Source organism: Deltaproteobacteria bacterium, from assembly GCA_016874755.1.
Lineage (GTDB): Bacteria > Desulfobacterota > Binatia > UBA9968 > UBA9968 > DP-20.
Genome location: VGTH01000002.1, coordinates 120172 through 235514 on the forward strand (window position 1 = coordinate 120172; position 115343 = coordinate 235514).

Sequence of the window (115343 nt, forward strand, 5' to 3'; positions counted from 1 at the left end):
GACGCTCGCGACCTCAAGCGTCGCTGACATCACGACGATGACAAGATCGGGCCGCGTCGCTGCCTGAATCTGCAGCGCCCGCGCCAGGGTGATGTCGCCATAAAGATGACGCTCATGAAATTCGTCGAACAGAATTGCGCTGATCCCTTTCAACGTCGGATCGGCGAGCATGCGCCGCAACAGCACCCCTTCTGTGACATAGCAGATGCGCGTCGCCGCCGATGCGACGTTGTCCAAGCGCATCTGATAACCCACTTCGCCGCCCAGCTTGACGTTGCGCGTTTGCGCCACCCAAGTGGCCAGCAGTCGCGTCGGCAAACGGCGCGGTTGCAGGATAGCGACTTGACCGTCGCCCAACAAACCGCCGTCGAGGAGCATCTGCGGCACTTGCGTCGACTTGCCCGACCCGGTGGGCGCGGTAAGCACCAAGCGCTTTTGCGCTTTGACAACTTCGAGCAAGCGCTGCTCGATTTCGTAGATGGTAAAATCCGGCTTTGACATTGACTGGGCTAGAACAGGCGGAGCTGCTTGGGTTTATCGTCAAACACGGTGCGGCCACCGAGAGCCGGCGAGATGGCTTTTTCGTGAGCCACGACGGCGGCGAAGTCCGCTCGCGGCTGTAGATCGGTTTCAATCGTCTGAACGAAACGATCTAATCTTTGAAAGCCGCCAAGCTTATCACGATCGCCGAGCTTGGCTTTGTCGAGCGCGCTGCGCAGATATTGCAGCGAACGATCGTAGGTCTTTAGCGGCACCGGAAACGGATGGCCGTCCTTGCCGCCATGGGCAAACGAGAAGCGCGCCGGATCGCTGAATCGGCTCGGCGCGCCGTGCACGACTTCGGCGATCAGTGCCAACGACTGCAGGGTGCGCGGGCCAAGCTTTTCCACGAGCAACAGCTCGGCGAAATCGTGCAGGTCGCGCTCGTAGGCGACGGCCAGCACAGCGCCCAGGCGCTTGAGATCGACGTTCGCGGCGCGGACATCGTGATGCGCCGGCATAGTTAAATGACGCGCTTCGTTGAGAATCTTAGCCGGCTTTTCCTGGGCGATTTCCAATAATGCGTGCTGCGCCGGTTTGGCGTGGGTGTCGACGAGATTCATGATCACGCCCTGGTTCTCACCGACGATGGCGCTGTGCGGTTCCGCGACGAAATCACGCACCGTAGCCGAGTGCCAATGATAGCGCCGCGCCATGCCGCTATGATCGTTCAAACCTTGCTGCACCACCGCCCATTCGCCGCTCGCCGTTACCACGAAACTGTGCAGATAAATCTGGAACCCATCGGCAATCGCATTGTTGTCGACCCGCGCGGTCAATCGGCTAGTGCGCACCAGCGTATTGCCGTCAAGCCCGTGCCGCTCGGCAACCGTCAGCAACTCCTGCGGTGTGTTGCGTGAGAACCTGCCACGCCCGCCGCAGATGAAAAGACCAAGCTCCTGCGCACGCGGCGCCAGGCCGCGCTTGAGCGCGCCCATGACCGAAGTGGTGATACCGGACGAATGCCAATCCATCCCCATGACGGCACCGAAGGCTTGAAACCAAAAGGGATCGCTAAGGCGTGAGAGAAACGCTGAAGTGCCGTAATCCGCGACGATCGCCTCGGTGATTGCCGTGCCGAGCTTGGTCATGCGCTCCGCGAGCCACGGCGGCACGCGGCCGCCATGCAGCGGCAGATCGGCGGTCCCGGAGCGATTCATGCCGTGATTGTATAGATAAATCGTGGGTTGCGACAGCCGGCCGGCAGATTCGGAACACCTTGCGCAAAGACGCAAAGGGCGCAAAGTTCGGAGAAAACTATTTGTGTCTTTTACTCTGCGGCCTCTGCGCCTCTGCGCGAGACAAATCTTATTCCCGCCGGCTGGTTTCCGTCGAATGTGGCGCATCCACTGGATTCGTAGTTGGAAACGAGTCGAGCGGGTCGGCCAAGCTATCGGCGAGCTGATTGGCAGCGGCGGCGCGGCGGTTGTAGCGAATCGAATCCCAAAACGCAGTGACGATAAACGCGGCGCCGATCAAACCGGTGACCGCTTCCGGAATATGGTGCACCGTGCCCAAAAACATCATGACCGCCAACGCGATGATCGCGTAAAAGGCGCCATGTTCGAGATAGCGATAGGAAGCCAAGGTTTCTTTCTCAACCAGCATGATCGTCAGGCTGCGGACAAACATGGCGCCAATGGCCAGGCCGATGGCGATGATGAAAAGATTGTTCGACAACGCAAAGGCACCGATGACACCGTCAAAACTGAAACTGGCGTCGAGAACTTCCAAATAGAGAAACGAGGCGGCGCCCGACTGGGCCACCTTGCCGGTGACCGCGGACTCGACGTTCAGCAGGGCGGAAACGCCATCGACGGCGATATACGTTATCAAACCGAAGATGCCGGCGATCATGAATTCCATGCTCTCGGCGCCGGCCAATTTGGTGGAAATATAGTAGAGCAAGAGCAACACCAGCCCCAATTCTACCGCCTCGATCCGCCCAAGCTTGGTGAGCGGGCGCTCAATGATGCCAATCCAATGCACATCTTTTTCTCGGTTGAAGAAGTGTTTGAGCCCAACCATTGCGAGAAACGCGCCGCCGAATGCGGATACCGAAACATGGGCGCTGGTCAAAATCTTAGAGTATCGGTCGGGATCCGTGGCGGCGAGCACCAACGCAGAGACCGGATCGCTGTGGATGATGATGGCGACAATGAGCAGCGGAAAAACAATGCGCATGCCGAACACGGCGATGGCGATGCCCCACGTGATAAAGCGCCGCCGCCACACCGGCGTCATTTTTTTAGAACCACCGCGTTGACGACGGCGTTGTCGAACGACAGCGAGACTTCAAGGATCGCGAGCACGGCGACGATGAAGACCACCGACAGAGCGTGGGTCCAACTATGGCTTGTACTCCAACCAATGAACCCGCCAGCCACCAAACCGGCAAACGTAACGACAAACGAATGACGAAAGTAACCCATATGTAAAGCTCAGCACACTCTTGCATAACGTGATCGGGCTTTGCAAGTCCGAGGCGCGCTAGCGTCGCAGCAACCAACGGGTCCCGGGGATGTGTATATTGCTGCTGTCCTGTTGACTCCTCCAATGCCTATGTTGTACGCAGTCACATAGGCATAGGAGTTGTACCGTGGTCCTAGTCCTCAAGAATGATCAGATGGAAAACCTCGTGCCCATGAACGAGGAGATCGCCGCCATCGAGCAGGCATTTGTAGAATTGGGTGCCGGCAAGGCGATGATCGCGCCGCGCGCGCGGCTGCGCACGCCCTGGAAAGAAGAAGGCGGCCAATACTATTTCAACAATATAATGGGCTTAGTGCCGGGCATGAAGTCGATGGCGCTGCGCATCGACTCGAGCTTTTCCAAAGAGATTCAGGTCGAAGGCAGCAAACGGCGCGTTTACCCGGGCGACTTCATCGGACTGGTGATGCTCTTCGACATGGATACCTGCAATATTTTGGCGATCATGGACGATCATTTCATCTCGACGCTGCGCGTCGGCGCCACCAGCGCGGTGGCGAGCAAGTATCTCGCCCGCAAAGACGCAAAAGTCATGGCGCTGCTCGGCTCCGGTGAGCAAGCGAAAACTCAAGTCACCGCCCACGCCTGCGTCAGGAATCTAACTAAAGTCAAAGTCTTCAGCCCGACGAAAGCCAATCGGGAAAAGTTCGCCAAAGAGCTGAGCGCTGAAACCGGCATCGAAGTGGTCGCGGTGAATTCCGCCGAAGACGCGATCCGCGGCAGCGACATCGTCACGGCGGCGACCAACACCGTCGATCCGGTCATCCAGGGCAAATGGGTTGAGCCGGGCATGCACTTAAACAGCATCGTCGGCGGCGACGGCTTTTTGCCGCGCAAAGAGCTCGACGACGAAGCGGTAATGAAATCGAACTTGATCGTCGTTGGTTACAAACCGCAAATCTTTCTCGACAAACAGGCCGAGTTTCACGACCGGCTGGAACGTGGCTTGGTCAAAGCCGAAGACCTACACGAGTTAGGAGAATTGTTGAACGGCAAATGCCGCGGCCGCGAAAGCGAAAAAGAGATCACCTTTTTTAAGAACAACACCGGCATGGGCATCCAGTTCGCAGCGACGGCGCGCTTGATGTATGAAAAAGCCAAGGCAAAAGGCATCGGCGCCGAGCTGCCGCTGGAATTGTTTATGACCCAGCGCGGCGATAAGTTGTTCTCACCGTAAAAGGAAATCATGAAAGCGGAAAACGGAAAACGGAAAATTCGGATCACTGCTCATTGAGCGAAGCGACTAGAGTTAAGAAGGAGCAAGGTTATGCGCGATTGGGAAGTTTTCATACCTGAAGAAGAACGACGCGTTTACGACAAGGCCGGCTACAAGGGCAAAGAAAAGTTCGGCATCAACCCGGCGCTGATCATCATCGACGTCATCACCGGTTTCACTGGCACCAAACCGATGCCGGTGATGGAAGCCATCGATGAATTCCCGACGAGCTGCGGTCAAGTCGCCTGGGACGCGCTGCCGAAGATCAAAGAATTGCTGCATGCCTGCCGCGACGCGCAGATTCCGGTGGTCTATTCGACCAGCGATCCGGAATTCAAAGCGGCCTTCGGCAACGCGACGAAGCGCGGCACGGACAAGACCGATTTTGAAAAGCTCGCTGTCGAATTTCCCGAGATGATCAAGCCGCGCGACGATGAATTCATCGTGCGCAAAGCCAGAGCCAGCGCGTTCTTTGGCACGCACTTGATCACCTATCTCGTGCGCAAAAACATCGACACATTACTAATTGCCGGCACCAGCACCTGCGGCTGCGTGCGCGGCACGGTGCTCGATGGATATTCGTATGGCTATCCGGTATTTCCGGTTGAAGAATGCATCTTCGATCGCTCGCGCACATCGCACTTGGTCAACCTCTTCGAGATGAACGCCAAATACGCTTCGGTCATCCAGCTCTCCGAAGCGCTCGACTACGTCGGCAAGATCAAACGGATGGAAGGCCGAAAGACACTGGCGAGCTAACCGAATAATCACTCACCACGAAGGACTCGAAGTGCACGAAGGTTTCAGACGAGCAATTTTCCGAACTTCGTGTTCTTCGTGGTGTAATCAGTTCTTCGACTCGGCTACGACCGCCGAGTTGTAAGGAGAAGACCCTCATGGCAACCGAATCCCCTTTCGTCGATCAAGAATATTCAGACCGCTACGCCCGCGCCCAAGCGCTGATGCAGCGCGACGGCCTCGACGCGCTGGTGGTCTCCGAGAAAAACAACTACTGGTACTTCAGCGGCCTGATCAGCTACCAGCTCGATCACATCCAACGCCCGCAGATTTGCATCCTGCCGAAAACCGGCAAGCCGCTCCTGATCGTCTACGGCAACGATAAAGCCAAGGCCAAGGCTCTGCCCTGGGTCGGCGAAGTGCGCTCCTACACCGACGTGCCGTTCCCGCAGGAAATGATTGCGGCGTCGATCAAAGAAATGGGCTTAGGTGAGTCCAAGCTCGGCTTCGAGTTGGGCGACGATCAACGGCTGGGCATTCCCGTTAACTATCTTTCCGGCCTCACCGAAGCTCTCCCCAAAGCGCAGATCAAAGATGGCAGCGCCGCGTTGAACGAATTGCGCACCATTAAAAGCGCTCGTGAAATTGAGTTCATGCGCAAGGCCTGTGAGATTTCCGTCAAAGCCTACGACCGCTGTTTGCCGAAACTCAAACCGGGCATGACGCGCCGCGAAGTCGCCGACAACTTGTACATCTCGATGATCGAAGAAGGCGCCCATCCGCGCCATCCGGGATTTCTAATGTTGAACTCGTCGACCCGCTACGACGACCGCGTCTACAAAAAGGGCGACCGCATGATCGCCGACTTCGGCGCCTGCTACGAAGGCTACTACGGCGACATTACGAGAATGGCGATCTTCGGCGCACCGACCGAAGAGCACAAAAAAGACCACGAAACCGCCTGCGACGTTATTGATCTCTGCTTTGAGTCGATGAAGCTCGGCACCCCGCTCGCCGAAGTCTCGCGCGTGGCGAATCGTGAACTAGTTAAGCGTGGCTATGAAGCCGTCGACAGCCCAAAGCGCATCGGCCACGGATTAGGCATGTCGCGCGCCGAGCCGCCGTCGCTAAACGAAGTCGAAACCGAAGTTTACCGGCCAGGAATGGTGCTCGCGTTGGAGCCCAAAGTGCGCTCGAAAACCAGCGCCGTGCATTTGGAAGAAGACGTATTGATAACGGAAAAGGGGCAGGAATTCCTAACCACGGGTTGCCGCCGCCTAGACGTGATCAAATAATTGCTCAACAACGGCTGTTGTGGGGGCGACCGGCTGGCGCGCCCGCGCCCCGAACTCTGCGCCCTCCGCGCCTCAGCGCGAGAAAAATCCGAGGAACTAACATGAACCAAAAAGGCATCCTCTACCTCTCCAACGACGACGTAAAAAAAGTCCTCGACTTGGGCCGTGCCATCGAGATCACCGAGCAAGCGCTGCGCGATCACAGCGAAGGCCGGGTCATCTGGTCGACGCCGGAAGACTTCGCCATCAAACCCGACGAAGGCTGGCAGTCCTGGGTCACCGGTTGCGCGCTCAAAACTTCCCCCGTGGCCGGCTTTCGCATCCGGTCGATCAAAGCCGCCGGCGGCAGCCGCGACGTGTCGCGCCCACCGCGCGGGCCGCGCCGCGTGTTGATTCTCAGCGACCTCGAAGGCGGCGAGATCGTCGCCTTCATGGACGAAGACTGGTGCCACGCCGTGCGCACCGCCGCCGCAGCCACGGTAGCTATGCGCGTGCTGGCGCGCAAAGGCGCCAGCACCATGGCCATGCTCGGCGCCGGCGACACGGCCCGCGCCGCCGTGCCGGTGATGGCCAAGGCATTCAACCTAAAAGAAATACGCGTCACCTCGCGCACGCCCGAGTCGCGGCAGAACTATGCGAAAGAAGTCGGCAAAGAGTACGGCTTGAACATTAAGCCGGTGGAGTCGACGGAGGAAGCGTTAAAAGACGCTGATGTCGTAATCTCCGCGACAACAACTTCGACGCCATTCGTCAAAGAGTCCTGGCTCGGCGAAGGCATCACCGTCTACTCCATCGGCAAGCACCAGGAAATGGAAAGCTCGATCTACAAAAACGCCGACAAGTTCGTCGTCGACAGCTGGCTCCATTGCAAAAACAAATCCGACATGCAGCGCATGCTCAAAGAAAATTATCTGAGCGAAAAAGACCTCTACGCCGAGCTGCCCGAGCTACTTTCAGGAAAGAAAGCCAGCCGCCAGTCAGACAAAGAACGGGTCTTCATCCGCGCCATTGGTCTCGTCAATCAAGACATCGCCATGGCGAACACGATCTATCAGAGCGCATTGGAGAAGGGTATCGGGACGAGATTGCCTTACTGACTTTGATTCCCTGATTCGATTCTCAGACGAGAAAACAATCCACAACTCGTGCAAGGGCGACCAATTCCGACTGCCTCTCCCTCTGGGAGAGGATAGAGGTGAGGGCGCGTTGTGGCACGATCCTGCCGCGCTTCGATCTACCCCCCCGCGCGTAACCCATTCCCGTGCTTGGCGATCATCGCCTCGAAATCATCCACTGCCGTATTCACGTCCATGGCCCGCACGCCATAGATGTCCCCGTGCGACGCGGGAAAAGGCTCGATGCCTTGCTGGAGCTCGCGCGCCAGATTCATCAGCCGGCGCCGCGCCGTGATGATCGCGAGGTCACTGGTGCCGAGGTGCTCTTTCCGGCGGTCGTAGACCGGACCCATGCTTTCCTGTATCGCGCGATCCTGATCGTTGACGCCCCAGATTCCTGTGTAGCTCGTCGCGCGTTGGATTTTACGATCGAGCAGATAGTCGTTCTCCATGTTGCGCTTCGGAATGAACGTGCCAGGGATCAGCTCAGGCGGAAACGAGCGGCCCGTGCGGCGCGGCTCGATGTCCTTTTCGGTCAACGGCCGCTCGGGGTGGTAGGAAATGTAAAACGTCATCGTGCGATGGTCGTCCACCGGAATCCAGGCCCGTCCGCCGGCTGGAAACCGTATGAACGGGATCAGGCTATAGGTCGGCAGCAAAGCCTGGGTGACGCGCCAATTGTAGGTGCCCTCGCCCACGGTGCGACGGGCGCCGTAGCGAAAGCCGTAGTCGGTGTCGTTCACGATGATCTTGGGCGACCTGTCCAGCGCCTTCTGCCGCGGATCGATGGCGCTGCCGTCGCCATTGGGCGAAGCCGCCGGGTCGAGATACGTGTGCAGGAACGATGCGTGGGAGCTGTCGATGTCGCCTTCGTACCCCTGTAGGAAGTTGGTCTCCTGATACCACTTCGACACCGAGCGGTGACTATCGGGGACTTGAGTCCACTCCAACTTGGGTAGCTCGGCGTGGAGATGTTGGGGACCCATGTAAACCCAGATCAGGCCGCCGTGCAGCGCCGTCGGGTAAGATGTAATGTGGATTTTGTCTTTGAAGTTGCTCTCGGCCGGTTCCGAAGGCATGTCGACGCAGTTGCCGGCGACGTCAAACTTCCAGCCATGATAGACACAGCGAATGCCGCACTCCTCGTTGCGCCCAAAATAGAGCGACGCGCCCCGGTGCGGGCAGTGCGCCTCGACGACGCCGATTTCGCCGTTTGAGTCGCGAAACGCGACGAGGTCCTCACCCAACAGCCGCAAGCGCACAGGCGGGCAATCCGCCTCGGGCAACTCCTCAGGCAGCATCGCTGGCAGCCAGAAGCGCCGAAACAGCTCGCCCATGGGCGTCCCTGGCCCGACCCGACACGCAAATTCGTTGTCTTCTCTGGTTAACACCGCACCTCCCGTGCGAGGAACTTTCTGACCGGGGATTTATCGCCGAACCGGCGAGGCTGTCAAACGTCGGAGGTTTGGCTGAATTGCGTTGGCGTACTCATGGCAAATCGTAGCCGCGCTGCCTGCACACTATATGATTAGCTGTCGGCGCCTATCTGATCTGAAAGATCTCGCGCCAGAGTTTCTGATACTTCGGATAATCCTTGCCGTCCTCGACGCCTAGGAAATAAACCTTCGTCGGTCGGCTTTTTTCCACCGGCTCAACCTTCGGATGAGCCGGCGTCTCGCCGGCCTGGGCGTAAACCTTCTGACCTTCTTCGCTAATCAGCCAGCGTGCCCAGAGTAGCGCGGCGTTGGGATGCCGCGAATCTCTTAGCACCGTTACGGTGCCGCCAACGTGGCCGACCCCTTCGGAGAACATCATTTGCAGCGGGCTGCCTTGCTTGACGCGCGGTGGAAAATGATGGCCGTAGCAAGTGACACAGACATCGGCCTGGCCGGCGGCGAGCAGTTCAATCAACTGTGAGTGGCCGCGGTGGAATTCGGGATTGTTCGCGGCGATCTTCTTGAAAAGTTCGACGGCTTTTTCGTCGCTGTTGTATTTGTACTTGGCGAGGCCCATGAGCAACTGAAAGTCACGCGGTTCCGCTGCCAAGCGTTTATTCCAGCGAGGGTCCGCGAAATCTTCGAACTGCTTGGGCTCTTCGCCTTTCTTCACCCGAGCAGTATTCCAGCCAGCGACGAAATATTCCGTATCCGTCGCCACCCAATAACTGCCCTTCATGCCGGCCGGATACGCCGCTGCTTCGGGCAGGTTGATGTCGTTCAACAGGTTCTGTTCCTTTAATTGCTGCAAATAAACCTGCGTACCGCCAAAGACGTCGCCAAGCACCTTGCCGCCGCGCGCCTCGGTAATCGCGCGCGCGACCAGTTTGTCGGAGGTCGCATCGACATGCTCGATGGTGATACCTGGAAAACGTTTGCGAAACGCCGGAAACACAACCTCCTCGGTCTTTGCCGACAGCGGAGCGTAAATCGAAACTTTCCCCTCTTTCCGCGCCCGCTGGTACAACTCGTCCAGCGATTGGGCTCCGCCAAAAGAAGGAAACAACAAGGCAAGAACTAGCAAACTCACAAACAGGCGACCAAGGGTCATGACCACCCCCCCGAAATCCGATTCCGACATTATCAATTTTCCATTATCCATTTTCCATTATCCATTGTTCGTGCGCGCTCACATGTCGACTTTCACCCCATTTTTCGCGCACTCATCAGCAAACATCTTTTTCATCCACTCATCGCTTTCTTCAAATTCGAGCTGCTCGACGCCCTGCTCTTCGCCTTGCACCGCGGTGTTGGCGTGCAGCGCAACAAACTTACAGGGCTGGTTGCCGGTATTGTAATGTTGATGCCACGAGCCGGCCGGTGGTGAAATCACCGTGCCCTCGTGCCAGTCGTAGCGCTGCGGTTTTTCGCCCTCGTGCCACATCAGCGTGTAGCCGGTGGAGTCGAGCAAAAAGACATGGGCGCCGGGGCCGTGGCGGTGGGCTTTTTTGTAGCGGCCGACGGGGAACTCAGACACATGGGCGAGCATCGAGCCGCCGGACATGTGGATGTACATGTTCTTGGTGCCCTTGCCGCGTTTTTCGCGGGCGACGAGATTGATCTTGCGGATATCGGGAATGAAGTTTGAGTGCAGTATGCCACCGTAGTATTCGGTGAAATATTTTCCTTCGCGAGAAAAGAACTCGCTGTCGCCGGGATCGAAGCGGTCTTTGAATTGGTAATTTGTATTGTAGATAAACTCCGGGTCGCGGTAGAGCTCAAAGGCAATCGGCTGGCTGGTGAGCGCAAAGTAGCGGCAAACCTCGGTGCCGCTGGCGTTGAAGTGCTGATGCCAAGCATTCAGAGGAATCGCGAAGGTGCTGCCGCGCTCCCATTCAAATGTCCGCTTGGCGGTGCCGTCGTACCAAACCGTTGTGGCTCCACGGCCTGAAGCCACGGTGATGATCTCCTCATAGAGTTGGCGCTGGGGTTTGGTGCTCTTGCCCGGATCGATCTCGCAAATATAGCCGTCGGCTACCATCTGATCGGAGAATGTGCAGATGGCGCCCTTGCAATCTTTGCGTTTCCAGTAGCCCAGCTCGTGCGTGCGCACGTCTTGGACAAACTCACCGCCAACGATCGGCACGCCCTCGGACTGGATCCAGCTCTTGTAAGGGCTGTACTTGTCCCTCATGAACTGCACGTAGGGATGGACTTCGAATTCTTTTTGCGGCCCGGCCATGAACAATTACCTCCTTGACTTCAGGCTGAGGTTACTGCGATGTAATTGATTGTGTCAACATAGAAAGGAAGCAGATGAAACGAAAACTTTTGCTGGTCGTTGTCTCTATGTTTGTGGGCGTCATGGTCGATGCCGCCTCGGCTCAGCTTAGGCCGCTCAAAGTGACCTATTCGGCGATGAGTGCCGCTAGCTTGGTGACCTGGGTTGCCAAAGATGCAGGGATTTTTCAGAAACACGGGCTTGACGTCGGCTTGGTTTACATCGCCGGCGGCAGCATGGCGATGGCAACGACCATCGCTGGCGACACGCAAATTACGCAGGGCATCGGCTCGGGCGCCATTCTTGCCAAGCTCAGTGGTGCGGATACCGTCATGCTGGCGTCGATTCTCGACACGACCAATCAAAGCTTGATGGTCGTGCCGGACGTGCGCACTGCCCAAGATTTGCGCGGCAAGCGCCTGGGCGTGACGCGCTACGGCTCGCTCAGCGACTTCGGCATCCGGCGCTATCTTCAGACCGTCAACCTCGATCCGGAAAAAGACGTGCGCATCATGCAGATCGGCGGTCTGCCGGAAATACTGGCGGCCATGCAAGGCGGCTCGATCCAAGGCGGCGCGATTTCATCGCCGACTCTCACGCGAGCCAAGATGCTCGGCTACCGCGAGCTGATCGACCTTGGCACCCTTGGCATCAAGTATCCGGCCACCAGTTATATGACCACGGAAGCGTACATTAAGAGCAACCGGCCCAACGTGACCAACTTTCTCAAGGCGATCGTAGAATCCGCCCATTTCGTCAAAGCTAACAAAGAAGTATCGATCAACGTCCTGCGCAAATATACTAAAACCAACGAAATGCCGATCCTCGAAGACACCTACAATATTTACGTGCAGCGCTATATCCGTTTGAACCCGGTTTCGTCGCCCGAAGAAGTGAAAACAATTCTCGATCAGGTCAAAGACAAAGACCCGCGCGCGCGCACGACGGACTACGACAGCTTTATTCGCGGCGATTTGCTGCGCGAGATTGAGCAGAGCGGGTTTATCAAGGCGCTGAGCAAGAGCTAGGCGAAGACTCACCACGAAGGAGACACGAAGTTAAGCAACGATTTCGTAGGGTGCGCCGTGCGCACCATGCGAATTGTGGTACGCTTCGACAAGCAGGCTGGTGGTACGTTCAATACGTCGTGCCTTGGGAGTTGGGCTACCACACCGGCCAGGTCGGCCGCTGTCTTCTCGTCTTGACATCATTTTTTCACTACGATAATTGAAACAAAAGTTTCATGGCGTCCCTCAAACAGCTTCTCACCAAAGTCGAATCCCTCAACGGCGCCCAGCGCCGCCTGGGGCGTTATTTGAAGAACGACAGCTCGGCGCTGCTGGTTTACAACGTCAACGATCTGGCTCAGGCGGTGGGCGTGAGCAAGGCCACCGTGGTGCGCTTTGCCAAGACCATGGGCTACGCGGGGTTCCCCGAGTTCAAACGCGACATTCAGAAGGAAATGCGCCGCAAGTTGCGTGCAGCGGACCGGATGAAGGAAACCTTTGCCGAGCTGGGCGATGATGAAAATATTTTCGGCAAGTTGATCAAACGCGACATTCAATTATTACAAGAACTACAGTCAGCCTCCTTCAGCGATTTCCAAGCAGCCGTGGAATTGATCCTCAACGCGCGCAAGGTTTATTTAATCGGCTTGAATGCTTCGACGGCGCTGGCCTACATTCTTTACTTCCGGCTCATGCGTGTTAAGAAAGAAGCGCACTGGATCGTCATGACCGGCGGGGCCTCGCTGGTCGAGCAGCTCGCATTCATGAAACCGGAAGACGCGCTGGTCGCCATTGATTTTGTCGAGGTGCCACGCGAAGTGCAGACCGCTTTGCAGCATGCGCAGAAGATCGGCACGCCAATTTTGGGCATCACTGATTTTCCCAGCTCGCCGATCGCCAAGGCTGCTAAAGTTTGCCTTTACGCCAAGCGTGGTTTGCACTCGTCGGTGAATTCGCTGACACCGGCGTTTTCGCTGGTCAACGCGCTGGCCATTGCCGTCGGTTGGGCGAAACGGTCAGATTCGATCAAAGCGCTCACCGATCTCGATATTTTATTGGAAGAATCGGGTATATAAGTTAATTTCGAACAAAAAATAAGGAGAGAGAATCATGGCAACGAAACTAAAATTTGGCCTTCTGTTACCGCACTTCTGCGAGTATGGCTCGGCAGACAGCTGCATCGAAGGATCGAAAAAAGCGGAACAGTATGGCTTCGACTCAGTCTGGGTGCGTGACCATTTGGTTTTCGAACCGCACGGCATGGAAGGCGAAGACAACACTCACATCGAAGGCTTGTTGATCCTCGCTGCCATCGCGGCGGAATGCAAGAAGCTCACCCTCGGCACTGGCACGGTAATCTCGCACCGCCATCCGATTCACCTCGCCCAATCGATGGCCGGTCTCAGCAACATAGCCAAAGGCGATCTCATCATGGGCTTGGGCCTCGGCACTTTTCCGCACGAATTCGAAGCCGCCGGCTATAAGAAAGTGACGCTGCAAGATCGCGCCAATATGGCGAAGATCAACGCGCAACTTTGTCGCCGTTTCTGGTCCGGTGAAAAGATCAGCTATCAAGACGATTACTACGATTTCAAAGACGTCGAGTTGAAACCGTTGCCGCGCGGTAAGATTCCCATCTGGTACGGCGGCGGCACGCCGGCTTCGGCGCGCCGCGCCGCGGATTATTGCGACGGCTGGATGCCGGGCCGGATCCCGACAGCGACGTTCAACAAAATGGTCAAGTACCTCGAAGAACAGTGCAAAGGCAACGGCCGGCCGATGGTTACCACCGGCGCGATCCCGATTACCAGCATCGACAAGAACCGCGACGTGGCGCTCAGCAAGGTCAACACCAAGGGTTTGATCAACGAAGGCAATGCGCCGAGCAAAAAGACCTGGGTCAAACCGAAATCGGGAACTTTTTCGACTGTCGAAGACATCGAAGGCTTGCTGATGGCTGGCACGCCGGCGGACATCGCGCGTGACACCAAGCGCTACGAGGAAGCGGGCTTGAACCATATCGTCTATGATTTGCGTTTCCGCTACGCCGACTGGATGCAACAGATCGATTTTTTGGGCCAGGAAGTACTGCCAGCGGTGCGCGCGTAGCGCGCTGCACATGTTTCGGGTTCCGAGTTTCGCGTTTCGGGTTAAGATCCGAAGACTCGAAACCCGGAACTCGCAACTCGAAACATCAAGGAGTTTCTATGCGTACGGAAAAAGTTAACTTCTACAGCGAAGGCAATAAACTTGCCGGCGTGCTCTATTTGCCCGACGGCGAGCAAGGCAAACCATTTCCCGGCATCGTCCAGGGCCCCGGGTTCCTCGGTCTCAAAGACGCCAAGCATTACATCATGATGTTCGAAAAACTTTGTGCCGCCGGCTATGCCTGCCTGTGCTTCGACTACCGCGGCTGGGGCGACAGTGAAGGCAACGATCGTGGTTGGGTCATGCCAGCGTGGCAAGCCGCGGACATCCGCGCCGCGCTCTCCTACATGGAGGCTCGTCCCGACATCGACTCCGATCGCCTAGCGACCTACGGTTCCGGCGGCACCGGCGGCGGTAACGCCGTCTACGTTGCAGCAAACGACGCGCGCGTCAAATGCTGTGTTAGCTACCTGGGCGTCAGCAGCGGCCGCGACTGGCTGCACTCCATGCGCCGCGAATACGAATGGGTTGATTATTTGAAAGAAATCGACGAGGACCGCAAACAGCGCGCGCTCACCGGCAAGAGCAAAATCGTTAGTGCCCGCGAAGGCGGCATCATGGTGCAGACCCCGGAGCGGGTCACGACCAACATCAAGAAAGACGTCGCCGACAAGATCCCAGACGGCATGCCGCTGGCTTGCGCCGAGGCGATTTTGGAATACAGCCCCATCGACGTCGTGCACAAGATTTCGCCCCGCGGCGTGCTATTCATCGCCGTCGAAGGCGACGCCGTGACGCCGGAGCAGCAGTCTTTCGATTTATACGAAGCCGCCGGCGAGCCGAAGAAGTTAGTGCTGTACAAGAAGACCACCCACTACGGCATCTACAATGATTACTTCGACGATGTCGCCGCCAACGTGGTCGACTGGTACAACCGGTATTTGAAATATCATAAGGTAGAGATCACCGAATCAAAGTAACCGGAAAATATCGCGCGCGGAGGCGCAGAGAACGCAGAGAAAAGAGTTTTTATTTTTCCGAACTCTGCGCCCTCAGCGTCTCCGCGCGAAACAATTCTTAATTTAGGAGCATTCAATGAAAAACATATCCTTCGGCGTGCGCGTGCCGAATTCTGGGCCGCTGTCGAGCATTGAAAACATCGTCAAGGCCAGCAAAGCCGCCGAAGACATGGGCTTCGACGCAATCTGGGTGCACGACCATGTGGTTTGGTCGTCGGAGATGCACAAACATCACATCTCTTCCGGCGCCTTCGAAGCGCTCGCCGACACGCAGGACGCAAACTTCTTCGAGGCGACAACGATTCTTTCTTACCTCGCCGCCGAGACGAAAAAGATCGTGTTAGGCGTCGCTTGCTTGGTCATGCCGTGCCGCAATCCGGTGTATGCCGCCAAGCAATATGGCACGCTCGATCATCTCGCCAACGGCCGCCTGCTCGTCGGCGTCGGCTTGGGCTCGAAAGCGACGCGCGAATCGGACGAATTCGGCGTCTTCGGCGTGTCCTACGACCGGCGCGGCGACCGCACCGACGAATACATTGAAGCAATGAAAGCGATCTGGACCCAGCCGCTGGCTTCCTACAAAGGTGACTTTCTCGAATTCAAAAACGCCGAAGTTTATCCCAAGCCCATTCAAAAGCCCCATCCACCGGTGTGGGTCGGCGGCTGGATGAAGCTCGCAGCCAAACGCGCTGGCAAATACGGCGAAGGCTGGATTCCGGGCTGGCTGTCACCGAAAGAAATGAAAGTCGGCTGCGATATATTGGCACAGACCGCGAAAGACAACGGCCGCGATCCGAAAAAGATCACCATCGCGGTGGAAAAGCTCGCGACCATCGCCAAGACCCGCGAAGAAGGCTTGAACCTGGCGCTGCCGACACTGAAAACCAGCAGCGAAAGCTACGAACGCGACATCGACAGCATGCAATTCGCGTTGGACCGTCACATCTTCGGTTCCATCGATGACGTGCGCCGGCGCTGCGATGAGTTCGTCGAAAACGGCGTGCAGCACTTCGAGCTGAAGATCATCTATCCGACGATCGACAGCTTGCTGCGCCAGATGGATCTTTGGGCGGAGAATATTATTCCGAAGTACAACTAGCGCAAAGCGTCTAGCGTCTGGGTTCTAGAGTTCGGCGTTTTCGGATTCCGAAGCGCTAGACCCTAGACGCTAAACGCCAGACGTTTTCCGGAGAAAACCTTGAATCTGCAATTCACTCTCAACGGCAAGCCGTGGAAGGTTGACTGCGAGCCGGCCGATACGTTGGCCGAAGTGCTGCGCAATCAGTTGAATCTCAACGGCACGAAGGTTTCCTGCGAAGTGCAGGTGTGCGGCGCCTGCACGGTTTTGGTCGACAACTTGCCCGTCAGCGCTTGTACTTATTTAGCCTACGAAGCTCGCGGCAAAAGCGTCGTCACCGTCGAAGGCTTGGAAAAACCGGACGGCACGCTGCACCCAATTCAGCAGGCGTTTATCGATGAGTTCGCTTTTCAATGCGGCTTTTGCACGCCGGGCATGATCCTGGCGACCAAAGCGCTGTTGGATGAAAATCCCAAGCCGACCCGCGACGAGATCGTCCATCACATGGACGGCAACATCTGCCGCTGCACCGGCTACGTGCCGATCGTCAACGCGATCAACCGCGCCGCCGACATGCTGGCCAAGGAGAAGGGAAAGTGAGCGCGCAAGAAAAAACCGATTTTTCTATCGTCAATCATTCGATCCCGCGGCGCGACGGGCGCGTCAAAGTCACCGGCCGGGCGCAGTACGTCGCCGACTTAAAACTAATCGGTATGGCCTACGCGAAAGTGCTGCGCAGCCCCTACGCCCACGCGAAAATTATCTCTATCGACAAGACCAAAGCGGAGAATCATCCCGGCGTTTACTGTGTCGTCACCGGCTTCGATCTCAAAGGATTGAATCCCTATTTCGGCCACGCGGTCAAAGACCATCCGCTCTTAGCCATCGACAAAGTCCGCTACGCCGGCGAGCCCGTGGCGGCCGTCGTCGCAGTCGACGAACGCACCGCGTTCGAGGCGCTGGAATTCATCGATGTCAAATACGAAGAGCTGAAAGGCATCTTCACGCCGCAGGAAGCGCTCGCCAAAGACGCCCCGTTGTTGCACGACCGAAAATTCGAAGCCGGCGCGCTGCGCGGTTTCGAAGGCGAAGTGAGCGCTGGCAAGGGCAGCAACATCTGCCAGACCCATAAAATTCAGTGGGGCGACATCGACAAAGCTTTCAAAGAAGCGGCCGCTGTGATCGAGGGCGACTACTATTTTCCGATGACCTACGCCTACGCGATGGAGCCCTATGTCGCCATCGCCGATGTCACCGATCAGGGCGTTAACATTTACTCTTCGGCGCAGCACCCCTTCATGGTGCGCCACGATTTGAAAACCGTTTTCAATTTGCCGGTCAGCAAAGTGCGCCTGATGGTGCCGTTTGTCGGCGGCGGTTACGGCAGTAAGTCGTATACGAAAGTCGAGCCGCTGGCTGCGGCCTGCTCATGGAAAGCCAAGCGGCCGGTGAAGCTCCAGCTCACCGTCGAAGAAGCCATGCTCACCACGCGCAGCGATGACGCTTACACCTGGATGCGCACGGCGGTCGACAAAAACGGAAAAATAATTGCGCGCCAGGCTAAAATAATGATGAACACCGGCGCATACGCCGAGAATAGTCCGCTGGTGGTCGAGAAGTCGACCAATCGCTGCGTCGGACCGTATGCGATTCCTAATGTGTTGATCGAAAACATGTCGCTCTACACGAACACCGTTCCGGCGAGCTCCTATCGCGGCTTCGGCTGCGCCCAAGTCACTTTGCCGGGCGAGTCGCAGATCGACGAGCTGGCGGCGAAGATCGGCATGGACCCCTACGAGTTTCGCCAGTTGAATGCCGCGCAGCCAAAGCAAGAATTTTTCCCCGGCATGCGCCCCTTCGACGGCACGTTGAAGCAGGATCTGGAAACCGCCGCGAAGTCGATCGGCTGGGGCACACCCGTGCCGAAGGGCCACGGCCGCACGGTCGCTTGCTCAGGCAGCGACGCCGGCGCCTATCCTTTAACGTCGACAGCCGTGCGGGTTCACGCAGATGGCTCGGTCACGATCATGACTGGCAGCACGGAACTAGGCCAAGGCAGCCACACGATTTTGCCGCAGATCGCAGCCGAAGAGTTAGGCATCGAATATAGCGAAGTGAACGTGGTCTCGTCCGACACCGCGATCACGCCCTACGACCGTTCCACCGGCGCCAGCCGCACGACGACATTGATGGGCAGCGCGGTCTTGGAAGCCTGCCAAGAAGCGATCCAACAAATGGTCGTGATGGCCGCCGACGTCCTTAAAGTGAAGAAGGAAGATATTCAAGTGATCAAAGGCGGCGTGCGCTGCGGCGAAGCCCAGCTCAACTGGTCGCAGGTGATCAGCAAATTCTACGCGCTGCCCGACGGCGAAGTGATCGGCCGTTCGTACATCAGAAAATCCGGACGGTTTGCAGCCCTGCCGGTCTTCTGGGAGACCGCGGCCACCGCCTGCGAGCTTTCCGTCGACGAAGATACCGGCAAGATCACCGTCGAAAAACTCGCGACCGTCGGCGACGTCGGCTTAGCGATCAACCCCGCGTTGGCCGAAGGCCAAGACATCGGCGCCGCGACCATGGGGTTGGGCATCGGCCTGTTCGAGGAGCTGGTCTACGAAGGCTCGCAGTTGATGAACGGCTCGATCCTCGACTACCGCGTGCCGCGCTTCTCCGACTTGCCGAAAGAAGTCGAATTGCACTTGGTACAAAACCGCGACGGCGTCGGCCCCTACGGCGCCAAAGGCGGTGGCGAAGCATCGTTAAATTCCATGGCCGCCAACATCGCCAACGGCGTCGATAAAGCCGTCGGCGTGCGCATCCGCCAAGCGCCGCTGACACCCGAGCGGGTGTGGCGAGCGATGAGAGAGAAGAAAGGATGAATTATGAATTATGAAGGATGAATTAGAGGAGAATTACTTCCGCTTTCCGCCTTCATACTTCCGACTTTTTTATGATGCCCCTAAGAAAATTCACGATCCATCAACCGAAAACCGTCGCTGAAGCCGCGCAGATGCTCACCCAGTTCGGCGAGAAGGGCCGCCTCTACGCTGGTGGCACCGAGCTGCTGCTCGCGATGAAACACGACTTGCTGCGCTATGAAAATCTTGTCGACGTCAAAACCATTCCCGGACTCGACAAGATCGAAGCGAGCGGTGCGAGCGTCGTCATCGGCGGCGGCGTCACGCACCGGACACTAGAACGCAACAACGTTATCAAAGAAAAACTTCCGGTCGTCGCCGAAATGGAATCCAAAGTCGCCAACATTCGCGTCCGCGCTTCGGGCACGCTGGGCGGCAACCTCTGTTTTGCCGAGCCCCACTCCGATCCCGCAACCCTGCTGACTGCTCTCGAAGCCAAAGCGCGCATTCAAGGCAAAGCCGGCGAGAAAACCATCGCGGTAGAAAAACTCATCACCGGCGCCTACGAAACTTCATTGGGCGCAGACGAACTGCTCACCGCCGTGGAAGTTCCAGCCCTGGCAAAGAATCAGCGCGCCGCCTATCTGAAATTCCAAACCCACGAACGCCCCACTCTGGGCATGGCGCTCGTCCTCGAAGTCGACGGCGACACCATCAAAAAAGCCCGCGCCGTCGTTGGCAGCGTCAGCGCCACACCGACGCGCTCCGACAAGACCGACGCCGCCTTGGTGGGCAAGCGCAGCGACGTGGAAAAGCAACTGGGCGATGCCGCACAAGCACTAGCCGATGCAGCGGATCCGGTGGATGATCTTCAAGGAAGCGGCGAATACAAGCGGCACTTGATCGGGGTTTTCTTAAAGCGGGCGTTCGTCAAAGCGTTGGTTTAAGGCCCTGTCAGCCTTAGTAGCGAGCGTGGATTCTCCCTCGCCCGCCCGTTCTACTACTTTCCCCAATCGCGCGAATAGCGGAAATCGCGGTCGATGGTGCGCTGCGAGACTTTTGCGATCACTGGCAGACGGCGCTTAAACTGCGAGTTCATGATGCGCTTCGAAACATCGTCGACAAAGCGCTCGGGAAAACCAGCGGCAATCAGTTCGCTTCGGGTGTAGCGCTGATCGACCATCAGGTACAACAGCTTGTCGACTTCCCGGTAAGTAAATCCCAACTCTCCCTCGTCGGTTTGGCCGGTCCAGAGATCGGCTGAGGGTTCCTTTTCGACAATCTCCGACGGCACTCCGATCGCCGCAGCCAATGCCCAGACTTGCGTCTTATAGAGATCGCCCAGCGGGTTGATCGCTGACGCCATGTCGCCGTGCAGCGTGCCATAACCCAACAACAGTTCGGTCTTGTTGCTGGTGCCCAGCACCAAGGCGTCCCACCGCATCGAATGGTCGTAGAGAATGGTCATGCGCTCGCGCGCCATCTTGTTGCCGCGCCGGCGCGCGTCGGCATCGGGAAATTTTTCGAAATAAGCGTCGATCTGCGGCGTGATCTCGACCAGCATCGATTCGATACCGCTCTTGCGCGCCACCATTTCGGCGTGCCTTTGACTATCGGGATTGGAGCTTTTGTAGGGCATCAAGACGGCCAAAACATCTTGCGGCCCAAGCGCCTCAGCGGCGAGCATCGCGCTCAACGCCGAATCGACGCCGCCGGAAAGGCCGACCACCACGCGCTTCAAGCCGGTTTTCTCGACCTCGTTGCGAATGAACGCGGCGAGAATTTCCCGGAGCAAAGTAGTATTGGTCGGAATTTGAATCATGGCGAGGGATCGCGGCAAGGGAAGTGCTTGGGCGCAAACAAAAACTAGCCACGCCCGCGCTTGGCAACGCGGGACTTTGGCACCTTCGCGTCCTTCACCTCTTGGAGACTGCTCTGTGGCGCGGGCCGCTCGCGAATGCGCAGCAATTCATTAATCGTCAAGTCGATATCCTCGTCGCGCAAGAGCGGCGACATGGTGCGTTTGCGCCGCACCGTTTCGAAGCCCACCTCGGCGATAACGAAATCCTGGTCGTAATATTTTGCTTTGGCGAGCCGTTGGCCAAAAGGATCGACGATTTCCGAGCCGCCCCAGAAGCCAACACCGTCTTCGAAACCGCAGCGATTGCCATAGACCATAAACAAACTAAAAGTCTCGGCGTAAGCTTGATTGATCATCTCCCAATAGCGCGCGTTGTCGTCCTGCGCCTGGTTGTCGATCACACCGCGCAGCGGACTCGCCGAAGGACAGAGCACCGCCAGCGCGCCATCCAACGCTGCCAAATAAATTGTCGAGGGGTGCCAGAGGTCCTCGCAAATCAGCAGCGCAAGCCGGCCGAATTTAGAGTCGAAGGCGCGCAGCCGATCGCCGCGCGCGAAATAGCGCTGCTCGTCGAACATACCGTAGGTCGGCAGATAAACCTTGCGATGCACGTGACGCACGTCGCCATCTTCGAAATAGACGGCGGCATTGAAAAACCGGTGATCGGCGCTCTCTTCGACCAGCCCCGCGACAAAAGGGAGTTCTCGGCTCAGTCGCTTGAGTTTTTCGATTTCCGGAGAGTTTAACCGAAGCGCCGCCGTGGGCACGATGTCGCGCAGCAGATAACCGGTCAGGCTCAGTTCCGGAAACAGCAGAAGCTCGGCTTTTTGCTCGACCCCTTGGCGGATTTTCTCCTCGTAAATCGCCATGTTGGCCGGCAGATCGCCAAGTTTGGGACTTATCTGTGCGATGGCAAAACGAATGGACACCGGGTTGACTCCGTAAGCGAATCGGCCGCAAGAAATTCCCACGAAACTAACATAGAGAATGACACACTTGCAATTTCATCGGCGCGTTATCAAGATGACGTTTATAGAGTAGCGAGGACATGGACATGACCACCGACAAAGTGCTGATTTTTGGGCAAGACCTTTGACCCTACACCTCGGGAGCCCGTGAGGCTTTCACCCGCCGCAAGATCCCGTTCGAGTATGTCAATGTCCTGGAGGACGACACCGGCTTGGAACGTATGCTCAAGATTTCCCACGGCCGGCGCAAGATTCCCGTCATCGTTGAAGGCGACAGCGTCACCATCGGCTTCGATGGCAGTTGAGAGGTCTAGACCGACCGGCGGCGCCGGTCTCCGCACATGGTTTCGGGTTTCGGGTCAGAGTTCCGGGTTTCGACTTTCGGCGTGACATCTGCGCGTCACACCTGAATAAGCACCAGTTCGGCAATCTGCGGCGGGCAATTCACCCGGATCGGTAAACCGCTGGTACCGATGCCGCGGCCGACGAAGAGATGGGTGGAACGTTTGGCGCTGGTTGGCTGCAGCCGATAGAGCCCTTCGGCATAGGGCGTCAGCAAACGCGCCACCGATGGGCTCTCGCAGCCCATGTATGGCTTGACTTGCCCGCCGTGATAGTGCCCCGACACAACGAGATCGATGCCAGCCTGCGCAGCCAGCGGAAATATTTCCGGCCGGTGCGAAAGCAAAATTTTGAGCTCACCCGGATCATCGTCCACTGCGCGCTGGGCGCCAGCAAGGTCGGGCTTTCCCAACTTGAGATCGTCGATGCCGAGGATAGAAATTCTCCCTGCGGCGGTGGCCAGCGTAACACCATCGTTCCTTAGAGTGTGGATGCCGTGCTTGGCAAACAGCTCGGTCAGCCGATCGTCGGCGCCAGCGTGAATATCGTGATTTCCCATGCACGCAAAGACGCCGTAGCGAGCCTTTAGCCCTGCCAAACCGTCGGCGCAAATGTTCGCCTCATCGAACTCCCCCGTGACAAAATCGCCGGTCAGCACGATCAAATCGGGTTGGAGCTCGTTGACGGCATCGGCGTATTGCTTGAGGTCTTCGCTGCTCATGAAAGGGCCGGCATGTACGTCGGTCAGCTGCACGATACGCAGCTGCGAGAGACTCTCCGGTAGCTCGCTGATGGCGATTTCGAATCGCTCGATCGAGAACCGGCGCCGTTCCAGCAAAACGCCGTAGCCCGATACCGCAAACGGCGCGGCGGCGGCAAAATTGACGCTGCGTCTAAGAAACTCACGGCGGCTTACGTCCGGTGTGCTCGCCGGCGCGCTTGGATTCACGCGGCGAAACCAGTTATAACCTAGCAATACCAACGCGCATCCAATGGCTCCCACGCCCCAGATAGACGTAGCATAGAACAAGCTGCGAAATTCCCTGGACTCGAGCGCGTCGTAGCTGGCACCAGCAAAGACACGGCAAGCCAAAGGAACCAGCAGCACGAGAAACCAAAAGGCGTTGAGCGCGATGAGAGAGTCGTGGCCCTTTTTCCCGGCGAATCTCTCGCGCACAAAGCGGCGTGCGCGCAGGAAGAGGTAGAACTGCAACGGCAACGAAATGAGCAGATAGTACGAAAACATGGTCGTGTCTCATTAGCTGAGAACAAAGCATGAACCCGCCCATGCAAGATTGGCTGTCTGCCGAACTGCGCCAGCGCTTCAGCGCCGGCTGCGAGTTGTTGTCTCTGACGCCGCTTGCCGGCGATGCTTCGAGCCGGCGTTACTATCGCGCCCGCCTAAGCGGCACCGAAACCGTACCGTCACTGATCGTTATGCAACTGCCCGAGGGAAGTTCGCTGCCGCTCTCGTCTGAGGAACTGGCAGTGTTCAAGGAAGCTCCAAAGGAACTGCCTTTCATCAATGTTCACCGCTTCTTGGAAAAGATCGGCGTGTGCGTGCCAAAACTTTACGGTTATTGGGAGAATGAAGGCATTTTAGTGCTCGAAGATTTGGGCGATCAGCCGCTGTGGGAGCGGGTGCAGAACATTCCTCCTCAGGAAGTCCTGGTTTGGTACAAAAAAGCCCTTGATGAATTATTGACACTACAACGGCGCGGCACGGCGCAGCGTGACGGGGACTGCATCGCGTTCCAACAACGTTTCGACTATGCGCTGTACATGTGGGAGTTCGATCATTTCCTACAGTACGGTTTATCTAAGCGGCCCGGCCTAGTCGTCAGCGACGCTTTGCAAAAGGACTTACGCAGTTGCTTCACAACGATCGCCCGCGATCTCGATCATGAGCCGCCGTGCTTGAACCACCGCGACTACCATAGTTGGAACTTGATGATTCACGACGAAAAAGTCGCGGTCATCGATTTTCAAGACGCGCTGTTGGCACCGCCGCAATACGACCTCGCCTCGTTGTTGAACGATCGCATCACCGACAGCGTCGTGACCACCGAGCTGGAAAAGGAGCTGCTCGATTATTTTCTCGCCGGACGCAAAGACTTCGCCGCACCGCCTGTGACGAAAGATCATTTCGTGGAAATCTACCTGCTCTCGGCGATTCAGCGCGACCTCAAGGTCGTCGGCCGCTTTTACTACCTCGACGTCGTGAAAGGCAAACCCGGCTACATGAAATTCGTCCCGCCGACGCTGCGCCGGTTAAAACGCAACCTAGCGCGGCTACCACGCACCGAACATCTGCTGCCGTTACTGGCCGAGCATTTCGCAGAGCTGCGCTGAACGGCTTTGCCCTTTTTTAGTTTTGAATTGTTAATTTTTAATTCGCAATGAAAGCCATGATCTTTGCCGCCGGTCTCGGCGAGCGCTTGCGACCGATCACCAGTCGCTTGCCCAAGGCGCTGGTACCCGTTGCCGGTCGGCCGATGATCGACTACCCGCTGGCATTGCTGCGCCATTACGGCATTCGCGACATCGTGATCAACCTGCATCACCTGGGCGAACAGATCGAGGCTTATTTGGGAAACGGCGCAGCGCAGGGGCTTAGCATCGTCTACTCCAGAGAGGACGAGCTGCTCGATACCGGCGGCGGGCTGCTCAAGGCAAAACCTTACCTGCAAGACGACCGCTTCGTGGTTATCAACACCGATGTGTTGATCGACCTGCCGCTCGCTGCATTGGTCGACTTTCACCAGCGAAATCGGGCCGCGGCGACGCTCGCGGTGCGCCCAGATCCGTTTGCCGACCAATTCGGTTCGATGGAGGTAGACGAGTCAGGACGGATCGAACGCTTCCTTCAAGTGCACCGACCGAACGCGATCCCTGCGGCGAGAGAAAAGCTAATGTTCACCGGCGTGCAGATACTTGAACCACGCATCTTCGACTACATGCCGCCGCCAGACCGGCAGAAAAAATTTGGCACGACCAAAGACACCTACCCGCGCATGCTCACCAGCGGCGAGCCGCTCTACGGCTTTCGCTTTGACGGCTACTGGCAGGATCTCGGCACGGAGCAAAGAGTCGCCGCAGCCGAGCAAAGTTTGGCTCAAGCAACGACGAGGCTTCACTACCTGAGTTGAAGCGCGCTCAGCGCGATGCTGCAATCACGCCGCAAACGATGCGGTTGCCGGCATTGCCGGCAGGATCGGACAGATTGAAATGTCCGGCCGCGCTGGTGAACCCTGGGCCTTCGCACTTGCCGACCGCGTGGATATGGACCGCGTGCAGCCCGGGATTTTCATGCTGTCTCCACAAAGGTGTGATCACGATTTTACTCCCTATCACTGGGATGTTGGGGCACGCAATGGCAGACTCCAAATGAGCCAGAATAAGACAAAACAAGACAATACCGATATTTTAACAACTACTATTGTAAAGCCCAAACCAGAGGGCAAGCCTCACTCTTAAGGTGTCGCGCAACACCGAAAGATAATGAAACCAACGCACATGACTGCGCTCGTCATTACACCAACGGGCCGGAATGATACCAATCTTGAGCTGCATCGCGTTTGCCAACGCGAGGATTTCAATATCAAACGCCCAGCCGTCTAACTTGGCGTGGGAGAAGATCTGGTCGGCGATCTCACCGCGAAACGCCTTGAAGCCGCATTGGGTATCCCAGATTCCTGGCACGGCAAAGAACTGCACCCAGAGATTGCCAAAGTGGCCGACTAGCCGCTTGTACCAGACCTGCGATACCACCTGTTCAGCCCCGGCGACATCGCGCCAGCTGCGCGAAGCGATGACGACATCCCAGCCCAATTCAAACAGCGGCTTCATCTTGTCGAAGTGCGCGATATCGGTGGAGTTGTCCGCATCAGTAAAGAGTCGCAGCTTGCCGCGAGCCGCCAGCATTCCCTGTCGCACCGTATAGCCCTTACCGCGATTGTCGGCGCGGTCGATAATCCGCAAGTTGGCCACCTGCGGCAACAGGTCGCGAGCAACGACCGCAGTCATGTCGCTCGAACCGTCGACGATGACAATAATCTCATAGGTCAGTGGACTCGCCACAAGATATTCGTGCAAGCGCTCCAGGGTTTTCGGCAAGCGCGCCGCCTCGTTGTAAGCCGGGACGATCACCGAAAGATCGGGGCCGTTGAGCTGGCTCACCGAGTTGTCCTGGAGAATACCGGATCGCGAGTCGTTCACGTTTTCTGGGGTTACGCGGTAGCTTGGCCGCGGCTGACCGCAGCCTTAACGGCGCTGCTGCAAAGAATCATCCGTCATGCCGGCTTCGGCCAGCGCCAGTGCCAAGTTCCGCCGTGCCTCGGCAGACTCCGGCGCCAATCGCACCGCCTCACGAAAATGACCGATGGCGCGCTTGAGATCGCCCTGCGCCGCGAACACGCGCCCCAGATTCGTGTGGGCGAGCGGCGAGGAAGGATCGTGCTTGACGGCGTTGTTGAGATGCTCGATCGCTTCGCCAAACTGGCCTCGCAGCACTGCCACTTCGCCAAGGCCGAGGTAAATCCTGGGCTCATTCGGCTGCAGCTTCAGAGCCAGGCCGTATTGCTCGACGGCTTCAGAAAACTTTCCAGCCAAGGCAAAGGCGCGCCCCAAGTTGCCGCGCGCGTCAAGATAGCGCGGATACACTTTGAGCGCGTGCTGATAGTGCGAAATAGCTTCATCAAACCGGCGCCTCTCGACATAGAAATTGGCCAGGTTGTAGTGTGCCACACCGTAGCTCGGATCGATCTGCAGCGCCGCCTGGGCGCTTCGAATGGCATCATCGATATTGCCTTGCTTGGCGTAGCCGTTGGCGAGATAAGTGTAGCCGGGAGCCGAAGGACCGGGCCGGCCGACGACCGGCCAATAGACAAACACGGCGGCGAGCAGCGCCACGGCCGCCAGCGCCGCCAGCCTGCCAAAACGCTGGCGGCGATACAACTCGATGGACTCGACGATCGCAACAGCGGCGAACAGCGTTAAGAACGGCGTCAGCGGAAACCGATAGCGGCCAAAAACGAAAAACAGCGCCACTCCGGCGGCGAAGCTCAAGAGCAATCCGCAAAGCAGCCACAGTTTGCGCCACTCGTTCAGCTTTGCCGCCACCCCCGCGGCCGCCAGTGGCGCCAGCACACCGAAGTTGATCCAGCCGAGCAACGCCAACAGCCAGGACCATTTCTGATAGAGGTAAAAATCGTCGGAGTCTTCCAGCTCGCGCACGTTCCAAACGATCAGCCATTTCTTCCAAAGCAGAAAAAGCCACTCCGCCGGCTCCGTGCGAATGTAGTCGAGCGCGCGCCCCATCCAGTAGGAGGAAACTTCTGCTAACGTCAGCGGACGACCGGCCGCCTGCTCGGCCAGTCGCCGCGCTTCGGCTTGCTCGAATTGCTTCTCGCCGGTAACCAGGCGAATCGAGCCGTAGGTGCCATCGGCCGACGGATTATTGCCAATATAAAAGTTTGGCCCCATCTGCGAAGTGGTCAGAGCGAGTTGCCCGCCAACGGCGTAATTGCGCAAACCCACCGGCAGTAAGACGAGCGCCAAACCAAAGACAAACAATGCGAGTCGCTGCCAACGTACCTTTGGTGTTTCAAAATGAAAGTAGAACAAAACCCATATTGGCAAGAGCGGTAGCCAGATGAGCGCGTTTTCACGCGACAGCGCCAACAAGCCAAGGGCAGCGCCGATCGCCAGGAAGTTCCAGCGCTGCGGTTGCACCGCCGCGACGCTAACCAGGTACAGAAGCAGCGTCACCAAAAACAGATCGGTTACGGTTTTGTCGATGACGCTCCCATAAAAAACCGCCGGCCCATAGAAGCACAGCAGCAGCGCGGCGGCGATGCCCGCAGTTCGAGAGAAAAAGTTCTTGCCGGTGAGATAGATCAAGCTGCAGGCGGCGGCACCGAGGATCAACTGCGCCACCCGGATCGCCCACAGATCGTGGCCCAGGAAAAGCTGGAGCACGGCTAGAAAATATGGGTAGAGCGGCGCCTGATAAAAGACGCTCTGGCCGATCCAGTCGCCGGCAACGATCCGCTGCGCCCAAAGATCGTAGGCGAGCGGGTCGCCCGGGAGATGGTAAAAAACTGGAATCGATTCGATCTGAAACAGGCAGATAAGGCGCACGAAAAACGCCGCAAAGCCGATCGTGGTGCAGACCGCCAGGTCGCTCCACTCGCGGCGCACCGAAGCGCTGGGCTTTTTCGCCTGGGCTTTCTGTTTCACCGCTGTTTTTTGCGCCATTTTGCCAAACGCCTTCGAGGAACTGCCGGACCACCCGACTTATGCCGCAATTCTAAAACTGCGCTCGCTGGCTGAGCCGCTTCAAGATACTCGCCTGGACTCACGAAACCGTTGTCGGTGCAAACTGCCGCATCGCGGATGATTTCAAAACGTTGGAATGCCTGCTACTTTGGCGCAACGTTTCAACATTCGCAAGGTTTTAAAGTCGCGAAATGGCAGCCGCGCGCGCGAAAAAAAAGTCCGGCAAGCAAAAGTCGGCCGGCCCATCGAAACAGCCCCCCCTCTTGGCGACCCCAGAGTGGAACAGTCGCACTGCGGCGGCGTGCAGCGCGGCTATTTTCTTCGCCCATGTTCTCGGTCTGACACTGTTGTTCGATCCCATCGGCGGCATATTCGACGCCCAACCCATCATCGAGCAAGACTGGGGGCTCCACTTTCATCATTTGCAGTCGCTTGAGGTTTTCTGGCGCCAGACAACCAGCCTGTGGGGCTACAACCACTGGTTTATGGCCGGCTATCCCTCCAACACGATTCAGGACCTGAGCATCAAGCTTTTTGCGCTGCTTGCGGTTCTTACCTCGAGCACCGGGCTCGCCGTGCTTGCGACTTTCAAGTTGTTGGTTTTTCTCGCCACGGCGAGTATTCCTTGGCTGATTCATTTCACCGCCAAGAACTTTTTCGCAAAGGAACCCGGCGCCGCCAAAGTTACCGTCGCGGCTGTCGCGCTGGGCACCGTCTACTGGTGGGCGGCGCTGCCGCGGGAAATGTTTTTTTATGGCATGATCGGTTTTCCGCTAGGCGCCTACTCCTCGCTGTTGGCTTTATCGCTGCTCTATCGCTCGTGCCTGTCCGAGCAGGCTTTTGTTGCCGTGCACTGCGCCTGGTTGGCCGCCGCCGCCGTTTTGCTGCCGCTCCATTTTCAAAACCTGCTAATCATCGCTCCCGCCGCCATCGCCTTGGGAATCATTCACTGGCGGCCCCATGGGCTGAAGTTTCTCGCCTGGAGCGGCGCAGGCGCGCTCGTGGCAGTCCTAGTAAATTTGCCCTGGCTGTTGACAGCGTTGGGCCATCGCGCCGACGATGCCTCAGCGAGCATCGTGGCCCAGCTGCCGCTGTTTGCCAGCACCGACTTTTTCGCCTTTATAACGGACTACCTCAGACCTGGCGGCTACTGGAGCTTTCGCTCGTCGCTGTGGGCCAACGGTCTGCGCGTGATGCTGCTTGCGCTGGGCGGTCTCGGGCTCATCAAACTGCTCCGTTCAGAACAGCGAGATATCGGCGTCATCATCGCGGCCGCTCTCGGGACGCTGTTTCTGTTGACCTACTTCGGCTCGTTCATTGGCCCGCTCAAAAATCTTCAGCCGCTCCGATTTAAAGTTGCCTACGATCTTTTCTGGCTGCTCGCCGCAGCTTATGCGATCGGCCGCTTTTGGGGTGTCCCCGGCTCGAACATCCCCAAGGCAATCCTCGCTGCCGGCATGATCGCCGCCTTAATCAATATTGTTCAGACCGAGTCCGCCGGGAAAATGCGCCTCCGAACCGAAATTTCACCCGAAGTACGCGAGATCGTCGAATGGGTCCGCAAAGAGACTCCGGCGAATGGCAGAGTTCTTTTCGAGGAATCGGGCGATGAAACCGGTTTTGTCTACGACGGGACTTATCTCTCTTCGCTGCTGCCGCACTGGACTGGTAGGCAGCTTATCGGCGGGCCGATCAATCTGTACAACGACCGCCATCATTTCGCCGAATTTCATTCCGGTCTTTTGTTCAAACGCGATATCGCGAGCATCCCCAGCGAAGAGTTGGCCGCTTATTTGCGCCTTTACAACATCGGCGCCGTCGTGGCTTTTCACCCTCGCTCGGTGCAACGTCTACAGTCGCTGGACTCTATCTCTGTGGACCGTCGCCTGGGCGATCTGCACCTAATGAAAGTTAACCAGCCGTTAACCTGGTTCCACAAAGGCGAGGGGGACCTCAAAGCCGCTCTTGGCAAGATCGAGATAGAAAACGTCCGCGGGCCGGAAGTCGTCCTCAAGTACCATTGGATCGAGGGCCTTCGCGCCAACCCGCCGGCGACCCTGGTGCCGGAAAAGCTTCTCGACGATCCGATCCCGTTCATCAAAGTGGTCAATCCGCCGAAGCAGTTTTCCCTCGTTGCCGGTCGCTAAAACCGACAAGTCAAATCACCGCGCGGGTGCCTGCGCCTTGAGCAGCTCGATCGCCTTGCGGAAATGCTCGGCGGCCTCCGAGCGTTTGCCTTGCTCGGCGAGCGCGCGCGCCAAGCTCTCATGCGCATCGGCGAACTCAGGATCGCGTTTGACCGCGCCGCGAAAATATTCCACGGCGGCGCCAAGGTCGCCTTTGGCGGCCATGACTTTGCCCAGACTCACGTATCCCTGTGCGAAATCCGGCCGCAGCTCGATTTCGCGGCGAAACAACGCGACCGCATCATCCAAACGGCCTTGCTGCGCGAACAGACTGCCCAGGCTGAATTGATAGGTGTCTCGGCCCAAACCCAGCGCCGAGGCTGTTTGGAAGTGCTTCAGAGCGCCATCTAGATCGCCTGTCCGAGTCAGATAAAGAGCCAGGTCGTAGTGCGCCAAGGCGAAGGACGGATCCAACTCAACGACCCGGCGAATAAGCTCCACCGCTTCATCGAGCTTTCCGGAGTAGTTCAGAATATTAGCCAAGAAGTGGCGCGTCTTCGGGGTTGCAGCGCCGGCATGGACGAACCTGCGATACGCCTCGATAACTTCCTGCACCTCGTAAATGAAAATGGAATAGCCGATTGTCGTAAGCGGCTTGAGTGAGTGCAAAGGTGTGACGAGATTTTTTTGATCTTCGGTGAATTTTTCGCCGGCATCGCTGGGAATTGGCCCAGCCAGATGAGTCGCGCTCACGGCGACATATTTGGCAACGCCAGGATCTTGCCCCGGTAACAAATAGTGACTAACCCAGCTTCCAGGAAGAAACATCGCATCGATTTGATAGTAGCGAGGCGCAGCGACGCCGACGGTGCCGAAGTAGAGAAACTGAATCTTCTCCACTCGACGCGCGTCCATCCAGGACTTGAGTCCTTTGAGATCCTGCCCCCAATCCAGGTTGGAATCGAGTAAGACCTTGTGACCGTTCTTAGCGCCGCCGATCAGTTCATTGAAGTAGGCGAGATAGTGCGGATAGCTGAGCGACGACGACAGCAGCAACCAAACTCCCGAGACCCCTAGCCCGCCCTTGAGGACACTATGGCCCTCTTGCCAAAGCCGCGCCGCGGCGCCGCTAATAAATACAAACAAGAACGGATAGATCGGCAGGATGTGGCGCACGCCAATGTTGATGCGCGAAACGATAGCCACCATAAAAAACACCGTTATGGGCACTAGCAGAAAAAGTGCTTGCCGCCGCTCGCCTTTTCTTGCGACCCATAGGCCCAACGCGACAAAGAACAGCAGCAATGTCGGCAACGGTGTTTTGACCGCAAAAGCCAAGGGGAAATAAAGCCAGAAGCCCTGCTCGGAAATCTCGCCCAACATGTAGGTATGGCGCACCAGATGAGAGTGCACGTAACGCTGGCCATAGATCCATGCCTCGGGAGCGAGGTGATAGTCGGCCGCGATCAGCGCAATCTTCTGCAGCAGCGGGTTTTCGCTTAGGAGCTTCGCCGCTGGCAAAGAAAGGCCGGGTTCCGGGATGGCTTGAAAGCGAAAACCATACACAGCCCAGATGCAGAGATAGGCGGTGATCAGTCCACCGGCAAAGATCGCCGAGTACCAAGCTAGTTTTTGCCGCCGGCTTGAAGCTGCCGGGAACTTGCCCACGCCCACCCGCACCGGCTCGGCGGAAACAATTCGCGCCAGCGCGAGCAACCCCCAGGCGAGAAACAAGACCGGGTAGGAGTATTTTGTGACCACGGCGATGCCGAAGCTCAGAAAAGCAAACAATAGATTCGCCCGCGTGATGTCGTTCGAGACACGCCAGAACGAATAGGTTCCGATGAACACGACGGCGGTCATCGGCATGTCGGTGTGGATGATCGGCGCATGAGCTAAAACATTTGGGTCGAGACCGTAAAGCACGAGCGCGATGATCGCCGCGGTGGTGCCGAAAAGCTCCCGACTCCAGCGATAGACGAAATATCCCAGGAGCAGCGCCAAACCGACCATCATGAGCTTGGGATAAAAGAAAAGTGTATCGGCATCATTCAGCGCTAAAGTCATGCTGTTAGCGACGCCGTCCGTGTCCCACTCTCGGCTTGCCGGGCGCGGATCTTTGACGTCCATCGCGAGCAGCGGCAGAGCCGCCAAGATTTTCGCCAGCAGCGGGTGTTCTGGATTCACTCTGAAATCGGCCCAGCTTAAGGCGGCATAACCCGAGAGCAGATGGATTGGCTCATCGACGGTCAGGGACTTCTGCACAAAGCTGGTAACGGTAACGGCGGAGAACCAAAGAAAGAACAGCCCGAGAATAATCGCGGCCACGAACCGTTGCGGAATCGTTCTTGAAATCTTAGCAGCATCGACCGGCGGCGCGGCAGCAACGCGCGCACGGGAGGCCTTGGCAGTTGACCGAGTTGCCATTTCGACTAACGCCGGTCCATCGATATCGTTCCGCGAAATCGGCGCATAGATGAACTACGGAACTTGAAAAATCTGATAGGCCGGGGGGTTTCTCAGCCTAGGGGCATCTAGGACAATCTGACTAACGGGTTGCGCCGCAGGCGGCGGCATATCCGAGTTGGCTAAAACCAAGCCCTTGCCGCTCGCGGAAAAGACCTCCTCACCGTTTTTCACCAACAGAACCGACTTGCTCGGTAGATTCGTATCCGGCTTCAGTGGATAAATGCGAAATCCGGCCATGCCCTTCTGTTGATAGGTTTTGGGATCGAGCTTGCCGAAGAATAGGAACTGCATATAGGGCTGAATGTCCGGCACCGTCGATTCGAAGTTCTCGTCGCGAAAGGCTTGCATCGAATAGTGCAACTCCGACTGCGATGGGTCGCGCTGCAGCGAGATTTTTATTGCCTCGGGAAGTCCGGCGTTGAACCAGGCCCGGGCCCGTTCGGGGTAGCTGAAAAAATAATCGACGAAGAAACCACCGGCCTCGAGCGCCGCAACTAAAACCAGCAGCGCCGCCAGGACTCGCTGCGCGCCGATCAGCGCGCGCAAATACAAAATGCCCCAGGCAACCATGACAACCACAAACGGTATCACGTTCGCGGTCCGCAGCGAGTGCGCGCTGTCGGCGGTCAGGCTCGCCGCCAACGGGAACAGCAAAAATCCGGCTAAGACAAAACGGACGTTTGCCCGGCTGCGATTTTGCCAAATGTGTGCCAAACCGGCAATCACCGCGGGAAACGCTACGAGAAATAGTTCTCCGCCGAAACCCGTATGATGACGCAGGTTTGTATCGCCGTTGAGAAAGAGAAATTGCGGCGAAAGATACGTCAAATAGTTGCCGATAAAACGGCCCATCCAGATCAACGAATCGTGGCTGTCTCTGGCGATGCTGATGTCGGCGAAGCGCGCCGTCAGCGCACCGGGATGTTGGATCATCCACGTCGCGAGAAGAAGCAGGCACAGCCCGAACGGCACGGCGGCAATGAGCGGGCGAAAACGCTGCTCCTTGATCTCACGGTAGTAACTAATCAGCAGAGCCAAGACGATAACAGGCGCCATCAACCTTGCAGTGGAGTAGGTAAAAATCGCCACGCCCCAAGCGAGACCGCATACGAAGAACCACGCGATCGCCGCCGACTTGATCCCTCTCAGCCAACACCACCAAGCCAAGGCGATGAAAAAAGGAAATGAGATGACCTCGAAGCTCACCCGGCTAAGCGTAAATAGCCAAGGCGTCAATCCGGCAATGACAAAACCAACCATCCAACTTAGGCTTGAATTGGAATCCTCTTTCACGATCAAGCCGAGCAGCAAGGCCGTGCCCAGCCCAAAGAGCGCCGCGCCAAGCCGAATGGTCCATACCGAGAGATCGAAAACCCCGATGAGCGGGACTAAGGTGTAAATGAAGACCGGATTTTTATACTCACCAAAGGCTTTGAAATAGAGCGGGAAGCTAACACCGTGCTCATCCGCCCCGGTGCGCAAGATGCTGTACGCGTTGTAGCCGATGGAAGTCTCATCGACATAGGCCCCCGGTGGAGCAATATCCAAAGCCCACAGGTGCAGAACGAGCGTTACAACGGCCAAAAGCGGCCAGATAAACCGCGACAAACCTTGGGCTGAATTTGCCGCCGGCTGCTCTGTTGGCTGGGTTGTCGGACTGGCGTTTTTTGCGCTCTGATTCTTGTTGCCGGGCGGTCGTTTTGCTGATGCCATAAATTACTTCATCGTCGCGCCCGCGCAGCGCAAACGAATAGACCATTGAGACGAGCTGCAAGCGCACAAGCCTTGACTTGCCGGCGATTCTCGGATTAATGGTTCTCACTTAATTCAGCGCGAGAAGCGGTGGGCGAGCGCCTTCCTCATGGCCTATAACAGCTTGCAAGAATTCGTTCAAGTTTTAGAGCGCGATGGCGAGTTGAAGCGCGTCGCCCATCCGGTCAAAGCTGAGCTGGAAATCACCGAGATCGCCGATCGGGTGATGAAAAGCGGCGGTCCAGCGTTGTTGTTTGAAAACGTCGTCGGCAAGAGCATCCCGCTTTTGATCAATGCCTTCGGCTCGACCAAAAGAACGGCGACGGCGCTGGGCGTGAGCGATGTCAAAGAAATCGCCCGTGAGATCGAAAAACTATTGCAGCTGACCAGGCCGCCCAAGTCGTTCAAGGACAAACTTCACCTTCTTGGCGAAGGCCTTAAGCTCGCTGGCATCCCACCCAAAAAAGTCAAAGACGGACCGTGCCAAGAGGTCATTCACCGGGAACCGGATTTGGGAATTCTTCCGGTTCTGACCTGCTGGCCTGGCGACGCGGGTCCTTTCATCACACTACCGATGGTCTTTTCCAAAGACCCCGAGCGCGGCACGCGCAACGTCGGGCTCTACCGCATGCAGGTCTACGACTCACGCACGACTGGCATGCACTGGCACTTGCACAAAGTTGGCGCGCGCCATTACCGCCATCAGCAGAAAGGTCGCATGGAACTCGCCGTCTGCATCGGCGGCGACCCGGCATTGACCTATGCCGCCACGGCGCCGCTGCCGGATCAAATCGACGAGATTCTCTTTACCGGCTTCATGCACAAAAAGGGCGTAGCGCTGGTCAAAGCGATTACCGTCGACATCGACGTGCCCGCGAACGCCGACATCGTCATCGAGGGCTATGTCGATCCCACCGAGCCATTTCGCCGCGAGGGTCCGTTTGGTGACCACACCGGCTTTTATTCGTTGGCGGACGACTATCCGGTGTTTCACGTGACCTGCATTACCCAAAGAAAAAAGCCCATTTACTTGACCACCATTGTCGGCCGCCCGCCGATGGAAGATGCCTATCTTGGCAAAGCAACGGAACGTATCTTTCTGCCGTTGTTAAAACTTACGTTCCCAGAAATCGTCGACATGAATCTCCCCATCCACGGCGTGTTTCACAATTTGGCGATCATTGCGATCAAAAAAGAATATCCCGCTCATGCGCGCAAGATCATGCACGCGCTCTGGGGCATGGGCCAGATGATGTTCACCAAGGCCCTTATGATCGTCGACCACGACGTCGATGTTCAGGACCTTTCGGAAGTCACCTGGGTGGTCGGCAATAATATCGATCCCAAGCGTGATGTGATTTTCGTCGAAGGCCCAGTCGATGTGTTAGACCACGCCGCCCCCATGCTCGGCTTTGGCTCAAAAATCGGCATCGATGCCACGCGCAAATGGCGCAGCGAAGGATTCGAGCGCGAGTGGCCGCCGGCCATCGTCATGGATGAAAAGACCAAGCAACACATCGACTCGATCTGGTCCAAGTTGGGGATTTCGTGAGTCGTGGCGCGCCGCAAAGAGAAAAAACCAACGCCGCGGCCGAGTCGTCAGCCCAACCGCACCAACCCGGTATCCCCAATCGATGCCCCAAGCCGCAACGACGAGCCGCTAGCGACAACCTCCAACCGCGATAGCTCCATCGCGCTGGCGGTGGCGGCATTCACGATCGCGGTTTTTCTGCCCGCGCTGCGCAACGATTTCGTCAACTGGGACGACTACGATCTGCTCGTCAACAATCCCTATTACCGCGGCTTGGGCTGGCAGCAGCTCGCCTGGATGTTTTCGACATTTCACCAGGGCCATTACCAGCCGCTCAGCTGGATCACCCTAGCCGTGGACTATTACCTCTGGGGGCTCAACCCAGTGGGCTATCACCTGACCAACATCCTGCTGCACGGCGCCAACGCGGCGCTGTTTTTTCTGATTGCGCAGAAGCTGCTCTCGGTCGCTCGCTCCACTCCTGCGACCGACTTCGGCTTGCGCGCGGCTGCCGGCTTAGCCGCGCTGTTTTTCGCCGTCCATCCGCTGCGCGTCGAGTCGGTGGCCTGGGCGACCGAGCGGCGCGATGTTCTGTCCGGGCTTTTTTTTCTTGCGACGGTTTATTGTTATCTGCGCGCTGTCATCGACACGGACGATGGCGCGCGCCAAAGCCGCGGCTGGTTGGGCGCTTCCGTGCTCTGTTTCGCGTGCTCGCTGCTGGCCAAGGCCAGCGGCGTTACACTGCCCTTGGTTCTATTGTTGCTCGATGTGTGCCCTCTCGGCCGTATAACCTGGCTGGCCGGACGGGCGCTGCGAACGGCACCGCGCCATGTTTGGCTGGAGAAGGTTCCCTTTGCACTGCTCGCTCTATTGGCTGGCATCGTTGCTCCGCTCGCCCAGTCAGACGCTGCCGCAGTGGCATCGCTGCACGCCCATGGTTTGGCCGCGCGTGCCGCTCAGGCGTCCTACGGCTTGGTGTTCTACCTCTGGAAGACCGTATGGCCCTTCGATCTAGCGCCACTCTACGAGGTGCCCCCGCGAATCGATCCGGTTGCCTGGCCTTTCTTGCCAAGCGCCGCAGTGGTTATTGCGCTCTCGGTTGGCTTGTGGATTTTTCGCCGCCGCTGGCCTGCGGCCTTAGCCTGCTGGCTTTCTTACGTGGTGATCGTGGCGCCGGTTCTCGGTTTCGTGCAAAGCGGTCGCCAGCTTGTCGCCGACCGCTATAGCTACCTACCCTGCTTGGGCTGGGCGCTGCTCGTCGGAGCCGGTTGGTTTTTTCTTTGGCAACGGCGCACCGTTTCGTGGCTGGGGAGCCGCAAGCCTGCTGTTCCTGTCGCGCTTGCTGCCGCCATGGTCGTGGGATTGGCCCTCGTGACAATCCAGCAGATTGCCATCTGGCGCGATTCCGACACGCTGTGGAATCAGGTGATATCGGTCGCTGACCGCTCGACGTTCAAATCGGCGACGGCGCACCATATGGTTGCCCGCTTGGCCGCCGATCGCGGTGATCTCGATAACGCGCTGGCTCATCTCAAAACATCGATCGCAATCGAGCCCAACGATTATGCTATCTACACCGACCTTGGCGTGGTCCTCAGCCGGCGCGGTGAGCCCGCCGAGGCGATTCGCGCGCTTGAGCAAGCTCTATCGATGAAGCCAACTCTTGCGGTCTCTCACTATAATCTGGCCAGCGCCCTTGCCGTGCAAGGCCGCCTTGACGAGGCCATAGCTCGTTTGGAAACCGCGTTGAAATTGCAGCCTGACTATCCACAGGGCTACAACGCACTGGGCAAGATCTATGCAGCCAAAGGGGATTTGGTGAAAGCTATCGCACTTTTTCGCCGCGCCCTCTATATTAGACCGGATTTTGCTGAAGCGCAGCACAACCTGGCTCGTGCTCTCGACGAAGCCAAGCAAAAGTAAGATGACTAAGATCGCCCAAACTAACCCGATGCCATGGCTTACCAAGATGCGGAGTTTCGCTAGCCTCGTGCGCTTTTCCCACACGGTCTTCGCGCTTCCCTTCGCCATGGCGTCGATCGTCTTGGCGTGGCCGCAGCATCCGGTCACGCTGCGCATGCTTTTCTGGATCGTTATTGCCATGGTCGGCGCGCGCACCGCGGCGATGGGATTCAATCGGTTGGTGGATCGAAAATTCGACGCTCTCAACCCGCGCACCAAGAATTGGGAGCTGCCCCAGGGGAAAGTGAAAACTGGCGAGGCCGTTGTGTTGACGGTGCTCTCATCGACAGTTTTAATCCTCGCTTCCTTTCAGCTCAATTGGCTCTGTTTTGCACTTTCACCGCTCGCCTTGACCATCGTGTTTTTTTATTCCCTGACCAAACGGTTTACCTGGGCATCGCATATGTTTTTGGGCCTGGCCCTCGCCATCGCGCCGGTGGGTGCTTGGCTGGCTGTGGCACAGCCGCCTTTTGAATTGAAGGAGCTGCTGGTACCGATCTGCCTTGGTATGTCCGTGGTCTTTTGGCTGGCTGGCTTTGACATCATCTACTCGCTGCAAGACCGCGAGTTTGATAAGAAGATCGGTCTCCACTCGATTCCCGTTCGCTTCGGGGTGGCCAAGGCCCTCTTATTTTCCAGCGGCTTTCACGTCCTAACAGTACTTTTTCTGGTTTTGACTGGAATTGTTGCTGGGCGAGGCATTGTTTATTGGCTGGGCACCTTAGCGGTCGCCGCGGTCTTGTTTTGGGAGCACAAGATTGTTACGCCGAATGATCTTTCGCGCATCAATCGCGCGTTCTTTGATCTCAACGCCTATGTCAGCCTGGGTTATCTGCTCGCCACTCTCGGAGATGTGCTTCTGTGACCCCCGTCGGATATAGGGCGTGAGCTCGGGTCTGTTCGCCACGCTGGTGGGCCTCGCGGGACTGGCCGGCTTCGGTGCCGGATTCATCGGCCTTGGCGGCGGCATTCTTTTGTTTCCGCTCTTGCTCTATCTGCCTCCTTACCTGGGCTTAGAGGCGATCGATGCCAAGACAGTCGCGGCGTTGGTTATTTCACAGGTTTTCTTTGCTGGACTGATTGGCGGGGTTGCCCACTGGCGCAAAGGTCGCGTCCACAAGAAACTGGCCGGCATCGGCGCGGTGGCTTCGGCGATTGGCTCATTCAGCGGCGGCGTGGCCTCGAAATGGGTTTCCGAGTGGCACCTGCTGCTGCTCTTCGGCATCATCACGATTGTTGCCGGTGCAGTGATGTTCTTGCCCGGTCCAACGGCTGCCCAGGAACAGGCTGAGATCAATGAAATTCCGATTCCGGTCATGTCGCTGGCCGTTATTTCGCTGGCCGTTGGAGCGGTTGTGGGTCTGCTTGGAGCGGGAAATTTTCTCTTCGTGCCGCTTTTGATCTTCGTGTTGAAGATCCCGACTCGGGTCACCATCGGCAGCGCCCTTGTCATTCACGTCTTGAACGGTTTTACCGGCTTTCTCGGCAAGCTCATCACCGGCCAAGTGCCGTTTCTAATGACTATTGCGGTGATCATTGGCGCTGGCCTCGGGGCGATTCTTGGCGAGAAGAGCCATAGCAAAGTCTCGCCACAAGCTTTGCGCTACGCTTATGCGGCGATTATCGTGATCGTGGCGGCGCGCATTTGGACCACCCTGCTCTGGCCCTAGCCCGAATTATTCATGCGACGGGGAAAACCCATGACACTGTGTCGATCGAAGTGGAACTCTGGAGGAGCGAAGGCATCAGCGCAGATCGTTCGGTTTGATTCCCCGATACTTGGCATCTCTTCGACCTTTTCACTGCGATTCGCAGCGCAGGGCGACCGCCGGTCGCCCCTACGAGGCGGCGTCGAAGCGGATATCTGTTGCCTTCGCTCCGGAAGAGTTTCACTTCGATCGCGTTGCAGCGATGAATAATCCGGGCTAGGCATTTGCGCTTGTTTCAATCCACTCGTGCTGCTTCCCGCGTAAATATTCCATAGGCGGATGCTCGAAGAAGCGGCCTTGGGAGACCGCTCCACATGGGTCTTTTGAACCCTTTACTTGTGCGGTATGATTTTTAACGAAATCAACTTCAGAGGAGGCACTATGAAACGGACACACTTGTTTGGCCTGTTGGCGGTTTTGTTCGGCGTCGCCGGCTGTGCTTCTTTTCAAGCAGCCGGTGAAGCACAGCGCGGTAGACCGCAGCTCATATTCGGTGATCCAAAAGTCGCGCTGGCCCATTTTCAACGCGCCTCTGAGTTGGATAGCGGTTACGTTAAGCGTTTCCGCGCTTTCGACGAGGGCGTGTGGACCTACGTTGGCCGCGCCAACTATGCCGCCGGGCGTCTCCCCGAGGCGCGCCAAGCGCTCGACCGCGCTATCTCGATGAATCGCAATGATAACCTCGCCCGCCTCTATCTGGGTTTAGTTTTGACGAAGGGTGAGGATCGCACCGCAGGCCTGCGCGAGATTGAGGGCGGCATGAAAGGTATCTACAACGACTTGGAATACATTACCGCCAACACTCACTATGGCCAATTTTGGGACCCGCGCCGCGAGATACGCTCGGAGATCGAGACCAACCTACGACTGATCTCGGGCAAAGACGCCGATCTCAAGCGCATCGTCGAGAACGGGGAGTGGGTCGGCAGGAGCCTCGAAGAAGAAGCAGATCGAGCGCAGCGTGACGAGCGTGAAGATCAAACTCGCGACGGTGACAACGGCCGGCGTTAGAAACTCTCCGAACCAAGATTGTCAGTGGTGCGAAAAACGGACTGCCACCGCTTGCTCAGATAGGCAAACGATCAGCGGTCTCGCTGCTGCTGGCGCGGTTTATTGATTCTTTGAAAGTTTTCCTCTTCGTCCATGCGCGCCAATAGCACTTCCGTGGCGCGCAGGACATCCTGTTTAAAATCCACACCTTTGGCGATTACCAAAGCACAGCGCCGCAGTTCGGTGCGCACCTGGTTGTTGCTATCCCAATCTTCGTATTCGCGATAACCGCGTACCGAAACCCTGCTCAACTGAGTGATGGCACCTTTTAACGACTCCATGCCGCGGTGGTTGTCGTTCAGCCTTAATTGCGTAAGTCCTAGCGTAAGCCAGGCGATCTCGTCGTCCTTGTTGACCGCCAAGGCACGCTGCAAGATAACATGGGCATCGGCGTACCGTTCCTGCCGGTAATAAGCCCTCCCCAGGAGGGTCAGGCTATCTTTATACGTCGGATCTTCGCGCACGACGTTTTCCAGCGCGCCGACAGCCCGATCCATATCGCCTCCACGTCCGCGCAGAAACTGATCACGGCCCTCCAGATAGCGCCCCGACAGACCCAGCCTTGGAATCGCATGGGTGCAGGCGACAACGTGAAGCATCATGAGCAACATCAAGAAACAGGCTTTTGCGACCATCGCCGGTGAACTCCTTGGAAAACCAAGACTAAGATATTCGGCGGACAAAAAAAAGGGGGGCGCAAGGCTCCCCTTTTTTGGTTGAAGGTTTATGTTTCTAGAACGAGAAGCGGAAGTTCATCTGCAAGTCGGTCCAGTCGCAACCTTTGCCGCGAGTCGATCCTCCCGCGCCGCTGCATCCCGCGTTCTCTTGCGCCCCTCGACGACCGCTGCGCAGGTTCGATGCGTCGTAACACAGAACTGAGCCGCCGACGCTGATGCGGTTGGGCAAAAAGTACCATAAGTTCCACTCGCGGATCAGCACCCGGTTTCGTGAGAACTCGCCGCCCGCCGCGCAGTTGCCGGTAGACGCTGACCGCCATCTCACCGTCCATGCCGAACGCCACGGGAGGCAACCAGGGGTTGATCTGCTCAAAATGCACCTGCATCTGGCCGCGCTGCAACTCGGTGGCTCCACCGAAGCCGTCATTGTCGTAGCGCAGGTTGATCTCATAGAAACAGTTGTTGACGCATTAGTTGAACTGCGAGCGGAAGCGCCGCCCCTCGACTTCGCCGTTGGTTCGGGTTGTTAGCGTTTTTTGGGCGCGCTTGGCATTGCGAGCATTCTGTGGCATCTAAAGCCAGCGATGAACCGAAAGACGACGGCTTGCCTGCACGGGGTGCTGTTTTGCCTATACGCAACCGCGGGTTGCGCGCCCCGGATCACGTCCTCGGAACCGCTCGCTGGCCGGCCTGGCGCGAAAGTCGATTTACCGATGCAATATCTGGTGGGCTGGCCACGGGTTGAGATAGGCGGCAAAATGATGGACTGGCCGCAGCTAAAGTTGATGGCGCAAAAACCAGAGCGCCAACATGTTCCCGGAGAAGAGCTCATTTGGATCGAGGACAAAGTACTCCAGTTCACGGTTCCCGATTTGCCGCCCGGCGAGTACACCGTCACGATCCACGACGACAAAGGCCCTCCTGGTGATCTGATCTACTCCTTCCTCGAAACCACAGCCTACGTTATCTTTCCGCCGGTGTGGCCGTTTCTCTTCCGCGCCAATCAAGCGCAGACGACCCTACGTGTGCTGCCCGGGCAGTAAACGCAAAGGGCATGGCGTAAAGAGCCCGCACGGATTGCACAGTCTGCCTCTTACCGCTCTGCCCTTTGCACATCTCCAGATTCTTGACTCCCCCGCTTTGTCGCGTACTATGAGGCGAATAAGCCTAACGAGCGGAGTCTCTATGCGAACGAGAATCACAGCAAGCCTGCTGATCGCGTTTTCTTGCGCCGGTTGTTCGATGCCGTCGATGCCCTCATTGCCGTGGTCAAGTCCGGCGCTGGAAGCAAATCGCACGGCCGAAACGCTGTACGCTGACGGCATGCGCTATTTCAAGGAAAAGCGCTATGCTCGCGCCATCGATGCGTTATCGAGGATCAAAACCGACCACCCTTTCAGTCCGCTCTTGACCGACGCTGAATTGAAAATCGCCGACGCGCATTATTTGAATCAGCAATATCCGGAAGCCATCACCGCGTTCAAAGAGTTTCAGTCGCTCCATCCTAACAACGAGAATATTCCGTTCGTTGTCTATCGCCTCGGTCAAGCTCATTTCGATCAATTTACCAGCACCGATCGCGAGCAAAAAAATACCGAGATTGCCAAAGGCTATTTCGAAACCGTAGTTAATAACTACGGCAAATCGCCATACGCGCCGCAGGCGCGAGAGAAGCTTGCCAAGTGCATCGAGTATCTCTCTGAATATGAATTTAACGTCGCCAACTTTTACTTTCAGCAAGAAAAGTATCCCGCGGCGCGCGACCGCTTCGAGGAAATCGTGCGCAAGTACAACCGCACACCGGCGGCCGAGAAAAGCCTTTTTTATCTAGGTGAAAGTTATCGCAAAGAGAAAAATAACAGTCGCGCGGCGCTCGCCTACGAAGCGCTCGTGCAACACTACCCTGAAGGCAAATTCGCCCGCGAAGCAAAAACCCAATTGGCGCAGCTCGATAAAGACCGCCAAGACCCCTTGGCCATGCTGCTGATGCGCGATCGCCGCGCCGGGGCGACCAGTGCGGCGGATGTGCCTCAGGAGATCGCGCGGCCCAAGGAAATTCCTAACCTCGTCGCTAAGACGGACGTCGTCCACGAGGAGCCCGGACAACAAAAAGGGGGTTTTCGCCGCGTAGTCGACAAGATCAACCCATTCAGCAGCTCAGACGACGGCAATAAAAAAGTCGAGGAGAAAAAACCCGAAAGCGCCATCGACCTGCTCGCCAAGCGCAAGGCCGCTGAAAAAGAATCTCCGGGCATGCTCTCGCGCCTTTGGCCCTTCGGTTCTGACGAGAAAAAAGAGACCAAAAAAACTCCCGACGCCAATAACACCCAACTGGTCGATCAGGTCGACAAAAACTTGCAGGGCAAGGGCGTCGATGCAAAGATTCAAACCGCAGCGCTCAGCGCCCCGGCGAATGATATCGCTAAAATCGCCCAAGCCCCACGACAGCAGCCGAGCGATACGAGCAAGCTTGTCGGCGACATCGACGCCAGTTTGAAAAAGAGCGGCGCGCCAGTCAACCAACTACCGGCGCCGCCGGAAGCAGCACCGGTGTTTCGCAATCCAGCCGCGGCGCAAGCTGCCGTGGCAAGCGCGACCAAGGCCGCGGAAGCGCCAAAGAGTGCGGGTGCGAGCAGTCTGCTAGGCAACATCGACCAGAAGTTAAAAAGCCAGGGCGTCGAGTCCGCCAAGTTCGAGCCGCCGCCGCAAATCAAGCCCGATACTGCCAGGCAGGATACACCGAGAAGGGTTGAACTCGAACCGAAGATACCCTTGGAGAAGGGACCGCTATTTCTGACGCCAGCCCAAGTCCCAGCCCAAGATAAAGCTGCCTTAGCTCAAACCCCGGCCACCGACGAGAGAAAGGGCGCACTGGCGGAACAAAAACCAACGGAGCCAAGCGGACGCGATTTCGCAAGAAGCTTGGTCAAAGGTCCAAGCCTTGTCACCCAAGCGCCGCCAGCCAATCAAAAGCCGGCGGAGACGAAACCGGCCGCCAGCAGGGGCGAGGAGAGCAAAGGCGCCTTCGATCAACTCAAGCAAGACATCGATTCGATCGGCAGGGCGCTCAATCCGTTCCGTTGGTAGGCTGGGCCACAGAAACGACCCGCCGGTCACCGGGGTCTAACGCGGCTGCGGTTTGGCAACCGTCACGCGGACCTTGCTCTGCGGCGCCAACCTTTCCGGCGCGCTCACGACGACCGATTGATGCTCCTCAAGGCCGTCGACAACCTCACTCATACCGTCTCGATACGCGCGCACGGTAACCGGGACCGCTTCGGCTTGCCCGGTATCGGTTACGACATAGACGAGGGTTTTGCTTTCGCCGCGCACCAGCGCGCCACTCGGAACTAGAAGGGCATCGCGGTTGCCATCGGACTTCAGCAAATAGGAAACCCCCATCCAAGGACGTAGCTGGCGCTGTCTATTCGGCACTTGAATTTCGGCAACCCGTTCTTTGGCATCGAAAAGCACAACTTGCCCCTGGAAAACTTTTTCCGCCAATTCTTGTGCCGTGACAACCACACCCATGCCTTTGCGCACCACTAGCGCTTCTTTCTCAGAAAGTTTGAGCGATAGCTTCAACGGATCGACCACCGCGACGCTTAGAATTGGCCAGTTGTTCTGCACGTAGGCGTTCGCCTCAGCGAACACATCGGTCACCACACCCGTCAACGGGGCCGTCACCAACGGGGCTTTGAGCACGTAGCGCAATTGGGCCAGAATCGCTTCCTGTTGATCCATTTGATTCTTTACCAGGTCCCTTTCAGCACGCGCGGTCTCAAGCAGCGTTTTGGCGCTGCCCAGCTCTTTTTTGGCGATCAGATCGCGGCCGAAAAGATCACGGAGTTTTTCCAGCTGCTTTTCAGCCTCTACCAAGCGCGCTTCTTTTTCGCGCAGGGGCGCCTGCAGATCGCGGATTGTCGACTCGACTTGCTCGAGCCGCTTTCTCGCCTCGCCGATCTTGAAAGTGACAACCGCTTGCCCGGCGGCAATCGTATCGCCAATCTTGAAGTTTAATTTGTCGATGTAGCCTGAAACCGGCGAGAGGGCCTGCTCCTCGCGCACTGGCAATAGCTCGCCAGTGGCAGCGATCTCGAAGGGGATCGAAACTTTTCTGACCGGCTCGACCGTAACGGTGGGAATGACTTCTTGCCGGACCGGCGCAGCACCGGATTTATTGAAATTGACAAGCTCCAGCAGTTCAGCACGCTGGCTGATGAGCGCAATCACCACGACCAGCGCGAGAAACCACCATCCTAAAAACCAATTCGCCATTTGCGCGCAGCCCAAAGCAATAGACTAGCAAGCGCGGGGCAGCAAAGCGACCCTATCGCTTGACCGCCGCGCCGAAATTACAGGATTGCGCGCTAATCTACCTTTTCTGAGGCCAATTTCCTCGCTGGCGCGGTATCCCCAGCGGCGTGTGGTGCAGTGGCGCCCCGGCCTAAGCCAAACCATCTACGAAACATGTTCGGCAAAGTAAGAAAGATCTGTTGACACTTCTCCAAGTAGAGATACACAACCGGCGTAATGTAGAGCGTCAAAATCTGCGAAACAATCAAACCGCCGACGATGGCTACTCCCAACGGCTGCCGCGCTTCGGCCCCGGCGCCCAAGCCAACCGCGATGGGAACGGCGCCAACGATGGCTGCCATGGTCGTCATCATGATCGGCCGGAATCGCACCAGCGCCCCTTCGTAAATCGCTTGGGCCGGCGCTTTGCCCTCGTTGCGCTGCCCTTCGAGGGCGAAGTCGATCATCATGATAGCGTTCTTCTTGACGATACCGATCAGCATGATCAAGCCAACGAACGCGTAGATGCTCAGATCCATATTAAACCAGTAAAGCGCAATCAATGCGCCGAGGCCGGCCGAAGGCAAACCCGACAAGATCGTCAGGGGATGGATAAAGCTTTCGTAAAGAATTCCCAGGACTAGATAAACCACCAACACCGCGAGAGCCAATAGCAACCACAAGCTTTTGATCGACGACTGAAACTCCTGCGCCGTGCCTTGAAAGTTGGTGGTAATCGAGCCTGGCAGGCTCTCGCGCGCCAGCCGATTGACCCGATCGACGACGTCGCCGAGCGCGACCCCTTCGCGCAAGTTAAAAGAGATCGTCACCGAAGAAAGCTGGCCGGAATGATTGACCGACATGGGGCCGGCACTGTGGACGATTTTGGCGATGGCGCCGACTGGAATCATCGGCTGTGCCGCCGCCTGCTGGCCGGTGGTCGAACGAATATAAAGCAGTGACAACGCCGACGGATCGCCCTGGTATTTGGGATCAAGCTCGACGATCACGTCGTACTGGTTACTCGGCGTATTGATCGTTGAGATGCGCCGCGACGCGTAGGCGTTTTGGAACGCCTCTTCGAGCATGCGCGGTGAGATGCCCTGGGCCGTCACACCCATGGTCGCGGCTTTCTCGCGGTCGAGCACCACCGACAATTGCGGATTCTTTAGCTGCAAATCGCTGCCGACGTCGCGCAAATCGGTGAGCCCGCGCATTCTTTCTTCAAACTGCGCCGCGTGTTTGTAGAGTTCCGTCGAATCGGGGCTTTGCAACGTAAATTGATATTGACTGCGGCTGATGCGGCCGCCGATGCGGATCACCGGTGGATTCTGCAGCGATGCGCGAATACCCGGCACTTGGTTCAAGCGCGGCCGCATGTCGCGGATAATCTCATCGGCCGTCAGCGAACGGCACGATTTGCCGAACCAACCCTCGGTACAATGGGTTTTCGGTCGCTCCGAGCGATCTTTAAGCTTCATAAAAACCCGCCCGGTGTTGCCGGTAAGGCTCGCGCCGCCGACGCCAACGCTCGACATATAGGATTCCACGTTGGGGTCGCGGCCGACGATCCTGGCGATCTGCTGTTGGTATTGCACCATCTGGACGAAGGAGACGCCCTGGGCGCCTTCGGTGTTGACGATAATCTGGCCGATGTCTTCGCTGGGAATGAAACCTTTGGGCACCAGGCCAAACATGTAGATCGTCGCCACCAGCACCAGGATCGAAGAGACCATCGTGGTTATACGGTGTTTCATGACCCAGCCGAGGGTGACTTCATAGAGGCGGGTCATGCTGTCGAGACCCTTTCCAAGCACCCGATACAGCCAGCCGTGTTTCTCCTCATGGGGCGGCCGCAGATAGCGGCTGCACAGCATCGGCGTCAGGCTGAGCGAAATAAATCCCGAGACCAAGATCGCCACGCAGAGGGTGACGGCGAACTCGCGCAACAGCCGGCCGAGCATGCCGCTCATAAACAAAATCGGGATAAACGCGGCGACCAGCGAGATCGTCATCGACACAATGGTAAAGCCGATCTCTTTGGCGCCCTTGATCGCGGCATCGAACGGTTTTTCGCCCAACTCCATATGACGGACGATATTTTCCAAGACCACGATCGCGTCGTCGACGACGAAGCCCACCGCCAATGTCAACGCCATCAAGGACAGATTATTCATGCTATAATCGAGCAGGTACATGACGGCAAAGGTGCCGATGATCGACATCGGCAACGCCAAACTAGGAATGATGGTCGCCGAGACGTTGCGCAGAAACAGAAAGATCACCAAAATGACCAGCACGATCGTGCCGATCAAAGTCAGCTGCACGTCGTGCACCGACTCACGAATCGCCTGGGTGCGATCGAAGAAAACGTCCAACTTGATCGATTGCGGAATCTGCTGTCTGAGTGTCGGCACCAATTCTTTGACCGCATCGACGACCTCGACGACGTTGGCGCCGGGCTGGCGCTGAATGCCAAGAATGACCGCCTTCTTGCCGTTGAACCAGCTCGCCACGCGCCGGTTCTCGACACTGTCGATCGCCTTGCCCAAATCTTGAACGCGCACCGGCGCGCCGTTGCGATACGTCACCACCAGATTTTGATAGCCGGCGGCGTTCACCAGCTGCCCATCGGAAACCAAAGTGTAAGCCCGGTTCGGCGCATCCAACGTGCCCACCGGGAGATCGACGCTGCCACGCTGCACGGCGTTGACCACGTCATCGATGCCGACCTGGCGTGCGGCTAATTGATTAGGGTCGAGCTGGATGCGCACGGCGTATTTCTGCGAGCCAAAGACGTCGACTTGTGCGACCCCATTTACCATCGAAATGCGCTGCGCCAGAATGCTCTGCGCGAACTCATCCACAGTCGACAGCGGCAGGGTTTCCGAAGTGAGCGCCAATAAGAAAACCGAATTGTTGGCGGGATTGACCTTGCGATACGACGGCGGACTCGGCATGTTCGGCGGCAGCTCGCGCGCCGCCCGGGCGATCATCGACTGCACGTCTTGGGCGGCCGCGTCTATGTTGCGGTTCAAGGCGAACTGCAAAGTAATTTGGGTCCGGCCCAGGGTGCTCGATGAGTTGATCGAATCGAGGCCGGCAATCGTCGAGAACTGCTTTTCCAGCGGCGTCGCCACCGCCGACGCCATCGTCTCCGGGCTCGCGCCAGGCAGCGTGGCATTGACCGTAATCGTCGGGAAATCCACGGTCGGCAGGTCGCTCACCGGCAAGACGCGATAGCCCATGATGCCAAAGATGAGAATGCCGACCATGACCAGGGTGGTCGTGACCGGCCGACGGATAAACAGCTCAGACATGTTCATGATTCACCCCGCGCGTCGCCTTTGCCTCGTGCTTCGCCGTCGTTCTTGCCTTGGCCGCGCCGTCCTCGGCGGCCCTCGCCTTTTTGCTCCTCACCTGAACTACTCGCTTTTTCTTTTACTTCGCCGTCCGCCGCCGCCTGACTCGCACCGCTCCGTTCACGTTTCATTTCCCCTTTGCCGGCGTCCTCGGCTTTGGCTGGCTCACCCTTTTCACCGTCCGCTTTCTGCCCGCCGCGACGGCCGCGCCGGCCTTGGCCCTTGCCTTCACCACCTTCTTTAGTCGGTTCTCTGATTTCGACTCGCGAACCTGGACCGAGCAGAAACTGTCCTTCTCGGACCACCTGTTCGCCCGCCACCAAGCCCTTCGCAATCACCGCTTCGCCTTCGGTCGTGCGGCCAATGGTCACTGGGCGCACTTCAACGCGGCGGTCCTCTTTGACGACAAATACATGCTGCCCGTCCGGCCCGATTTGCACCGCCTCAGACGGAACCACAACCACGCCCTTTTCGTCGGTTAACGTTAACGCAACGTTGACAAACTGCCCCGGCCACAGGCGCCGCTGCTTGTTGACGAACACCGCCTTGAGCTTGACCGTGCCAGTCGCTCGGTCAACCGCGTTATCGACAAACTCGAGTTTGCCTCTCTCCGGCCTACCCTCGTCGGCATTGAAACCAGCATCCACCTGGAGCTGACCGCGCCCCATGTAACGCTTCAGTTCGATCAGGTGCTGCTCCGGCACGGAAAAGGTAACGTTGATCGGGCTCACCTGGTTGATGACCACGAGTGGCGCGCCGTCGTTAACCCGCACCAAGTTGCCTTCGTTAACCAGCAGGCTGCCAACCCGGCCATCCATCGGCGCGTAAATATAGCAATAGCTCAACTGAACTTTGGCGTTCTCCACCGCTGCCTTCGAAGCAGCGACGGTCGACTCCAGGGCGTCGGCAGTTGTACGAATCTGTTCGTATTGTTCGCGTGAGACGTACTGCTTTTCGACCAGCTCGGCGTAGCGCCGCGCCTGCTCGCGAGCGTTTTGCAGCTGCGCCGTGTCACGCGCCAGCGTCGCTTCGGCTTGTTTTAACGTCGCTTCGAGGGGACGGGCATCGATGGTGAACAGAAGCTGGCCTTGTTTGACGTCTTGGCCTTCCTTGAAATGGGCTTTTTGCAGCACACCGGTGACTTGGCTCTTGACCGACACCGTGGCGTAAGGCTCGGCGTTACCAACGGCGCGAATCTGCAAGGGGATCGACTTTTGCGCGGCTGTTGCGACCAGCACCGGGACGGCTTCGCGACCGCGCCCGCCAGCACCGCGGCCGCCACCACCCTTGCCCTCGCCCTTGCCTTGGCCGCGCCCGGCACCGCCTGCACCGCCCTTTTCTCCGCCCTCCGGCGCGGCGGCAACGCCTTCGCCTTTGACCGCAGGTTTGTTTAGCGACCAGGAGGAGTATTGCTGAAAACCAACAAATCCGCCAACTACCAACAGGAGCGCAACGGCCCAAAGCGAACGCCTCATAGAACCAGCTCTCCTAAATCACGGCTTGCTTGCCTGTTCTTTCCTCAAAATACTCACAAACCAATGGCCCGCGTGAACTGGGCATCGGCAATCTTATAGTCGTAAAGAGCTCGGACATAGGTCGTTTGTGCGTCGGCGTAGCGCACCTGAGCATCAGAAACCTCTATAATGGAGCCAACCCCAACTTCGTATCTGCCACGAGCCAGGTCGAGGTTTTCCCTTGCCGCTTTGGCGGCCGCCTCATTGGCCTTAATGCGCTCGCGCAGTTCCACCAAACGAAGATAGCTCTGCTCCACATCGAGGGCAACCTGCTGCCTTTGCTGTTCTTCCTGCGCCTTGATGACGGAATAATTGTGCAGAGTTTCATCGACTCGGTTGGTGGTGCGCAAGCCATCGAAGATTGGCAGACTTAGAGTCAGCTGCACTTGCCAGCTCGGTTTCAGCGGAAAGGTGTTAACCGTATTCTTGTTAACGACCTCGTTACTGACATGCCTCCTCGCATAGTTGCCGTCGAAAGTTAAATCGGGCAGATGGCCGCGCCGGGCTACGGCAATGTTTTGATCCTGTGCTCTGAGTTGCGCTTCAAAGCTTTTTAGCTCGGGCCGAGTCTGATAGGCCAACTCGCGCGCCTCGTTCGACGAATAACGGATGTCGGTCACGATCGCTTCTTCGGCCAAAGGACGGTCAGGCAAATCGCGCAAACCGAGCGCATTCTTCAATGTCACCCAAGCTACCTGAACGGCGTTGCGCGCGGTGATCTCATCTGCCAACGCGGTAAAATAATCCGACTCCGCACGGGCGACGTCGATCCTCGCGCGGGTGCCAACCTCAAAAAACCCGCGCGCCTGTTTGAGCAGCAAATCACGGCTCTTAACCGACTCTTCGCGTACGTTCACAATCGCCCGTGCTTGCAAATAACCGTAGTACGCGGTCTTGACGCCGAGCACGACGGCGTCGGTGGTGGTCTTGAAGTTGTGCCCCTGCGCGCTCAACGTTTCGCGCGCCGCCTGCACCGCGCCTTCGCGTTTGCCAAAATTATAAAGGGTAAACGTCGTACTAAATTGCACCGAAAAAAAGTCAGAGGCGCTGGCGGCGATGTTGGAGCCGCCGCTTTGGTTGCCGGTCTGATAGCGGTCGGTCATCGTCAACGTGGGGAAATAAGCCGCCATCTGTTGTCCGACCACAGCTCGCTGGGCGTAGATGCGCTCGCGCGCGGCACTCAGGTTGGGATGATTGGCGAGCGCGATCAAGAGCGCGTCATCGAGCGTCAACAGGTTCGCCGGCGGCGTTTGAGGCTGCGTTGGCTCGGTTGGCGTAGCGGTGCTTGCCACTCCTGGGGCAGTCTTCTGGCCCGTCAATGATGGCGGCGTAGCCGGCGCCGCTGCTGCAAGCTCGATAGTTCGCTGCGGCTCGGTCGGTGACGGCGCTTTTTCCTGCACCGGCAAACGAATCAGCTCGCCTTCACGCAAGTTGTCCCAACGCTGGCGCCCGGGATTGAGCTGATTTAATTGCGCTGTGTACTGCTGCAGTTTGCTCTCGTCACTAAAGTTGAGCTGTTCGCGCAAAATACGCGTGAGATGGTCCCCCGCCTTGATGCGATAATAGATGGTCGCGTTGTCGGCCGGGCTAGCCGCAGGTCGCGCCCAGGTAGGCCACAACAGGAACGCAAAAAGCGTCAGCCCGCATATGTTAAACGTTCGAAATTTAAGGCCCAACCCGATCATACCCCTCTCCCTGAGAGCAGCGGCGTCAACCTTATACTCTTTTTTTGGCAAATTAAAATAGGTATTTAGATATATCCTGGGGGCCTACCCAAGGAGCGAACCGAGCAGACTTGTGGCAAGCGGGGCGGCTGGTTTGCGGCGCATGCGCCGAATTAGCGTTTGCGCAAAAGTTCGAGCTGGCGGCGCGCGTCACCGAAGCCCGGATTGATCTTGAGCGCCGCTTCGAATTCTTTTTCGGCTTCGGCGTTGCGGCCGCGCTCAGCGAGCACACGGCCCAACTCGTAGTGGGCGATTTCATCATCGGGGCAAAGCGCCAGACCATCGCGATAAAGCGCGACGGTCTGCTCTGGATCGGTGGAGCTTTGCGCCTTGTCAAAGTAGTCACGAAAAGCGCGGCTGCAATCTTGTTGCTTTTGATCCTGAACTTGCTTGCCGGCTTTCAGCGCCTCAATGTCCTGACGCTGCTTGGCGAGCTCTTGGTTCTGCTGGCGAATTTGTTCCGCCTGCCGCTCCAGGGTCTCACCCAAACAACCCGACAAGCTGATGATCAAAACGAAGGCAACTGGGAGACGCCATCTATTTGTCATATCAGTGTCATTCGTCCTATCCGCGTTGATCCTCTAACGCCAAAAATATTTTTTCCGCTTTGATCGGCAAATCTTTGATGCGCACACCGCAGGCATCGAAGATCGCATTAGCGATCGCCGGCGCCACCGGGATCAGCGCGCTCTCGCCGATGCCCTTGGCGCCGAAGGGTCCGTTCGGGTCGGGAGTCTCGACCGCGATCGGATCGATCACCGGCGGCATATCACCCAGCGAGGGCAAAACATAATCGACTAAGTTGGGATTGATCAATTGCCCGTTGTCGTAGGCGATCTCCTCGAAGATCGCTTGGCCGATGCCGGTGATCACCGCGCCGGCGAGCTGCTGTCGGCAGCCCAAAGGATTGAGCGCTTTGCCGACGTCCACCGCTGTCGCGTACTTGAGTAGCTTAAACTTGCCCGTATCGATATCGACTTCGACCTCCGCCGCACCGGCGGCGATGAACCAAAAAGCCGAGGTGCTTTTTTCGCCGAAGTCATTCTTAGTCGATGTTTTCACCTGCCCATCGCCGACCAGCGTGCCGCCCTGCATGCCGAAGCGCTTGAACATGACTTCCGAATAGTCGAGCACAGTTTCCGGCAGACGAATCTTGCCGTCGGCAAAGCTGATCTTATCGAGCGGCACGTTGTATTCCTTGGCGACGATTTCTTGCAACTGGCGCTGGATATGCTGTGCCGCCAGCTGCACCGCTTTGCCCATGTGAAACGTCGAGCGGCTCGACGAAGTCGTCAAATCGTACGGCACGACGTCGGTATCGACGCCGAGGACTTGGATATTCGCCATCGGAATGCCGAGCTCTTTGCCAGCGATCTGCGCCAAAACCGTCTCCGACCCCTGCCCCATCTCCACTGTGCCGGCGTAGATCGACAGGCTCGCATCCTCATTCATCTTGACGACAGCGCAAGAAATCGACGGAGTAATCGTCGCCTTAATCATCGCAGCAAGCCCTTTGCCGCGCCGCACGCTTGACCGGTTTTCCTGATCTCCGAGTCCCCGCGTCTCCGCGTCTCGAAGTCTGTCTTGCCGTTCCCATCCAATCGAATCAGCAACGGCAGTGATACACTCCTTCAACCCCACCGCGCGCAGCGTCTCTTCGGTGACGAACTTGTCGCCCTCGTTGTAGCCGTTCTTCAAGCGCAGCTCGAGCGGGTCGATTTTCAACGCCGCGGCGATGATGTCCATCTGCGACTCGACTGCCCAAGCGGATTGCGAAACACCAAATCCGCGGAACGCTCCCGCCGGCGGTTTGTTCGTGTAAACGGAGTACGAATCGATCTTGAGATTGGGAATCCGATACGGCCCCGCCGCCGTGTAGCCAGACTTCTTCGCCACCCGCGGGCCGATCTCGGCATAGGCGCCGGTGTCGAGATGAATCTCGCACTCCCGCGCCAGTACGGTGCCGTCGTTTTTTACGCCGGTCTTCATGCGAATCACCGCGGCGTGCTTGGTGATGGTGTAGAAAACTTCTTCGCGCGACAGCACCACGCGCACCGGCCGTTTCGCCTTTTGCGCCAGCGCTACGGTGATCGGCTCGACTTTCGGATAAACTTTGCCGCCGTAGCCGCCGCCCAGGTAGGGCACGATGATCCGTACCTTCGACACCGGCACTTTGAAAATATTGGCGAGCTGGGTGCGCACCACGAACGGATTCTGCGTCGTCGCCCAAACAGTAATGCGCCCGCCCGGCTCCACCGACGCGATGCAGGCATGGGTTTCCAAAAAACTATGCTGGGTGGCCGGCAATGTGAAAGTATCTTCGAAGATTTGATCGGATTCGGCGAAGCCTCTCTTGATATCGCCGCGGTCGAGCTTGAAGTGCGTGCAAATGTTGGTGCCGTCGATCGGTTTGATCTCAGCCAGATCGGCGAAGCCTGAACTCGGCAGCTTGACCGACTCGTGCACCAACGTCGCGCCCGACTTGAGCGCATCCTGCACGTTGAGCACCGCCGGCAATTCTTCGTAGTCCACTTCGATCAAGCGCAGCGCTTCATCCGCTGCGTCGGCAGTCAACGCGGCCACCGCCGCCACCGGATCGCCGACATGGCGGACCTTTTCCGTCGCAACGATGGTCTGATCTTTGAACACCGGCCCATAAAACGGCTCGATGCCCTGGTCCTGCAAAATATCGTCGCGGGTAATCACCGCCACCACACCCGGATGTTTACGCGCTTTGGCAGCATCGATGCGCTTGATCCGCGCATGGGGAAACGGGCTGCGTAGAATCTTGCCGTGGCACATGCCCGGCACGCTCATATCCGCCAGATACTGCGCCTGGCCGGTGACTTTGGTCTCGTAATCGAGCCGGCGATAGGTTCTACCGATTTCGGTGGGCTCCATGCTAAATCCTCTTAAGGGGTGAGGCGTAAGGGGTTAGGGGTTCCAGAAATCGTCTCACGCCTTACCCCTCACGTCTTACGTTCTTCAACGCTTGCATAATCTCCTGATAGCAACCGCAGCGACAAAAATTCCCCGCCAGATATTCGCGAATCTCCTGCTCCGATGGCTTGGGATTTTCGTCGAACAGGGCTTTCGCCGTTAGAATAAACCCCGACGTGCAATAACCGCACTGTAGCGCGCCGAACTCCATGAACGCTTGTTGAATAGGGTGCAGTGTGTCGCCCTGGCTCAAGCCTTCGATGGAAGTAATCGAACAGCCCTCCGCATCGACCGCCAGCACCGAGCAAGCGCTCACCGGCTTGCCGTCGAGCAGCAAAGTGCACGCGCCACAAACTTGGATATCGCAGCCAAGTTTCGCTCCGGTAAGGCCCAGCTGGTCGCGCACGGCTTCTAATAAAGTCGTGCGCGGCTCGACCTCAAGGTTGCGTTCTTGGTCGTTGACCCTCAATGAAATAGATTTCTTCATGGGCTAGCTGCGCAACGCCCTTTCATAAGCTGCGGTCACTGCCCGTTTCGTCAGCGCCCGCACCACAGCGCGCTTATAGCGCTCCGATCCACGAATGTCGCTGATCGGTTTGCATTCTTCGGCTGCCGACCGCGCGGCTTGCTCGATCCAATTCGTGTCCAACTTCTTTCCAACCAGCAGTTCTTCACCTTTTCTGGCCCGGATCGGCGTCGCACCAACGCAGCCCAGAACGATTCTTACCGCCTTGCAAACTTCACCGTCGAGCGTGACCCGCGCGCAGACGCCGACACTCGGTTTGTCAACGACCGAACTGCTGGAAAATCGAACGTAATCGATGCCCGAGCGCGCCGGTAGCGATGGCAAAACCACCTGGGTAAGAATTTCATCCTCCGCCAAACTCGTCTGATAATAATCGACGAAAAAGTCATCGAGCGACAACACCCGCTCACCCGCAGGTGAAGCGATCTTCACTTTACCGTCGAGCGCCATGAAAATTTGCGCCAAATCCGTCAGCGGCTCACCGGAGGCAAGATTGCCGCCGACGGTAGCAACATGGCGCACGCGGATGTTGGCAACTTCTTTTTCCGCTTCGCAAAGCACTGGAAACTTCTCTCGCGCCAGCGCCGAAGTTTCCAACTCGCGATGAGTAACCAGAGCGCCAATGATCAGCCCCTCTTTGGCGTCGAAGCGAATCCCCTTCAGCGCATCGATCTTTTTTATATTCACCAGCGCCTTCGGCTCCAGCAACCCTTGCTTCATCACAATGCCAAGATAGGCGCCGCCGGCATAAACCTTGGCGTCGCCGCCGTGCTGTTTGAGCAACGCGCAGGCTTCGTTGACCGTGGTCGGTTCGAGGTAGTCGAAGTTTTTCATGGATCTAAGACATCCGCGCGCGGAGACCGCTAAGGACGCAGAGTTCGGAAACTTAAATTATTCTCAGCTCTGCGCCCTCAGCGCCTCTGCGCGAGAAAATCCTCTTCCGTCCTTCAAATATATTTCACCTTATCGACGCCCGGTATCTCCACCTTCTCAAAGCGCCAGTGATCCTTCATCGGCGCCGTCGCATCGATGCCCAATCCCGCGGTCACGCGCGGCTCGGGGCAAGACGGATCTAGCGTCGAGCAGGCGAGCCGCGGAATGATGATCGTATCTTTATCCGCCTGAAAGCGCGTCGCCATTGCCCAATCGACATCCTGCGGATTGAAGGGATCGATGTCCTCGTCGACAACGATCACCTGCTTCAAGCCGATCGCCAGCGATAATAACGCCAGAATAACATTGCGCCCCTCGTTTTCAGCGCGCTTCTTGATCGATACCACAACATGATGCCGAAACGTGCCGCCGGGCGTCATGTTGATGCCTTTGACTTCCGGCACGATCTTTTTGATCTCGCGCTCGACCACCGCGGCGTTGCCCCATTCGATCAGCGTGTGGTTTTCCGTGACCGGCATGCCAGTGAGCGCGGTCTGCCAGATCGGGTTTTTGCGCATGGTGATCGCGGTCACTTGCACCACCGGCGCTTGCTTGGCGTCGCTGTAGCAGCCAGGGTATTCCCCATACGGGCCGTCCGGCACCCGCTCGCCTGGAATGGTCACGCCTTCAATAATAACTTCGGCAAACGCCGGCACCTCGACATCAATGGTCTCGCATTTGGTGAGCTTGACGGCGGAACCGCGCAGGCCGCCGGCGACGTGAAACTCGTCGATGCCGTAGGGAACCTTGGCTTGCGACGCAATGACAATCGTCGGGTCGACACCTACCGCGGTCGCGACTTCCAAACCTTTTTCCCGTTCCTCGGCCATTAGAATCATTCTACCGAGATGATGATCCGCCGGCGCCCAGAGCGAAAGCTTATCTTTGCCAAGCACCAGCATGCGATGCACGGAGACATTGCGCACACCGGAATCGGGATCTTTGCCGATCTGCACGCCGATCGTCACGTAAGGTCCGATGTCTTTGCTCGCGTGGGTGACAATCGGCAGCTTGGTCAGATCGATCTGATCGCCGGTCCATTTGATCTCTTTCACCGGCCCGGTGGCAACCATTTCCGGCGGGATGCGCTTTTCTTCGAGGGTGGCGTAGCGCTCAGCGATTTGCTCCTGCGGCACACCGAGTCCAAGCGCGACCAACTTGCGTGTGGCGAACAAACCGCCGAGCACATTCCATCCGGGATACCCTTTGACGTTTTCAAACAACAGCGCCGGCCCCTGGATGTCCGAAGCCTTGCGGATGCCGGCGGCAATTTCGTGCTTGACGCTGACTTCGTCTTTGACCCGCTTGAGTTGCCCCAAGTCGTCCAGATGGGCGAGAAAACCTCTTAGATCGTCGAACATAAGGAACCTCGAAATTCAATTGCAGTATTGGAGTATGTGGAGTAATGGGCTTCGGATTCCGGACCCAAAACTCCACCACTCCAATACTCCATCACTCCAGTCTTTTCAGCAACGGCAACACTTCCTCGCAAAACCGTCTCACCTGGCCTTTTTGATCGTTCGCGGTAAAGCGCAGTACCGGCGTGCGGATGCCCATGTCGATCCACTCTTGAATCAACCCGGCGCAATCCTTCGGCGTGCCGTGCGCGAGCCAGACTTTGATTAATTTTTCCGGCGGATACGTCGGGCCGTAGTAATGATTGAAGTAGTCTTTTGCCTGCCGATAGGCCAACTGCCGGTCCTCGTTAATGTTGACCATGCCGTGAATTGCCACTTCGAAATTCGACAAATCCTTGCCGCTCTCTTGCGCTCCCTGCTCAATGACTTTCAGTCGCTTGCCCATTTCTTCGGCGGTAACACCCATGGTGATGTAGCCGTCGGCGAGCAAACCCACCCGGCGCATCGCTTGATCGACGGTCTTGTCACCGGCCTGCTCGCGATCGGGGCTAACGGCAATCCAGATCGGCGGCGGCTTCTGCACCGGCTTAGGCACGATGTTGTAATTTTCCAGTGTGTAATACTTGCCGCGGAACGACGTCGGCGTGTCGCTCCAGATCTGGCGCAAAAGCTCGATGCCCTCGCGCATGCGGCCGACGCGCTCCTCCTTCTTGATACCGAAGGCGCGCAGCTCGCCTTCATGGCCGCCGCCGATGCAGACGCCAAGCAGCGAGCGGCCTTGCGACAGCTGATCCAGCGTCGCCCATTGGATCGCCAACAGCACCGGATGGCGCACCGGAAACGACGCCATGCAGATCGTTCCCAAACGGACCTTTTTCGTGTGGGTTGCGATCGCCGCGAGCATTGTAATGGCTTCTAAGCGCGGCTTGTGAATCAAACTGTCGCCAAACCAGACCGACTCGAACACGCCGGTTTGCTCGGCGTACGCCGCAGTTTGGATCAACTCGTCGAGATCGGTGAGACCAAACAGCGCGCCGCGATTGGGCAAGCTTAAGCCCCATTTGACCGGCAAGTTTTGCATGGCTGGTTCAGTGTTAGAAGAACCGCTTTACACTGTCAAGCAATCCTTGATAGAAGACAACATCTATGAAATGTAAAGGGATAAGACCGATTCGCAGCGAATTTTTGGAGGAAGTTAAAGATGGCTAAGGACCTGCGCAGCTATTTGGACGATCTATTGGAGAAGCGACCCAAGGATGTCGTCGTCGTCGACAAAGAAGTCGATCCGGTTTACGAGGTCACGGGAATCGTTGAGCGCTTCGAACGCGAAAACAAATTTCCCCTCGTATTCTTCAAAAACGTCAAAGGATCGAAGTTTCCCGCCATTGTGAATCTTGGCGCCACCTACGAGCGCCTCGCCTTGGCCCTCGGCTCACCCAACGTGCCGCAGATGGTGCGCGACTTGGCGCATCGCGAGCATCAACCCCTGCCGGTGAAAGAAATCTCCGCCAAAGACGCGCCTTGCAAAGAAGTAATCTTGAAAGGCGACCAAGTCGACCTCGACCTGCTCCCCGTGCTGACCCACAACGAAGGCGACGCCGGCGCTTACATCAACGCTGCGGCGATGATCTGCAAAGAGCGCGGCACCGGCGCGGTCAATGTCGGTATCTACCGCCATCAGAAGCAGGGCAAACGTCAACTCGGTGTGATGATCAACCCAGCGAATCATGCCAACTACGTCCGCGCCGAATACGAAGAAAACAACGAGTCCATGGAAGTGGCGCTCTGCATCGGCCATCACCCGGCGTTGAACATGGCCGCAGTCAGCAAACAGGCCGGCGTCGGCTCGGAGCTGGAAATCGCCGGCGCGTTTCTCGGCGAGCCGCTGCGCGTCGTCAAAGCCGAGACGGTGGATCTCATGGTGCCGGCCGACTGCGAGATCATTGTCGAAGGCAAGGTGCCGCCGAAAAAACGCCAGTACGAAGGCCCCTTCGGCGAATGGCCGCATTACTACTACAAAGAAGGCGAATGCCCGTTCATCGAAGTCAGCTGCATCACCATGCGCAAGAACCCGATTTACCAGAGCATCCACAGCGCCCACATCGAGCACAACATCATCGGCGCCGCGCCACGCCTGGGCAGCTTGTTGAAGCGCGTCCAGGAAGTCGTGCCGAGTACCACCGCCGTGAATTTACCGATCTCCGGTGCAGCGCGCTCGCACTGCTACATCTCGGTCAAGAAACGCGCCGAAGGCGATCCCAAACAAGCGGCCCTCGGCGCCATCGTCACCGACCCGAATATTAAACATGTCATCGTCGTCGACGAAGACGTCGATGTCTTCAACGAAACCCAAGTGCTGTGGGCCCTGGCCATGCGCTTCCAAGCCGACCGCGACCTGGTCGTCATCCCGCACATCATCGGCTCGCACTTGAACCCGACCGCCTATGGCTACAATCGGCTGGAGCGCGGCCCGATGGAAACTAAATTAATCTTCGACGCCACCAAGCCGCTGCCGCCCTACGACTTCCCCCAAGAAGCCCAGGCGCCGGACGCGGTGCTGAAAAAAATCGACTTAAATCGCGACACCCGGCCCTACGAGCCCGGCAAAGACGACAAAGCGATAACCGGGAAATAGCCGAGTCAACGACTCGGCATTCCAAATTCCAAATTACAGATTCTAAATTATTCCAAATACGCACGATCTGGAATTTGGAATCGGGAATCTGGAATTCCGAGCGTAGCGAGGACGCATGCTTGAGATCCAAGGGGTCTCTAAAATTTACCAGAAGACCGTCAAAGACAGCACCAGCAAAGTTGAAGCGCTGTCCAACGTCAATCTTTCGATTCGCGAGAACGAGTTTCTCAGCATCATCGGGCCGAGCGGCTGCGGCAAGACCACGCTGCTCAAGATGATCGACGGCTTAATCCCATACGATAGCGGCACTATCTCGATCGACGGAAAACCGGTCCGCGGACCGGGACCGGATCGCGCGGTTGTCTTTCAGACATTCGCTCTACTGCCCTGGCGCACAGTGCAAGCCAACGTCGAATTTAGCCTAGAGTTCCGCCACATCGCGCCCAAAGAACGGAGCGAGATCGCCCACGATTTTCTAAAGCGCGTGGGCCTGGCCGACTTCGCCAACCACTACCCACACGAGCTTTCCGGCGGCATGCAGCAGCGCGCCGGCCTCGCTCGCGCTCTCGCGGTAAGTCCAAAAATCCTGCTCATGGACGAGCCCTTCGGCGCGGTCGATGCCCAGACGCGCCAGCTTTTGCAGGAGGACTTGCTGGAGCTCTGGCAACGCGAGCGCAAGACCGTCGTTTTCATCACCCACAGCATGGACGAAGCGGTCTATCTTTCGGACCGCGTGGTCGTCATGACACCGCGCCCAGGGAAAATTGCCGAGATACTAGAGGTGCCGCTGCCGCGCCCGCGCATCGCCGACGACGTGCGCCGCGATGCCAAATTCGTCGACTTGACCAACTACATTTGGGACAGCTTGAAGAAAAATATGGAGAACGGCCACCGCGGCCCACGCAGCGCGCAAGTCCAAGGCTCCGAGTTCGAGGTTCCAAATTCCAAAGTCGGTTCCAGTGTGAAGGCGTAGTTTGCATTGCAAGGGGCCCTAGCATAGCTAAGTAGAATAAATCCGAACTTTGCGTCCTTTGCGCCTCTGCGCGAGACAATATCCGAGATCCAGCGATGCCATCGCTAAATCGCTTCAACATCAACGTCCTCTCAATCATTTCCCTCGCCGTGGTCTGGGAAGTGGCCGGCCGCGTCATGGACTCGCAGTTAATCCCGCCGCTGTCGCAAATCGGCCTTGCCTGGTGGAAGCTCTTTGCCAGCGGCAAGCTGCTCACCAACCTCACGGCCAGCCTATGGACCCTCGCCGCGGGATTTTTTCTGGCGGTCTTCGTCGGCATCATCATCGGCTTACTAATGGGCCGCTTTCGCGCCGTCGAGCATTTTCTCGATCTTTATGTCAATTCACTCATGTCTGCGCCGACCACCGCTTTCGTCCCCGTGCTCATCATGTGGCTCGGCCTCGGCGTGCAGTCGCGCATCGCGGTGGTTTTTCTTTTTGCCGTCTTTGTGATCATCATCAACACCATGACCGGGGTTAAGCAGGTCGACCGGGTCTTGGTCGAGATGGCCCACTCCTTCGGCGCGCGCGAGCACGAAGTTTTTCGCAAGATCATTCTGCCCGCCGCCATGCCGGCCATCATGGCCGGCGTGCGCCTCGGCATGGGGCGCGCGGTCAAAGGCATGGTCACCGCCGAGATGCTGCTCACGCTCACCGGCATTGGCGCCATGATCATGCAATATGGCTCGGCCTTCGCCACCGATTCGCTTTTCGCCGTGATTTTGACCATTCTTATCGTCGCCATGATCACCATGAAGCTAGTTCAAATGGTCGACCAACGTCTAACTGGATGGAAAGTAGAAGTCGCCGTCGAATAAACCCCTTACTATGGGAGGAGTTTTTATGATCAGGTCGTTTGCCAAAACCGCCGCGTGGCTCGTGCTAGTCGCCTTGGCCTTGGTCTGGGGCAGCGAGGCTCAGGCGCAGAAAAAAGTGCGCTTCGCCTACCCGTCATCAGCGGACATGGGTGACATTCCGTCGCTGCTCGCTTGGGAACAGTTGAAGAAACAGGGCATCGAAGTCGTGCCGACTTTTTTTCCGAAGACCGACTTGGCCGTGCAGGCGGTGGTCGCCGGTGAGGCGGACATGGGCACCGCCGCAGGCATCGCGGTCATGAAAGCGGTTGAAAGCGGGCTGAACGCGCGGATCATCGCCGAGCAGGTGCGCAACGAGTGGCAGCTGGTGGCGCCCGTATCGGTCAAAGACCCCAAGCAACTCGACGGCAAAAGAGTCGGCTACCACGCGCCGGTCACAGTCACCGAAGCGCTGGTCAAGTGGATGGCGCAACATTATAAGATCAATCCCCAGTGGATGATCATACCGGGCTCCGACGTGCGCGCCGAAGCGCTGATGCGCGGCCAACTCGACGCCACGCCCGCCGAGATCGGCGACGTGATCAATATCTTGAATAGCAAGCCTGGCCAGTTTCACGTGTTGACCTCCTACGCCAAGACCTTTCCGCAGTTGATCGGCTCGATGTATTTCTCGCGCGTCGACTACCTTCAACAAAACGGCCCAGTCGTCGAAGCCGTGCTTGAAGCGCTGCTGCGCGCCCATCGCCTGCTTGACGAGAAACCCGCGCTGGTGAAAGAACACGCGCTGCGATTGCTGCCGGAGACCAAACCGGAGCTGATCGACGCCATCGCCAAGAGCTATCGCGAGTTGCGGATCTGGGACGTCAACGCCGGCGCCGGCAAAGAACGCGGCAATGCCAGCATCAAATTCTTCGAAGAGGCCGGCCTCTTGAAGAAAGACGCGGTGACCTTCGCTCAAGCCTTTGAAACCGCGCCGCTGGAAAAAGTGTTGAAGAAGATTGGCGTAAAGAAATAAGGAAATCGCAAATCTCCTCTAACCCCTCTTTATTCAAAGAGGGAACCGGATTGCTCCCCCCTTGAGAAAACAGGGGGGAGCAGGAACCGCATCAGAAACTTTGAACCCTTGGATAGACTCAGGGCAAGCTTTTGAACCTTGAACTTTGAACCCATCGCAAAGCGATGAAGCCCAACACCCTCCGCTTTCTCTCCGTCCTCACTCTCACCGCAGCCTGGGAGATCGCCGGCCGCGCAGGCAACGCGCGCCTGCTGCCGCCGTTTTCCAAAGTCATGAGCGCCTGGTTCGATCTGCTGGTTTCGGGGCAGCTGTTTCAAGCGCTAGCGATCAGCTTACAAGCGCTGGTTATTGGTTTTCTGATCTCGCTCGCCATTGGCGTGCCGTTGGGCTTGTTGATGGGCCGCTACCGCCGCCTCGCTTCGTTTCTCGACGTCTACATGACCGCGCTGCTTACCGTGCCGATGATCTCCTTCATTCCTTTTTTGGTCATCGCTTTGGGCCTGGGACTGCACTCGCGAGTCTGGATCGTTTTTCTCTTTGCCTTCGTGATCATCGCCATCAACACCGCCGCCGGCGTGCGCAACGTCGATCCGACGCTGACGGAGATGGCGAAATCCTTTGGCGCCAAGGAAAGCGAGCTGTTTGCCAAGGTAATCCTGCCGGCGGCTTTGCCGATGATCATGGCCGGCGTGCGCCTCGGCATGGGGCGCGCCGTGTTAGGAATGGTCACCAGCGAAATGATTCTCGCGGTCGTCGGCTTTGGTGCCATGCTGATGACCTTCGGCGCGTCCTTTAACTCCCCCGCACTGTTCGCCACGATTCTCACGATCGTGCTGCTGGCCGTGGCACTGCTGGCACTGATTCAATTTCTCGACCGCAAGCTCACGCCCTGGCGCGCGGCAACATGAGTCGCCGCACACTATCCCTAATCCCTTCGTCCTGAGCTCGTCGAATGGCTCCGAAGAGTTTTTTAGCGGCGTGCTACGGCTTATAAATCGTAATATTCAGATCCCGTCCCCGCCCGCCTTCCGGACAAGCGCTGATCGCCACTAAACAATCCATCTCCGAGCGAAAGTCGACCATGTCGCCTTCCGGCCGCGGCCGGGTCATCGAGTAGCGCATGCTGCCGGTCTTAGCGTTGATCTCCATGGTCTGGAAAACATTCAGCGGGCTCGGCACGTCTTCTTTAGGCACACCATGGGGTTTCAACGCTTTGGCCAGATTCTCCCAGCAGCCATGTTTCGGGGCGACGACCTTTTTTCTGCCGAGCTTCTTCCACACGCCGCCATAGATTTTAAAAATCTCATCTCCCCATTTCTTGTAGAAGGACGTGCTGCACATGCCTTTTTCCATATCATGCGTGCCTCGATAGGTATCTTTGATAATCGTCTGCATGACGTTGTTGAACTTGGAGATCAACATGTCGCCGGTGGTCACGTAAATTTTTCCCTGATCGACTTTGGTGCGCGCCTGATCGAAACGCTCCTTGACGTTGCGCAGATTGAAAACCGTGTAATCCGCCGTCGAGTGGCCTTGCACGCGAATCACCTGGCCCTTCTTAACGGCGAACGTTGCACCGGTGTTGCTCTTGATTACTGACTCGCTGAGAATTTTCACATCGTCCTCCTCGTGGGTGGGAAATCTTCCGTAAGTTACTTGATCGATGCTCTCCAAAGCAAGAACGAATCGCTCATAGGCAATCGGCATGAGGCAACAGGGAATAGTTCGGATGCGGGCGGGCGCAATGAATTGCGCCCCTACATCGGACAACCGCAGCGATCAAGCATTAACGGTCTTAAGGAGCTCTGACTCATCGCGTCCACCGGACCGGTACACGAAAGGAATTTGTAGGGTGCGCAGCGCGCACCGTGTCTGGATGGTGCGCACGGCGCACCCTACGAGATTCATCTGCTTCTGGCTCCCTAACGATCGCATGCAGGGGCGCGATTTATCGCGCCCGCTCTCTCGTGCGCCAATCGTGAATTGAATAACTAAACTCTGCCACGTATAAGCGAGTAGTCGATCCGAAGGAGGAGCCATGCTGAACGGTTACAAGATCTGCGACGCCGACGCCCATGCGATCATGAGCCCGGCCATGTGGCAGGATTTGCCCGAGGAATTCGTCCACCGCCGCCCGCGCGCCGTGCGCATCATTGACGATAAAGACTTGGGCCGCTGGAACACCGGCTGGCTCATTGAAGGGCGCATGGAGCCGCATGTCTTCGGCCCCGGCTCCCACGCGGCAAACACGCCGGGCATCGTCATGGAAGAACTGGACACAAGATCCAATGTCGACAAGAACCACGGCGCCATTCCGATTGGCTGCCTTGATCTGTCCAAACCCGAAGAACGCATCGCCATGCTCGACAAGAGCGGCATCGACATGCAGTTTCTGATGCCGAGCACGCTCTACGCCAACATCACCGAGGAGCCGGCCTATGAAGCGGCGTTGTATCGCACCTACAACCGCTATATGGGCAAGCAATGCGGCCAGCATTCCAATCGCATTCGATGGGCCGGCCTGATTCCGATGCGCAACGGGCGCCAAGCCTGCGAGGCCATCGAGGAAATGAAAAAACTCGGTGCCGCGGCTGCGGTGGTTTACGGCACCGTCGGCAACCGCATGCTCTGTCATTCCAGCTTCACATCCGTGTGGGACGAGTTCGCCAAGAGCGGCCTGCCGCTGTGCGTGCACATGGGATCGAGCTACATGCCGCTAACCGAGTTATGCGAAAATATTTTGGACTCGAACATGATCAGTAAAGCGCTGCCGGCCAACTTGGCGTTCGTCGCCATCGTCGGCCACGGCATGCTCGACCGTTATCCGCATTTGAAAGTGGGATTTTTGGAATTCGGCGCGGAATGGATCTTCTACATGTCGGGCCGGCTGAAACACTACGCTGTCTTGAACAAGCGGCGCATGCCCAGCAGCAGGGGTCTGCTCCAGCGCGACGTTGAAGATTATTTCAAATCCGGCAGAATTTTCGTCGCCGCCGAAGCCGACGACGAAATGATGACCCAGGAGATGGCGCTGCTCGGTGAAGATCAAATTCTCTTCTCATCCGACTTCCCCCACGACGAAGGCCGCGGCGATGCGATGAAAGAGATACTGGAGCGCCACGACCTCAGCGAAGTCCAGAAGCGCAAGATTCTGTGCGACAACACGCTGCGCTTTTTCGGCCAAGGCTAGAATAATCTGACAAAAGATTGCGGGCGAAACCAGGGTTCGCAAAGTACCAGTGCCGAAAAGCCAGTAGATGCAAGGACTATTCAAAGTCAGCGCAGCGATTTCCGACCTCCTCGCCCTTTGGGAGAGGATCGAGGTGAGGGCACATTGTGGCATGACCCTGTCGCGCATCGAATCGCCCTCACCCTAACCCTCTCCCAGAGGGCGAGGGAACCGGATCGTCTCAGTGCACAAAAAGTGCATCAACGCTAACCGGGCGGCAACTAATGAACTCGATTTTCGCGGATTTCGTATTCCGTGTCGAATCAATGTTGGGTTTTAAGAAGCACACAAGGAGCACCCCCCTTGATCACAAAGATCTTCATAACTTTACTTGTTAGTTTAGCGTTCTTATCTTTCTCATTTCTAAGCGACGCCAAAACCATCCGCGTCGCCATCCCCGGCTACAACATCACCCAGATCGCTTTCTTCACCGCCAAAGATCGTGGCTATTACAAAGACGAAGGTCTCGACGTCGAGCTGATTCAGATGACCGGCACGCTGGCCAACCTCGCGCTCATGACCGGCGAAGTGCCTTTCACCACCGTCCCCGCCGCAGCCATGAGCGCTAACCTGCGCGGCGCCAATCTGCGCGTGCTGTTTTCGACCTGGGAGCGGCCGCTGTTTTGGCTCATGACTAAAACGCCGATCCGCGATGTTAAAGAACTAAAGGGCAAAAGGATGGGCGTGCCGGGGTTGAACTCCGTCGGTTATTTCTTGCTGCGCGAGTATCTCGAAAAGCACGGCATGGAGCCGGGCAAGGACTACACGTTGATCCAAGCCGGCGACAGCGCGCCGCGATTGTTAGCGCTGCAGAACGGCGTGGTCGATGCGACGATCTTGCCGCTGCCGTGGAACATCCAAGCCCAAGGCGCCGGCCTCTATGAAGCGGCGTCCATGGCCAAAAGCGACATCGTCGTGCCCAACGGCAGCATCGTCATCAAAGAAGAGCTGCTGAAGAGCGATCCAATACTCGTCGAGCAGTACGTGCGCGCCACCATGAAAGGCCTACGCTACGCCGCCGAGCGCCGAGCCAGCACGATCCCGATCCTGATGCGCAGTATGAAAATCAAAGAAGACTTGGCAGCCAAAGCCTACGACGCCGCCCGCCCTGCGCTGACGCAAGACGGCACGTTTACCGACGCTTCGCAGAAAAAAGCCGTCGAGTCTGTCCTGCGCATCGCCGGTTTTAAAGAAAGCATGACGCCGGATAAGTTTTTCAATTTCGTCGTAACGAAGAAGGTCGCTACCGAATTACAGGCGAAGGGTTGGAAACCGGGCGCGTGAGGAAAGTATGAATTATGAAGGATGAAAGCGGAAGGGACCATATAATTATCTGGCCCCAATTCATCCTTCCGCTTTCATAATTCATACTTAGTTCCCAAACACCATCGTCAAATACCCCGTCCCATTGCTGCCCTGATAACACAACGACTCGCCCTTCACGTCTTTGCCTAGAGCGCCGCGTAGCATGTAGAGATGCCCGGCGCGGCCTTCAGGGTTCCAAGTCTCGAAATCTTCATCGCTCATATCGAGCAAACGGCCGTGCTGGCCTTTTTCCAGCCAGTCTTTAGCCAACAAATCGATGCGCTCCCCTTGCGGGCAGACATACTCAGGCGGCTTGGAAAAATCGAACGTGTGCGACAAGCCGCCGCTGGCGACGAAGAAAGCCCTGCGCCCGAGTTGGCGCACCGCTTGCGTCATCGCTTCGCCGAACTGGCGGTGCGCTGCGCGCGGGCCGCGCCACCAAATCGAGCATGGCACGAGCGGCGTGCGCCGCGCACCCGAGAGTAAATGGCCCGGTACCCACACCGCGTGCTCCTGCGCAACGCGGTGCATGCGCCGCGTGGGAGTGCCGCTGTGCTGCGCCAGATGCGCAATCAACGCCGCCAACTCCGGATCGCCGGAAAAATCGAACAACTGCGGCTCGACGCCTTCGTAGGACGAATCGCAGCCGTCTCGATGCAGCGCGCCATCGTCGATGAAAAATCCATCGCGCGGCATCCAATGGGTCGATGCCAACACGATTACGTCCGGCTTTAGCTCATCTAAACGCTGACGCACTTGGTCGATGGCGGCTAGGGATTTGTTGCGATGGTCCGCCGGCCGGTGCCGCGCCTCGTACATGGGAATGGTGTGCGGCAGTACCACCCCACCTATGAACCCACCGACCGTTGGCCCTGGCTTTGAATCAACCGGCTCAGGCGCGTGCCCGCAATACTCCCGCACGCACCAATGCGCGAAGTCCACGGTTGCTCCCTGCGCTTCAATCCTGCCGCCGACGTCGAGAGCGATGACCCGAATCACCGGAATTTCTTCGCGACCGAGCACTGAAAACGCTTCCGGCATGACGGCTACGGTATAGACACAATCGTTCTTCTCCGTGATGGTCGCACCATTTTCTTGCCGGCTCATCGTCCGCGGGTAGCCCAACACCTCGATGTCGATGACCACGGCCGGCCGCGCAGCGAAACGCGCCAACGCTGGGGTCCAGGTATGCGTGAGCTGCACGACGGTGCCTCGCTCGTACATGTCATCTACGGTTCGATAAGCCATAACTTTCTCCAATGCGACAATGCGAATCCTAACCGAGGTTTAGCAAACTCATTGCTTTATTGACAGCGTCCTCGCCGCGGGGATAAATACCGATCTGAATCAGACCGGTCGTCAATGAGTAATCAAATACACACGCTCCCAGGGTCCGATAGCGCACGCGCCGGTTACGTCATTCAAGCGCAGAATGTCAGCAAAACCTTCCAAACCCCGGACGAACAAAAAGTCGGCGCGCTGGAAAACATCTCGCTCGACGTCGCCGCCGGTGAGTTTGTCACCGTCGTCGGTCCGAGCGGCTGCGGCAAGTCCACGCTTATCAAATTAATCGCCGGCCTTGTCGTGCCGACTTCTGGGCGTATCATTTATCAAGGGAAAGAAGTGCTGGGCCTCAACACCAAAGTTGGTTACGTGCCGCAGGAGAGCAAGCTCTTTCCCTGGCTGACCGTCGAGGAAAACGTCGCCTTCGGGCTCGACAGCAAAGGTTACTCGGCGAAAGAACGTTCGGAGCGGGTGCAATATTTTATTCGCCTCGCCGGTCTTGTCGGCTTCGAAAAACGCTACCCATCCCAGCTTTCCGGCGGCATGAGTAAGCGCGCGTCGATCGTGCGCGCGCTCGCCTACGACCCGCCGGTGATTTTGATGGATGAGCCGTTCGGTCCACTCGATGCGCAAACGCGCATGATCTTGCAAGACGAATTGCTGAAAATCTGGGAGCAAAAGCGCCAGACCATCGTGTTTGTCACTCATGATCTGGTTGAGGCCGTGGCCCTCGCCGATCGCGTCGTCGTCATGACTCACCGCCCCGGCCAGATCCGCGACGTCATCCAAGTGCCCATGGCGCGACCAAGAAATATTTTTGAGATTCATCGGCAAGATGGTTTTGACGAGGCCCATGCCCGGTTGTGGAATATTTTCCGGCATGAGTTGAATGTGAAAAACGGCGCTGAACGCTAGTCACTCGTAAGAGCAGGAGATGCTTGCACCACGAAGACACGAAGACCACGAAGGACGGAGAAAGAATTTCATGGTGTTTCTTTCCGAACTTCGTGGCCTTCGTGTCCTCGTGGTGAGATCATGAATTTCCAATTGCCATGACCACCGACGCCCAGACAACTCAAGTCGCCAGCACACGCAGCCATCGCCCGGCGTGGCAGCGCGTGCTGATGATTCATGGGATCAGAATCTTTATCGTCGGTGGATTTTTCCTGCTCTGGGAGTACGCCTCGGGTAACTGGATCGAAGCGTTTCTTATCAGCAGCCCGAGCAAAATCTGGGCGGCGTTCGTAAAAGTCTGGCAGTCCGGCGAGCTCGCCACCAACACCTGGGTGACCTTTCAGGAAATCGCCATCGGTTTTCCCATCGGTGCACTGACCGGAATCTGGACCGGCTATATGTTCGGCCGGAGCAAGCTTTTGGCGGATATTTTCGAGCCCATCATCATCGCCCTCTACGGCGTGCCACGCACGGCGCTGGCACCGCTGTTCATTGTCTGGCTGGGCATCGGTATCTGGTCGAAAGTTGGCGTGGTTTTTATCCTGGTTTTCTTTCTCAACTTTTTTAATACCTACGCCGGTATGAAACAGCTCGATCAAGAGTTCGTCGACTTGGCGCGCTTGATGGGCGCCAACCGCTGGCGCCTGTCATTTCGCGTCATCCTGCCGGCGGTGTCGCCCTATATCATCACCGGATTCAAAACGAGTATCCCGTTCTCAGTGATCGGCGCCATCACCGGCGAATTCATCGCCGCCACCGAAGGCTTGGGCTACTACATCCGCGCCGCCGCCGGCGTCTTTCGCACTGCCGACGTGTTTGTCGGCATCGCCGTGTTGATGATAATCGTCATCCTGATGAACAAAGTCGCCGATCTGATCGAACGGCGCGTGCTGCGCTGGCAAACTCAAACCGAAAGCGTTCAGGTACAAGGATAAGGAGGTATCGTTCAATGACGAAAACACTTTGCGCCATGGCTGTCGCCATTCTGGCACTGGGAGCCGCCCATGCCCGCGCTCAGCAGAAAGAAGAGATCACCATCACCACGGCGGTTTCCAATCTCGCCTTTTCGGCGGTATGGGTCGCCGAGCAGTTGAAATATTTCGAGCAAGAAGGCGTGCGCGCCAAAGTTGTCGTCGCCGGCGGTGGCTCACAATGTCAGAGCGCCGTGGTCGGCCGCTCGGCGCAGTATTGCGCGTCGTCATCCGAAGGCTTGATCCTCGCCTACGCCGAAGGTGCACCGCTCATCGCCGTCCAAACGCACAACCGCAACATGACGCTCACCGTCGGCGTGCGCAAAGCCATCGCCGATAAGCTGAAGCTCACGCGCAAAAGCCCGCTGGCCGAGCGCATGGCAGTGGTCAATCACCTGGGCACCATCGGCACCACCGGCCCGGGCGCCGTATCGGAGCAGATCTTTCGCTTCATCGCCAACAAAGTCAAAGCCGATCCGAGCAAACTAAAGTTTGCCGCCCTCGGCGGCAACGAGCTCGTGCCAGCATTGATGAACAATGTCATCGACGGCTTCGCCCAATCGCCGCCGTCGGTGGAGATCACCGAAGCGGCCGGCAAAGGCTACGCGCTGATTCCGTTAGGGTTGGGGGAAATCCCGGAATTCACCGACTACCCGTTTGAAGTTCTAATGGCGCGGCCCGACTACGCCGAAGCCAACCGCGAGACCACCAGTGCGGTGTCACGAGCAATCTCACGCGCCGGCGCGCTCTATCACAGCAAGCCCAATGAATTTAAGGCCGCGTTGCGCGCGCATAAGTTTTCCGACAAAGCGAAATTGGAGGACGACGTCTTCAACCTCGCCTACAGCATGGTCGCCCCAGCCATGCCCAGATGGGGCAACATGACCACCGACGGCTGGAACAAAGTGATCAACTTCGCCCACGGCGCCGGCATGTTGAAAGATCGCTCGAAGATTCCTACGGCTACGGAAGGATTGCTCTGGACCAACAAGTTCGTGGGAAAAGCGCCGTGATCGCGCCTCTCGCGATTCAAGATTACAGATTCCAAATTCCAGATTGAATCCGGAATCCGACGATTTGGAATCTGGAATTCACTGTTCGCTGCTCGCAGCGACCTGCGATCACCGCACGCCCATCGCCGCGAGAAAAGCTTTCAACGAGCCAAACTTTAAATAGGGATTGGTCTTCTTCTGCTCGCCGATGGTAGCTTGGCTGAGCCGCGAGTAATTATGTCCGGGGAAGAGAATCGTTGACTCGGGCAGCGCCGCGAGTTTTTGCGTCAGGCTGTAATACATCTGTTCCGGGTTGCCGCCGGGAAAGTCGACCCGGCCGCAGGCGTCGATGAACATGGTGTCGCCCGACACGACGCGCCCGTCAACGAGAAAACATTGTGATCCCGGCGTGTGGCCGGGTGTGTGCATCAGTTCAATTTCAATCCCGCCGACGTTGATCTTGTCGCCATTATCGCTCTTGATCATGTCCGACGCCGACAAGCCTTTGATGAACTCGGCTTCGGCCTTGTGAACGACGACCTTGGCTTTGCACTTTTCCAATAGCTCTACCGCGCCATCGATCTCCATCCCGGCGAACCCGCCGCCGACATGATCGGGATGCGTGTGCGTCACAAACGCATGGGTGATTTCCATCTCATCTTGTGCAGCAATCTTCAGAATCGTTTCGATTTCCCAAGCCGCATCGACCACCGCAACTTTGCGCGTCTGCGTCGAGCCGACCAGATAAACATAATTCTGCATCGGCCCAATTTCGATCTGCTTGAAATATATCGAAGGATTCATTTTGGAATCTGGAATCTGTAATTTGGAATTCGCTTTCAGCGATCCTTCGCTGAAAGCGACGCGTAACTCACACCCTCGCCATTATCCTTGCTCACCGGCAAGCCCGATTCTTCCCAACCCGCCGCAATCAGTCGCCCGGTTTGATCGCGCATGCCGCCAAAGCCGCCGAGCATATTCGACAGGTCCTGGTAGCCCGCTTCCGCCAGCAGCCCAGCAGCCCGCGCCGAGCGCCCTCCGGCCTGGCAACCGAGAACCAGCTTTTTGTCTTTGGGAAAATTCTTTGCAACCACACTGACAAAATCAGGATTCAACACCATGCCGCGCGCGGGATCGGGAAAGGCGACGGGAATGTTCACGGCGCCGGCCGGATGGCCGTTGTCAAACTCCCGCGGTGTGCGCACGTCGATGTAAATGGCAGTCGTATCGGCTTTGAGGAGATCGTGTGCTTGATGTGGCGTGATATCTTTGAAAGACATTTTGCGTTCTCGTTTGGCGTCTAGAGTCTTGCGTCTAGCGTTGGGTGAATCCGGAAACGCCAGACCACAGACGCTAAACCCTAGACGCCCCGCGCTCTTCGCGCGCCCTACATCCCCATTATATTGTATCCCGCGTCGACGTGAAGCACCTCGCCGGTCACCGCGCTGCCCCAGTCGCTGCACAGGTAAAGCGCCGTCTTGCCGACCTCTTCTGCGTCGATATTACGCTTGAGCGGCGCTTTGTCGGCGACGTGATGCAGCATTGACTTAAAATCTGAAATCCCTGCCGCCGCCAGCGTGCGCAGCGGCCCGGCGGAGATCGCGTTGACGCGAATGCCCTTGGGCCCGAGATCGTGCGCGAGATAGCGCACGCTCGCTTCCAACGCCGCCTTGGCAACACCCATGACGTTGTAATTGGGAATCACTTTTTCCGAGCCCATGTAGGTCAGCGTGATGATCGAGCCATTGCGGCCTTCCATCAACGGCGCCGCACCGCGCGTCAGCGCGACCATCGAGTAGGCGCTCACATCCATGGCCAATTGAAACCCAGCGCGGCTGGTTTGCACGTAAGGATTCGACAAGTCTTCCTTGTTGGCAAAAGCGATGGCGTGAACCAGAATATCCAGGCCGCCCCATTGCTGCTTCAATGCGGCGAAAACCGCATCGACATCGCCATCTTTGGTCACGTCGCACGGCAGAATAATCTTGGAGCCGATGCCTTCGGCCAGCGGCCGAACACGCTTCTCCAAAACCTCGCCGGCAAAAGTAAACGCCAACTCAGCGCCTTCTGCATGAAACGCCTCGGCAATCGCCCACGCGATGCTGCGATCGTTGGCCACACCAAAAATCGCCGCCTTTTCCCCCGACAAAAGTCCCATAGCACCCCCAACCTGATTTTGGATTTTAGATTTTCGATTTTGGATTATCGGAGGGGTTGTCCTTTCCCTCCAAATTACTTGAAATCCCGCGGGCGCCTCGACCTAGAAGAGTAACGGCTGCTTTGTGCGGACAATCCAAAATCGAAAATCCAAAATTATTTCTTAATCCGCAGTCCACGCTGCCAAAGATACTCGGCCTCGCCAGTCTGCTTGGCAATCCAACGCGAAAGCACAAAAAACAGATCACTCAAACGGTTCACGTATTTGATAACGTCGGGGTTGATTTCTTCCGTGTTGGCTAGGCGCAAGATCTCCCGCTCGGCCCGCCGGCATACTGTCCGACACTGGTGCAGATATGCGCCGATGCGTCCGCCTCCCGGCAAGATGAATGATTTCAGAGGTTCGAGGTCTTTCTGGCACTGGTCCATCCATTTTTCCAAGCGCGCGACCTGTTTGCCGCCGACACGGTACATTCCTTCACGAAAGAACTCCGGAGGTGTCGCTAGCTCGCTGCCTAAATCAAACAATTCGTCTTGGACCTGGCGCAGGACTTCGTCGAGAAATCGATGCGCCTTGCCGTCCGTCAGTTTTTCTTCGTTAAAAACCCGCGCCAACCCGACGATCGAATTTAACTCATCAATCGTACCATAGGCTTCGATGCGCAACGAATCCTTTGGCACCCGCTTGCCGCCGACTAAAGCCGTTTCGCCTTTGTCGCCGGTGCGTGTGTAGACCTTGGTGATGCGAACGGCCATAGCAATTGAAAATAGATAGTGGAAAATTGAAAATTATCGGAGGCTGCCGTTTTCAATTTTCCATTTTCAATTATCCACTAGCTTTTGATCGGCTTTGCCAGAACAAATAAACCGGGATTCCCAGACAGACGATAATCAAACCGATGAGAGATTCCTTCGGTTTCTGGGTTACCGAGCCCCAGACGATCCATAAGTGAATCAGCACGAAGAGCAATGGTACGACCGGGTAGCCCCACAGGCGGTAGGGCCGTTTGAGATTGGGCATCTTGTAGCGCAGCACGATCACGGAACCGACCGTAAAAGCGGAAAATAGCGTGATCACCACGCTCACGTAAGTAAACAGCGTGCCCCAAGTGTTGGTGAGAATTAGCAGGCAACTCCACACGGCTTGCAGCAGGATCGCTTTCGTCGGCGTGCCGAAATTAGGATGAACATAGGTAAGGCCGCGGAAGAACACACCGTCCTTGGCCATGGCGTAGTAAATCCGCGGCCCGATCATCGTCACGACATTGAGCGCGCCCAAGATCGAGATTGTGATAATCGCAGTTATCAAAGCGGACGTTTTGTAGCCAAAGAGCGCTGTGGTGGCGACCTCGGACATGCGCAGCGCGCCTTTCATCTCTGTGACCCGCACGGCGTAAATATAGACCGCATTGATCGCCAGATAGAGCACGATGACCAGCACTACACCGTAAAACAATGCGCGTGGTAGATTTCTTTCGGGATCTTCCACCTCACCGGCAATGTAAGTGACCGCGTTCCATCCGGAATAGGCGAAGATTACCGGTATGAATGCCGCGCCAAATACGCTGGGGTTGCCGATTTTCTCCCAATCGAAGAGCGGCGTGAAATGGCTGCTGTTACCGTTGCCGAGCAACAAACCGAAGACGATGATTCCCAGAAGCGCGCCAATCTTGAAGACCGTCAGAATATTCTGCGCGGTGGTCCCTTGTTTCACGCCAAGACAGTGCAATCCTGAGATGATCAAGACGACGGCCATCGAGAACAGCGTTCCAGCGGTTGCACTGATCGGGACCACCGGCAGCGGAATTGAAAACAGCACCTCTTTCGAATCCAGCACCGGAATAAAGAACGCAACGAAGCCGCTTAAAATCACCGAGAGAAAAGCAATGGCGCCGGAGAACGTGACAAGAAACGAAGACCAGCCGGAGAGAAAGCCCATGACTTTGCCATAGGCCTCGCGAATGTAGATATAGTCGCCGCCAGCGTAGGGCAGGCTCGCCGCCAGCTCAGCGCACGTGAGCGCGCCGGCGAGGGCGAGAAACCCGCCAAAGAGCCACACGAGCAGGACACCGCCGGGTGTTGGCAAAGTTTCGGCGATTGCGCCGGTGGAAATAAAAATCCCCGTGCCGATCATATCGCCGGCAATCAACATCACCGCCGAAAACAAGCCAATCTGCCGCTTCAGTTCGGTTTGCGCCATAGCGACTAGGAATACAGGGAATTGACTGAACAGGCAAATATTTTCCTAAAGCGAATCCCGCCGAGACTGGGAACAACCGGCAGCGAAATGTTACGCTTACGGCACGATTTCGGTGCAGGAGGTCTCCAATGAAGTTCCTGTTCTTAGCGATCACGACGCTGCTGTTGCCGCTGCCCAGCAGCGGCCAAGATGCGGTGAAGCGCGATCAGCACCAGATGCATCGGCTGCACAACGACCCCAAGGCTTATATGAAAGCCTTGGAGGATCCGAAGCGCGACGAATACCAGAAGCCGCACGAAGTTTTGACCGCGTTGAACATCAAGCCGGGCGAAGTCATCGCCGATATCGGCGCCGGCACGGGTTATTTCACTTTCCGCCTGGCGCACCACGTCGGCGACAAGGGTAAAGTCTACGCCATCGACGTCAGCCCCGACATGATTAAACATATCAATCGGCGTATCCGCGACACCAAAGCAAACAACGTGACGACGATTCTCGCCGAACCGGACGACCCGTTGTTACCCGATCACTCGGTGAATCGCTTTTTTATTTGCGACGTCTGGCATCACGTCGATGATCAAAAGAAATATCTCGCGCTCATGAAAAAGACGCTGAAACCCGACGGTGAAGTGGTGATGATCGACTTTCACAAGAAAGAATTGCCCTTCGGCCCGCCCATGCAAATGAAAATCGCCCGCGAAGATCTGATCAAGCAATTGGAAGGCAACGGCTTCAAACTAGCCAAGGAACATACTTTCTTGCCACATCAATATTTCCTCGTGTTCACACCGAAGTAAGACGGGCTCGGATATTTCTCGCGCAAAGACGCAAAGGACGCCAAGATTAAAGAGTCTTTCCTTTGCGTGCTTTGCGCCGTTGCGCGAGGCGTTCCGATTCCTATTTTCCTCCGCAAGCGTAAAACACCAACGCGTTGCGATACAAAATCGCGTCCTTGGCTTCCTCCGACAATTCCGCGCTCTCCGTCAACTCGGCCAACTCGTGCTTGCACGTCTGCGCATTTACCTCGTGGGGAAAATCGCTCGAATACATGAACGGCTCGCTGCCGATCATCTCGACGGCCTTGGCGATCAACGGCTCGCCGCCTTCGCAGCCGATAAAAATCCGCCGCGCTTTGACGTGACGAACGATATAGTCGCTAACCCGTTCACCTTTTCGCAATTTTAGATAGGCGCCGCGGAGATCGCGCATGACGTGCGTTTCGTAGGATCGGTCAAATCGTTCGAGGCAAAACAAAAACCACGCCACGCCGCCTTCGAGAAAACCGAACTCGATCTTGGAATATCTTTCGAGCACGCCATTGAAGACAATCGACGCCAGCGAAATCATCTGCCCCAGCGGATGGCCGATGGCGTGCACCGCGGCGTAGGGATCGAGCCCGTCCATGCCCATGCGGCCGTGCACGCCGCCGTGGATGGCGATACAGCAGCCCAACTCGTTGGCGACTTCGTAAATCGGAAAATAGGTCGGCGTGCCGAGCGGCGGCGCATGTAAACTGTTGGAAGGAATCACTGCGCCACACAATCCTAACTGTGTCACCGCGCGCCGCAGCTCCTCCGCCGCAGCTTGGGGACTCAAAACCGCCTGCGGCAGGAGCGCCAAGCCGTGAAAGCGTGAATTGAACTTGACGTAAGTCTCAGAGAGCCAATCGTTGTACGCCCGCGTCGCGTCCACCGCCCAATCGAGATTGACGATATTCGCCGAGGCCACGCCGGCGGTGGGATAGAGCACCGTCGCTTCGACGCCGACTTCGTCCAGGAATGCCAACCACTCTCTTGGTCCGACTTTGCGATTGAACGCGCCGGGCGGCATGTCGACCAGATGTCCGGCATGCAAATGATCGAAGGGCGGGAACGGGTTAAAAGGCTGTTCCTTGGCTTTGTCGCGGTACGCCTGTGGCATACGCGCAATGATCGCGGCGGCATCTTCGGCGACATGGCCGTCGGCATCGATGATTCTTCTTCTCGCCATGGTGAGTCTTCCTTTCGAGTGGAACCCTCTGTGCAGATAAACCTTGCTTATTTCAATTCACACGTCGTATACAACCATCATCGCACGGAGGTCCAACATGAAAATCATGGTCGTCGGCAGCAGCGGCTACATCGGCCGTCATGTCGTAAAGGGGATGTCTTCGCAAGGCGCAGAGGTGGTTGCTTTCGATGTCGTCCCCGCACCGCCGGCATGGCAAGTCGCCGGCGTCCCGTTCATCCAGGGCAACATGACCAACTTGGAAGAGGTCATGGCCGCAGTCGTCGACCACAACGTCCGGCGCATCGTCGCACTGGGCTACTACATGACGCCGCTGCTCCAGCCGGAATGCCGCGATTTGATGAACGCCGCGCGCATCAACATCGTCGGCGTGACCAATATTTTTGAAGCGGCACGGCTCGCAAAGCTCGATCGGGTTATTTTCGCCAGCACCGTTGGTATCTTCGGCTATCAGGACGTCTACGGACCAGAGCCGATCGACGAAAACACCGAGCCGCGCGGGACCAAAAGCCTCTATGGACTGATGAAGCTCGTCAACAACGGCCTCTCCGAGCGCTACAACAAAACCTGCGGCACGAGAATCGTCAAAGTCCATTCCGCCGCCGTCATCGGCCCCGGCAACACCGCGTTCTCCAAGCGCATGATCCAAGACCCCGCCCTCGGCAAACCCGGCTTCGGCAACTGGCCATCCGCCGGTCCGCGCAACATCGTCGGCGTCAACGACATCGCCCAGCTCTACGCAAAGATAACGTTAGCGAAAGAAGTGAAGCACGACACCTACATGGGCACCGGCCCAACACCGACCGGCAAGGAGCTCGCAGGGTTAGTAAAAAAATATCTGCCGGAAGCGGAGATCACCTTTGACGAAAAAGTCCGTATTCCGGCGTGGAGATTTGATAACTCTAGAGCAGTGAAGGAGTTTGGTTGGCAGATACAATCGGTGGAGGAAATGGTTGTTGATGAGATCAACGGCACGAGAACGGCAGCCAGCTTGCCACTTGTCTCGTAAGAAGTTCGTAGGGTGCGCCGTGCGCACCGTTCGGAATCGGCGCGCACGGCGCACCCTACAAGCACCGCGTTATTCACACATCGAGCTCTGTCCCAACACCAAGCTTTTTTGCCTTCTGGCACACCCAAGCCGCGGTAGCCACATCAAGTATTCCGTACGCCGGATTCATGCCGATCCAAATTTCTTCCGCGCTCATTCTCGTCTTTACCCTGCCCGCGACGACATCCCCTAACTCCGTCGAAAAATCCGCCTCGTTCATTTTGCCAGAGCGCACCAATTCCACCAAATCTTGATAGGGCGGCACGTGCGTAAGAATGCCATCATTATAGGTCGTAATGATTTTGCTCTTTACATAGGTCGCCTGATCGATCTCTTCCGGAGAATTGGCGAGGATCGTGCAGCCCGGCGATATCCAGTCGCCTTTCATCACTGGCTGCAAAGCTTTCGTTCCTGTCGTCACGATCTCGGCGCCACGGATTGCGGTTTCGGCATTGGCGACTTCACGAACCGTCACGTTGCCTCCTAAGCGCGCTTGCAGATAAGCGACCACTTCGGCGCGATGCGGCGGCGTCGGACTCCAGACGCGCAAATCGCGGATCGGCCGCACTGCGCAGACCGCTTCTGCAGCCCAGCGGGCCAGGCGGCCGGAACCGATCAACGCCAAGTTCGACGCGTTCGGCAGTGCCAAATATTTTGCCATAACGCCGCAGGGCGCCGTGCTCCGCACGGCGTGCACGAGATGATCGGAGATCAGCGCTTTCAGCTCCATGGTATCCCAGTCGAACAACACCAACAGGACACCGCCGCCTCGGCGCCGCAACGAGGCACCAAGCCGCACGCCGTAGCCTAGCTCTTCGATGGCGCCAGGAATGATGCGCAGGTCGCGCGTCCACGGGCGGCCTTTGCCCATGCTGTCCTTTTCGAGCGGCGGATGGAGCACCCGCACGCGCGGCGCGACCACCGATTGACCGTTGCCGACGCGGCGAAAGGCTTCTTCGATGGCAGGCACAACGTCGGTCATGCGGATATCGAGTCGTTCCGTATCGGCATAGGACAGGTAGAGCATGAAACGTTATTTACGACGTAAGTCGATCGAGTCGCAACCCTGGGCTACACCGCCTTGAGCGAGGGAACCACAACGCTAGACTCTAAACGCTTAGCCGTCCTCGGTTGCAATAACCGCGAAATTTTATAGAAATGACGAGATTATGGATTGGCAGGACCCAGTCGATTTTGAAGCCGGCAATCACGGCAACAAGCCTTTTTCGATTCGCATCCCCTCACTCGTCGTCACCCGCGGCAAAAACGACCGGTTGAATTTCTTGACCGCCATGTGGTTCACGCCCACCGGCGCTGAGCCTTCGCGCATGGTGGTGGCGATTCAAAAGAAAACTCTCACCTATGACTACATGATGGAGCGCGGCGAGTTCGTCATGACCGCGCCGACCGACAAAATGATGGACGTAGTCGTCTTCGCCGGCTACATTTCTGGCCACGACGTGGATAAATGGAAAGCCGCAGGGCTCACCGCGGTGCAGCCGTCGAAAGTTTCCGTGCCGCTCATCGGCGAAGGCATCGGCAACGTTGAGTATAAGATCATCAATCAAATCCCTTTTGACGACGACATGGACCTTTTTGTCGGCCAAGTGTTGGCCACGCATATTCGGAAGGGTGTCATGGAAGGTGAGCTCTATCGCGCCGACTCCGACCCGCTGCCATTGCTGTACATGGGCACGCGCTATGAGAACGGCGAGTCCACCGGCAAATACTATGCGCACATGAGAGACATCGATAAAGCCAACTATGATTCGCCGCTATTGAAAGAATATCTCGCGCGGCCGAGGCGGCGGGCGGGTAAAGCACAATGAGAACCAGCAAAACTCCCGTATCGGAACTATTCACCACGAAGGACACGAAGAACACGAAGGAAAGAAAAGTTTCTAATTTTCTTTATCCGAACTTCCTGTCCTTCGTGGTGAGAAAGTATCAGATCGCAATCTGCGTGCTTGCCGCACTGGCGGTGAGCGTGAGCGTTGTGACCGCGCGCGCCCAAGAGCGTGAGAAAATCCGTGTCAGCACGCTCTTCGTCGGCTCCTCACTGATTCCGTTTTGGATCGGCCGTGAGCAGGGCATCTTCGCCAAGCATGGCATCGACGTCGAACTAATCTGGATGCAATCGAATCTCTCGACGGCCGCGCTGCTCGCCGGCGAAGTCGATACCGCTTTCGGCACGCCGCAGTCGCTGTTCGCCGCGCTGACCGCAAAAAATCCGCCGCCGCTCACGACCATCGCCGCCTGGGGCTCGGCCTCGGAACACTGGCTTGTCGTGAACCCATCGATCAAGACCGGCAAAGATTTGGAAGGCAAAACCATCGGCGTCAGCCGACCGCGCTCCGCGGATCATGGCTACACGACGGTGATTCTCGAGCGCATGGGTGTCGATCCTAAAAAAATTACCTGGCTTTCCACCGGCGGCCAGGCGCAACGAGTGCTCGCCGTTGAAGCCGGCACGACCATGGGCAGCTCGTTTAACCGTTATTACACGCTGCAACTCAAGCGCAAAGGCTTCCGCGATCTCGCCAAGCTCGAACGCCCCGACTATCCGTTTCCGCCGTCGATCTTTGTTGCCAAGAAAGACACCCTTCAAAGCAAACGACGCGCGTTCAAATCGCTCCTCACCGCGATGATGGAAGCCTCGGAGCGGCAAAAGGCCAACAAAGAGCTTTCGCTGCAGCTCATTCGGAAACATCTACGCATACAAAATCCCGAAGTGGTCGAAGCCGCGTACGAGGACGGCGTGACCTTAAGCTATCCTTACTTCACCGAGCGGCAGTTCAAGATTTCCATCGAGCTGTTGGAAAAAAGCATGGAGCAGCCGGTGCAGCTCACCTACAAGCAAGTGATCGATCACAGCATCCTCGACGAGATTAATCGGCCCGGCATGAACCGGCCCAACTGAAGCAGTTTAACAGCCTTTTCCGCCGTGCCGTAGAAGCCGTTTTACCGAGTGGAGAAAAATCTATGAGATCATTGGTCAAGTGCTTCGCCAGTGCCGCGATCGTTCTGGCAGCCTTCTTCGGCGCAGATTATGCGCGGGCTCAGTCTAACGAAGAGCTGTGGCGCGCGCTGGAAAAACTGCCGGCCGCCGAGCGCGAGAAAAAACTCGTTGAGGGCGCAAAAAAAGAAGGCGAGATGGTGTGGTACACCAACTCGGGTATCGAGAACGCGACACGCTACATCCAGGCCTTCAGAAAAAAATACCCGTTCATCAATGCCAACTTCTGGCGTTCGAAAACTCGTCAGGTTACCCAGCGCGTGGTTTCTGAAGCCAACGCCGGCAAGCATTTGGTCGACGTCATCAAGCCGTCCACCGATCTCTTGCCGATTTTCCTAGAAAAAAATCTGATTGCCAAATATGACACGCCGATGCGTGCGATCTACCCAGCGCACGCCAAATCGGCTTTCTACACGAACATGAACTATGCGTTTCGCGTGTTTGCTTTCAACCCGCGCAAAGTCAGCTTAAAAGACGTCGCCAAGAGCTGGGAAGATTTGCTTCATCCGAGATGGAAAAGCGAAATTCTGTTCGATGAATCTTCGCTCGAAGAAGTGATGGCGCTGCTCGCCGCGTGGGGCAAAGAGAAGACGGTGAACTATCTGAACAAACTGAGCCAACAGCAGCTATTGATTCGCGTCGGGCGCGACACGACGACGCAGATGATGATGGTCGGCGAAGCGCAAATGGCAGTGACGACTTACGGGTATAACAACGAGAGCCTGCGCGCGACCAACGCGCCCGTTGATTGGGTCGCTCAAGATTTGATCCCGACGCTGATCTATCCGCTGACGCTGGCGCGCAACGCGCCCCATCCGCACGCCGCCGCGCTGTTTTACGATTATTTGATTTCCGAAGAGGGCCAACGCTTGATCGCCCGCGAAGGCCGCGTGGTCGCCCATCCCAAAGTGGAACCGGTCTATCCCCGCATGAAAGAGTTGCAGAGTCTCTTGGGCACGCCGCGCATCCAGCTCAACACGCTGGAACAAAACGCCAAGCTGCTCAAAGACGGTGTGCAAATACTCGACGAAGTCGTGCTAAAACGTAAATCCGGACATTAAGTGGAGCATCCCATGTTTCAAGCCGAAACCCTCGACCATGTCGCTTTTCCCGTGCGCGACCTGCCGCGCTCGGAAAAATTCTATCTCGAAACCGTCGGCCTGACGTTCATGACCCAGCGCAAAAACGCCGACGGCTCGCCGCGCCACACATACATGAAAGCCGGCGAAAACATTGTCGGCCTGACGCTGCCCGGCGTTGCCGTGCCGGCGTCGCCGAGCGGCGCGCCGCGCTACGCGATCGCTCTGCCTGATGAAGCGAGTTTCGACGCGGCGGTGAAACGGATTCAAGCCAGCGGCGTGAAGTGCTTCGAGGTCGAAACTCACGGCTCGGACACGCCTTTTTTAAAAGCCTTCCAGTTCATCGACCCCGACGACAACCAGATCGAGCTGTGCATTCGCCGCGTACCGTTGGCGGTAAAAGACGGCATCAGCCACGTCATCTTTGAAACGTCGAACCTCGAGCGCGCAAGTAAATTTTACACCGAAGGATTGGGATTGAAGTTCGTCGGTGAAGTGCGCGGTGAGACGCTTTTCGAATTTCAGAACGGCCAGATGGTCGGCGTCAAAGAAGTCAAAGAATTGGCCGAGCGCACCAAGAAAAAAGGCCGCGCCTGCCACGTCGCCTTCAACGTCAGTCAGGAAGACTACGACATTATGTTAGAACGGATTCCGGCGCTCGGCGGCAAGTCGCTCGGCGACTTCCGCGCGACGGATGGGCTACGGCCAGAGGGAGAACGGAGCATTTACTTCTTCGACCCCGACACCAACTATCTGCAGATCACCGCGCTTGGCGCCGAAGATGTGCCGATGATTTCCGACGAAGAAAAGTGGAAGCTCACCATTGCCAATCGCCAGCAACAGGGCAAAGGTATTTCGAGCTTCGACAAAGGCGTGAAGATTCAGAAATAGACTTTCACCACGGAGGACACGGAGAACACGGAGATTTGGGAACGTAATTTTCCGACCTCCGTGCCCTCCGTGTCCTCCGTGGTGAAAAAGGAACCTCGTGGCACTAGAAAAACCGATCATCCCCACTTTCTCGATGGCCGAACGCGACCGGCGCTGGGCGCTGCTGCGCACCGCAATGAAGAAGGCCGACCTCGACGCACTCATTTGCCTGCCCCACGAAGGTCACTGGGACCAATTTGGCTGCGATACGCGCTACATCACCCAGATCGGCGGCACGCAGACCGAGTGCGGCTGCGTCCTGCCGCTCGAAGGTGAAGTGACCGCAGTCGTCCGCGGCGAAAATGAAATCGAATGGTGGGGGCTGGCGCAGGACTGGGTCAAAGACATCCGCCCGTCGCGCCGCTCCTACGGCGAGCCGGTGATCGAGCGTTTGAAAGAAGTCCGCGCCACGCGCGTAGGCGTGGTCGCTCTCTCTGGAATGGTGCGCGCACCGGAAGGCGTCGTGCCTTGGGGGACGTTTGAGAAGATCCGCACCGCGCTGCCCAATGTCAAATTCGAGAACGGCACCGATGTCATGCAGCAAGTGCGCGCGGTGAAAAGCGCTGAAGAAGTCGCGTTCATCGAGAAAGCTGCCGAAATCATCGGCCATGCCAATGAAGTGTTGCTCCAGCACGCCAAAGTCGGCGTCGGCGAACATGAACTGATCGCCGAGATGCTGCGAGAGATTGTGCGCCGCGGCGGCGAGCCAATCACCATGATGCTGTTCGGCACCGGCGGACCTGAAGTCCCTTGGGCGCAGCGCGTCTTTACGACGAGAAAGCTTAAACCAGACGACTTGATCAACACCGAGGTCGAAGGCAAATACGCCGGCTACATCGCCCAGGCGCTGCAGCCGGTTGTGCTCGGTCCAAGACCGAAAGATTTAGAAAAAATCTTCGACGCCACCAAAGTGATCTTCGACCGTATGCTGAAGTTCCTGAAGCCCGGCATCACCTTCGGCGCCGTCGCCAAATTTTACCAAGACGAAGTCGCCGCCGCCGGCTACGAACCCGACGGCGCCCTCTTGCACGGCCGCGGCCTCGGCGAAGACGCCCCGATGCTCTGGGGCGCACGCAAAGACTTTCCCGAAAAAGACCAACTCATCAAAGAAGGCCACGTCTTTATTCTCAAGCCCGCCTGCAAACAAGGCTTCATGCGCGACTCCATCCGTGCCGGCGACACCGTCGCCGTCGAAGCTCGCGGGGCGAGAAGACTGGGCAAGCGAGAATTGTTCTTCGCCTCAGTGTAGCTTTCACCAACGCAATCTTGTCTCTTCCCCCTTGACGGGGGAAGTTTAGGATAGGAGTGCCGCGCAGCGCAATCACCCCCTTCCTCATTCCTTCCCCGCAAGGGGGAAGGAGGCAGGAGGTAACTGCGATACAACTTTGTTTCACGCACTTCCGCTTGCCGCTACCTTTCAGGACATATTATAAAGATTACCGGCATTCTCATTTGGAGGTTTCCCATGAGCGATGAAAACATCAACCCCGATGCGCCGCTGCACATTCGTGGCTTGAACCATCTCACTATTCCCGTCAAAGACCGCTACCGTGCGGCGCGCTTTTATATTGTTGCCTTGGGCGCCGAGGCGCACCATGAGTCGGCGCCCGATCGCGTCGCCAAGGGTTTGGCGCGCTCGCTGCAGTTTGGCATCCGCATGGCGGCGAATTTTGAGATTGATCTTTTCGAGCAGGACTTCGGCCAGCCCGATTGGAACCAGTCCCATCCACACTTGGCGCTCGACACTTCCGCCGAAGATCTCGATAAATGGGTGGATCATTTCAAGAAGTGGAAAATTCCCTTCGTCGGTCCGATGACTCGCTCGGGCACCAAAGGCGCAGAAATTTATTTCAACGACCCGGACGGGAATCATTTAGAAGTGCACTGCTCTGACGTCCCCGACGCGATCCGCTCGAAATACGCCGTCGGCCCCTACGACAAGAGCCTGTGCGTGCACAAACAGGAATGGCCGCCGAAGGAAGTGGCGGACGAAGCGGAAAAACTTTTCCAAGCCTCGGTGGCGCGCATGCGATCGCGCAGAAAACCGCATTAGATCTTCCTCACCACGAAGACGCGAAGAGCACGAAGGAAAGAAAAGAAATATATTTCCGAACTTCGTGTCCTTCGTGCCTTCGTGGTGAAATAGTTGCGCCGCCGTTACACAAATCCATCACTCTAAAGGTACTTTCCATGCCAGAGCTATACCCTTATCCCCGTTTCTCTCTCGCCGAACGCGATCGCCGCTGGAAGGCGGTGCGCGAAAAAATGGCGGCGCAAAATATCGACGTCATCGTCACGCCGCAGAACACCGGCCACTCGATGGACTTCCAGGCCAACACCCGCTACCTGACCCACTGCGGGGGCGGCGGCGATGCCGATATCGCGGCGGTGTTTCCGTTGCATGGCGACGTGACGGCAATTGCGACTTCGGCGAATCCGCGTTGGACCGTCACCCAAGAGTGGACCACCGACGTACGCGAGGCGCGGAGAGAATACGGCAAGATCATCGTTCAACGATTGAAAGAGTTGGCCGTTGATCATGGCCGTATTGGCATAACGGGCTTGGGCGAAGTCGAAGGCACGCGCACGCCGGAGGGCACGATCCTGCACGGCACGTGGCAGAGGATTCGCGACGCCTTTCCCAACGCGACCCTGGTCGACGCCACGCCGATCCTTGTCGAGGTGCGCTACACCAAGAGCCAGGAAGAGATCGATGTTCTGACGCGGTCCATGGAGATCGTCGAAGAAGGCTACAAAGCCGAAATCGAAGCTGCCAAGCCCGGCGCGCGCGATTGGGACGTTTGGGCGGCGGCGCAGTACGCGATGATGCGCAACGGCTCGGAAATGCCGGTGCATTGTAACTGGATCTCCGGCAAGAACGTCGTGCGGACACTAACGCGGCCGAGCATGCGCCTGCTTGAATACGGCGATCTGATCATCAATGAGCTTGAAGCCAACTGGTGCGGCTACCGCTCCCAGGGCGTGCAGCCGGTGTTTGTCGGCACCGCCGATCCGGTGCATCAAGAGCTGATCAAAGTGCAGCGGGAAATTTTCAACCGGCTCATCGAAAATCTTAAGCCTGGCGTTACTGTGAAAGAACTGGCCGAGCTGACAATCAAAACCGCGGAATCGGCGGCGCCGAGGTCTGGCCCGGCGGCGGGCGCGCGCGGCGACCTGAACATGCACGGCCGCGGCGCCGGTGACGACGGCCCGATCATCACGGCCCACGCCAAAAGCCCCAAGCAGCTCGGCGTGCAACTTCAAGAGAACATGGTTTTTATCTTCAAGCCGTCGGCGGTCGCTGCCGATGGCAAATCGCTCAGCACCTGGGGCGACACGGTGGTGATCACGAAAAACGGCGGCCGTCGCCTCGGCAAACGACCGCATGATCTGGCTGTGTCGGGAGGGTAGGAATTTCGGATTGCCTCGCGCAGAGGCGCTGAGCACGCAGAGCTAAGATTCTTTTTTACTCTGCGGTCTCTGCGCCTCTGCGCGAGATAATCTTTTCATCACTCTCACTTCCAGCGCCGCTTTACGTGCAGAAGCACCAGCCCCAACGAAATGATCACTGCTCCCCACGCAAACCAATCGCCAAGCCGCACGTAGTAGCTTTCACCGGTTAGGATTTCCACGTCGCTTTTCATCACCGCGCCGGTGAACATCGGCAGCGTTTGGACCAACTCACCCTTTGCGTTCACCAGCGAAGTCACGCCCGTGTTGGTGACGCGCAGCAGGCTGCGCCGGGTTTCGATGGCGCGCGATTGCGCCAGGCGCAAATGCTGCCACGGTCCGACCGATTTGCCGTACCACGCGTCGTTGGTGACGTTGACCAGCAGGTTGGCGCGGGTCAGACCGACGAACTGGCGCGACAGCTCGGGCATCAAGTCTTCATAACAAATTAGCGGGGCGGCGCGGATGGCGCGCCCGGCGGGAAACGTAATTGGCCCAGCGCCGGGCGTGAAGCCGTCGGCAAAAGGCATCGCCGGCAACAACGAGAGTATCTTTGCGAACGGCAAATACTCGCCGAACGCCAACAGCACCTGTTTGTGATAGCGGCTCAGAACCTTGCCGCGCGCGTCGGTGAAAAACGCTGTGTTGAACGCTTTGAAGTTGCCCTGTTCAGGCCTGCCGCTATAACTCTTGGCGCCGAAGATAAAAAAAGCTCGCTCGGCTTTGAACTCCGGCAAGAACTCCGCGGGCAAAGTTTGCAGATCGTCCGGCAGCAATGCTTCGATGGAGGACTCGGGCCAAACGATGAGTGGCGCGGCGTCGAGCTGTTTGGTCAATTCTAAATGCTTTTGCAGATTCTTCTGCGCCAGCACTGGATTCCATTTCATGTCGATGTCGACGTTGCCCTGCACCGAACCGACCGTAAGCTTGCGCGCGCCGGCCATCTCCGCGCCGACGCTTTGCAGGCGTAGCACGCCGTAGATGACCGACAACACGGCGAAAAGTCCCGCGTAGGCGACCGGCCACCAGCGCGCACTGCGCTCCGCCGGTGGAGCAAAGGCCGCACCGTAGAGCGCGGCGTTGAACCACATCACCACAAAGCCCGTGCCATAGGGTCCGACGAGATCGGCGGTTTGGATCAGCGACAAAAACGCAACCTGTGAGTTGGCCAGGTACCAAGGGAACAAGTATGGAAACAGAAATTCCAACGCGACCCAAAAAAGCGCCGGGTAGATGCGCAGCGGACCATAGCCGATCGTCCTGATCATGAGCGCGAATAGCGCCTGCGCAATACCCTGTAGCACGGCGTAGAGAATAAAGACCAAAACACTGACCGCCCACGGAAAGCCGCCAAACACGCTGATCGTATAAGTGAGCCAATGAAAGCCGATTAAATGCGCCAGTGTGCCCATGAGCCAGCCGGCGAAAATTGCGTGCCGTGTTGTTTGAGCTCGATCGAGGCACCAAAACAGCGGCAAAAAGGCGAACCAAGCGGTCGGAAACAAACGCGGCTCAAGATACGGCAATGCCAGCAGGATGGCGCTCGACAAAGCGCCCAAAAAAATTATTGACATCAAAAAATTTTAACTATAAACGAAACTTAATCCAAACATCTGCGGGTAGTTCCTTGGCAGAATAGCATGTTCCCCGTGACGAAGCCCAGAAAAGCTGCGTTTACGGTGGAGGTTGTTTCGTCTTCATCCACCAGGGAGACCGAAATCACGGGAGGAAAGCATGCGAAAGTGGCGCGGCTTTGCAAAATATCTTGGCGCGTGGCTGTTAACGCTGCTGAGCGCCGGTGTGACATTCGCCGCGGACACGCCGTTCCCGCACGAGTGGGAGCGCTTTCTCAAAGAGAAAGTTTCCTTCGGCGGCTTCATTGAAAACACCACTGGCCTGTCGGTGAGCCACGGCAGCCGCTTCTTCAACACCTCGAACCGGTTCATCATGAACCGTCTCACGCTCCAACCGGAAGTCAACGTCGAATTCACCGACTGGGCTAAGCTGTTTATCTCCTGGCGCTTCGTCAAAGAACCGCGCTACAACGCCGAGGCCAAGAGCCGCCGCGTCGCCGTCAATCCCAAGCCCGTTGAACCGCTCGACAACATTTTCTACGACGAAGATAGCCCGAAGCCTTGGGAAGCGGTGCTCGATCTGAAACCGACCGACCGCTTGAAAATTCGTTTGGGTCGGCAATTTATTTCCTGGGGCGAAACCGATGGCTTGCGGCTGCTGGATGTCATCAATCCCCAGGATGGCACCTTTGCGCCGCCGCTAGCGCCCAATCTCTTCGACCTCGACGAAACCCGCATTCCGTCCTGGGGCGTGCGCATGAGCTACACGATTCGCCCCGTGAGCAATACAATTTTGGAATTCGTCGCGATCCCCGGTTGGTGGGACGAAGCCAAACAGCGCGTCGATGAAGTGCTGGGCCGCAACGACATTGCCAGCGAGACGGTGCGCTATGGCCGCTGGTCATCGTATCCGGAAACGCGACTGCCGGCGGCGCTGGGCGGTGTCGGACGGTTTTATGCCAATCCTTTCCCGGGAGCACCTGTGGTGGTCCCGACCGTCAGCCGTGAGCTCCCAGACGCCGGCGATGCCTGGAAGATTGGCGCGCGATTCACTCACAGCATCGGCGCGCTGAACTTCGGCTTGGGTTACATCTGGGGCTACAATCCCCAGGGCGGCGACATGGTATTCAAACGGACGGGCAAGCGCTGCCTGGTGGGCGGCGGGCCGCCGCCATGCGCCGGTCCCACGACTGCGCTCATCTCGCTGGTCAACGATCGCACCAGCATCTTTGCCGGCCACTTCAACTATACTCTAGGCAATGTTGCCGGTGTGCCGGTCAACACGGCACTGCGCGGCGAGCTGGCGTTCTATCCGCAGCAGCCCTACAATATTTCAGAATTTCCCGGACGCAACTGGCGACACGATTGGCCCCAATAACTGGCAGCGCATTCAGGGGATGGTCGGCGAGAATTTCTTGCAGCGCGTCAAGTCCGGCCACACGGTGCAGATCAAAGCGCCGAAGACCTATCGTCATATCAAAGAATACACGGACGCAACCGAGCGCCACTCGGGCAAAGTTCGTCTCGGCGCCAACGGCGAGCTGCAAGGCTACGTGGCCGGCCAGCCCTTTCCCAAGGTCGATACGAGCGATCCGCAGATTGGCCAGAAACTCGCATGGAATTTTTTCTGGCGTTGGCTGGGCGACGACTACAAAACTGGCGGCGCCGTCAAAGGCGGCAAGATCATCCGTTCGGCCATCGAAAAAGACGGCGCCGAACGGCGCGCCGATTTAGTCTCCTACTTCATCTTTCCGCGCACGCGCTACAACTCAGACCCGCGGCCGGCGATCCCCGGCTACGAGCACATCGATTACATGCAGCTGCGGGTCGACAGCTACCCGCGCGACGCCGCCGGCACGACCACTTTAGAGATACGCTACGCGGACCCGGGCCGCGCCGACGACCTTTATATTTACTTGCCGAGCATTCGCCGTATCCGCCGCGCGACCACCACGCAGCGCTGCCAAACGCTGGCACCCAGCGAATTTAACCTGGACGACATCAACAGCTTCACCGGCAAAATTACCGATTTCAATTACAAGTATTTGGGTGATAAAAAAGTGCTGGCCAATCTGAGCCAAGAAGAGCTGCCGTTCAAACGCAAAACCGGTGACTATTTACCGCTCGAAGAGAAATGGGAAGTGGTCGACACCTATGTCTTGGAAATCACGCCGAAAGATTCGAGCTATTGTTATCCCCGCAAGCTCTTGCACCTGAATAAAGTGACGTATGACACTCACTGGACTTTGGTTTGGGACAAACGCGGCGAATACTGGAAAGAACAGTTCGGCATGTTCACCCCGGTAAAACTCGCCGACGGCCGCGAAGTTTGGTCGGTGGGCGATGTCACGATACACAACGTGCAGAACGGCCGCAGCACCATCGTCACTTCCACTCGCGCCTACAACAAAGGCTACCCGGCCAGCCTGTTTAGCCTGTCGACGCTCGAGAACATCATGCGCGGCGGCTCGATTGAATAGACACACCGTTGAAAAATTCTCGTAGGGGCGACCGGCCGGTCGCCCTCTTACCTTTGCGTCGCCCGATGAAGTGCTTTTTTCCCTACTCGTAAGTTTGCTGCTCATAGCTCAGTGCATCGGCAACCAAGCCTTCGCCGCCCAACCGAAAGAACCCGCGCTGGCGGAAAATTTCTATGGTGTTTCCATTGTTGGCGACCATGTTTGGATCGTCGGCTACTACGGGACCATCCTCTATTCGCAGAACCGCGGCCAAACTTGGCGCAAGCAGAAGAGTCCCACGCGCAACGCGCTCTTCGCGAGCCATTTTCTCGACCGTCAACGGGGCTGGATCGCCGGCAGCTACGGCACGTTGCTGCGCACCGACAACGGCGGCGAGAGCTGGCAGGCGGTGCCGACTGGCACCACCGAGCATCTGCTGCGGTTGACGTTCATCGACGAGCAGTCCGGTTGGGCGGTCGGCTCGCGCGCCTTGGCGTTGCGCACCCACGACGGCGGCCGCAAGTGGACCAAGTCACAGCTCGCCGGCGGTTTCACAGTTGGCGATATCGGTTTCATCGACCCGCAGCGCGGTTGGCTCGCCGGCGAGTTCGGCGTCATCTATCGCACCAACGACGGCGGCGACACCTGGAATAAGCAACCGAGCCCGGTGGAAGTCGCTTTCGCCAGCGGCGAGAACCGCAATCTCTTCGCTTTGCTGTTTCCCGATCGCGCCACTGGTTTCGCTTTCGGGCTCGACGGCGTGATCCTAAAAACTGCCGGCGGCAGCGACTGGCAGGTTGTGCGCGACAAAGGCTCCGGACCGAGCCATCATCTATTTGCCGCGACGGCGCATAACGACCGGCTGTGGGCTGTCGGCGAGCGCGGCATTTTTCTGCAAGCAGCGGCCGATGGTTTAGACTGGCGCCCGGTCAAAGCCGCGACACCACGTTTGACTCTGAACAGCATCGCCTTTGGCGGCAGCGGCTTGGGACTGATCGTCGGTAACCGCGGCACGGTGTTGCGCAGCGCAAACGACGGCGCGACCTGGAGCACGCTAAAGCTGCAACTCGATCGCCCACCGGAGAACAGTAAACCGTGAGGCGGCTGGCTTGCTTCATCGTCGGCAATCGCGCGCCGATCCTCGCGCTGATCGTTGCCGTCACACTTGGCTTTGCTTACCTGGCGCTCAAAATCGAAACTTTCACCGCGTTCTCGGACCTGCTACCCAAAGATCATCCCTACATTCGCGTGCACGAGCGCTTCTGGAAAACCTTCGGCGGTGATCAGTTTGGGTATCGGTTTCGGAGAAGACTACGGCATCTACATCGTCTCGCGCGCCATGGAAGAATATCAGGGGCGCGGCCGCAGCGACCTCAACGCCGCGCTCGTCGACGGCGTGGCCACCGCCGGCAAAGCCGTGCTCTACACCGCTTTCTTGATTTCCGCCGCCATCGCGCTGTGGTCGTTTTCCCCGCTGCGCTTTCAAGCCGAGATGGGTTATCAGCTACTGATTATCTTGACGATGAACATGCTCGGCGGCTTGCTGTTCATACCGGCGCTGCTGGCGTTGTTGAAGCCAAAGTTCGTCACGGCGGGGACGGTGGGCTAACTCGTCAGAATGCTTCGACGGGGCTCAGCATGAACGGATTGTTTCTTAAAGATTTCAACTTCCGATCCGGTCGCCCTGAGCCTGTCGAAGGGCTCGTAGGCATCTCTGACTTGATTCGGCGTGGGTTAAACTTTCTACGGCTCCTGGACCGGGTGCGTATCCTTACCATCGAAGGCGGGCGCATAAACGGCCATGGCCACCGAGGGCTCGCGGTGCGTGTTGACGAAGTAATGCATCACGCCGCGCGGGATGTGCACCACGTCGCCGGCTTTCAAGTTGATGCGGTTCTTATCCATAACTAAATAGCCTTGCCCGCGCATCATGGTCACGGTGACGTCGTGGATCTTGTGCACGTGAGGAATTTCGCGGTCGCGAATCTGGACAACATGCTGGCTGGCGCTCTCTGAGCGGCCCAGGTTCGCTACTTTGATATTTTCCTGCGGCCCGATGGGATTTTCCGCAAGAATTTTGTCGAGCTCGATCTCGCGGTACTCGTTGCCGTACTGCACGTAGAAATGCGGCCCGGATACGCAGGCGGACAGCGCGAACGCGAGGCAGAGCCTCCAACTATTTCTTGAAATCATAGGCGAGCTCCAGAAACTGGACGAGAATGCGCGCCGTGACGCCCCAGACATCCCAGCCGTTGTTGATGTAAAAATGATAGCTGGGATGGCCGCCCGGCGACATATGCGCGTCTTTGACGTAACTCGCCGGCTCCATCAACGAACGAATCGGAATCGAGGCAATCGCGATGGTCTCCGAATGATCGAGGCGAAACTCGTAGTGCGACGGAATGATGCCAACCACGGGCGTGACGACGATGCCGTAGCCAGCGGTAAACTCGTCCAGCCGACCGAGCACCTGGACATGCTCGGGAACGACGCCAATCTCTTCGTGGGACTCGCGCAACGCGGTATGAAATAAGTCGGGGTCTTCAGCATGGACCCGCCCGCCTGGGAAAGCGATCTGGCCCTTGTGTGTCGGCAGATTGTCGCCACGTTTGGTAAGCACGAGATGATCGCCGTCAGCGCGCTCTTGGATCGGAATCAGCACCGCCGCCGTTTTGTGGCCGTTGCCCGGAATCAGCTCCGGCGTGCGCGTTTGCAGGACTTGAATAATTTTTTCAGCGATCATGCCACAGCTATTTTTGACTCGTGCTGACTGTGATACAACCGCTCCAATTTAGTCAATCATCGAGGAAAAGACTAGCGTCTTATGGCTTCCTTCCCCCTTTGAAAAAGGGGGACCGAGGGGGATTTGTCTTTTGCGCACTTGGAAAATCCCCCCTGCCCCCCTTTGCCAAGGAGACTGTGTCGCAATTGTCATTCTGAGCCGAAGGCGAAGAATCTGCTGCATACAACTGCGCGAAAAAGCAGATCCTTCGCTTGCGCTCAGGATGACAAACCCGGGAATTTTGCGCATTACGACACAGTCTCAAGGAGGGGAATACAAAGATCTCAGCATTGTTGAGCCGACTAGCGACACCACAGTGAATTATGACTGATCGACAAATTCATTCCGCCATCCGCATCCTGCGCCGCGAAGTGCCCAAGTGGGAAACTCCTGTCGTCACGCTGATGGCTGAAACCTACGCGAGCCCGTTTCGCGTGCTGATTTCCTGTATTCTCAGCTTGCGCACCCAAGACGCCACCACCGCCAAAGCGTCGCATCGGCTGTTCGCCGTTGCCGACTCGCCGCAAGCGATCGTCAAACTATCTGCCAAGAAAATCGAGAAGCTGATCTACCCGGTTGGCTTCTACAGAACCAAGGCGATCCAGATCATCGAGATGTGCCGCACCATGATCGACGAATACTGCGGCAAAGTGCCGGATGAAATTGACGAGCTGCTCAAGTTCAAAGGCGTTGGCCGCAAGACGGCCAATCTCGTCGTCACTCTTGGCTACAACAAGCCGGGCATCTGCGTCGACACCCATGTGCACCGGATATCGAATCGCTGCGGCTACATCAAAACCGCCACGCCGGAGAAAACCGAGTTCGCCCTGCGCGAGAAGTTGCCCAAGCAATATTGGATCGAGTACAACAACTTGCTGGTCAACTTTGGTCAACATCTGTGCCGGCCGATCTCACCGGTGTGCAGCGAGTGTCCGATCAAAAAATACTGTCCGCAAATCGGCGTCGGCGTGAGGCGATGACCATGGCGCAACCAGTTCAACAAATTCCTCAAGGCTATTTCACCAAGAACATCGAGCCCGTCGGCTATCACGACTTGAATGGCAAACCGGCCTTCAAGCTGGCGATGCAAGAAGCGAACAGCTGTTGGTATCTCTACGTCGCTCATCTCTGGCACCGCGGCTGGAGCGTGCTCGATGTTACCGACCCCGACGCGCCGCAATACTGCACTTACGTTCCCGGCCCGGAAAACACCTGGACCATCCAGATCCAAGTCGCCGATGGCAAGATGATCACCGGCTTGGAGCGCATCGCGCCCGGCTGGGGCGGCACCGATGGTCAGCCCAGCGCCGAAGTTTTTTTCATCTTCGATGTCGGCGAACCGGCGCAGCCCAAACGGATCGGCCACTGGCAAACCGGCAGCACCGGCACCCATCGCAATTTTTACGACGGCGGAAATCTCGTCCATGCCGCCGCTGGCGCGCCGGGATTGACCGGAAAAATTTACCGCATCGTCGACATCGCCGATCCGGCGAATCCCAAAGAAGTCGGCCGCTTCTCCCTGCCAGAACAGCAGCCCGGCGCCAATCCTCAGGGCCTAAAATACTCAAGCCACGGCCCGGCGCATATCGAAGGCAACCGCGCTTACCTTTCCTACGGTGACGGCGGCGGCATCATTCTCGATGTTAGCGACATGGCGCAGCCGAAATTAATCAGCCAACTCGCCTTCCGCGGCATCACCGCGACCCAGGGCATTCACACCTATCTGCCGCTGCCGAAACGCAAGATCGCTCTCATCAACGACGAAGCGATCCGCGAGCATGGCGACGAGGCGTTGAACATGGCCGGCATCGCCGACATCGGCGACGAGAAAAAGCCGCGCATGATTTCCTTGTTTCCACTGCCAGAACCGGCCCCGGAGAGCGAGCTAAAGAATTTTTACGAGAAAGCCGGCCGCTTCGGCCCGCACAACCATCATCATCCAAATCATCAAGCGTGCTTGGAGGACCGTGACGACATCGCTTACCTGACATACTTCAACGCTGGGCTGCGCGTCTACGACATCCGCGACCCACGCCAACCCAAGGAGTTCGCCTACTTCGTCCCGGGCGATCCAAAAGTGCGGATCGGCACCAAACCCGCGCAACTCGCCGCTCAATCCGAAGACGTGCTGGTCGACCGCCGCGGCTTCGTCTATTTAAGCGACAAAAACCACGGTATTCACGTGCTGCGTTTACAAGACCTTTGGCCCTATCAGAACTAGCAAACATCTCGCTGGTAGGGATGATTCGTCTATGGGGTCAGACTTTTGTTTCTCGACAATTTTGCTGCGGGTACAACCGTTCATCAAAAATAGCCAACCAGCCGTCCGAGGATCAACGCCGTCAGCCAACTGACGAGTGACACAAAGGCAGCGAGCCGCGAGCGGAGCGGCAGATTGGCATGAGGCGCGTCTGTTTGCGGCTGCTGAAATCCTGGCAATCTGCCGATTGTCAGAACGTTCGCCGCACCGATGGCCACGACGACCATCTTGCTGAGGAATAGTTCAGAAGCAACGTACTCGCTCGCGCGCGCGATGAAAAGGAGGAAGCCGCACGTTACCGCAATGGCCAGCCCGGTGGCGCCGGTGCGAGCGAGAACTCGATAGAGTGGGACGAGCGGAACGGAAGGCCACACGCCGAGGAGCCGCAGATCCAACGGCACAATCGAGCCGACCAGCACTGCCACCCCGAGAATATGCCCGGCGTTTACCAGCGGATAGCTCCAGACCGAGTTGCGTAGCGCAGCCGCGAGCGGCGTTGCTTCCAGGGCCGCAGCCCAGTGCTCGATCATGGCGGCGCTGTAGGACGGTTTTTCAGGACTTGCGGTCCGGATACAGATTGTAGCTTTTTCCGTTGACAACCACACGCTCGGCCTTCATCAGCCGCTCGCCTTTTTTCGCCGAGCGATGGCCGTGCGCAGTGATGATTTGTTTCTTGGCGAGCAACTCCGGCTTGAGGCCGGCATTATCGTTGCGCCACGGCTGGCCCACTTCGACGATCCAGCTTTCGCCGTTGACATTGAGCGTTACCTCGCCGTGGGGATTGCCGAGTCGCACCGCGGTAATCTCGCCGGTGAGTTGGAATTCTTCAGCGGTCGCCCAGCCCCAGCCATGATGGGCCCAAGCTGCCTTTGCCAAAATCACTGCCGTGAGCAAAACGCATAGCGCCAGACGAAGTTTTTGCCACAGTGAGCTCATCGCTGATCCTCCTATCGGAAGCATACTTCATTGTAAATCTTCCGATGGCCAAGCACCATGCGAATCGTCGTCTTGAAAGAGCGGGGCAGCGTCGGCCCCGCCGAGGATCTGCGGCAGTACATGCCCGAAAAAACTCCGGTGGTCAGTCCATCAGGTTTAGCGATTTCGTAAACGTAGTTGGCGCCGATGATGCCGCCGGCCCCAACCATGTTTTGCACCGTGACGATCGGGTTGCCAGGGACGTGCTTGGGAAAGTAGCGCGCGATCGGCCGGCCGAAGACATCGGTCGGCCCGCCGGCCGAGAAGTTAACGAGGAAGCGAACGGTCTTGCCCTTATAGTGGGGCTCCTGAGCGTCAGCGAGCGAGAAACTGGCTAACAGCGACAAAATTAAAGCCAAACTCACAGCGAAAAATTGCCTGTTCATGATTCGCTCCTGTTGCTCGGAACCAAGAATACGGAATGTCTCTCGCAAAGGCGCCAAGCCTGTCGCGAGCCATGTCGAAGGGGCGAAAAGTTTCGGAAAGGGAATATTCACCACGAAGGCCACGAAGATCACGAAGATAAGAGAAGAAAATCAAATTATTTTGTCCGAACTTCGTGTCCTTCGTGTGCTTCGTGGTGAGATTAGATTTTAGTTCGCAACAAGGTTGCGCGATCCGTGCCTATTGCGCCGACTTCTCCGGTCGATAAAACTCAACTGCGTTCTTGTAAAAAACATTGGCCGCCCGTTCTTCGCCCAATGCATTCAGAACCAAATCGTAGTCGCTATCGAGATAAGGCCGCGGAGCGCGAGTGGACGGCAGGTCGGTGCCGAACATGAGCGCTTTCGGATTGGCAGCGTAGAGTTCTTTCAAAGCGGGCGCAACGTCGAAGTTCACGCGTCCGAAACCAGTGGCTTTCACGCGGATTCCCTTTTCGGCGAGCTTGAGCAGCGTTGGAAATCCCGCTTTAGAAAGCCCGATGTGGTCAACACTAATCTTCGGCAGCGAGACAAGCGTGTCGAACAGCGGCGCCAAGTCGGTGGAGTCGATGTACAGCTCTGTGTGCCAGCTAACCAATTTGTGCACCCGCCGCGCAAAGTTTTCCAGGTGGCGAATATCCTCCGACCCGCCGCGCTTGACGTTGAAGCGAACTGCGCGCACGCCGGCGTCTTTAAGTTCGTTTAACTCCTGATCCGAAATGGTTTGCGGTACTTGGGTGACGCCAACAAAGGTTGGACCGAGAACTTTCAAGGCATGGAACAGATAGGTTTGATCAAGCTCCTGAAACGAGCCGGAAACGACGGCGCCGCCGACAAGATCGATGTCTTTCACCCGCGCTAAGTAATCTTCGCTGGTAAATGCGTCCGGCATGAAGCCCTGATTGGACACGACGGGAAAGTTTTTGTCGATAATATGAAAATGGCAATCGAAATATTTCTGCTTCAACGGAGTTCTCCTCTAAGTTTCTTAGACTCGTTATCGCAGAATGGCGCCGGGCGATCAAATCGCCCAAACTACGCCCAACCGAGGTGCTCGACAATGACCGAAAGCGTGGGGTCAGGCAAAAGGTGGCCGAGTGGCGGTTTGGCGCGGCGGCAATGGGTGTTTGGGTTGCGGCTTCGACCCTTTGCGTTCTTTGCGCCCTTTGCGGTAAAAAATCTCCGAAACCGATGTTTTACCAAGGAGCCAAGCATGAACCGACTCTCGCTAACGATGGTCCTTACGCTCGCGATTGGTTTGTCGTTGCCGCGGCTGAGCTACGGTGCCGAGGCGATGCAAAAGATTCGCTTTGGTCTGCCATCGCTGGCGCTCTCCTACATGCCGCTTTACGTCGCCCAGGAAAAAGGCTTTCTCAAACGGTCCGGTCTCGAAGCCGAGTTCATCCAGATGAACACGGCAATCCAACCCCAGGCGCTAATCAACGGCAACATTAACTTTATCCCGGGGCTATCCGCCGGCATCCCAGCGGCGGTGGCGGGTATGCCGCTGGTGGTGGTGATGAATTTTTATAGCTTTACGCCGTGGACCCTTGTGACTCAGAAAGACATCAACAAACCGTCGGATCTACTCGGCAAAAAGATCGCGGTTTCCGGCTTACGTACGACTCCGTACCAGCTCATGACCGCGTTCTTCAAGAAATATGAGCTAAACGAAAAAGAAGCGACCTACGTCTTCACCGGCGGTACCGGCGGGAGCTTCACCACATTGGCCACCGACCAGGTTGCCGGCGCCGTGCTGGTGGCGCCCTATGACGATAAAGCGGTGAGCAAAGGTTTTAAGAAGTTCATGATGATCGGCGATCTGCTCGACATTCCGACCGCCGGTCTGGTGGCGACCCGCGCTGAGATCACCAACAATCGCGACCGCGTGCAAAAAACCATCGCAGCGGTCAGCAACGCAATCGCTTGGATACGCGGTAACCAGCCTGACACAGCTCAAATGCTCGCCGACAAGTTTAAAATCACGGTCAGCGAAGCGAATGGCACCTACGGCACGCTCCTCAGCATGCTCAACAAGGACGGCCGGCTGCCGCTCAAAGTTGTGCATAGCTACCTGGATCTTCTGCGCCGCGAGAGGCCGATTCCCGCCGATGTCGACCCACAGAAGTTTCTGGATTTCTCCATGCTGCCGGGAGGGAAATAGCCATCCGCTCGCGTCGGCCGTGAAACTTTTCTTCAGCGTAAGTGAATTAAAGTCACCGCCCCCAACACAGTAACCAAAGAATCTATGACGTTCAGGTAGGTTTCTTGGTTTGGGCAGTGTGCGTTGGGGCGGTCGGTCTCCACCGTGATCGGCGCGGCCACGGGCATGAATGCTTCAAACCCGTGATTGCTTTCGCGATATTTTTCTTCGGTGGTTACGAGTTTTCGTATCACCTCGCACTCCACGTTGAAAAGCGACCAAAAGGGCGCGAGAGCTGGGCTCAAGATTTTTTATTGCATTGGAGCGTCGCGCGGATTAGTTTTTGGGGATGCCAGCGCCAAAGAAAAAATCGACCAAAATACCCGCCGAATTTCGCGCACTCATTGCCGCAAGTCCCTCGCCCGCACTAGCTGAAGCGAACTTTCAAGGTTTAATCGACGCCTCAGACAGCAAGAGCGCGAGCAAGCTTTCCGCCACTGACAAACCCAAACTATTCTGTTTGCTGGGCAGCAGCGCTTTTTTGAGCGATGTGCTGATCCGCGAGGGCAAGCAGTGGCCAAGCTTGTTTGTCCGCCAAGTTAAGGCGGCGCAGAAGAGTCCTGCCGAGCACTTGCGTAAGCTGGAAGCGGCGATCAAAAAATCTCAGTCCTTCGATGAATTCTGCGCCGCGCTGCGGCGCCACAAACAGCGCGAATATCTGCGCATCGGCGCGCGCGATCTCATGCCGGAAGTTAGCATGGAAGAAACCGTGCGCGAGCTGACGGCGCTGGCCAGCGCTTCGGTGGATGCGGCCTATCGCTTCTGTCGGGCCGAAGCGGAAAAAGACTACGGACCATTGCATCTGCCGGGAACCATCCGACCCAACCGCTTCGTGGTTCTTGGTATGGGCAAACTGGGCGGCGGCGAGCTTAATTTTAGCTCGGACATCGACGTTATTTATCTCTATGAAGAGGACGAGGGCGAAACCTCTGGCGGGCGCCGCGGCAAAACCGGACCGCGAGAATTCTTCAGTGCCATCGGCCAGAAGATCATTCACGCGATGGGTGATGTCACCGATGAAGGCTTCGTCTTCCGCATCGACCTGCGGCTGCGTCCCCTCGGCGCCAACGGCCCGCTGGTGCAGTCGGTTAATTCGGCGATGACTTACTACGAGTCGTGGGGACAATGTTGGGAGCGCGCCGCGCTGATCAAAGCACGGCCGGTGGCGGGCGACATTGAGCTCGGCGCGGCTTTCATGAAAGACATCGAGCCATTTATCTACCGACGCTATCTCGATTACACGACCGTCGACGAGCTGCGCCACATGAAGATGCGCATCGAAAATGAGCTGCTCACCGGCGATGGCAAAGAACGCAATTTGAAGCTCGGCTACGGCGGCATTCGCGAAATCGAGTTTTTCACCCAAGCGTTGCAGTTGGTCAACGGCGGCTACCAACCAACGGTGCGCGGGCCGAGCACGCTGCCGGCATTGGTTGAGTTGGCGCGCAACAATCTGATTTCCGCCGACGAACGCGACAAGTTGACGGAAGCCTATCGCTTCCTGCGCCAAGCCGAACATAAAGTCCAGATCGTGCAGGAAGCCCACGCCCACTCAATTCCCGAGGGCAAAGAAGAAGAACAGGCCTACGCGCGCCGGCTCGGCTACAGCGCCAGGGGCAAACTCAGCGAGCGCGAGCTTTTCTGGCGCGATCACAAGCGCACGACCAAAACTGTGCGGGAGATTTTCGACCGGCTTTTCTACAGTGCGCAAAAAGAAATCCAGAATGACGGTGCAACAGAAGTCGGCACAATCTGGAACGATCTCGATCAGAAAGATCTCATCGTCAAAGAACTCGAACAAGCGGGTTTCACCGACCCGGCCCAAGCTTACGAAAATCTGCTCGCGGTGCGCGATGGCGAAGTCTACGCACCGCCGAGCCCGCGGCGGTTGAAGGTCATGCGCACACTGGGACCGGCGCTGATGGCGGAGATCGCCAAGTCCGGCGCGCCGGACCAGGCGCTGTTAAACCTTTCGAAGTTCAGCCACCGCATCGGCAGCCGCACCGGTTTTCTCACCTTACTGGCCGAGAATCCGAAAACCATGCGGCTTTTGATCACACTATTTTCCGATAGCCAATTTTTGACCGACCTTTTTTTGAATCGCCCAGAGCTGATCGACACTTTGATTCGCGTCGATCTAACTCGCGTCGAAAAAACCAAAGAAGAGATGCTCGCCGAGCTAAACGCCGCCATCGGCGAAGCCGACGACGTCGAAGCCAAGCTCAACGCGCTGCGCCGTTACAAGTCCGAAGAGTTTGTTCGTATCGGCCTGCACGACCTTGGCGGCGTGATTGAATTGGTGCCGGTGCTCCAGCAGCTTTCGGACCTCGCCGAAGCCTGCGTCCATGCGGCGCTCAATTTGACGCTGGAGGAGCTGCAACAAAACTTCGGCAAAGTTGCCGCTGGCCGCTTTGCAATCATCGGCGGTGGCAAACTGGGTGCGCGCGAAATCGACTACAACTCCGACCTCGATTTGGTTTTTATCTATGACGCCGAAGAAGACGCCGGGAGCGCCGGCGGCAAACGGGGAAAGCTGCCGGCGCACGAATTCTTCGTGCGTCTTGGACAAAAGCTTCTGACCTATCTTTCTTCGCCCACCGAGGAAGGCATCGCCTACAAGATTGACATGCAGCTCCGCCCTTCGGGAAAAGCCGGGCCGATCGTCTGCTCGCTCGAGGCTTATCGCGACTATCACAAGAGCGGCGCGCAGCTTTGGGAACGCCAAGCGCTGATCAAAACGCGCTTTATCGCCGGCGACGCAACGCTTGGTAAACAGGTCGATAAGTTTATCGAGAATCTTGCCTACGGTTTACCGCTGCCGGCGGGCGGCGCCGACGAGATTCATCATTTGCGCATGCGCATGGAGCGCGAGCTGGCCGACGAGGACGAAGGTCGATTCAATTTGAAGAAAGGCCGCGGCGGCTTGGTCGACATCGAGTTTCTCACACAGATGTTACAGCTCGCGCATGGCCACCGTTTCGCCGCGCTGCATCGGCGCGCTACGCTCGACGCGCTCGCCGCACTGCAAGCTCAGAAGCTTATTAGCAAAGCCGACTACTTGTTGTTGTCGGAGGGCTACCTTTTTTTGCGCCGTTTGGATCATCGTCTGCGCATCGAGCGCGATCGCTCCATCGACACCTTCGAAGCCGAGCCGGGCAAGCTCGACGGCATCGCGCGCGCGCTAGGATATAAGGTATCGAACAAGGCGACAGGCAAGCGCAAAAGCTTGTCCGGAGAAAAACTCTTGGGCGACTACCGCGTGCGCCGTGACAGGGTTCGCTTGTGTTACGAAAGGCTTTTTAGCCAAGCGGCAAAATAAAAAGAACGATGTTATAAATTTATGATCTCAATTGATTTAGAGATTTAGGTATTTAATAGTTAATTAAACGATTTCTCTGGATATATAGATTTATCGATATTATGTGTGCTTCGGAAGGATATGTTAGCTATATAAAAATTTTAAAATAATATTCTTGACAATAAACCAACCGTGCGTTATCTTCGGCAGCATGAAAACCCAATTGCTTAAGGGCATTGCCCTTGGTTTGTTCGTCTCCACCATGGCTTCGCCGCTATTCGCGCAGACGGCAGCACCGGCCCAACAAGCCGCTGAGCCAGCTGCGGGCGAGGAGCTAGGGTATGGGGTAGGATCGGTGCTCGCCAATGTGATCTACATGCCGGCGAAGATCACCTACGCTGGTTTGGGATTGCTCGCGGGCGGGCTTAGCTACGTGCTGTCGGCGGGCCGCGCCGATGTCGCCAACAACATCATTTACCCTTCCGTGAAGGGTAACTATGTGGTGACGCCAAGCCATCTAAAAGGCACCGACCCGCTCTATTTCGTCGGTGCCGCGCCGGAACAGGCGCCGGTGCAGAACTACGCGTCGGGTCCTGCGGCGGCGCCCAAGCGCTGAGCGACGCAGACCCCGCGTTTCGAAGCTTTGATAAATTCTAATAGGGCCAGCACATCCGTGCTGGCCCCTGCCTCTTTTTCCATCTGCTGCACGGCTAACGCTAAGTTACTGCCCGAGCGAAACAATACTTTGTAGGCGTTGCGAATTGCGCGAATGCGCGCTTCGCTGAACCCTGCCCGCTTTAAACCAATCACGTTGACGCCGCGCACTGTGTGTTGCAGCTCGATGATCGAAAACGGCGGCACATCGCGGCTGGTGCCGGAGAGTCCGCGCATCAAGGCGTACTCGCCGATGCGCACGAACTGGTGCACCGCGCAGTTGCCGGAAATGAACACGCCGTTGCCCACCTCCACATAGCCCCCTAGCAGGGCGCCGTTGGCCATGACGATCTGATTGCCGAGCTGGCAGTTGTGGCCGACGTGTGACATTGCCATTAAATAGTTATCGTTGCCGATCGTTGTTGAAGAACCCGGCTTGGTGCCGCGGTGAATCTGCACATGCTCGCGAATGATGTTGCGCTCGCCGATTTTCAAATAACTCTCTTCGTTCTTGTAAGCCTTGTCCTGCGGCGCGCCGCCAAGCACAGCACCGGGATGAATTTCGTTGTCGGCGCCGATATCGGTCCAGCCGGTCAGCACTGCGTGCGCGAGCACACGAGTGCGCGCGCCAATCTTGACTGGACCGTCGATGACTACATAGGGGCCGATCTCGGTGGAAGCCTCGATTTGTGCGCGTGGATCGATGACAGCAGTGGGATGAATGCTCATCTACGTCACGATAGAAAAAGGGCGGGTTTGAAACCCGCCCTCCATGTAAATTTCGCAAACGTCATTCATTGCAGTTTCTTGCTACCGAGGTCGTCTTCATCATCATCGAGATCGATCTCGATTTCTTCGGCGGGAATCTTGTAGCGCTCTTCCACCCACGCACCGAGATCGATCAATTGACAGCGGTCTGAGCAAAACGGCCGATGCGGGTTGTCTTCCCAAGGGCTTTCTTTGCGACAGGTCGGACATTTTACTATGAGCGGCATAAGTCAGCGTAGTGTCTCATGAGTAAGCGTACTTATCGTTGAGATGCGCTCTTTTGTTTTTTACCACGAAGATCACGAAGGGACACGAAGTTCGGAAAGAACTTTATTTTTCTTCTCTTACCTTCGTGGACTTCGTGCCCTTCGTGGTGAAAATTCCCTCTGGTGGCAAGCCACGAATTTGGCACAAGGTACAATCAGCGTGATACAGTACAACTAATTCTCGAAGAACAATTCTTCGGCGCTGAGCTTTTTCTCCATCAAACCCTGATCGAGCGAATAGCCGACAAAGCGCTCGATGTTGACGCGATTCTTCGCTAAGCCGTGCGGCCACGGGTCGTCGCCGAAGGCGGCGCGCTCTTCCTCGAACAAATGGCGGCCCCAGACAAAGCGCGACCAGTTGGGATCGTCGTAATATTCCATGCAGGCTTCTTTAGCGTGATCGAAAGCCGCCGTGACATTTTTCGCGAGCCAGGGATTTTTCTTCAACACGTCGTCTTTGAAAGCGATCACATGCATGATCGGATAGTAACCGTTCTTTTTGAAATACTTGGCTTCCTCGGCTTTGGGATCCGCGAATAGCCGGCGAATACTACCTCCGCCGCGCAGCGCCTCTTTGGGAGGATGGGGCACGAACAACGCGTCGATCTCGCCTTTTTCCAACATGGCGCCGATTTTTTGCTCGGGCTTCAAGAGCTGCATCTTAACACCTTCAATAGGTTTCAGCTCCACTGCCTCTTCTTTCATGATGTACCAGTCGAGCTTGCGCCACGGCACAGCGTACTCGGTTTGCAAATCGCCCTTGGCCAAAACCGATAAAGTGGTTTGAAATGTGCTCAAGCCGACTTTCTTTCCCACCAAATCTTGCGGCGAATTGATGCCAGCATTCTTATTGACCCACATTTGCGACAAGCTGAAAAGGCGCCGCGGGAAAACGGGTATCCCAGTAAACGGCATGCCGCGGCTCTTGGCGATCAGATACGACGACAACGACAACTCGCAAATGTCGAACTCGGCTTTCTGCAGCATGCGTTCGTGGCGGTCTTGGCCATGTTTCAACGGATGCGACTGGCCGACCTCCAGCGCCTGCACCTCCGCACCCTCGACCTGCACTGACCCGTCGAAAAACGGCATGTGCCGATCGTAGTGCGATAGAGCCATCGTGAGTTTCAGTTGGGCCATGAAAATCCTCGATTCGCAAATATTCTGGCAGCCAATTCTTACTGCATGAAAACAGTCTTGTCCAACCCTACACCTGGATTTACGTGGGGCACGTTGAACTTTCAACCTTGAACTTTGAACTTATCTCCCGCTATAGTCGCGCCCGAGCTTCGACCGGTGCGCGCATTGCGCGCTAACAGGGAACAAAAGGAATCTGGCGGCGCTATGTTCGACGCTTTTATCGAGGGACTCTTTCTCGTCTTGCAGTGGAAAGCTTTCAGCTTGATGCTAGTCGGCATGGGGCTGGGCTTTTGCGTCGGTTTACTTCCGGGCATCGGCGGCGCGGCCACGCTTGCCTTGATGATTCCTTTTGTTTTCAAGATGCAGCCGGCGGAAGCTTTTGCGTTTCTTCTCGGCATGCACGCGGTGGCCGCCACCACCGGCGATATCACCTCGGTTCTGTTCGGTGTGCCCGGTGAGGCGATCTCCGCCGCTACCGTTGTCGATGGTCATCCCATGGCGAAAAATGGCGAAGCCGGCCGCGCGCTCGGCGCCGCGCTGATGAGCTCGCTGGTTGGCGCACTGATCGGCGCCATCGCGCTGGCACTGGCTATTCCGATCGTGCGCCCGCTCGTGCTGGCTTTCGGTTCGCCGGAGCTATTCATGTTAGCTCTGATCGGCATCTCCTGCATTACTTCCCTCAGCGGCGCCGGTGTGCGCGGCCAGATCAAGGGCTTTGCGATGGGCCTGCTCGGGCTGCTCGTGTCGACCATCGGCCAAGAGCGCCAATCCGGTTCGCTGCGCTTCGACATGGGTTTGATCTACCTTTGGGAAGGTCTCGACTTCGTCCCCGTGCTAGTTGGGATTTTCGCCATACCTGAGATTATCGATCTGGCGGTGCGCGGCACTTCGATCGCCGGCGAGCGCTCGCGCGAGAAACTGAGCAGCGGTGTGATGGCAGGCATCCTGGACACCTTCCGCCATTTTTGGCTGGTCTTTCGCTGCTCTGTGGTCGGCGTATTTGTCGGTATCTTGCCCGGCGCGGGCGGCGGGGTCGCACAGTGGATGGCCTACGCCCATGCCGTGCAGGGCGCAAAGGACGCCAAAGATCGCGCACGCTTCGGCAAAGGCGATGTGCGCGGCGTGCTCGGCCCTGGGGCGGCGAACAATTCCAAAGAAGGCGGCGAGCTGATTCCCACGGTGGCCTTCGGCGTGCCCGGCAGCGGCGCCATGGCGATTCTTTTGAGCACTTTTTTGATCATGGGTCTGTCGCCCGGTCCCGAGATGCTGACCAAACACCTCGCGGTTACCTTCTCTATGGTGTGGACCCTGGTGATCGCCAATATCATCGCGGTCGTGTTGTGCCTAGCGGTACTCGACCAACTGGCCAAAGTCACCAACGTGCGCGGCGGCTTGATCATTCCTTTCGTTTTGTTGTTGGTGTTTGTCGGCAGCTACACCGCCAATGGACAGATCAACGATTTGATCGTCACGCTAATCTTCGGCGCGCTCAGCTAGTTCATGGTGCTCTTCGGCTGGCCGCGGCCGCCCTTTGTGCTAGGGTTTGTCCTGGGCAAGGTCATCGAAACCTACTTCTTCATTTCGGTGGCCCGCTATGGCTTTCGCTGGCTCAGTCAGCCGACGGTCGTGATCTTGATGATTCTATTGGTCGTTGTGATCGCCTATCCCTATTTGCAAAAGCGCCGCCGGCGCGAGACTGGACAAGCCCATGCGTAGCGGCGCAATATTCTTTTGTCTGTTCTTGATGATCGTGGCCGGCGGCGCGCTGGTTTTGGCGCGCGATTGGCCGTTCAATGCCGCGCTGTTTCCGATGGCGGTAAGTTTTCCGCTGCTCATGCTCGCCGGCTGTCAGCTCATCTTACTGCTCAGGGGCAAAGAGGACCCGACCGAAACGACCGCCGTCGATTTGGAGTTCGCGAACGACCTGCCACCCCAGCTCGAGCGCCGCCGGGTAATCGCGATGTTTAGCTGGATCGCCGGCTTCATCGCCAGCGTTTTTCTTATTGGCTTCCCGTTCACCGTCCCGCTTTTCATCTTCTGCTATCTTCGCTGCGCCAGCGGGACCGGCTGGCTGCCGACGATCGTCGCTACCGCAATTACCTGGGCGATCTTTTATGGCTTGTTTCAAAAGCTCGTGCACTTGCAGTTCGAGCAGGGCGCCGTACAGGCGTGGCTTGGACTATGAAGACGACTCTATATTCCTTTTGCTTGACTCGGATCGGCTCAATCGCATACCCTTGCGGCGCTTCGGAACGATGGTCGTCAGGAGATCGGCAGCCTTACAGGAGGATCGTATGGAATCTGCTCACCCCATGGCCGCGATGCCAGTTCTTGCTGCATTTCTCTACTGCGCCGCGTCCGCATCAGCGCAAGGGAATTTCTACGAAAGCAAAGCGGTGACGATTCTCATTGGCGCCAAGAGCGGCAGCTTGGAAATCGCCGCGCTGATCGTTGCGCACCACTTGGGCAAGTATTTGCCAGGAAAACCGGCGGTGATCTTACACCATATGCCGGGCGCGGCCCATCTGCTTGCCACCAATAATGTTTACAATGTCGCGAAACCCGACGGCTTGACGATTCTCGCCGCCAACCCCAACGTCGCTATCGCCCAGTTGTTAAAAGTGCCCCAGGCGCGCTTTGACATCCGCAGGTTTCACTGGCTCGGCTCCTCCGGCGCCGACGGCGCGATGTTTTCGATCCGCCCCGATCTACCCTACAAGACCTTCGATGAGCTCAAGCGAGCCGACCGTGAATTGGTCGCCGGCACCACCGGGCCGGGCTCCAACGCGCATGACTTTCCGCTGCTGCTCAAAGAGTTTGCTGGGCTCAAGATCAAGCTGGTCGCAGGCTACCCGGCCAATAGCGATGTTTTGCTCGCGGTCGAAAGAAAAGAAGTCGACTCCTGGTCGGCGTTAGCGACCACGATCAAGCTCGCCGCCGATCGCGGCGCAGTCCGTCCGCTGGTGCGCAGCCGCGTGGCTTTGGCAGGATTCGAGAATCTGCCGGTGGACGAAGATCTCGCCACCAGCCCGCTCGGCAAATCGCCGATGAGTATCAAAGGCATTCCGCAAGCGATTGGGCGCGCCTTCGCGGTTCATCCGAACACGCCGAAAGATCGCCTGGCGCTGCTGCGCGAAGCTTTCGCTAAAGCAATCAGAGATCCGGAGCTGATCGCGGAAGCGAAGCGCGCGCGCATCGAGTTTTCCTACATCTCGCATGAACAGGTGACGCGAGACTTTAATGCGTTGTTTAATCAAAGCCCGGAGACGCTGCGCGAGATGGGCAAGTACATCAAAGCGGAGAGTTAGGAATATCTCCCGCAAAGGGGCAAAGACGCAAAGTTCGGGAAAAATGTTGTAAACAAAAAGTCCGTCTTCCCTTTGCGCCTTGGCGCTTTTGCGGGAGAAAATTCTTTGGAGTAGCGATGGCGAATCTTGGTTTTGTCGGTCTAGGAGTTATGGGCAGCCGCATGGCGAAACGCCTACTCGACGCCGGTCACTGCGTCACCGGCTACAACCGGACCAAGTCCAAAACGCAATGGCTTCTCGACGCGGGCATGAAGTGGGCCGACAGTCCGCGCACGGCGGCACAATCCAGCGAAGTTGTTTTCTCCATGATTGCCAACAACAATGCGCTGCGCGCGGTCACCGAAGGGCCGGACGGAATTCTCGCCGGACTGAATGCGGGAAAAATCTATATCGAGATGAGCACCGTGAGCCCGGCAGCGATCCGTGAGCTCGCTAGACAAGTCGAAGCCAAGAGCGCTGCCATGCTCGACGCGCCGGTCTCCGGCAGCTCGATTACTCTGGATGAAGGCAAGCTCTCGTTCATGGTCGGCGGCAAACGGGAAGTTTTCGAAAAAGTCCTGCCCTATCTTCACGCCATCGGTCCGAAGGCAACCTATGTCGGCGGCCATGGTTTGGCGGCATCGATGAAGATCGCAACCAATTTGAGCTTAGCCGTACAAATGCTGGCGTTCAGCGAAGGCTTGCTGCTCGCCGAAAAGAGTGGCATCGCGCGCGAAACCGCCGTCGAAGTATTATTGAATAGCGTCATGGCCTCGCCGATGGTCAAATACCGCGGCCCGTTCGTGCTGAACATGCCCGAGGAGGCGATCTTCGACGTCAACATGATGCAAAAGGACCTATTACTCGCCCTCGAGATGGGCCGCCAGCTCGACGTCCCGCTGCCAACCACGGCGATCACGAATCAGATGTTGACAACCACCCGCGCCATGGGTTTCGCTAAGAAAGATTTCGCCGTCATTTTTGAAGCGCTGGCGCGAATGGCGGGAGGGAAATAGTTTCGAGTTTCGGGTTTCGAGTTGAGGCCGGGGAGTTTTGGATTAACCCGAAACGCGGAACTCGGAACCCGAAACTGAACGCCGGCGAATAATGAGAAAATGGCTCACACGAAGAAAAAAACGGCTAAGCGATCGAACCGCGAAGCATCCGGCGTTCACGACGAGCGCTGGCTCCACTTCTATCGCCAGATGTTAAAGATTCGCCGCTTCGAAGATGAGGTGAATCAGCTCTACCTCGGCGCCAAGATGCCGGGACTCGCGCACTTGTATATCGGCGAGGAAGCGGTTGCCGTCGGCGTCTGCGAAGCGCTGCGCCAAGACGACTATATTACCAGCACGCATCGCGGCCATGGCCACTGCATCGCCAAAGGTGCGGCGCTCGATAGAATGTTCGCCGAGCTGCTCGGCAAAGAGGCCGGCTATTGCCGCGGCAAGGGCGGCTCGATGCATATCGCCGACCAGGACACCGGCAACCTCGGGGCTAACGCGATCGTCGGCGGCAGCGCCGGCATCGCGACTGGCGCTGCGTTGTCGATCAAGCTGCGCGGCACGGACCAAGTCGCAGTTTGTTTCTTTGGCGACGGCGCGTTGGGCCAAGGGCTGCTCTATGAATCGATGAACATGGCCGCCTTATGGAGACTTCCCGTGATATTTGTCTGCGAGAACAACCAATACACGGAGTACAGCCACTATCGCGAAACTACCGCGGGTGACGTGAAAGCGCGGGCCGCGGCGTTTGGCCTGCCTAGTCATTCGATTGACGGCCAAGAAGTGCGCACGGTTCATAGCGCAGCTCTCGACGCCGTCGCGCGAGCGAGACGGGGTGAAGGTCCGAGTTTTCTCGAATGCCAAACCTACCGCTTTCATGGCCATCATGTCGGCGATATCGACCGCGCCTATTACCGGTCCAAATCCGAAGAGGAAGAATGGAAATCAAAGCGCAACCCGGTGAAGCTGCTCGCCGAATGGCTAACCCAGAACAAATTGGCTGGCGCTGCGGTACTGGCAAAGATCGAAGAGGAAATATCGACAGAAGTTAAAACGGCCGTGGAGTTCGCCCTGAACGCGCCGTTTCCACCCGCGACCGAAGTGAGTGAACATGTCTATGCCTAGCTATTGCCGATTTTGCATTCGAATCCAAAATCGGCAACCCAAAATCCAAAATCATCAAGGGGTTTATATCTGAAGTGGCGACTGTGACTCAACAGAGTTTGGCAGTTGAGAAAAGCACCCGCGAGATCACCTTCGGCCAGGCCATTTACGAAGCCCTCGCCGAAGAAATGCGCCGCGATCCGACGGTATTCGTCATCGGCGAAGACGTCGCCGAAGCGGGCACGCCGTTCAAAGTTCTCTCTGGCTTGGTCAGAGAATTCGGCACCGAGCGCGTCATCGACTCGCCGATTTCCGAAGCTGCCATCGCCGGCATCGGCGTCGGCGCGGCGATGACCGGCATGCGCCCAATTGTCGACATCATGTTCGGCGATTTCATCACGCTGACGATGGACCAGATGGTCAATCAAGCGGCTAAGATTCATTACATGTCGGGCGGCAAGCTCAAGGTGCCAATGGTGTTGCGCACGACGCTTGGCGCGACGCGCCGTTCGGCGGCGCAGCACAGCCAGAGCTTGCACGCGTGGCTCAGCCACATTCCCGGCTTGAAAGTGGTCGTGCCGGCAACGCCGTACGACGCCAAAGGCTTGCTCAAGTCGGCCATCCGCGACGACAATCCAGTGGCTTTTTTTGAAGACAAGATGATGTACCAACTGAAAGGCATGGTGCCGGCGGAAGAATACTTGATCCCGCTGGGAGTTGCCGATGTGAAGCGAGCGGGCAGCGATATCACGTTCGTTGCCACGAGCAGCATGGTGCATGTCGCGCTCGATGCGGCGAAACTGTTGGAAGCCGAGCGGATCAGCGCCGAAGTCGTCGATATCAGGACAACCGTGCCGCTCGATAAACAGACCATTATCGAATCGGCGAGGAAGACTAGCCGCGCCATCGTCATCGACGAAGGCTACGAGCGCTACGGGGTGACTGCGGAGATCGCCTCAGTGATCGCCGATGGGGCATTCTACCATCTCGACGCGCCGGTCCAGCGCATGGGCGCGATGGATGTGCCCGTGCCGTTCTCGCCGGTGTTGGAAGATCAGACGGTGCCGACGCCAGAGGCGGTGGCGGCGATGGCGAAAATCTTGTGCGGGAAATGAACCATCCCGAAACTCTTAGGAGGGGAGGTTTCTCATGGGCCTTAAAACCTTCGGCCTAATGGCCGTCGACTGGGAAGAGCGAGTCAATATCGAGCGGCTGCGCCAGGAGCGCCTTGCGCGTGTGAAGAATGCCCTGAAGAGATCCGAGCTGGGTTCGCTGCTCTGCTTCGACATGAACAATATCCGCTACATCACCGCCACACACATCGGCACATGGGCGATGGACAAGCTAGTGCGTTTTTCACTCCTGCCGCAAGATGACGAACCGATTCTGTGGGACTTCGGTTCGGCGGCGCGTCATCATCAAATCTACTGCCCCTGGTTGGGCGAGCGCTCGCGCGCGGGGATTTCAACCTTGCGCGGCGCGACCAATCCGGGCTCTGGTTTGGCCGAGGATGTCGCCAAGAAAATAAAGTTGGAATTGGAAAAGCGCAACTTGCACAACGAACCAGTGGGCGTCGACGTGATCGAGATGCCGGTGCTGTTCGCGCTGCAAGCGCAAGGCATTAAGGTCATCGACGGCCAGCAGTTGATGCACGAAGTGCGAAAGATCAAGACACAGGACGAAATCACGCTGCTTAACACCGCCACCATGATGGTCGATGCCGCCTACGAAGAGCTGTATCAATTCATGAAACCCGGCGTGCGCGAAAACGAATGCGTCGGTGTGGTCAGCAAGACACTTTACGATTTGGGCTCGGAGCACGTCGAAGGCGTCAACGCGATCTCCGGCGAGCGCTGCAGTCCGCATCCTCATGTCTACACCGATCGCGTGCTCCGCCCCGGCGATCCGGCGTTCTTCGACATACTACACAGCTACAACGGCTACCGCACTTGCTACTATCGCACCTTTGCCGTGGGCAGCGCGTCGCCGGCAATGGTCGATGCTTACAAACGCAGCCGCGACTACATGGACGCGGCGATCAGCATCGTCAAGCCGGGTATCACCACCGCCGATGTCGTGAAGCTCTGGCCCAAAGCAGAAGAATTCGGCTTTGCCAATGAAGAAGCGGCGTTTGCGCTGCAATACGGCCACGGCGTCGGTCTCTCGATCTGGGAGAAACCGATCTTTAGCCGCCTGGTTTCACTCGATCATCCCGAGGTCATCGAGGAAGGTATGGTCTTCGCGCTGGAAACCTACTGGCCGGCGTCCGATGGCTGGTCGGCGGCACGATTGGAAGAAGAGGTCGTTGTGACGAAGGATGGCTGCGAAGTGATCACGCGCTTTCCGTCGGAAAAGTTGTTGGTGGCGGGAACGCATTATTTCACGGCGGGCGGCGAATTACCGAGTACGCGTGAAACGCAATCCAACTTGAACAACCCAGGAGCGCTGGAC

104 protein-coding genes and 1 pseudogene (2 of these 105 only partly in view) are annotated in these 115343 nt (G+C 57.3%); 60 read left to right on the top strand and 45 right to left on the bottom strand.

Annotated features, from left to right (window positions below):
- The 3 genes and pseudogenes from hrpB to FJ145_01735 all read right to left on the bottom strand — a co-directional run.
- On the bottom strand, positions 1–501 hold the 5' end (the start) of the coding sequence (gene hrpB, locus FJ145_01725; GenBank protein MBM4260137.1) for an ATP-dependent helicase HrpB. The gene continues 2037 nt to the left of window position 1, outside the view; the window shows 501 of its 2538 coding nt (coding positions 1–501); it begins with the start codon at positions 499–501; its stop codon lies beyond the left edge, outside the window.
- An 8-nt stretch (positions 502–509) separates the two neighbouring features.
- On the bottom strand, positions 510–1700 hold the full coding sequence (locus tag FJ145_01730) for a DUF763 domain-containing protein (GenBank protein ID MBM4260138.1): 1191 nt from the start codon (positions 1698–1700) through the stop codon (positions 510–512).
- Between the two features lie 148 nt (positions 1701–1848).
- Positions 1849–2972, bottom strand: a pseudogene (locus FJ145_01735) (DUF475 domain-containing protein).
- A gap of 167 nt (positions 2973–3139) precedes the next feature.
- Between FJ145_01735 and FJ145_01740 the strand changes: the two are divergent.
- The 4 genes from FJ145_01740 to FJ145_01755 all read left to right on the top strand — a co-directional run bounded on the left by FJ145_01740 (position 3140) and on the right by FJ145_01755 (position 7376).
- On the top strand, positions 3140–4207 hold the full coding sequence (locus FJ145_01740) for an ornithine cyclodeaminase family protein (protein ID MBM4260139.1): 1068 nt from the start codon (positions 3140–3142) through the stop codon (positions 4205–4207).
- Positions 4208–4297: 90 nt separating this feature from the next.
- Complete coding sequence (locus tag FJ145_01745; protein MBM4260140.1) at positions 4298–5005, top strand: isochorismatase family protein; 708 nt, start codon at positions 4298–4300, stop codon at positions 5003–5005.
- 137 nt (positions 5006–5142) lie between these two features.
- Positions 5143–6279 (top strand): aminopeptidase P family protein, encoded by a 1137-nt coding sequence (locus tag FJ145_01750; protein MBM4260141.1) that lies wholly within the window; start codon positions 5143–5145, stop codon positions 6277–6279.
- 101 nt (positions 6280–6380) lie between these two features.
- The gene (locus FJ145_01755) at positions 6381–7376 is read left to right on the top strand and encodes an ornithine cyclodeaminase family protein (protein ID MBM4260142.1); all 996 of its coding nucleotides are present in this window, start codon (positions 6381–6383) and stop codon (positions 7374–7376) included.
- A gap of 137 nt (positions 7377–7513) precedes the next feature.
- On the opposite strand, the gene FJ145_01760 is transcribed toward FJ145_01755, so the two are convergent.
- The 3 genes from FJ145_01760 to FJ145_01770 form a co-directional block, all read right to left on the bottom strand.
- Positions 7514–8785 carry a Rieske 2Fe-2S domain-containing protein gene (locus FJ145_01760; GenBank protein ID MBM4260143.1) on the bottom strand — a complete coding sequence of 424 codons (1272 nt, stop codon included), beginning with the start codon at positions 8783–8785 and terminating at the stop codon, positions 7514–7516.
- A gap of 151 nt (positions 8786–8936) precedes the next feature.
- Entirely contained in the window at positions 8937–9992 is a 1056-nt protein-coding gene (locus FJ145_01765; protein ID MBM4260144.1) for an ABC transporter substrate-binding protein, read from the bottom strand.
- A 27-nt stretch (positions 9993–10019) separates the two neighbouring features.
- Positions 10020–11072, bottom strand: a complete 1053-nt coding sequence (locus FJ145_01770) for a cupin domain-containing protein (protein MBM4260145.1) — start codon at positions 11070–11072, stop codon at positions 10020–10022.
- Between the two features lie 74 nt (positions 11073–11146).
- Here FJ145_01770 and FJ145_01775 point away from each other — a divergent pair, with 74 nt between their 5' ends.
- The 8 genes from FJ145_01775 (at position 11147) to FJ145_01810 (ending at position 20165) form a co-directional block, all read left to right on the top strand.
- The gene (locus FJ145_01775) at positions 11147–12139 is read left to right on the top strand and encodes an ABC transporter substrate-binding protein (protein MBM4260146.1); all 993 of its coding nucleotides are present in this window, start codon (positions 11147–11149) and stop codon (positions 12137–12139) included.
- Between the two features lie 215 nt (positions 12140–12354).
- A complete protein-coding gene (locus tag FJ145_01780) occupies positions 12355–13194 on the top strand; it encodes a MurR/RpiR family transcriptional regulator (protein ID MBM4260147.1) in 840 nt (279 codons plus the stop codon).
- A gap of 34 nt (positions 13195–13228) precedes the next feature.
- Positions 13229–14227, top strand: a complete 999-nt coding sequence (locus tag FJ145_01785; GenBank protein ID MBM4260148.1) for an LLM class flavin-dependent oxidoreductase — start codon at positions 13229–13231, stop codon at positions 14225–14227.
- Between the two features lie 98 nt (positions 14228–14325).
- On the top strand, positions 14326–15246 hold the full coding sequence (locus tag FJ145_01790) for an alpha/beta hydrolase (GenBank protein ID MBM4260149.1): 921 nt from the start codon (positions 14326–14328) through the stop codon (positions 15244–15246).
- 115 nt (positions 15247–15361) lie between these two features.
- Positions 15362–16384 (top strand): TIGR03619 family F420-dependent LLM class oxidoreductase, encoded by a 1023-nt coding sequence (locus FJ145_01795; GenBank protein MBM4260150.1) that lies wholly within the window; start codon positions 15362–15364, stop codon positions 16382–16384.
- Positions 16385–16483: 99 nt separating this feature from the next.
- Entirely contained in the window at positions 16484–16963 is a 480-nt protein-coding gene (locus tag FJ145_01800; protein ID MBM4260151.1) for a (2Fe-2S)-binding protein, read from the top strand.
- Positions 16960–19239 carry a xanthine dehydrogenase family protein molybdopterin-binding subunit gene (locus tag FJ145_01805; GenBank protein MBM4260152.1) on the top strand — a complete coding sequence of 760 codons (2280 nt, stop codon included), beginning with the start codon at positions 16960–16962 and terminating at the stop codon, positions 19237–19239. Before FJ145_01800 ends, FJ145_01805 begins: the two co-directional genes overlap by 4 nt.
- 71 nt (positions 19240–19310) lie before the next feature.
- Positions 19311–20165: a xanthine dehydrogenase family protein subunit M gene (locus FJ145_01810; GenBank protein ID MBM4260153.1), complete on the top strand. Its 855-nt coding sequence runs from the start codon at positions 19311–19313 to the stop codon at positions 20163–20165.
- Positions 20166–20218: 53 nt separating this feature from the next.
- Here the strand turns inward: FJ145_01810 and FJ145_01815 are convergent, their stop codons facing one another.
- A complete protein-coding gene (locus tag FJ145_01815) occupies positions 20219–21040 on the bottom strand; it encodes an NAD+ synthase (protein ID MBM4260154.1) in 822 nt (273 codons plus the stop codon).
- 44 nt (positions 21041–21084) lie between these two features.
- Positions 21085–22008, bottom strand: coding sequence for a carbon-nitrogen hydrolase (locus FJ145_01820; protein ID MBM4260155.1), 924 nt, complete (start codon positions 22006–22008; stop codon positions 21085–21087).
- Between the two features lie 209 nt (positions 22009–22217).
- Between FJ145_01820 and FJ145_01825 the strand changes: the two genes are divergently transcribed.
- Positions 22218–22352 carry a hypothetical protein gene (locus FJ145_01825; GenBank protein ID MBM4260156.1) on the top strand — a complete coding sequence of 45 codons (135 nt, stop codon included), beginning with the start codon at positions 22218–22220 and terminating at the stop codon, positions 22350–22352.
- A gap of 95 nt (positions 22353–22447) precedes the next feature.
- On the opposite strand, the gene FJ145_01830 is transcribed toward FJ145_01825, so the two are convergent.
- Positions 22448–23635, bottom strand: a complete 1188-nt coding sequence (locus FJ145_01830; GenBank protein MBM4260157.1) for a metallophosphoesterase — start codon at positions 23633–23635, stop codon at positions 22448–22450.
- Between the two features lie 29 nt (positions 23636–23664).
- Here FJ145_01830 and FJ145_01835 point away from each other — a divergent pair, with 29 nt between their 5' ends.
- The gene (locus FJ145_01835; protein MBM4260158.1) at positions 23665–24741 is read left to right on the top strand and encodes an aminoglycoside phosphotransferase; all 1077 of its coding nucleotides are present in this window, start codon (positions 23665–23667) and stop codon (positions 24739–24741) included.
- A gap of 47 nt (positions 24742–24788) precedes the next feature.
- Entirely contained in the window at positions 24789–25538 is a 750-nt protein-coding gene (locus FJ145_01840) for a nucleotidyltransferase family protein (GenBank protein MBM4260159.1), read from the top strand.
- Positions 25539–25545: 7 nt separating this feature from the next.
- Here FJ145_01840 and FJ145_01845 read toward each other — a convergent pair whose 3' ends face one another.
- Genes FJ145_01845 through FJ145_01855 form a run of 3 tightly spaced genes read right to left on the bottom strand, consistent with a single transcriptional unit; the run spans position 25546 to position 28647 of the window.
- Positions 25546–25812 (bottom strand): superoxide dismutase family protein, encoded by a 267-nt coding sequence (locus tag FJ145_01845; GenBank protein ID MBM4260160.1) that lies wholly within the window; start codon positions 25810–25812, stop codon positions 25546–25548.
- A gap of 3 nt (positions 25813–25815) precedes the next feature.
- Positions 25816–26607: a glycosyltransferase family 2 protein gene (locus tag FJ145_01850; protein MBM4260161.1), complete on the bottom strand. Its 792-nt coding sequence runs from the start codon at positions 26605–26607 to the stop codon at positions 25816–25818.
- 45 nt (positions 26608–26652) lie between these two features.
- Positions 26653–28647 (bottom strand): tetratricopeptide repeat protein, encoded by a 1995-nt coding sequence (locus tag FJ145_01855; GenBank protein ID MBM4260162.1) that lies wholly within the window; start codon positions 28645–28647, stop codon positions 26653–26655.
- Positions 28648–28859: 212 nt separating this feature from the next.
- Between FJ145_01855 and FJ145_01860 the strand changes: the two genes are divergently transcribed.
- Positions 28860–30815, top strand: a complete 1956-nt coding sequence (locus FJ145_01860) for a hypothetical protein (protein ID MBM4260163.1) — start codon at positions 28860–28862, stop codon at positions 30813–30815.
- 15 nt (positions 30816–30830) lie between these two features.
- On the opposite strand, the gene FJ145_01865 is transcribed toward FJ145_01860, so the two are convergent.
- Together FJ145_01865 and FJ145_01870 are read right to left on the bottom strand one after the other, a co-directional pair.
- Complete coding sequence (locus tag FJ145_01865; GenBank protein MBM4260164.1) at positions 30831–33221, bottom strand: tetratricopeptide repeat protein; 2391 nt, start codon at positions 33219–33221, stop codon at positions 30831–30833.
- Between the two features lie 54 nt (positions 33222–33275).
- Positions 33276–34976 carry a hypothetical protein gene (locus FJ145_01870; protein MBM4260165.1) on the bottom strand — a complete coding sequence of 567 codons (1701 nt, stop codon included), beginning with the start codon at positions 34974–34976 and terminating at the stop codon, positions 33276–33278.
- Positions 34977–35124: 148 nt separating this feature from the next.
- Here FJ145_01870 and FJ145_01875 point away from each other — a divergent pair, with 148 nt between their 5' ends.
- From FJ145_01875 to FJ145_01895, 5 genes are all read left to right on the top strand, one after another.
- Positions 35125–36567 carry a menaquinone biosynthesis decarboxylase gene (locus FJ145_01875; protein ID MBM4260166.1) on the top strand — a complete coding sequence of 481 codons (1443 nt, stop codon included), beginning with the start codon at positions 35125–35127 and terminating at the stop codon, positions 36565–36567.
- Between the two features lie 3 nt (positions 36568–36570).
- Positions 36571–38469, top strand: a complete 1899-nt coding sequence (locus tag FJ145_01880; protein MBM4260167.1) for a tetratricopeptide repeat protein — start codon at positions 36571–36573, stop codon at positions 38467–38469.
- A 28-nt stretch (positions 38470–38497) separates the two neighbouring features.
- Complete coding sequence (locus FJ145_01885; GenBank protein ID MBM4260168.1) at positions 38498–39373, top strand: 4-hydroxybenzoate octaprenyltransferase; 876 nt, start codon at positions 38498–38500, stop codon at positions 39371–39373.
- A 19-nt stretch (positions 39374–39392) separates the two neighbouring features.
- A complete protein-coding gene (locus tag FJ145_01890) occupies positions 39393–40178 on the top strand; it encodes a sulfite exporter TauE/SafE family protein (GenBank protein ID MBM4260169.1) in 786 nt (261 codons plus the stop codon).
- Between the two features lie 420 nt (positions 40179–40598).
- Positions 40599–41228: a hypothetical protein gene (locus FJ145_01895; protein MBM4260170.1), complete on the top strand. Its 630-nt coding sequence runs from the start codon at positions 40599–40601 to the stop codon at positions 41226–41228.
- Between the two features lie 71 nt (positions 41229–41299).
- On the opposite strand, the gene FJ145_01900 is transcribed toward FJ145_01895, so the two are convergent.
- Complete coding sequence (locus tag FJ145_01900; protein MBM4260171.1) at positions 41300–41902, bottom strand: tetratricopeptide repeat protein; 603 nt, start codon at positions 41900–41902, stop codon at positions 41300–41302.
- A 257-nt stretch (positions 41903–42159) separates the two neighbouring features.
- On the opposite strand from FJ145_01900, the gene FJ145_01905 reads away from it, so the two are divergent.
- The 3 genes from FJ145_01905 to bamD all read left to right on the top strand — a co-directional run bounded on the left by FJ145_01905 (position 42160) and on the right by bamD (position 45031).
- The gene (locus FJ145_01905) at positions 42160–42474 is read left to right on the top strand and encodes a hypothetical protein (protein MBM4260172.1); all 315 of its coding nucleotides are present in this window, start codon (positions 42160–42162) and stop codon (positions 42472–42474) included.
- A gap of 228 nt (positions 42475–42702) precedes the next feature.
- Positions 42703–42987 (top strand): DUF2141 domain-containing protein, encoded by a 285-nt coding sequence (locus FJ145_01910; GenBank protein ID MBM4260173.1) that lies wholly within the window; start codon positions 42703–42705, stop codon positions 42985–42987.
- Positions 42988–43096: 109 nt separating this feature from the next.
- Positions 43097–45031 carry an outer membrane protein assembly factor BamD gene (gene bamD / locus FJ145_01915; protein ID MBM4260174.1) on the top strand — a complete coding sequence of 645 codons (1935 nt, stop codon included), beginning with the start codon at positions 43097–43099 and terminating at the stop codon, positions 45029–45031.
- A 36-nt stretch (positions 45032–45067) separates the two neighbouring features.
- On the opposite strand, the gene FJ145_01920 is transcribed toward bamD, so the two are convergent.
- From FJ145_01920 to FJ145_01965, 10 genes are all read right to left on the bottom strand, one after another.
- Entirely contained in the window at positions 45068–46222 is a 1155-nt protein-coding gene (locus tag FJ145_01920) for an efflux RND transporter periplasmic adaptor subunit (GenBank protein ID MBM4260175.1), read from the bottom strand.
- A gap of 92 nt (positions 46223–46314) precedes the next feature.
- Positions 46315–49566, bottom strand: a complete 3252-nt coding sequence (locus FJ145_01925; GenBank protein MBM4260176.1) for an efflux RND transporter permease subunit — start codon at positions 49564–49566, stop codon at positions 46315–46317.
- Positions 49563–51077 carry an efflux RND transporter periplasmic adaptor subunit gene (locus FJ145_01930; protein MBM4260177.1) on the bottom strand — a complete coding sequence of 505 codons (1515 nt, stop codon included), beginning with the start codon at positions 51075–51077 and terminating at the stop codon, positions 49563–49565. Before FJ145_01930 ends, FJ145_01925 begins: the two co-directional genes overlap by 4 nt.
- A 53-nt stretch (positions 51078–51130) precedes the next feature.
- A complete protein-coding gene (locus FJ145_01935; protein ID MBM4260178.1) occupies positions 51131–52801 on the bottom strand; it encodes a TolC family protein in 1671 nt (556 codons plus the stop codon).
- Positions 52802–52953: 152 nt separating this feature from the next.
- The gene (locus FJ145_01940) at positions 52954–53388 is read right to left on the bottom strand and encodes a tetratricopeptide repeat protein (protein ID MBM4260179.1); all 435 of its coding nucleotides are present in this window, start codon (positions 53386–53388) and stop codon (positions 52954–52956) included.
- 16 nt (positions 53389–53404) lie between these two features.
- The gene (locus FJ145_01945; GenBank protein MBM4260180.1) at positions 53405–55741 is read right to left on the bottom strand and encodes a xanthine dehydrogenase family protein molybdopterin-binding subunit; all 2337 of its coding nucleotides are present in this window, start codon (positions 55739–55741) and stop codon (positions 53405–53407) included.
- A gap of 61 nt (positions 55742–55802) precedes the next feature.
- A complete protein-coding gene (locus FJ145_01950; protein ID MBM4260181.1) occupies positions 55803–56267 on the bottom strand; it encodes a (2Fe-2S)-binding protein in 465 nt (154 codons plus the stop codon).
- Positions 56268–56270: 3 nt separating this feature from the next.
- Positions 56271–57140 (bottom strand): xanthine dehydrogenase family protein subunit M, encoded by an 870-nt coding sequence (locus FJ145_01955; protein MBM4260182.1) that lies wholly within the window; start codon positions 57138–57140, stop codon positions 56271–56273.
- Positions 57141–57253: 113 nt separating this feature from the next.
- Positions 57254–58600 (bottom strand): UbiD family decarboxylase, encoded by a 1347-nt coding sequence (locus tag FJ145_01960; protein ID MBM4260183.1) that lies wholly within the window; start codon positions 58598–58600, stop codon positions 57254–57256.
- 91 nt (positions 58601–58691) lie between these two features.
- Positions 58692–59678 (bottom strand): LLM class flavin-dependent oxidoreductase, encoded by a 987-nt coding sequence (locus tag FJ145_01965; protein ID MBM4260184.1) that lies wholly within the window; start codon positions 59676–59678, stop codon positions 58692–58694.
- A gap of 120 nt (positions 59679–59798) precedes the next feature.
- Between FJ145_01965 and FJ145_01970 the strand changes: the two genes are divergently transcribed.
- The 5 genes from FJ145_01970 to FJ145_01990 all read left to right on the top strand — a co-directional run bounded on the left by FJ145_01970 (position 59799) and on the right by FJ145_01990 (position 64982).
- Positions 59799–61232 carry a UbiD family decarboxylase gene (locus FJ145_01970; GenBank protein ID MBM4260185.1) on the top strand — a complete coding sequence of 478 codons (1434 nt, stop codon included), beginning with the start codon at positions 59799–59801 and terminating at the stop codon, positions 61230–61232.
- A gap of 115 nt (positions 61233–61347) precedes the next feature.
- A complete protein-coding gene (locus tag FJ145_01975; protein MBM4260186.1) occupies positions 61348–62205 on the top strand; it encodes an ABC transporter ATP-binding protein in 858 nt (285 codons plus the stop codon).
- A gap of 95 nt (positions 62206–62300) precedes the next feature.
- Positions 62301–63062: an ABC transporter permease gene (locus FJ145_01980; protein ID MBM4260187.1), complete on the top strand. Its 762-nt coding sequence runs from the start codon at positions 62301–62303 to the stop codon at positions 63060–63062.
- Between the two features lie 10 nt (positions 63063–63072).
- Complete coding sequence (locus FJ145_01985; protein ID MBM4260188.1) at positions 63073–64074, top strand: ABC transporter substrate-binding protein; 1002 nt, start codon at positions 63073–63075, stop codon at positions 64072–64074.
- 164 nt (positions 64075–64238) lie between these two features.
- The gene (locus FJ145_01990; GenBank protein ID MBM4260189.1) at positions 64239–64982 is read left to right on the top strand and encodes an ABC transporter permease; all 744 of its coding nucleotides are present in this window, start codon (positions 64239–64241) and stop codon (positions 64980–64982) included.
- Between the two features lie 73 nt (positions 64983–65055).
- Here the strand turns inward: FJ145_01990 and FJ145_01995 are convergent, their stop codons facing one another.
- Positions 65056–65781: an urea carboxylase-associated family protein gene (locus FJ145_01995; protein MBM4260190.1), complete on the bottom strand. Its 726-nt coding sequence runs from the start codon at positions 65779–65781 to the stop codon at positions 65056–65058.
- A 331-nt stretch (positions 65782–66112) separates the two neighbouring features.
- Between FJ145_01995 and FJ145_02000 the strand changes: the two genes are divergently transcribed.
- Both FJ145_02000 and FJ145_02005 read left to right on the top strand, forming a co-directional pair.
- Positions 66113–67264 carry a hypothetical protein gene (locus FJ145_02000; GenBank protein ID MBM4260191.1) on the top strand — a complete coding sequence of 384 codons (1152 nt, stop codon included), beginning with the start codon at positions 66113–66115 and terminating at the stop codon, positions 67262–67264.
- A 282-nt stretch (positions 67265–67546) separates the two neighbouring features.
- Entirely contained in the window at positions 67547–68587 is a 1041-nt protein-coding gene (locus FJ145_02005; protein MBM4260192.1) for an ABC transporter substrate-binding protein, read from the top strand.
- Between the two features lie 87 nt (positions 68588–68674).
- Here FJ145_02005 and FJ145_02010 read toward each other — a convergent pair whose 3' ends face one another.
- Positions 68675–69856: a hypothetical protein gene (locus FJ145_02010; GenBank protein MBM4260193.1), complete on the bottom strand. Its 1182-nt coding sequence runs from the start codon at positions 69854–69856 to the stop codon at positions 68675–68677.
- A 114-nt stretch (positions 69857–69970) separates the two neighbouring features.
- Between FJ145_02010 and FJ145_02015 the strand changes: the two genes are divergently transcribed.
- The 3 genes from FJ145_02015 to FJ145_02025 all read left to right on the top strand — a co-directional run bounded on the left by FJ145_02015 (position 69971) and on the right by FJ145_02025 (position 72830).
- Positions 69971–70807 (top strand): ABC transporter ATP-binding protein, encoded by an 837-nt coding sequence (locus tag FJ145_02015; GenBank protein MBM4260194.1) that lies wholly within the window; start codon positions 69971–69973, stop codon positions 70805–70807.
- A 137-nt stretch (positions 70808–70944) separates the two neighbouring features.
- Positions 70945–71781: an ABC transporter permease gene (locus FJ145_02020; GenBank protein ID MBM4260195.1), complete on the top strand. Its 837-nt coding sequence runs from the start codon at positions 70945–70947 to the stop codon at positions 71779–71781.
- 14 nt (positions 71782–71795) lie between these two features.
- Positions 71796–72830, top strand: coding sequence for an ABC transporter substrate-binding protein (locus FJ145_02025; GenBank protein MBM4260196.1), 1035 nt, complete (start codon positions 71796–71798; stop codon positions 72828–72830).
- Positions 72831–72938: 108 nt separating this feature from the next.
- On the opposite strand, the gene FJ145_02030 is transcribed toward FJ145_02025, so the two are convergent.
- The 5 genes from FJ145_02030 to FJ145_02050 form a co-directional block, all read right to left on the bottom strand.
- Entirely contained in the window at positions 72939–73613 is a 675-nt protein-coding gene (locus FJ145_02030) for an MBL fold metallo-hydrolase (protein ID MBM4260197.1), read from the bottom strand.
- Between the two features lie 35 nt (positions 73614–73648).
- A complete protein-coding gene (locus tag FJ145_02035; GenBank protein MBM4260198.1) occupies positions 73649–74089 on the bottom strand; it encodes a rhodanese-like domain-containing protein in 441 nt (146 codons plus the stop codon).
- Positions 74090–74196: 107 nt separating this feature from the next.
- Positions 74197–74967 carry an enoyl-ACP reductase gene (locus tag FJ145_02040; GenBank protein ID MBM4260199.1) on the bottom strand — a complete coding sequence of 257 codons (771 nt, stop codon included), beginning with the start codon at positions 74965–74967 and terminating at the stop codon, positions 74197–74199.
- A gap of 155 nt (positions 74968–75122) precedes the next feature.
- The gene (locus tag FJ145_02045; GenBank protein ID MBM4260200.1) at positions 75123–75722 is read right to left on the bottom strand and encodes a cob(I)yrinic acid a,c-diamide adenosyltransferase; all 600 of its coding nucleotides are present in this window, start codon (positions 75720–75722) and stop codon (positions 75123–75125) included.
- A 70-nt stretch (positions 75723–75792) separates the two neighbouring features.
- A complete protein-coding gene (locus tag FJ145_02050) occupies positions 75793–77166 on the bottom strand; it encodes an amino acid permease (protein ID MBM4260201.1) in 1374 nt (457 codons plus the stop codon).
- 128 nt (positions 77167–77294) lie between these two features.
- Here FJ145_02050 and FJ145_02055 point away from each other — a divergent pair, with 128 nt between their 5' ends.
- Positions 77295–77963, top strand: coding sequence for a methyltransferase domain-containing protein (locus tag FJ145_02055; protein MBM4260202.1), 669 nt, complete (start codon positions 77295–77297; stop codon positions 77961–77963).
- Between the two features lie 100 nt (positions 77964–78063).
- Here the strand turns inward: FJ145_02055 and FJ145_02060 are convergent, their stop codons facing one another.
- Positions 78064–79155 carry an amidohydrolase gene (locus FJ145_02060; GenBank protein MBM4260203.1) on the bottom strand — a complete coding sequence of 364 codons (1092 nt, stop codon included), beginning with the start codon at positions 79153–79155 and terminating at the stop codon, positions 78064–78066.
- A 97-nt stretch (positions 79156–79252) separates the two neighbouring features.
- On the opposite strand from FJ145_02060, the gene FJ145_02065 reads away from it, so the two are divergent.
- Complete coding sequence (locus FJ145_02065) at positions 79253–80182, top strand: NAD(P)-dependent oxidoreductase (protein MBM4260204.1); 930 nt, start codon at positions 79253–79255, stop codon at positions 80180–80182.
- Between the two features lie 73 nt (positions 80183–80255).
- Here the strand turns inward: FJ145_02065 and FJ145_02070 are convergent, their stop codons facing one another.
- Positions 80256–81248: an ornithine cyclodeaminase family protein gene (locus FJ145_02070; GenBank protein ID MBM4260205.1), complete on the bottom strand. Its 993-nt coding sequence runs from the start codon at positions 81246–81248 to the stop codon at positions 80256–80258.
- Positions 81249–81390: 142 nt separating this feature from the next.
- On the opposite strand from FJ145_02070, the gene FJ145_02075 reads away from it, so the two are divergent.
- The 7 genes from FJ145_02075 (at position 81391) to FJ145_02105 (ending at position 88657) form a co-directional block, all read left to right on the top strand.
- On the top strand, positions 81391–82050 hold the full coding sequence (locus FJ145_02075) for a flavin reductase family protein (GenBank protein ID MBM4260206.1): 660 nt from the start codon (positions 81391–81393) through the stop codon (positions 82048–82050).
- The gene (locus FJ145_02080) at positions 82047–83141 is read left to right on the top strand and encodes an ABC transporter substrate-binding protein (GenBank protein ID MBM4260207.1); all 1095 of its coding nucleotides are present in this window, start codon (positions 82047–82049) and stop codon (positions 83139–83141) included. Before FJ145_02075 ends, FJ145_02080 begins: the two co-directional genes overlap by 4 nt.
- Before the next feature lie 62 nt (positions 83142–83203).
- Complete coding sequence (locus FJ145_02085; protein MBM4260208.1) at positions 83204–84298, top strand: extracellular solute-binding protein; 1095 nt, start codon at positions 83204–83206, stop codon at positions 84296–84298.
- Between the two features lie 12 nt (positions 84299–84310).
- The gene (locus tag FJ145_02090) at positions 84311–85207 is read left to right on the top strand and encodes a VOC family protein (GenBank protein ID MBM4260209.1); all 897 of its coding nucleotides are present in this window, start codon (positions 84311–84313) and stop codon (positions 85205–85207) included.
- A gap of 97 nt (positions 85208–85304) precedes the next feature.
- On the top strand, positions 85305–86495 hold the full coding sequence (locus tag FJ145_02095) for an aminopeptidase P family protein (protein MBM4260210.1): 1191 nt from the start codon (positions 85305–85307) through the stop codon (positions 86493–86495).
- A gap of 216 nt (positions 86496–86711) precedes the next feature.
- Entirely contained in the window at positions 86712–87299 is a 588-nt protein-coding gene (locus FJ145_02100) for a VOC family protein (protein ID MBM4260211.1), read from the top strand.
- Positions 87212–88657, top strand: coding sequence for an aminopeptidase P family protein (locus FJ145_02105; protein MBM4260212.1), 1446 nt, complete (start codon positions 87212–87214; stop codon positions 88655–88657). Before FJ145_02100 ends, FJ145_02105 begins: the two co-directional genes overlap by 88 nt.
- A 104-nt stretch (positions 88658–88761) precedes the next feature.
- Here FJ145_02105 and lnt read toward each other — a convergent pair whose 3' ends face one another.
- The gene (lnt, locus tag FJ145_02110) at positions 88762–90270 is read right to left on the bottom strand and encodes an apolipoprotein N-acyltransferase (protein ID MBM4260213.1); all 1509 of its coding nucleotides are present in this window, start codon (positions 90268–90270) and stop codon (positions 88762–88764) included.
- A gap of 160 nt (positions 90271–90430) precedes the next feature.
- On the opposite strand from lnt, the gene FJ145_02115 reads away from it, so the two are divergent.
- From FJ145_02115 to FJ145_02130, 4 genes are all read left to right on the top strand, one after another.
- Positions 90431–91648: a hypothetical protein gene (locus tag FJ145_02115; GenBank protein ID MBM4260214.1), complete on the top strand. Its 1218-nt coding sequence runs from the start codon at positions 90431–90433 to the stop codon at positions 91646–91648.
- The gene (locus FJ145_02120) at positions 91530–92750 is read left to right on the top strand and encodes a DUF1329 domain-containing protein (GenBank protein MBM4260215.1); all 1221 of its coding nucleotides are present in this window, start codon (positions 91530–91532) and stop codon (positions 92748–92750) included. The genes FJ145_02115 and FJ145_02120 overlap by 119 nt, the downstream gene beginning before the upstream one ends.
- 70 nt (positions 92751–92820) lie before the next feature.
- Positions 92821–93828, top strand: coding sequence for a hypothetical protein (locus FJ145_02125; GenBank protein ID MBM4260216.1), 1008 nt, complete (start codon positions 92821–92823; stop codon positions 93826–93828).
- Positions 93829–93882: 54 nt separating this feature from the next.
- A complete protein-coding gene (locus FJ145_02130) occupies positions 93883–94338 on the top strand; it encodes a hypothetical protein (GenBank protein MBM4260217.1) in 456 nt (151 codons plus the stop codon).
- 134 nt (positions 94339–94472) lie between these two features.
- Here FJ145_02130 and FJ145_02135 read toward each other — a convergent pair whose 3' ends face one another.
- Together FJ145_02135 and FJ145_02140 are read right to left on the bottom strand one after the other, a co-directional pair.
- Positions 94473–94973 (bottom strand): cupin domain-containing protein, encoded by a 501-nt coding sequence (locus tag FJ145_02135; GenBank protein ID MBM4260218.1) that lies wholly within the window; start codon positions 94971–94973, stop codon positions 94473–94475.
- A complete protein-coding gene (locus tag FJ145_02140; GenBank protein ID MBM4260219.1) occupies positions 94906–95472 on the bottom strand; it encodes a CoA pyrophosphatase in 567 nt (188 codons plus the stop codon). Before FJ145_02140 ends, FJ145_02135 begins: the two co-directional genes overlap by 68 nt.
- A 362-nt stretch (positions 95473–95834) precedes the next feature.
- Here FJ145_02140 and FJ145_02145 point away from each other — a divergent pair, with 362 nt between their 5' ends.
- Entirely contained in the window at positions 95835–96491 is a 657-nt protein-coding gene (locus tag FJ145_02145; protein MBM4260220.1) for an endonuclease III, read from the top strand.
- Positions 96488–97732, top strand: a complete 1245-nt coding sequence (locus FJ145_02150) for a hypothetical protein (protein ID MBM4260221.1) — start codon at positions 96488–96490, stop codon at positions 97730–97732. The genes FJ145_02145 and FJ145_02150 overlap by 4 nt, the downstream gene beginning before the upstream one ends.
- Positions 97733–97815: 83 nt before the next feature.
- On the opposite strand, the gene FJ145_02155 is transcribed toward FJ145_02150, so the two are convergent.
- The 4 genes from FJ145_02155 to FJ145_02170 form a co-directional block, all read right to left on the bottom strand.
- Positions 97816–98301 carry a hypothetical protein gene (locus FJ145_02155; GenBank protein ID MBM4260222.1) on the bottom strand — a complete coding sequence of 162 codons (486 nt, stop codon included), beginning with the start codon at positions 98299–98301 and terminating at the stop codon, positions 97816–97818.
- A 22-nt stretch (positions 98302–98323) separates the two neighbouring features.
- On the bottom strand, positions 98324–98707 hold the full coding sequence (locus FJ145_02160; protein MBM4260223.1) for a hypothetical protein: 384 nt from the start codon (positions 98705–98707) through the stop codon (positions 98324–98326).
- 11 nt (positions 98708–98718) lie between these two features.
- Complete coding sequence (locus FJ145_02165) at positions 98719–99132, bottom strand: hypothetical protein (protein ID MBM4260224.1); 414 nt, start codon at positions 99130–99132, stop codon at positions 98719–98721.
- A gap of 238 nt (positions 99133–99370) precedes the next feature.
- Positions 99371–100135 (bottom strand): 2-pyrone-4,6-dicarboxylate hydrolase, encoded by a 765-nt coding sequence (locus FJ145_02170; GenBank protein MBM4260225.1) that lies wholly within the window; start codon positions 100133–100135, stop codon positions 99371–99373.
- Here FJ145_02170 and FJ145_02175 point away from each other — a divergent pair.
- The gene (locus FJ145_02175) at positions 100103–101332 is read left to right on the top strand and encodes an ABC transporter substrate-binding protein (protein MBM4260226.1); all 1230 of its coding nucleotides are present in this window, start codon (positions 100103–100105) and stop codon (positions 101330–101332) included. The two genes, FJ145_02170 and FJ145_02175, sit on opposite strands and share 33 nt — an antisense overlap.
- 32 nt (positions 101333–101364) lie before the next feature.
- On the opposite strand, the gene FJ145_02180 is transcribed toward FJ145_02175, so the two are convergent.
- Positions 101365–101565: a hypothetical protein gene (locus FJ145_02180; GenBank protein ID MBM4260227.1), complete on the bottom strand. Its 201-nt coding sequence runs from the start codon at positions 101563–101565 to the stop codon at positions 101365–101367.
- 95 nt (positions 101566–101660) lie between these two features.
- On the opposite strand from FJ145_02180, the gene glnE reads away from it, so the two are divergent.
- On the top strand, positions 101661–104690 hold the full coding sequence (gene glnE / locus FJ145_02185) for a bifunctional [glutamate--ammonia ligase]-adenylyl-L-tyrosine phosphorylase/[glutamate--ammonia-ligase] adenylyltransferase (GenBank protein MBM4260228.1): 3030 nt from the start codon (positions 101661–101663) through the stop codon (positions 104688–104690).
- Positions 104691–104880: 190 nt separating this feature from the next.
- Positions 104881–105285, top strand: a complete 405-nt coding sequence (locus FJ145_02190) for a hypothetical protein (GenBank protein MBM4260229.1) — start codon at positions 104881–104883, stop codon at positions 105283–105285.
- Here the strand turns inward: FJ145_02190 and lpxA are convergent.
- The 3 genes from lpxA to FJ145_02205 form a co-directional block, all read right to left on the bottom strand.
- Positions 105249–106052, bottom strand: coding sequence for an acyl-ACP--UDP-N-acetylglucosamine O-acyltransferase (lpxA, locus tag FJ145_02195; GenBank protein ID MBM4260230.1), 804 nt, complete (start codon positions 106050–106052; stop codon positions 105249–105251). The two genes, FJ145_02190 and lpxA, sit on opposite strands and share 37 nt — an antisense overlap.
- 65 nt (positions 106053–106117) lie before the next feature.
- Positions 106118–106318: a DNA gyrase inhibitor YacG gene (gene yacG, locus FJ145_02200; protein MBM4260231.1), complete on the bottom strand. Its 201-nt coding sequence runs from the start codon at positions 106316–106318 to the stop codon at positions 106118–106120.
- A 213-nt stretch (positions 106319–106531) separates the two neighbouring features.
- Positions 106532–107497, bottom strand: coding sequence for a 4,5-dihydroxyphthalate decarboxylase (locus FJ145_02205; protein MBM4260232.1), 966 nt, complete (start codon positions 107495–107497; stop codon positions 106532–106534).
- A 204-nt stretch (positions 107498–107701) separates the two neighbouring features.
- Here FJ145_02205 and FJ145_02210 point away from each other — a divergent pair, with 204 nt between their 5' ends.
- From FJ145_02210 to FJ145_02245, 8 genes are all read left to right on the top strand, one after another.
- Positions 107702–108994, top strand: coding sequence for a tripartite tricarboxylate transporter permease (locus tag FJ145_02210; protein MBM4260233.1), 1293 nt, complete (start codon positions 107702–107704; stop codon positions 108992–108994).
- Positions 108995–108997: 3 nt separating this feature from the next.
- Positions 108998–109213 (top strand): hypothetical protein, encoded by a 216-nt coding sequence (locus FJ145_02215; GenBank protein ID MBM4260234.1) that lies wholly within the window; start codon positions 108998–109000, stop codon positions 109211–109213.
- On the top strand, positions 109206–109682 hold the full coding sequence (locus FJ145_02220) for a tripartite tricarboxylate transporter TctB family protein (protein ID MBM4260235.1): 477 nt from the start codon (positions 109206–109208) through the stop codon (positions 109680–109682). Before FJ145_02215 ends, FJ145_02220 begins: the two co-directional genes overlap by 8 nt.
- A complete protein-coding gene (locus tag FJ145_02225; protein MBM4260236.1) occupies positions 109612–110805 on the top strand; it encodes a hypothetical protein in 1194 nt (397 codons plus the stop codon). Before FJ145_02220 ends, FJ145_02225 begins: the two co-directional genes overlap by 71 nt.
- 116 nt (positions 110806–110921) lie before the next feature.
- Positions 110922–111800 (top strand): NAD(P)-dependent oxidoreductase, encoded by an 879-nt coding sequence (locus tag FJ145_02230; protein ID MBM4260237.1) that lies wholly within the window; start codon positions 110922–110924, stop codon positions 111798–111800.
- A gap of 99 nt (positions 111801–111899) precedes the next feature.
- Entirely contained in the window at positions 111900–112913 is a 1014-nt protein-coding gene (locus FJ145_02235; protein ID MBM4260238.1) for a thiamine pyrophosphate-dependent dehydrogenase E1 component subunit alpha, read from the top strand.
- Between the two features lie 167 nt (positions 112914–113080).
- Positions 113081–114007, top strand: coding sequence for an alpha-ketoacid dehydrogenase subunit beta (locus FJ145_02240; protein ID MBM4260239.1), 927 nt, complete (start codon positions 113081–113083; stop codon positions 114005–114007).
- Between the two features lie 34 nt (positions 114008–114041).
- Positions 114042–115343, top strand: the 5' portion of a protein-coding gene (locus FJ145_02245; protein ID MBM4260240.1) for an aminopeptidase P family protein. It continues 15 nt past the right edge of the window; only the first 1302 of its 1317 coding nucleotides appear in the window; the start codon lies at positions 114042–114044; the stop codon falls past the right edge of the window.

Coding starts and splice junctions, on each gene's coding strand:
- FJ145_01730 (MBM4260138.1), bottom strand. CDS start 1,700: ATGAATCGCTCCGGGACCGCCGATCTGCCGCTGCATGGCGGCCGCGTG.
- FJ145_01745 (MBM4260140.1), top strand. CDS start 4,298: ATGCGCGATTGGGAAGTTTTCATACCTGAAGAAGAACGACGCGTTTAC.
- FJ145_01750 (MBM4260141.1), top strand. CDS start 5,143: ATGGCAACCGAATCCCCTTTCGTCGATCAAGAATATTCAGACCGCTAC.
- FJ145_01755 (MBM4260142.1), top strand. CDS start 6,381: ATGAACCAAAAAGGCATCCTCTACCTCTCCAACGACGACGTAAAAAAA.
- FJ145_01765 (MBM4260144.1), bottom strand. CDS start 9,992: ATGGATAATGGAAAATTGATAATGTCGGAATCGGATTTCGGGGGGGTG.
- FJ145_01770 (MBM4260145.1), bottom strand. CDS start 11,072: ATGGCCGGGCCGCAAAAAGAATTCGAAGTCCATCCCTACGTGCAGTTC.
- FJ145_01775 (MBM4260146.1), top strand. CDS start 11,147: ATGAAACGAAAACTTTTGCTGGTCGTTGTCTCTATGTTTGTGGGCGTC.
- FJ145_01780 (MBM4260147.1), top strand. CDS start 12,355: ATGGCGTCCCTCAAACAGCTTCTCACCAAAGTCGAATCCCTCAACGGC.
- FJ145_01785 (MBM4260148.1), top strand. CDS start 13,229: ATGGCAACGAAACTAAAATTTGGCCTTCTGTTACCGCACTTCTGCGAG.
- FJ145_01790 (MBM4260149.1), top strand. CDS start 14,326: ATGCGTACGGAAAAAGTTAACTTCTACAGCGAAGGCAATAAACTTGCC.
- FJ145_01795 (MBM4260150.1), top strand. CDS start 15,362: ATGAAAAACATATCCTTCGGCGTGCGCGTGCCGAATTCTGGGCCGCTG.
- FJ145_01810 (MBM4260153.1), top strand. CDS start 19,311: ATGATGCCCCTAAGAAAATTCACGATCCATCAACCGAAAACCGTCGCT.
- FJ145_01815 (MBM4260154.1), bottom strand. CDS start 21,040: ATGATTCAAATTCCGACCAATACTACTTTGCTCCGGGAAATTCTCGCC.
- FJ145_01830 (MBM4260157.1), bottom strand. CDS start 23,635: ATGTTTTCGTACTATCTGCTCATTTCGTTGCCGTTGCAGTTCTACCTC.
- FJ145_01835 (MBM4260158.1), top strand. CDS start 23,665: ATGAACCCGCCCATGCAAGATTGGCTGTCTGCCGAACTGCGCCAGCGC.
- FJ145_01840 (MBM4260159.1), top strand. CDS start 24,789: ATGAAAGCCATGATCTTTGCCGCCGGTCTCGGCGAGCGCTTGCGACCG.
- FJ145_01855 (MBM4260162.1), bottom strand. CDS start 28,647: ATGGCGCAAAAAACAGCGGTGAAACAGAAAGCCCAGGCGAAAAAGCCC.
- FJ145_01860 (MBM4260163.1), top strand. CDS start 28,860: ATGGCAGCCGCGCGCGCGAAAAAAAAGTCCGGCAAGCAAAAGTCGGCC.
- FJ145_01865 (MBM4260164.1), bottom strand. CDS start 33,221: ATGGCAACTCGGTCAACTGCCAAGGCCTCCCGTGCGCGCGTTGCTGCC.
- FJ145_01870 (MBM4260165.1), bottom strand. CDS start 34,976: ATGGCATCAGCAAAACGACCGCCCGGCAACAAGAATCAGAGCGCAAAA.
- FJ145_01875 (MBM4260166.1), top strand. CDS start 35,125: ATGGCCTATAACAGCTTGCAAGAATTCGTTCAAGTTTTAGAGCGCGAT.
- FJ145_01885 (MBM4260168.1), top strand. CDS start 38,498: ATGCCATGGCTTACCAAGATGCGGAGTTTCGCTAGCCTCGTGCGCTTT.
- FJ145_01895 (MBM4260170.1), top strand. CDS start 40,599: ATGAAACGGACACACTTGTTTGGCCTGTTGGCGGTTTTGTTCGGCGTC.
- FJ145_01900 (MBM4260171.1), bottom strand. CDS start 41,902: ATGGTCGCAAAAGCCTGTTTCTTGATGTTGCTCATGATGCTTCACGTT.
- FJ145_01905 (MBM4260172.1), top strand. CDS start 42,160: ATGCGGTTGGGCAAAAAGTACCATAAGTTCCACTCGCGGATCAGCACC.
- FJ145_01910 (MBM4260173.1), top strand. CDS start 42,703: ATGATGGACTGGCCGCAGCTAAAGTTGATGGCGCAAAAACCAGAGCGC.
- bamD (MBM4260174.1), top strand. CDS start 43,097: ATGAGGCGAATAAGCCTAACGAGCGGAGTCTCTATGCGAACGAGAATC.
- FJ145_01920 (MBM4260175.1), bottom strand. CDS start 46,222: ATGGCGAATTGGTTTTTAGGATGGTGGTTTCTCGCGCTGGTCGTGGTG.
- FJ145_01925 (MBM4260176.1), bottom strand. CDS start 49,566: ATGAACATGTCTGAGCTGTTTATCCGTCGGCCGGTCACGACCACCCTG.
- FJ145_01930 (MBM4260177.1), bottom strand. CDS start 51,077: ATGAGGCGTTCGCTTTGGGCCGTTGCGCTCCTGTTGGTAGTTGGCGGA.
- FJ145_01935 (MBM4260178.1), bottom strand. CDS start 52,801: ATGATCGGGTTGGGCCTTAAATTTCGAACGTTTAACATATGCGGGCTG.
- FJ145_01940 (MBM4260179.1), bottom strand. CDS start 53,388: ATGACAAATAGATGGCGTCTCCCAGTTGCCTTCGTTTTGATCATCAGC.
- FJ145_01945 (MBM4260180.1), bottom strand. CDS start 55,741: ATGGAGCCCACCGAAATCGGTAGAACCTATCGCCGGCTCGATTACGAG.
- FJ145_01950 (MBM4260181.1), bottom strand. CDS start 56,267: ATGAAGAAATCTATTTCATTGAGGGTCAACGACCAAGAACGCAACCTT.
- FJ145_01955 (MBM4260182.1), bottom strand. CDS start 57,140: ATGAAAAACTTCGACTACCTCGAACCGACCACGGTCAACGAAGCCTGC.
- FJ145_01960 (MBM4260183.1), bottom strand. CDS start 58,600: ATGTTCGACGATCTAAGAGGTTTTCTCGCCCATCTGGACGACTTGGGG.
- FJ145_01965 (MBM4260184.1), bottom strand. CDS start 59,678: ATGCAAAACTTGCCGGTCAAATGGGGCTTAAGCTTGCCCAATCGCGGC.
- FJ145_01970 (MBM4260185.1), top strand. CDS start 59,799: ATGGCTAAGGACCTGCGCAGCTATTTGGACGATCTATTGGAGAAGCGA.
- FJ145_01975 (MBM4260186.1), top strand. CDS start 61,348: ATGCTTGAGATCCAAGGGGTCTCTAAAATTTACCAGAAGACCGTCAAA.
- FJ145_01980 (MBM4260187.1), top strand. CDS start 62,301: ATGCCATCGCTAAATCGCTTCAACATCAACGTCCTCTCAATCATTTCC.
- FJ145_01985 (MBM4260188.1), top strand. CDS start 63,073: ATGGGAGGAGTTTTTATGATCAGGTCGTTTGCCAAAACCGCCGCGTGG.
- FJ145_01990 (MBM4260189.1), top strand. CDS start 64,239: ATGAAGCCCAACACCCTCCGCTTTCTCTCCGTCCTCACTCTCACCGCA.
- FJ145_01995 (MBM4260190.1), bottom strand. CDS start 65,781: ATGCCGATTGCCTATGAGCGATTCGTTCTTGCTTTGGAGAGCATCGAT.
- FJ145_02000 (MBM4260191.1), top strand. CDS start 66,113: ATGCTGAACGGTTACAAGATCTGCGACGCCGACGCCCATGCGATCATG.
- FJ145_02010 (MBM4260193.1), bottom strand. CDS start 69,856: ATGGCTTATCGAACCGTAGATGACATGTACGAGCGAGGCACCGTCGTG.
- FJ145_02015 (MBM4260194.1), top strand. CDS start 69,971: ATGAGTAATCAAATACACACGCTCCCAGGGTCCGATAGCGCACGCGCC.
- FJ145_02020 (MBM4260195.1), top strand. CDS start 70,945: ATGACCACCGACGCCCAGACAACTCAAGTCGCCAGCACACGCAGCCAT.
- FJ145_02025 (MBM4260196.1), top strand. CDS start 71,796: ATGACGAAAACACTTTGCGCCATGGCTGTCGCCATTCTGGCACTGGGA.
- FJ145_02030 (MBM4260197.1), bottom strand. CDS start 73,613: ATGAATCCTTCGATATATTTCAAGCAGATCGAAATTGGGCCGATGCAG.
- FJ145_02035 (MBM4260198.1), bottom strand. CDS start 74,089: ATGTCTTTCAAAGATATCACGCCACATCAAGCACACGATCTCCTCAAA.
- FJ145_02040 (MBM4260199.1), bottom strand. CDS start 74,967: ATGGGACTTTTGTCGGGGGAAAAGGCGGCGATTTTTGGTGTGGCCAAC.
- FJ145_02045 (MBM4260200.1), bottom strand. CDS start 75,722: ATGGCCGTTCGCATCACCAAGGTCTACACACGCACCGGCGACAAAGGC.
- FJ145_02050 (MBM4260201.1), bottom strand. CDS start 77,166: ATGGCGCAAACCGAACTGAAGCGGCAGATTGGCTTGTTTTCGGCGGTG.
- FJ145_02055 (MBM4260202.1), top strand. CDS start 77,295: ATGAAGTTCCTGTTCTTAGCGATCACGACGCTGCTGTTGCCGCTGCCC.
- FJ145_02060 (MBM4260203.1), bottom strand. CDS start 79,155: ATGGCGAGAAGAAGAATCATCGATGCCGACGGCCATGTCGCCGAAGAT.
- FJ145_02065 (MBM4260204.1), top strand. CDS start 79,253: ATGAAAATCATGGTCGTCGGCAGCAGCGGCTACATCGGCCGTCATGTC.
- FJ145_02070 (MBM4260205.1), bottom strand. CDS start 81,248: ATGCTCTACCTGTCCTATGCCGATACGGAACGACTCGATATCCGCATG.
- FJ145_02075 (MBM4260206.1), top strand. CDS start 81,391: ATGGATTGGCAGGACCCAGTCGATTTTGAAGCCGGCAATCACGGCAAC.
- FJ145_02080 (MBM4260207.1), top strand. CDS start 82,047: ATGAGAACCAGCAAAACTCCCGTATCGGAACTATTCACCACGAAGGAC.
- FJ145_02085 (MBM4260208.1), top strand. CDS start 83,204: ATGAGATCATTGGTCAAGTGCTTCGCCAGTGCCGCGATCGTTCTGGCA.
- FJ145_02090 (MBM4260209.1), top strand. CDS start 84,311: ATGTTTCAAGCCGAAACCCTCGACCATGTCGCTTTTCCCGTGCGCGAC.
- FJ145_02100 (MBM4260211.1), top strand. CDS start 86,712: ATGAGCGATGAAAACATCAACCCCGATGCGCCGCTGCACATTCGTGGC.
- FJ145_02105 (MBM4260212.1), top strand. CDS start 87,212: ATGGCCGCCGAAGGAAGTGGCGGACGAAGCGGAAAAACTTTTCCAAGC.
- lnt (MBM4260213.1), bottom strand. CDS start 90,270: ATGTCAATAATTTTTTTGGGCGCTTTGTCGAGCGCCATCCTGCTGGCA.
- FJ145_02115 (MBM4260214.1), top strand. CDS start 90,431: ATGCGAAAGTGGCGCGGCTTTGCAAAATATCTTGGCGCGTGGCTGTTA.
- FJ145_02120 (MBM4260215.1), top strand. CDS start 91,530: ATGTTGCCGGTGTGCCGGTCAACACGGCACTGCGCGGCGAGCTGGCGT.
- FJ145_02135 (MBM4260218.1), bottom strand. CDS start 94,973: ATGTCTGGGGCGTCACGGCGCGCATTCTCGTCCAGTTTCTGGAGCTCG.
- FJ145_02140 (MBM4260219.1), bottom strand. CDS start 95,472: ATGATCGCTGAAAAAATTATTCAAGTCCTGCAAACGCGCACGCCGGAG.
- FJ145_02145 (MBM4260220.1), top strand. CDS start 95,835: ATGACTGATCGACAAATTCATTCCGCCATCCGCATCCTGCGCCGCGAA.
- FJ145_02150 (MBM4260221.1), top strand. CDS start 96,488: ATGACCATGGCGCAACCAGTTCAACAAATTCCTCAAGGCTATTTCACC.
- FJ145_02155 (MBM4260222.1), bottom strand. CDS start 98,301: ATGATCGAGCACTGGGCTGCGGCCCTGGAAGCAACGCCGCTCGCGGCT.
- FJ145_02160 (MBM4260223.1), bottom strand. CDS start 98,707: ATGAGCTCACTGTGGCAAAAACTTCGTCTGGCGCTATGCGTTTTGCTC.
- FJ145_02165 (MBM4260224.1), bottom strand. CDS start 99,132: ATGAACAGGCAATTTTTCGCTGTGAGTTTGGCTTTAATTTTGTCGCTG.
- FJ145_02175 (MBM4260226.1), top strand. CDS start 100,103: ATGAAAATGGCAATCGAAATATTTCTGCTTCAACGGAGTTCTCCTCTA.
- glnE (MBM4260228.1), top strand. CDS start 101,661: ATGCCAGCGCCAAAGAAAAAATCGACCAAAATACCCGCCGAATTTCGC.
- FJ145_02190 (MBM4260229.1), top strand. CDS start 104,881: ATGAAAACCCAATTGCTTAAGGGCATTGCCCTTGGTTTGTTCGTCTCC.
- lpxA (MBM4260230.1), bottom strand. CDS start 106,052: ATGAGCATTCATCCCACTGCTGTCATCGATCCACGCGCACAAATCGAG.
- yacG (MBM4260231.1), bottom strand. CDS start 106,318: ATGCCGCTCATAGTAAAATGTCCGACCTGTCGCAAAGAAAGCCCTTGG.
- FJ145_02205 (MBM4260232.1), bottom strand. CDS start 107,497: ATGGCCCAACTGAAACTCACGATGGCTCTATCGCACTACGATCGGCAC.
- FJ145_02210 (MBM4260233.1), top strand. CDS start 107,702: ATGTTCGACGCTTTTATCGAGGGACTCTTTCTCGTCTTGCAGTGGAAA.
- FJ145_02215 (MBM4260234.1), top strand. CDS start 108,998: ATGGTGCTCTTCGGCTGGCCGCGGCCGCCCTTTGTGCTAGGGTTTGTC.
- FJ145_02220 (MBM4260235.1), top strand. CDS start 109,206: ATGCGTAGCGGCGCAATATTCTTTTGTCTGTTCTTGATGATCGTGGCC.
- FJ145_02225 (MBM4260236.1), top strand. CDS start 109,612: ATGGCTTGTTTCAAAAGCTCGTGCACTTGCAGTTCGAGCAGGGCGCCG.
- FJ145_02230 (MBM4260237.1), top strand. CDS start 110,922: ATGGCGAATCTTGGTTTTGTCGGTCTAGGAGTTATGGGCAGCCGCATG.
- FJ145_02235 (MBM4260238.1), top strand. CDS start 111,900: ATGGCTCACACGAAGAAAAAAACGGCTAAGCGATCGAACCGCGAAGCA.
- FJ145_02240 (MBM4260239.1), top strand. CDS start 113,081: ATGCGCCGCGATCCGACGGTATTCGTCATCGGCGAAGACGTCGCCGAA.